Annotated in this window: 113 protein-coding genes and 8 tRNA genes (1 of these 121 running past the window's edge); 88 read left to right on the forward strand and 33 right to left on the reverse strand. The window is 34.0% G+C overall.

What is annotated here, in order from left to right; translation table 11 throughout:
* Positions 1-23 precede the first annotated feature (23 nt).
* The 23 genes from ILYOP_RS00010 (at position 24) to ILYOP_RS00120 (ending at position 26,052) form a co-directional block, all read left to right on the forward strand.
* On the forward strand, positions 24-1,862 hold the full coding sequence (locus tag ILYOP_RS00010; RefSeq protein WP_013386463.1) for a replication initiator protein A: 1,839 nt from the start codon (positions 24-26) through the stop codon (positions 1,860-1,862).
* 171 nt (positions 1,863-2,033) lie between these two features.
* The gene (yaaA, locus tag ILYOP_RS00015) at positions 2,034-2,240 is read left to right on the forward strand and encodes a S4 domain-containing protein YaaA (RefSeq protein WP_013386464.1); all 207 of its coding nucleotides are present in this window, start codon (positions 2,034-2,036) and stop codon (positions 2,238-2,240) included.
* Between the two features lie 14 nt (positions 2,241-2,254).
* Entirely contained in the window at positions 2,255-3,385 is a 1,131-nt protein-coding gene (gene recF, locus ILYOP_RS00020) for a DNA replication/repair protein RecF (RefSeq protein WP_013386465.1), read from the forward strand.
* Positions 3,330-4,187, forward strand: coding sequence for a DciA family protein (locus ILYOP_RS00025; protein WP_041920966.1), 858 nt, complete (start codon positions 3,330-3,332; stop codon positions 4,185-4,187). The genes recF and ILYOP_RS00025 overlap by 56 nt, the downstream gene beginning before the upstream one ends.
* Positions 4,188-4,189: 2 nt before the next feature.
* Positions 4,190-4,477 carry an extracellular matrix regulator RemB gene (remB, locus tag ILYOP_RS00030; protein ID WP_013386467.1) on the forward strand — a complete coding sequence of 96 codons (288 nt, stop codon included), beginning with the start codon at positions 4,190-4,192 and terminating at the stop codon, positions 4,475-4,477.
* Positions 4,477-6,381, forward strand: a complete 1,905-nt coding sequence (gene gyrB, locus ILYOP_RS00035) for a DNA topoisomerase (ATP-hydrolyzing) subunit B (protein WP_013386468.1) — start codon at positions 4,477-4,479, stop codon at positions 6,379-6,381. Before remB ends, gyrB begins: the two co-directional genes overlap by 1 nt.
* Before the next feature lie 127 nt (positions 6,382-6,508).
* Complete coding sequence (gene gyrA, locus ILYOP_RS00040) at positions 6,509-8,968, forward strand: DNA gyrase subunit A (RefSeq protein WP_013386469.1); 2,460 nt, start codon at positions 6,509-6,511, stop codon at positions 8,966-8,968.
* 47 nt (positions 8,969-9,015) lie between these two features.
* Positions 9,016-9,444 carry a hypothetical protein gene (locus ILYOP_RS00045; RefSeq protein ID WP_013386470.1) on the forward strand — a complete coding sequence of 143 codons (429 nt, stop codon included), beginning with the start codon at positions 9,016-9,018 and terminating at the stop codon, positions 9,442-9,444.
* 90 nt (positions 9,445-9,534) lie between these two features.
* Positions 9,535-10,308, forward strand: coding sequence for a hypothetical protein (locus ILYOP_RS00050; protein WP_013386471.1), 774 nt, complete (start codon positions 9,535-9,537; stop codon positions 10,306-10,308).
* A 12-nt stretch (positions 10,309-10,320) separates the two neighbouring features.
* A complete protein-coding gene (locus ILYOP_RS00055; protein ID WP_013386472.1) occupies positions 10,321-10,776 on the forward strand; it encodes a YfcE family phosphodiesterase in 456 nt (151 codons plus the stop codon).
* 100 nt (positions 10,777-10,876) lie between these two features.
* Complete coding sequence (gene pheS, locus ILYOP_RS00060; RefSeq protein WP_013386473.1) at positions 10,877-11,893, forward strand: phenylalanine--tRNA ligase subunit alpha; 1,017 nt, start codon at positions 10,877-10,879, stop codon at positions 11,891-11,893.
* Between the two features lie 31 nt (positions 11,894-11,924).
* Positions 11,925-14,312: a phenylalanine--tRNA ligase subunit beta gene (gene pheT, locus ILYOP_RS00065; RefSeq protein WP_013386474.1), complete on the forward strand. Its 2,388-nt coding sequence runs from the start codon at positions 11,925-11,927 to the stop codon at positions 14,310-14,312.
* 135 nt (positions 14,313-14,447) lie between these two features.
* Entirely contained in the window at positions 14,448-15,662 is a 1,215-nt protein-coding gene (locus ILYOP_RS00070; RefSeq protein WP_013386475.1) for a glycoside hydrolase family 10-like protein, read from the forward strand.
* A 150-nt stretch (positions 15,663-15,812) separates the two neighbouring features.
* On the forward strand, positions 15,813-17,021 hold the full coding sequence (locus ILYOP_RS00075) for an L-serine ammonia-lyase, iron-sulfur-dependent, subunit alpha (protein WP_013386476.1): 1,209 nt from the start codon (positions 15,813-15,815) through the stop codon (positions 17,019-17,021).
* 159 nt (positions 17,022-17,180) lie between these two features.
* Positions 17,181-17,750 carry an aminoacyl-tRNA hydrolase gene (pth, locus tag ILYOP_RS00080; protein ID WP_013386477.1) on the forward strand — a complete coding sequence of 190 codons (570 nt, stop codon included), beginning with the start codon at positions 17,181-17,183 and terminating at the stop codon, positions 17,748-17,750.
* A 465-nt stretch (positions 17,751-18,215) separates the two neighbouring features.
* Positions 18,216-18,935 (forward strand): MIP/aquaporin family protein, encoded by a 720-nt coding sequence (locus ILYOP_RS00085; RefSeq protein WP_013386478.1) that lies wholly within the window; start codon positions 18,216-18,218, stop codon positions 18,933-18,935.
* 176 nt (positions 18,936-19,111) lie between these two features.
* A complete protein-coding gene (gene glpK, locus ILYOP_RS00090) occupies positions 19,112-20,623 on the forward strand; it encodes a glycerol kinase GlpK (RefSeq protein WP_013386479.1) in 1,512 nt (503 codons plus the stop codon).
* Positions 20,624-21,016: 393 nt separating this feature from the next.
* Positions 21,017-22,327 carry an electron transport complex subunit RsxC gene (rsxC, locus tag ILYOP_RS00095; protein WP_013386480.1) on the forward strand — a complete coding sequence of 437 codons (1,311 nt, stop codon included), beginning with the start codon at positions 21,017-21,019 and terminating at the stop codon, positions 22,325-22,327.
* 18 nt (positions 22,328-22,345) lie between these two features.
* Complete coding sequence (locus tag ILYOP_RS00100) at positions 22,346-23,281, forward strand: RnfABCDGE type electron transport complex subunit D (protein ID WP_013386481.1); 936 nt, start codon at positions 22,346-22,348, stop codon at positions 23,279-23,281.
* Complete coding sequence (locus ILYOP_RS00105) at positions 23,278-23,811, forward strand: RnfABCDGE type electron transport complex subunit G (RefSeq protein ID WP_041920967.1); 534 nt, start codon at positions 23,278-23,280, stop codon at positions 23,809-23,811. The genes ILYOP_RS00100 and ILYOP_RS00105 overlap by 4 nt, the downstream gene beginning before the upstream one ends.
* Positions 23,811-24,437 carry an electron transport complex subunit RsxE gene (rsxE, locus tag ILYOP_RS00110; protein ID WP_013386483.1) on the forward strand — a complete coding sequence of 209 codons (627 nt, stop codon included), beginning with the start codon at positions 23,811-23,813 and terminating at the stop codon, positions 24,435-24,437. The genes ILYOP_RS00105 and rsxE overlap by 1 nt, the downstream gene beginning before the upstream one ends.
* A gap of 3 nt (positions 24,438-24,440) precedes the next feature.
* Positions 24,441-25,025: an electron transport complex subunit RsxA gene (gene rsxA, locus ILYOP_RS00115; protein ID WP_013386484.1), complete on the forward strand. Its 585-nt coding sequence runs from the start codon at positions 24,441-24,443 to the stop codon at positions 25,023-25,025.
* A 22-nt stretch (positions 25,026-25,047) separates the two neighbouring features.
* Positions 25,048-26,052 carry an RnfABCDGE type electron transport complex subunit B gene (locus tag ILYOP_RS00120; RefSeq protein ID WP_013386485.1) on the forward strand — a complete coding sequence of 335 codons (1,005 nt, stop codon included), beginning with the start codon at positions 25,048-25,050 and terminating at the stop codon, positions 26,050-26,052.
* Between the two features lie 48 nt (positions 26,053-26,100).
* On the opposite strand, the gene ILYOP_RS00125 is transcribed toward ILYOP_RS00120, so the two are convergent.
* The 5 genes from ILYOP_RS00125 to ILYOP_RS00145 form a co-directional block, all read right to left on the reverse strand.
* A complete protein-coding gene (locus ILYOP_RS00125) occupies positions 26,101-26,643 on the reverse strand; it encodes a 2-oxoacid:ferredoxin oxidoreductase subunit gamma family protein (RefSeq protein ID WP_013386486.1) in 543 nt (180 codons plus the stop codon).
* Between the two features lies 1 nt (position 26,644).
* Positions 26,645-27,394, reverse strand: coding sequence for a thiamine pyrophosphate-dependent enzyme (locus ILYOP_RS00130; protein WP_013386487.1), 750 nt, complete (start codon positions 27,392-27,394; stop codon positions 26,645-26,647).
* Complete coding sequence (locus tag ILYOP_RS00135) at positions 27,394-28,455, reverse strand: 3-methyl-2-oxobutanoate dehydrogenase subunit VorB (protein ID WP_013386488.1); 1,062 nt, start codon at positions 28,453-28,455, stop codon at positions 27,394-27,396. The genes ILYOP_RS00130 and ILYOP_RS00135 overlap by 1 nt, the downstream gene beginning before the upstream one ends.
* Positions 28,456-28,473: 18 nt before the next feature.
* Positions 28,474-28,689 (reverse strand): 4Fe-4S binding protein, encoded by a 216-nt coding sequence (locus tag ILYOP_RS00140; RefSeq protein WP_013386489.1) that lies wholly within the window; start codon positions 28,687-28,689, stop codon positions 28,474-28,476.
* Positions 28,690-29,522: 833 nt separating this feature from the next.
* Positions 29,523-30,863 (reverse strand): Na+/H+ antiporter NhaC family protein, encoded by a 1,341-nt coding sequence (locus tag ILYOP_RS00145; RefSeq protein ID WP_013386490.1) that lies wholly within the window; start codon positions 30,861-30,863, stop codon positions 29,523-29,525.
* Positions 30,864-31,032: 169 nt separating this feature from the next.
* On the opposite strand from ILYOP_RS00145, the gene ILYOP_RS00150 reads away from it, so the two are divergent.
* Positions 31,033-31,416 (forward strand): RidA family protein, encoded by a 384-nt coding sequence (locus ILYOP_RS00150; RefSeq protein WP_013386491.1) that lies wholly within the window; start codon positions 31,033-31,035, stop codon positions 31,414-31,416.
* Between the two features lie 127 nt (positions 31,417-31,543).
* Here the strand turns inward: ILYOP_RS00150 and ILYOP_RS00155 are convergent, their stop codons facing one another.
* Both ILYOP_RS00155 and ILYOP_RS00160 read right to left on the reverse strand, forming a co-directional pair.
* A complete protein-coding gene (locus ILYOP_RS00155) occupies positions 31,544-31,912 on the reverse strand; it encodes a hypothetical protein (protein WP_013386492.1) in 369 nt (122 codons plus the stop codon).
* Between the two features lie 755 nt (positions 31,913-32,667).
* Positions 32,668-33,918 (reverse strand): GntP family permease, encoded by a 1,251-nt coding sequence (locus ILYOP_RS00160; RefSeq protein WP_013386493.1) that lies wholly within the window; start codon positions 33,916-33,918, stop codon positions 32,668-32,670.
* Between the two features lie 294 nt (positions 33,919-34,212).
* Here ILYOP_RS00160 and ILYOP_RS00165 point away from each other — a divergent pair, with 294 nt between their 5' ends.
* The 10 genes from ILYOP_RS00165 to ILYOP_RS00210 all read left to right on the forward strand — a co-directional run bounded on the left by ILYOP_RS00165 (position 34,213) and on the right by ILYOP_RS00210 (position 40,254).
* The gene (locus ILYOP_RS00165) at positions 34,213-35,076 is read left to right on the forward strand and encodes an RluA family pseudouridine synthase (RefSeq protein WP_013386494.1); all 864 of its coding nucleotides are present in this window, start codon (positions 34,213-34,215) and stop codon (positions 35,074-35,076) included.
* 205 nt (positions 35,077-35,281) lie between these two features.
* The gene (gap, locus tag ILYOP_RS00170; RefSeq protein WP_013386495.1) at positions 35,282-36,289 is read left to right on the forward strand and encodes a type I glyceraldehyde-3-phosphate dehydrogenase; all 1,008 of its coding nucleotides are present in this window, start codon (positions 35,282-35,284) and stop codon (positions 36,287-36,289) included.
* A 110-nt stretch (positions 36,290-36,399) separates the two neighbouring features.
* The gene (locus ILYOP_RS00175; RefSeq protein WP_013386496.1) at positions 36,400-37,593 is read left to right on the forward strand and encodes a phosphoglycerate kinase; all 1,194 of its coding nucleotides are present in this window, start codon (positions 36,400-36,402) and stop codon (positions 37,591-37,593) included.
* Between the two features lie 210 nt (positions 37,594-37,803).
* Positions 37,804-39,603, forward strand: a complete 1,800-nt coding sequence (locus tag ILYOP_RS15020; protein WP_013386497.1) for a 5'-nucleotidase C-terminal domain-containing protein — start codon at positions 37,804-37,806, stop codon at positions 39,601-39,603.
* Positions 39,604-39,737: 134 nt separating this feature from the next.
* A tRNA-Pro gene (locus ILYOP_RS00185) sits at positions 39,738-39,814 on the forward strand.
* Positions 39,815-39,819: 5 nt separating this feature from the next.
* A tRNA-Gly gene (locus tag ILYOP_RS00190) sits at positions 39,820-39,895 on the forward strand.
* A 6-nt stretch (positions 39,896-39,901) separates the two neighbouring features.
* A tRNA-Arg gene (locus ILYOP_RS00195) sits at positions 39,902-39,978 on the forward strand.
* Between the two features lie 25 nt (positions 39,979-40,003).
* Positions 40,004-40,079 (forward strand) — tRNA-His (locus ILYOP_RS00200).
* A gap of 8 nt (positions 40,080-40,087) precedes the next feature.
* Positions 40,088-40,163, forward strand: a tRNA-Lys gene (locus ILYOP_RS00205).
* 7 nt (positions 40,164-40,170) lie between these two features.
* Positions 40,171-40,254, forward strand: a tRNA-Leu gene (locus ILYOP_RS00210).
* Between the two features lie 135 nt (positions 40,255-40,389).
* Here ILYOP_RS00210 and waaF read toward each other — a convergent pair.
* From waaF to truA, 14 genes are all read right to left on the reverse strand, one after another.
* Positions 40,390-41,403: a lipopolysaccharide heptosyltransferase II gene (gene waaF / locus ILYOP_RS00215; protein ID WP_013386498.1), complete on the reverse strand. Its 1,014-nt coding sequence runs from the start codon at positions 41,401-41,403 to the stop codon at positions 40,390-40,392.
* Positions 41,400-42,437: a glycosyltransferase family 9 protein gene (locus ILYOP_RS00220; RefSeq protein WP_013386499.1), complete on the reverse strand. Its 1,038-nt coding sequence runs from the start codon at positions 42,435-42,437 to the stop codon at positions 41,400-41,402. Before ILYOP_RS00220 ends, waaF begins: the two co-directional genes overlap by 4 nt.
* An 11-nt stretch (positions 42,438-42,448) precedes the next feature.
* Entirely contained in the window at positions 42,449-43,222 is a 774-nt protein-coding gene (locus ILYOP_RS00225) for a glycosyltransferase family 2 protein (RefSeq protein ID WP_013386500.1), read from the reverse strand.
* A 216-nt stretch (positions 43,223-43,438) separates the two neighbouring features.
* Positions 43,439-43,515 (reverse strand) — tRNA-Met (locus tag ILYOP_RS00230).
* 5 nt (positions 43,516-43,520) lie between these two features.
* A tRNA-Met gene (locus ILYOP_RS00235) sits at positions 43,521-43,597 on the reverse strand.
* Between the two features lie 127 nt (positions 43,598-43,724).
* Positions 43,725-44,486: a lytic transglycosylase domain-containing protein gene (locus tag ILYOP_RS00240; protein ID WP_013386501.1), complete on the reverse strand. Its 762-nt coding sequence runs from the start codon at positions 44,484-44,486 to the stop codon at positions 43,725-43,727.
* 72 nt (positions 44,487-44,558) lie between these two features.
* Complete coding sequence (gene rd / locus ILYOP_RS00245) at positions 44,559-44,717, reverse strand: rubredoxin (RefSeq protein WP_013386502.1); 159 nt, start codon at positions 44,715-44,717, stop codon at positions 44,559-44,561.
* A gap of 39 nt (positions 44,718-44,756) precedes the next feature.
* Positions 44,757-44,915, reverse strand: a complete 159-nt coding sequence (rd, locus tag ILYOP_RS00250; protein ID WP_013386502.1) for a rubredoxin — start codon at positions 44,913-44,915, stop codon at positions 44,757-44,759.
* A gap of 25 nt (positions 44,916-44,940) precedes the next feature.
* Positions 44,941-45,099: a rubredoxin gene (gene rd, locus ILYOP_RS00255; protein WP_013386503.1), complete on the reverse strand. Its 159-nt coding sequence runs from the start codon at positions 45,097-45,099 to the stop codon at positions 44,941-44,943.
* A 17-nt stretch (positions 45,100-45,116) separates the two neighbouring features.
* The gene (gene rbr / locus ILYOP_RS00260) at positions 45,117-45,692 is read right to left on the reverse strand and encodes a rubrerythrin (RefSeq protein WP_013386504.1); all 576 of its coding nucleotides are present in this window, start codon (positions 45,690-45,692) and stop codon (positions 45,117-45,119) included.
* Between the two features lie 18 nt (positions 45,693-45,710).
* A complete protein-coding gene (locus tag ILYOP_RS00265; RefSeq protein WP_013386505.1) occupies positions 45,711-46,220 on the reverse strand; it encodes a ferritin in 510 nt (169 codons plus the stop codon).
* Positions 46,221-46,287: 67 nt separating this feature from the next.
* Positions 46,288-46,707, reverse strand: a complete 420-nt coding sequence (locus ILYOP_RS00270) for a Fur family transcriptional regulator (RefSeq protein WP_013386506.1) — start codon at positions 46,705-46,707, stop codon at positions 46,288-46,290.
* Between the two features lie 165 nt (positions 46,708-46,872).
* Positions 46,873-47,322, reverse strand: coding sequence for a GNAT family N-acetyltransferase (locus ILYOP_RS00275; protein ID WP_013386507.1), 450 nt, complete (start codon positions 47,320-47,322; stop codon positions 46,873-46,875).
* Between the two features lie 18 nt (positions 47,323-47,340).
* Positions 47,341-48,072, reverse strand: a complete 732-nt coding sequence (gene truA, locus ILYOP_RS00280; RefSeq protein WP_013386508.1) for a tRNA pseudouridine(38-40) synthase TruA — start codon at positions 48,070-48,072, stop codon at positions 47,341-47,343.
* Positions 48,073-48,910: 838 nt separating this feature from the next.
* On the opposite strand from truA, the gene ILYOP_RS00285 reads away from it, so the two are divergent.
* The gene (locus ILYOP_RS00285; protein ID WP_013386509.1) at positions 48,911-49,561 is read left to right on the forward strand and encodes an ABC transporter ATP-binding protein; all 651 of its coding nucleotides are present in this window, start codon (positions 48,911-48,913) and stop codon (positions 49,559-49,561) included.
* Positions 49,554-50,342, forward strand: a complete 789-nt coding sequence (locus ILYOP_RS00290) for an ABC transporter permease (RefSeq protein ID WP_013386510.1) — start codon at positions 49,554-49,556, stop codon at positions 50,340-50,342. The genes ILYOP_RS00285 and ILYOP_RS00290 overlap by 8 nt, the downstream gene beginning before the upstream one ends.
* A 52-nt stretch (positions 50,343-50,394) precedes the next feature.
* Here ILYOP_RS00290 and ILYOP_RS00295 read toward each other — a convergent pair whose 3' ends face one another.
* Positions 50,395-51,030, reverse strand: a complete 636-nt coding sequence (locus tag ILYOP_RS00295) for a Crp/Fnr family transcriptional regulator (protein WP_013386511.1) — start codon at positions 51,028-51,030, stop codon at positions 50,395-50,397.
* A 335-nt stretch (positions 51,031-51,365) separates the two neighbouring features.
* Between ILYOP_RS00295 and ILYOP_RS00300 the strand changes: the two genes are divergently transcribed.
* From ILYOP_RS00300 to ILYOP_RS00325, 6 genes are all read left to right on the forward strand, one after another.
* Entirely contained in the window at positions 51,366-51,785 is a 420-nt protein-coding gene (locus ILYOP_RS00300) for a GlcG/HbpS family heme-binding protein (RefSeq protein WP_013386512.1), read from the forward strand.
* Between the two features lie 230 nt (positions 51,786-52,015).
* Positions 52,016-52,963 carry a (2S)-3-sulfopropanediol dehydratase activating enzyme gene (hpfH, locus tag ILYOP_RS00305; RefSeq protein ID WP_013386513.1) on the forward strand — a complete coding sequence of 316 codons (948 nt, stop codon included), beginning with the start codon at positions 52,016-52,018 and terminating at the stop codon, positions 52,961-52,963.
* Positions 52,964-53,004: 41 nt separating this feature from the next.
* The gene (gene hpfG / locus ILYOP_RS00310; protein ID WP_013386514.1) at positions 53,005-55,542 is read left to right on the forward strand and encodes a (2S)-3-sulfopropanediol dehydratase; all 2,538 of its coding nucleotides are present in this window, start codon (positions 53,005-53,007) and stop codon (positions 55,540-55,542) included.
* A 100-nt stretch (positions 55,543-55,642) separates the two neighbouring features.
* Positions 55,643-56,530: a sulfite exporter TauE/SafE family protein gene (locus ILYOP_RS00315; RefSeq protein ID WP_013386515.1), complete on the forward strand. Its 888-nt coding sequence runs from the start codon at positions 55,643-55,645 to the stop codon at positions 56,528-56,530.
* A gap of 71 nt (positions 56,531-56,601) precedes the next feature.
* On the forward strand, positions 56,602-57,750 hold the full coding sequence (locus ILYOP_RS00320; protein ID WP_013386516.1) for an iron-containing alcohol dehydrogenase: 1,149 nt from the start codon (positions 56,602-56,604) through the stop codon (positions 57,748-57,750).
* 291 nt (positions 57,751-58,041) lie between these two features.
* Positions 58,042-59,460 (forward strand): hypothetical protein, encoded by a 1,419-nt coding sequence (locus tag ILYOP_RS00325; RefSeq protein ID WP_013386517.1) that lies wholly within the window; start codon positions 58,042-58,044, stop codon positions 59,458-59,460.
* Between the two features lie 80 nt (positions 59,461-59,540).
* On the opposite strand, the gene ILYOP_RS00330 is transcribed toward ILYOP_RS00325, so the two are convergent.
* Complete coding sequence (locus tag ILYOP_RS00330; protein ID WP_013386518.1) at positions 59,541-60,500, reverse strand: LysR family transcriptional regulator; 960 nt, start codon at positions 60,498-60,500, stop codon at positions 59,541-59,543.
* A gap of 352 nt (positions 60,501-60,852) precedes the next feature.
* On the opposite strand from ILYOP_RS00330, the gene ILYOP_RS00335 reads away from it, so the two are divergent.
* From ILYOP_RS00335 to ILYOP_RS00365, 7 genes are all read left to right on the forward strand, one after another.
* Positions 60,853-61,695, forward strand: coding sequence for an SDR family oxidoreductase (locus tag ILYOP_RS00335; RefSeq protein WP_013386519.1), 843 nt, complete (start codon positions 60,853-60,855; stop codon positions 61,693-61,695).
* A gap of 365 nt (positions 61,696-62,060) precedes the next feature.
* Positions 62,061-63,008, forward strand: a complete 948-nt coding sequence (gene hpfH, locus ILYOP_RS00340; protein WP_148223645.1) for a (2S)-3-sulfopropanediol dehydratase activating enzyme — start codon at positions 62,061-62,063, stop codon at positions 63,006-63,008.
* A gap of 38 nt (positions 63,009-63,046) precedes the next feature.
* Positions 63,047-65,605 carry a (2S)-3-sulfopropanediol dehydratase gene (gene hpfG, locus ILYOP_RS00345; RefSeq protein WP_013386521.1) on the forward strand — a complete coding sequence of 853 codons (2,559 nt, stop codon included), beginning with the start codon at positions 63,047-63,049 and terminating at the stop codon, positions 65,603-65,605.
* Between the two features lie 123 nt (positions 65,606-65,728).
* Complete coding sequence (locus ILYOP_RS00350) at positions 65,729-66,592, forward strand: sulfite exporter TauE/SafE family protein (RefSeq protein ID WP_280985335.1); 864 nt, start codon at positions 65,729-65,731, stop codon at positions 66,590-66,592.
* A gap of 45 nt (positions 66,593-66,637) precedes the next feature.
* Entirely contained in the window at positions 66,638-67,786 is a 1,149-nt protein-coding gene (locus tag ILYOP_RS00355) for an iron-containing alcohol dehydrogenase (RefSeq protein ID WP_013386523.1), read from the forward strand.
* A gap of 143 nt (positions 67,787-67,929) precedes the next feature.
* A complete protein-coding gene (locus ILYOP_RS00360; RefSeq protein ID WP_013386524.1) occupies positions 67,930-69,342 on the forward strand; it encodes an SLC13 family permease in 1,413 nt (470 codons plus the stop codon).
* A 379-nt stretch (positions 69,343-69,721) separates the two neighbouring features.
* Positions 69,722-70,474 carry a sulfite exporter TauE/SafE family protein gene (locus ILYOP_RS00365; RefSeq protein ID WP_013386525.1) on the forward strand — a complete coding sequence of 251 codons (753 nt, stop codon included), beginning with the start codon at positions 69,722-69,724 and terminating at the stop codon, positions 70,472-70,474.
* A 133-nt stretch (positions 70,475-70,607) separates the two neighbouring features.
* Here ILYOP_RS00365 and ILYOP_RS00370 read toward each other — a convergent pair whose 3' ends face one another.
* Together ILYOP_RS00370 and ILYOP_RS00375 are read right to left on the reverse strand one after the other, a co-directional pair.
* Positions 70,608-71,429: an endonuclease I family protein gene (locus ILYOP_RS00370; RefSeq protein ID WP_013386526.1), complete on the reverse strand. Its 822-nt coding sequence runs from the start codon at positions 71,427-71,429 to the stop codon at positions 70,608-70,610.
* Between the two features lie 14 nt (positions 71,430-71,443).
* Complete coding sequence (locus ILYOP_RS00375; RefSeq protein WP_013386527.1) at positions 71,444-72,103, reverse strand: LexA family transcriptional regulator; 660 nt, start codon at positions 72,101-72,103, stop codon at positions 71,444-71,446.
* Between the two features lie 142 nt (positions 72,104-72,245).
* On the opposite strand from ILYOP_RS00375, the gene dinB reads away from it, so the two are divergent.
* Both dinB and ILYOP_RS00385 read left to right on the forward strand, forming a co-directional pair.
* Entirely contained in the window at positions 72,246-73,421 is a 1,176-nt protein-coding gene (gene dinB, locus ILYOP_RS00380; RefSeq protein WP_013386528.1) for a DNA polymerase IV, read from the forward strand.
* Between the two features lie 6 nt (positions 73,422-73,427).
* On the forward strand, positions 73,428-73,844 hold the full coding sequence (locus ILYOP_RS00385) for a hypothetical protein (protein ID WP_041920968.1): 417 nt from the start codon (positions 73,428-73,430) through the stop codon (positions 73,842-73,844).
* Between the two features lie 97 nt (positions 73,845-73,941).
* On the opposite strand, the gene ILYOP_RS00390 is transcribed toward ILYOP_RS00385, so the two are convergent.
* The 4 genes from ILYOP_RS00390 to ILYOP_RS00405 are packed head-to-tail and all read right to left on the reverse strand — an operon-like array spanning position 73,942 to position 76,121.
* Positions 73,942-74,484 carry a LysR substrate-binding domain-containing protein gene (locus tag ILYOP_RS00390; protein WP_041920969.1) on the reverse strand — a complete coding sequence of 181 codons (543 nt, stop codon included), beginning with the start codon at positions 74,482-74,484 and terminating at the stop codon, positions 73,942-73,944.
* 54 nt (positions 74,485-74,538) lie between these two features.
* Entirely contained in the window at positions 74,539-75,444 is a 906-nt protein-coding gene (locus tag ILYOP_RS00395) for an IS3 family transposase (protein ID WP_148223647.1), read from the reverse strand.
* Entirely contained in the window at positions 75,423-75,716 is a 294-nt protein-coding gene (locus ILYOP_RS00400) for a transposase (protein ID WP_083789061.1), read from the reverse strand. The genes ILYOP_RS00395 and ILYOP_RS00400 overlap by 22 nt, the downstream gene beginning before the upstream one ends.
* Before the next feature lie 57 nt (positions 75,717-75,773).
* Positions 75,774-76,121: a LysR family transcriptional regulator gene (locus ILYOP_RS00405; protein WP_049774837.1), complete on the reverse strand. Its 348-nt coding sequence runs from the start codon at positions 76,119-76,121 to the stop codon at positions 75,774-75,776.
* A gap of 210 nt (positions 76,122-76,331) precedes the next feature.
* On the opposite strand from ILYOP_RS00405, the gene ILYOP_RS00410 reads away from it, so the two are divergent.
* The 18 genes from ILYOP_RS00410 (at position 76,332) to ILYOP_RS00495 (ending at position 92,986) form a co-directional block, all read left to right on the forward strand.
* Positions 76,332-77,024, forward strand: a complete 693-nt coding sequence (locus ILYOP_RS00410) for an RraA family protein (protein WP_013386531.1) — start codon at positions 76,332-76,334, stop codon at positions 77,022-77,024.
* 18 nt (positions 77,025-77,042) lie between these two features.
* On the forward strand, positions 77,043-78,227 hold the full coding sequence (gltS, locus tag ILYOP_RS00415; RefSeq protein ID WP_013386532.1) for a sodium/glutamate symporter: 1,185 nt from the start codon (positions 77,043-77,045) through the stop codon (positions 78,225-78,227).
* 178 nt (positions 78,228-78,405) lie between these two features.
* Positions 78,406-78,699, forward strand: coding sequence for a UxaA family hydrolase (locus ILYOP_RS00420; RefSeq protein ID WP_013386533.1), 294 nt, complete (start codon positions 78,406-78,408; stop codon positions 78,697-78,699).
* A gap of 34 nt (positions 78,700-78,733) precedes the next feature.
* The gene (locus tag ILYOP_RS00425; protein WP_013386534.1) at positions 78,734-79,894 is read left to right on the forward strand and encodes a UxaA family hydrolase; all 1,161 of its coding nucleotides are present in this window, start codon (positions 78,734-78,736) and stop codon (positions 79,892-79,894) included.
* A gap of 11 nt (positions 79,895-79,905) precedes the next feature.
* Entirely contained in the window at positions 79,906-80,850 is a 945-nt protein-coding gene (locus tag ILYOP_RS00430; RefSeq protein ID WP_013386535.1) for a 2-keto-3-deoxygluconate permease, read from the forward strand.
* 59 nt (positions 80,851-80,909) lie between these two features.
* Positions 80,910-82,184: a four-carbon acid sugar kinase family protein gene (locus tag ILYOP_RS00435; protein ID WP_013386536.1), complete on the forward strand. Its 1,275-nt coding sequence runs from the start codon at positions 80,910-80,912 to the stop codon at positions 82,182-82,184.
* Between the two features lie 2 nt (positions 82,185-82,186).
* Entirely contained in the window at positions 82,187-83,170 is a 984-nt protein-coding gene (pdxA, locus tag ILYOP_RS00440) for a 4-hydroxythreonine-4-phosphate dehydrogenase PdxA (RefSeq protein ID WP_013386537.1), read from the forward strand.
* A 55-nt stretch (positions 83,171-83,225) separates the two neighbouring features.
* A complete protein-coding gene (locus ILYOP_RS00445; protein ID WP_013386538.1) occupies positions 83,226-83,912 on the forward strand; it encodes a FadR/GntR family transcriptional regulator in 687 nt (228 codons plus the stop codon).
* 1,106 nt (positions 83,913-85,018) lie between these two features.
* Entirely contained in the window at positions 85,019-85,807 is a 789-nt protein-coding gene (locus ILYOP_RS00450; protein ID WP_013386539.1) for a carbon-nitrogen family hydrolase, read from the forward strand.
* A 15-nt stretch (positions 85,808-85,822) separates the two neighbouring features.
* On the forward strand, positions 85,823-86,515 hold the full coding sequence (locus ILYOP_RS00455) for a DUF2848 family protein (RefSeq protein WP_013386540.1): 693 nt from the start codon (positions 85,823-85,825) through the stop codon (positions 86,513-86,515).
* A 1-nt stretch (position 86,516) separates the two neighbouring features.
* Positions 86,517-87,542 carry a TRAP transporter substrate-binding protein gene (locus tag ILYOP_RS00460; RefSeq protein ID WP_013386541.1) on the forward strand — a complete coding sequence of 342 codons (1,026 nt, stop codon included), beginning with the start codon at positions 86,517-86,519 and terminating at the stop codon, positions 87,540-87,542.
* 73 nt (positions 87,543-87,615) lie between these two features.
* Positions 87,616-88,113 (forward strand): TRAP transporter small permease, encoded by a 498-nt coding sequence (locus tag ILYOP_RS00465; protein WP_013386542.1) that lies wholly within the window; start codon positions 87,616-87,618, stop codon positions 88,111-88,113.
* Complete coding sequence (locus ILYOP_RS00470) at positions 88,110-89,375, forward strand: TRAP transporter large permease (protein WP_013386543.1); 1,266 nt, start codon at positions 88,110-88,112, stop codon at positions 89,373-89,375. Before ILYOP_RS00465 ends, ILYOP_RS00470 begins: the two co-directional genes overlap by 4 nt.
* A gap of 140 nt (positions 89,376-89,515) precedes the next feature.
* Positions 89,516-90,166, forward strand: coding sequence for a GntR family transcriptional regulator (locus ILYOP_RS00475; RefSeq protein ID WP_013386544.1), 651 nt, complete (start codon positions 89,516-89,518; stop codon positions 90,164-90,166).
* A 140-nt stretch (positions 90,167-90,306) separates the two neighbouring features.
* On the forward strand, positions 90,307-90,501 hold the full coding sequence (locus tag ILYOP_RS00480; RefSeq protein ID WP_013386545.1) for a 4Fe-4S dicluster domain-containing protein: 195 nt from the start codon (positions 90,307-90,309) through the stop codon (positions 90,499-90,501).
* The gene (locus ILYOP_RS00485; RefSeq protein WP_013386546.1) at positions 90,501-91,634 is read left to right on the forward strand and encodes a 2-oxoacid:acceptor oxidoreductase subunit alpha; all 1,134 of its coding nucleotides are present in this window, start codon (positions 90,501-90,503) and stop codon (positions 91,632-91,634) included. The genes ILYOP_RS00480 and ILYOP_RS00485 overlap by 1 nt, the downstream gene beginning before the upstream one ends.
* Before the next feature lie 2 nt (positions 91,635-91,636).
* The gene (locus tag ILYOP_RS00490) at positions 91,637-92,461 is read left to right on the forward strand and encodes a 2-oxoacid:ferredoxin oxidoreductase subunit beta (protein ID WP_013386547.1); all 825 of its coding nucleotides are present in this window, start codon (positions 91,637-91,639) and stop codon (positions 92,459-92,461) included.
* Positions 92,462-92,464: 3 nt separating this feature from the next.
* Positions 92,465-92,986 (forward strand): 2-oxoacid:acceptor oxidoreductase family protein, encoded by a 522-nt coding sequence (locus ILYOP_RS00495; protein WP_013386548.1) that lies wholly within the window; start codon positions 92,465-92,467, stop codon positions 92,984-92,986.
* Between the two features lie 331 nt (positions 92,987-93,317).
* Here ILYOP_RS00495 and ILYOP_RS00500 read toward each other — a convergent pair whose 3' ends face one another.
* Positions 93,318-93,815, reverse strand: a complete 498-nt coding sequence (locus ILYOP_RS00500) for an RrF2 family transcriptional regulator (RefSeq protein WP_013386549.1) — start codon at positions 93,813-93,815, stop codon at positions 93,318-93,320.
* Positions 93,816-94,013: 198 nt separating this feature from the next.
* Between ILYOP_RS00500 and ILYOP_RS00505 the strand changes: the two genes are divergently transcribed.
* The 3 genes from ILYOP_RS00505 to ILYOP_RS00515 all read left to right on the forward strand — a co-directional run bounded on the left by ILYOP_RS00505 (position 94,014) and on the right by ILYOP_RS00515 (position 95,890).
* Entirely contained in the window at positions 94,014-94,391 is a 378-nt protein-coding gene (locus ILYOP_RS00505) for a pyridoxamine 5'-phosphate oxidase family protein (RefSeq protein WP_013386550.1), read from the forward strand.
* A 39-nt stretch (positions 94,392-94,430) separates the two neighbouring features.
* Positions 94,431-94,565: a hypothetical protein gene (locus ILYOP_RS00510; protein WP_013386551.1), complete on the forward strand. Its 135-nt coding sequence runs from the start codon at positions 94,431-94,433 to the stop codon at positions 94,563-94,565.
* Between the two features lie 428 nt (positions 94,566-94,993).
* Positions 94,994-95,890, forward strand: coding sequence for a DMT family transporter (locus ILYOP_RS00515; RefSeq protein WP_013386552.1), 897 nt, complete (start codon positions 94,994-94,996; stop codon positions 95,888-95,890).
* Positions 95,891-96,101: 211 nt separating this feature from the next.
* On the opposite strand, the gene ILYOP_RS00520 is transcribed toward ILYOP_RS00515, so the two are convergent.
* The gene (locus ILYOP_RS00520) at positions 96,102-96,800 is read right to left on the reverse strand and encodes a flavodoxin family protein (RefSeq protein ID WP_013386553.1); all 699 of its coding nucleotides are present in this window, start codon (positions 96,798-96,800) and stop codon (positions 96,102-96,104) included.
* Positions 96,801-96,833: 33 nt separating this feature from the next.
* A complete protein-coding gene (locus ILYOP_RS00525) occupies positions 96,834-97,229 on the reverse strand; it encodes a pyridoxamine 5'-phosphate oxidase family protein (RefSeq protein WP_013386554.1) in 396 nt (131 codons plus the stop codon).
* A gap of 160 nt (positions 97,230-97,389) precedes the next feature.
* Here ILYOP_RS00525 and ILYOP_RS00530 point away from each other — a divergent pair, with 160 nt between their 5' ends.
* From ILYOP_RS00530 to ILYOP_RS00600, 15 genes are all read left to right on the forward strand, one after another.
* Positions 97,390-97,746, forward strand: a complete 357-nt coding sequence (locus ILYOP_RS00530) for a winged helix-turn-helix transcriptional regulator (RefSeq protein ID WP_041921048.1) — start codon at positions 97,390-97,392, stop codon at positions 97,744-97,746.
* Positions 97,747-98,494: 748 nt separating this feature from the next.
* Positions 98,495-99,676 (forward strand): M20 metallopeptidase family protein, encoded by a 1,182-nt coding sequence (locus ILYOP_RS00535; RefSeq protein WP_013386556.1) that lies wholly within the window; start codon positions 98,495-98,497, stop codon positions 99,674-99,676.
* A gap of 35 nt (positions 99,677-99,711) precedes the next feature.
* Positions 99,712-100,887, forward strand: coding sequence for a M24 family metallopeptidase (locus ILYOP_RS00540; protein ID WP_013386557.1), 1,176 nt, complete (start codon positions 99,712-99,714; stop codon positions 100,885-100,887).
* A gap of 57 nt (positions 100,888-100,944) precedes the next feature.
* Positions 100,945-101,481 carry a TRAP transporter small permease gene (locus tag ILYOP_RS00545; protein WP_013386558.1) on the forward strand — a complete coding sequence of 179 codons (537 nt, stop codon included), beginning with the start codon at positions 100,945-100,947 and terminating at the stop codon, positions 101,479-101,481.
* Between the two features lie 53 nt (positions 101,482-101,534).
* Complete coding sequence (locus ILYOP_RS00550; protein ID WP_013386559.1) at positions 101,535-102,815, forward strand: TRAP transporter large permease; 1,281 nt, start codon at positions 101,535-101,537, stop codon at positions 102,813-102,815.
* A 78-nt stretch (positions 102,816-102,893) separates the two neighbouring features.
* On the forward strand, positions 102,894-103,946 hold the full coding sequence (locus ILYOP_RS00555) for a TRAP transporter substrate-binding protein (RefSeq protein WP_013386560.1): 1,053 nt from the start codon (positions 102,894-102,896) through the stop codon (positions 103,944-103,946).
* A gap of 94 nt (positions 103,947-104,040) precedes the next feature.
* Entirely contained in the window at positions 104,041-104,769 is a 729-nt protein-coding gene (locus ILYOP_RS00560; RefSeq protein ID WP_013386561.1) for a maleate cis-trans isomerase family protein, read from the forward strand.
* Positions 104,770-104,836: 67 nt separating this feature from the next.
* Positions 104,837-105,505, forward strand: a complete 669-nt coding sequence (locus ILYOP_RS00565) for a GntR family transcriptional regulator (RefSeq protein ID WP_013386562.1) — start codon at positions 104,837-104,839, stop codon at positions 105,503-105,505.
* Between the two features lie 52 nt (positions 105,506-105,557).
* Positions 105,558-106,733 carry a trans-sulfuration enzyme family protein gene (locus ILYOP_RS00570; RefSeq protein WP_013386563.1) on the forward strand — a complete coding sequence of 392 codons (1,176 nt, stop codon included), beginning with the start codon at positions 105,558-105,560 and terminating at the stop codon, positions 106,731-106,733.
* 188 nt (positions 106,734-106,921) lie between these two features.
* Positions 106,922-107,506, forward strand: coding sequence for a 2-oxoacid:acceptor oxidoreductase subunit gamma family protein (locus ILYOP_RS00575; RefSeq protein WP_013386564.1), 585 nt, complete (start codon positions 106,922-106,924; stop codon positions 107,504-107,506).
* A complete protein-coding gene (locus tag ILYOP_RS00580) occupies positions 107,496-107,798 on the forward strand; it encodes a 4Fe-4S binding protein (RefSeq protein WP_013386565.1) in 303 nt (100 codons plus the stop codon). Before ILYOP_RS00575 ends, ILYOP_RS00580 begins: the two co-directional genes overlap by 11 nt.
* 14 nt (positions 107,799-107,812) lie before the next feature.
* Positions 107,813-108,991 (forward strand): 2-ketoisovalerate ferredoxin oxidoreductase subunit alpha, encoded by a 1,179-nt coding sequence (gene porA, locus ILYOP_RS00585; protein ID WP_013386566.1) that lies wholly within the window; start codon positions 107,813-107,815, stop codon positions 108,989-108,991.
* A 10-nt stretch (positions 108,992-109,001) separates the two neighbouring features.
* Positions 109,002-109,940 (forward strand): thiamine pyrophosphate-dependent enzyme, encoded by a 939-nt coding sequence (locus tag ILYOP_RS00590; protein WP_013386567.1) that lies wholly within the window; start codon positions 109,002-109,004, stop codon positions 109,938-109,940.
* Between the two features lie 336 nt (positions 109,941-110,276).
* Positions 110,277-111,863: an AAA family ATPase gene (locus tag ILYOP_RS15025; protein WP_013386568.1), complete on the forward strand. Its 1,587-nt coding sequence runs from the start codon at positions 110,277-110,279 to the stop codon at positions 111,861-111,863.
* 4 nt (positions 111,864-111,867) lie between these two features.
* Positions 111,868-113,304, forward strand: a complete 1,437-nt coding sequence (locus ILYOP_RS00600) for a VWA domain-containing protein (RefSeq protein ID WP_013386569.1) — start codon at positions 111,868-111,870, stop codon at positions 113,302-113,304.
* Between the two features lie 115 nt (positions 113,305-113,419).
* On the opposite strand, the gene ILYOP_RS00605 is transcribed toward ILYOP_RS00600, so the two are convergent.
* On the reverse strand, positions 113,420-114,427 hold the full coding sequence (locus ILYOP_RS00605) for a LacI family DNA-binding transcriptional regulator (protein WP_013386570.1): 1,008 nt from the start codon (positions 114,425-114,427) through the stop codon (positions 113,420-113,422).
* Between the two features lie 846 nt (positions 114,428-115,273).
* On the opposite strand from ILYOP_RS00605, the gene ILYOP_RS00610 reads away from it, so the two are divergent.
* Positions 115,274-115,343 carry the 5' end (the start) of an FAD binding domain-containing protein gene (locus ILYOP_RS00610; RefSeq protein WP_013386571.1) on the forward strand. Its footprint extends 812 nt past the window's final position, so 70 of the gene's 882 nt are visible here — the first part of the coding sequence; its start codon is at positions 115,274-115,276; the stop codon falls past the right edge of the window.

Below are 115,343 nucleotides of genomic sequence, written 5' to 3' on the forward strand. Positions count from 1 at the left end.
ATCATGTACACATTGGAGGGGTTATGGCTATTGAAGAAAATAATATGTTAGATAAATTTAGTATTACCTCCAGCGGGTCTTTGATGGATGACATAAAAAAGGTCGATATCAAAATGAATGAAGTTCCTGATATAGAGGTCAGAGAGGTTGTCATCAAAGAAACAGGTAACTTTTTGAACTTAAAGGAAAACATAATAAATATTCCAATCGAGATGATTGTTTTCCCATTTTTTACACCTCAAAAGCAAAATAAAAGGGTAAACTTTCAGTATTCATTTGAAGATCTAGGAGTTACAATGTACTGCACCTTGGTCGCAAAAGATTCTAAGGATGAAATATTTCAACCGTCTATTTTTGAAGAAAAAATATATACTTACCTTATATCAATGTATGAAATGAAAAAAGAGATAAATGATACAGATGAGTATATAGAGTTTGAAATATCAGATTTTATAGTGAATTTTTTGGGAAATAAAATGAACAGGAATTATTATTCTAAAGTTGAACAGGCTTTGAAGAATCTCAAAAATACTGAGTATCAGTTTGTTGTATCAAATCATACAAAGCTTGGAAAATATAAATTTGAAGATGAGGAATTTAAACTTTTAACATATCAAAAGCTGAAAAAAGGTAAAAAGGTATATTATAGAGTAACACTAAATAAAAATATAAGAAAAAAAATCAAGGATAAAAGATACATAAAATACAATTCAAAGGCACTTTTAGAAATTTTAGCAAAAGATCCAATTGCAGGCAGGATATATAAATATATAAGTAAGATAAGATACGAAAAGGCTGAAGATACTATAAATATAAGAACATTAGCCGCTATAGTTCCACTAAAAACAGAGCAAGTTACAGAAAGATTTAATAAAAATGGTGAAGTAAAGACTTATGTGTTAAGTAGAATGAAGCAGGTGTTAAAAAGAATAGAAAAAGCTTTTAAAGCCTTAAAAGACCTTGGATATGTTGAAAAATACAAAACCTCATATAAAAAAGATGAAGATAATTATTATATTCAATATAAATTTAATCCTGAAAAAGACGGTACGTGTCATGTATCTAGCTTCGTAGAATCGGCAAATAAAAAACCAAAAGAACTTCTAGACTGGAGTAAAGAACCTGTTGAAAAGAAGAAGATCAAAATTTCTAAAAATGATATAATTGATGCAGAAATAGTTGAAACTGTAAAATCTAAAACTGTAAATAGACTTAAAAAATCTCTAAAAGAAGATGAAAAATTTACTTCAGACATCTACGGAGACGTTTCAGACGAGCTTATTGAAAAAATATTAAAAGCAAAAAGAAACATTTATGTTTCTAAGGCTTGGAATAAAAGGGCAGATAATAAGATTTTAAAAATAGTGCATGAAGACGGGGAAGAATTAGCTTTAGAAATACTTAATATTCTTTATAAAAGGCTGAATACCGAGATAAAATCCACACTAGTTCAATATATAAATGGAATAATAAAGAATCTTAGAAAAGATCATATGGAAAGTATTAAAAAAGCATCAAGGCAAAACTTGACACTTTTTAATCAAGGAAGCAGAGACAAACCTCTTACAAGTAAAAAGAAGATAAATCAATCAAGAAGAAAACTCAAAAAACCTACGATTACAAGTGTGAAGGATATTATGGACACTCCTGAATCAGTAAACAATGTTATAAGGGAATTTGACAAATATGATGATTATCAAAAATTAAAAATAGAGGAAAAAGCTCTTCAAATATGCTCTAAAGAGGAGAAAATAGATGTTAATTTTCTTCTGACTCTAAAATCTAAATCTAAAACAATATATTTAAATACTATCAGAAAGTATATACAGACAGTTCTTGAAGATGGGGAATGGAGGTCTTGATAATAAGGCCTCTTTTTTTATTTTGAGTATAAACCTTTTGATTTTTAAAGGATAAAAAAAGATATTAGTTTTTTTTATTATTGCTAATGTACATATAATAAAATTGATAAAAGTTTGTATTTATGATATTATTTTAAGGTGAGCCAAGCTTTTTTTTGAAAGGAGAAATAGTTGAAAAAAGTCAAAATAACCAGTGAGTTTATAAAATTAGACCAATTTTTGAAGTGGGCCGATGTGACATCTAGCGGAGTAGAAGCAAAATATATGGTCCAAGATGGGGAAGTAACTGTAAACGGAGAACCAGAAGAAAGAAGAGGAAGAAAACTTTATCCTGGAGATACGGTAGAAGTTATGGGTAAAAAGTTTATAGTTGAATAGTTTGAGGTGAGGATTTGCAAATCTCAGAGATTAATTATGTTAATTTTCGAAATCTAAAAGATAATAATCTTAAATTTTCATCAAAGTTTAATCTTTTTTTAGGGAAGAACGGCCAAGGAAAAACAAGTATTTTAGAGGCAGTTTATTTTTCTGCAACGGGAAAAAGTTTTAGGACTCCAAGACAGAATGAGATAATAAATCACAGCAGGGAAAGAACTGGATCCTTTGTTGTTTTTGAAGACTCTATTTCTAAAAAGACCCTTTCTGTAAAATTGGGAAAAGGTAAGAAGGAATATTCTTATAACAAAAAAAGGGTAAAGTATGATGATTTCCATGGAAAACTTAACATAGTATCTTTTATACCGGAGGATATATCCCTTCTAACTGGGGCTCCAGGTGTCAGGAGGTCTTTTTTTGATTATGAGATTTCCCAGGCAAATAAAGAGTACTATCAGGATCTGAAAAACTATACCAAACTACTTAAATTTAGAAACAAGTATTTAAAAGAAAAAAAGCATAATGACCCTATGTTTGATATTTATCAAAATGAATTTATAAAATTTGGGGCTAGAATAATAAAAAAAAGATTAGATTATGTGAGAAATATTTCTATACTTTTAAATCTTAATTATAGAAAATTATTTGATGACAAAAAAGAGCTTAGATTAAAATATTCCTGTTTTTTAGGGGAATTAAAAAAAGTTGAGACCGCTCAGATAGAAAAATTGATCCAGGAAAAAATAAACCAGGTGTTCTGGCAGGAAAAAAGATATGGATTTTCCCTGGTAGGACCCCAAAAAGATGATTTTATTTTTTTACTAAATGATAAAGAAGCCAAATCTTATGCATCACAGGGAGAAAAAAAATCAATAGTTTTTTCAATAAAACTATCTGAGATAGATATGATAATAAAAGAGAAAAAGGAATCACCTATTTTTATTATAGATGATATTTCATCTTATTTTGATTCTCTCAGAAAAGAGAGTATAATAAAATACTTTAAAAAAAGAGATATTCAGCTTTTTATAAGTTCTACAACAGACTTGAATATGGCTTCTAAAAACTTCTATATTGAAAAAGGGGATATTTATGAAGAATATGACCAGTGTAAAAAAGATAATAGAGGAAGCCGTGATCAAAAGTAAAAAATTAAAAGAGGCAATTATCCGAGCCAAATGGGATGAAATAGTAGAAGGCCTTTTTTTTAAGAGCTCGCCCCTCTATATAAAGGAGGGCGTTTTGTATGTAACAGTCGAGTCCTCTGTTTTGCTTCAGCATATGTACATGAACAAAAATAATTATATTAAAAGAATCAATATAATACTAAAAGGAAACTATATCACTGATATGATTTTTAAGGTGGGGAAAATACCTTTAGAAGAATATTTTAAGGATAACATAGCCAGTGAAAAAGAAAAACCAGACGAAGTAGAGGCGGCATTGTCCCCGGATGAATATAAAGAACTTCAAAAGAGTGTTGAAAACATAGAAAATAAACAAATAAAAGATAGAGTACTTTCCCTGAAAGTAAAGTCCTTAAAAAGGGAAAAATCCTTGAGGAAAATAGGATATAAATATTGTAATGAATGTGGAATTTTACATAAAAATTCCGGAGGTCTATGCACAATATGTGAAAACAAACACCACCTAAAAAGAGAGGAAACTCTTTTGAAACTTTTTAGAGAAAATCCATATACGACTCTGGAAGAAGCTGAAAAAATTATAGATAAGCTCTCTAAAGAGGAGTATGACAAAGGTAAGGAAAAAAAGCTCGACAAGATATATAAAAGAGCCGAATTTGCAATAAAGGATAGAAATATAGAGGATGCTCGTCTTGATCTGATAGAATATTTTAAACTAGAAACTGGAGAAAGAGAGATAAAAAGAATAAAAGAAAAAGCGGATAATCTTATTAAATTAATAATAGAAAAACTTCAGAGGAGGTAGCTTTGTATATTTATCTTGAAGATGAATTTTTTATACCTCTAAAGGAGATTGTAGCAGTAGTTGATTACAATAAATTCATGTCTTCTCCAGAGGGAAAGAAATTTTATGATGAAAATAAAAATAAAATAATAGATCTTTCTGCAAAGGATAGAAGAAGTCTTGTAATAACAGATAAATTTTTTTATATGACCTCATACGTTGTTAGGTCTATTCAAGATAGAGGAAATGAGTTTGAAAGACTCAAAGCAAAGGGCAAGAGAAATATCAAGAAATATAATGGAGGGCTGTAATGAGTAATTATCAAGCGGAAAATATTACGGTATTAGAGGGTTTAGAAGCCGTTAGAAAAAGACCGGGAATGTACATAGGTTCCACATCGGCTAGAGGTCTCCACCACTTAGTCTGGGAAATAGTAGACAACTCTGTGGATGAATCTTTGGCAGGTTACTGTAACAAGATAGAGATAAAAGTCCTAAAGGATAACATTATAGAGGTCAGTGATAATGGAAGAGGAATACCTGTAGGAATTCATCCAAAACATGGAAAATCAGCACTTGAGATAGTTCTTACTGTTCTCCATGCTGGAGGAAAGTTTGAGAACAGCAACTATAAGGTTTCTGGAGGTCTTCACGGAGTAGGGGTATCTGTAGTAAATGCTTTATCTGAATGGACTGAGGTTTTTGTAAAAAGAGATGGGAAAATACATAATCAAAGATATAATAGAGGTGTTCCTGAATTTGATGTAAAAGTTGTGGGAAAAACCAATGAAACTGGTACAACAGTGAGATTTAAGGCTGACAGCGAGATTTTTGAAACTTTAGAATATGATTTTGATGTTTTAAAGTCAAGACTAAAAGAGATGGCTTATCTCAATAAAGGTCTAGAGATAGTACTAATAGACGAGAGAAAAGAAGAAATAAAGGAAGAGATATTAAAGTTTGACGGAGGAATAGTCGACTTTATAAAAGAGGTAGAGGAAGGTCAGGCAACATTAATTCCAGAACCTATATATATGGCTGGTGAAAGTGAAGATATAATAGTAGAGATAGCAATTCTCTATACAGAAAAGCAGAGGGAAACAATATACTCATTTGTAAATAATATAAATACCCATGAAGGGGGAACCCATGTAAGTGGATTTAGAATGGCCCTTACCAGGATAATAAACGAGATGGCCAAATCCCTAGGACTGCTCAAAGAAAGAGATGGAAATTTTCAGGGTCAGGACATAAGAGAAGGAGTTACGGCAATCATATCCATAAAGGTTCCTGAACCACAGTTTGAGGGTCAGACAAAGACTAAACTAGGAAATTCAGAAGTTACGGCAGTGGTGTCATCTATAATGGGACAGTTTCTAAAGATGCATATGGAAGATCATCCTTCTGATGCAAGAAACATAATAGAGAGAATACTAATGTCTAGAAAAGCCAGAGAGGCAGCTAAAAAAGCCAGAGAACTTGTAATGAGAAAATCTGCCCTTGAAGTTGGATCTCTTCCTGGAAAACTTGCTGACTGCTCTTCTAAAAAACCAGAAGAGAGTGAGGTATTTATAGTAGAGGGAGATTCTGCAGGAGGATCTGCAAAACAAGGTAGAGATAGACACACTCAGGCAATACTTCCTCTTAGAGGTAAGATAATAAATGTTGAGAAGTCAGGTCTTCATAAAGCCCTTGAAAACAACGAGGTAAGATCAATGGTAACAGCCTTTGGTGCCAACATAGGTGATGATCTTGAGCTTGAAAAGCTAAGATATCACAAAATAATAATAATGACCGATGCAGACGTAGATGGTGCTCACATAAGAACACTTATCCTTACCTTCTTTTACAGATATATGGTAGATCTGATTCACGGAGGATATATATATATAGCTCAGCCTCCTCTGTTTAAGGTGACAGCCGGAAGAACGATACAGTATGCATATTCAGATAAGCAGCTAAAAGAGATAACAACTGTGATGGATGCTGATAATAAGAGATATACCCTACAGAGATACAAAGGTCTTGGGGAGATGAATCCTGATCAACTCTGGGAGACAACTATGAATCACGATACGAGAACTCTTCTTCAGGTAACAATAGATGACGCAAGAGAAGCGGATATATTATTTGACAAACTGATGGGAGATAAAGTAGAACCTAGAAGAAACTTTATTGAAGAGCATTCTCACTTTGTAAAAAATCTAGACATATAACTCTGGTAATTAACAGGGGAAAAGAAATATTAAAAATTGACTCAAAAAAAGCAGCTAGCTTTATTCCAGTCAGATTTTATGTAGATAATATAAAATCTAGTGAAATAACGGCAACGGGAGGAGAATCATGTCTAATATAAATGTCAGATACATCGAAGAGGAGATGAAGCAGTCTTACTTGGATTATTCCATGAGTGTAATTGTAAGTCGTGCACTTCCAGATGTAAGAGACGGTCTGAAACCGGTACACAGAAGAATACTTTTTGCCATGAGTGAGATGGGGATGACTCATGACAAACCTTTTAAAAAATCAGCAAGAATCGTCGGAGAAGTACTAGGTAAGTACCATCCTCATGGAGATTCTGCAGTATACAATACAATGGTAAGAATGGCTCAGGATTTCAACTTTAGATACCAGCTTATTGACGGACACGGTAACTTTGGTTCTATAGATGGAGATTCAGCGGCAGCTATGAGATATACAGAAGCAAGAATGGCAAAAATCACTTCGGAACTACTTGTGGATATAGATAAAAATACCATAGATTACAGAAAAAACTTTGATGATTCACTAGACGAGCCCCAGGTTCTTCCTGCAAAACTACCAAATCTTCTACTAAACGGAGCAACAGGAATTGCTGTAGGAATGGCAACAAACATACCTCCTCACAATTTAGGGGAGCTTTTAGACGGAGTACTTGCCCTTATTGAAAACAAAGAAATAACTCCTGAAGAACTTATGGAATATGTAACTGGTCCAGATTTTCCGACAGGTGGAATAATTGACGGAACCAAGGGAATTTATGAGGCTTATACAACAGGAAGAGGAAGAGTAAGAGTCCGTGGAAAAGTAGATATTGAAGAGCTTAAAAACGGAAAATCCAACATAATAATAACAGAGATACCTTTTCAGGTAAACAAAGCAAGACTTATAGAGAAAATCGCCGAACTTGTAAAAGAGAAAAAAATTACCGGAATAACAGACTTAAGAGATGAATCTTCTGCAAGAGAAGGTATGAGAATAGTAGTAGAATTAAAAAGAGATGAGGAGCCTGAAATTGTATTGAATAAAATATACAAATACACAGAGCTTCAGAATACTTTCGGGATAATACTTCTTGCTCTTGTAGACAACATGCCTAAGGTATTAAATCTAAAAGAGATCTTAAGCCATTATATAAATCACAGGTTTGATGTAATAACAAGAAGAACAAAATATGATCTTGAAAAATCTGAAAACAGAGCTCATATATTAGAAGGATTCAGAGTGGCTCTTGAAAATATAGACAGAATAATAGAGATAATAAGAGGTTCTAAAGACGGTAATACAGCAAGAGAACACTTAATAGAAAAATACAGTTTCTCAGATATCCAGGCTAGATCTATACTAGATATGAAACTTCAGAGACTTACTGGTCTTGAAAGAGAAAAAGTAGAAAATGAATATACAGCCCTTATGGAACATATAAAGGAACTTAAGGATATTCTCTCAAATGACCAAAGAGTATATGACATCATCAAAGAAGATTGTGAAGAATTGAAAGAGAAATATAGTGATGAAAGAAGAACTCAAATAGAAGAAGAGAGATTAGATATAAACATAGAAGACCTTATTAAAGATGAAAAAGTGATAGTAACCCTTACAAATAAAGGTTATGTAAAAAGAATGAATCTAGATAAGTATAAAGCTCAAAAGAGAGGCGGAAAAGGTGTGTCTACCCAAAATACTGTAGAGGGTGATTTCCTAGAGAATATGTATACGGCCTCAAATTTAGATACATTGATGATCTTTACAGATACAGGTAAAGTATACAACCTTAAGGTATATGAGATACCTGAGTTCTCAAAGCAGTCTAGAGGAAAACTTATAGCTAACCTTATTAATCTCCAAGAGAATGAAAAGGTAAAATCAATAATAAAAACAAGAGAGTTTAGCGACACTCAGGATCTTTTATTTGTAACGAAAGAAGGACTTGTAAAAAAGACTGTCTTGAGTGAATTTAAAAACCTAAACAGATCTGGACTGAGAGCTATAAAACTTAAAGACGGAGATGACCTTATATTTGTAGGGCTAGTAGAATCTCCTAACGATCAGGTATTCATAGCAACAAAGAATGGTTACTCTATAAAGTTCCCACATGAAAATGCAAGAAATATGGGAAGAGCCACTATAGGAGTAAGGGGAATCAATTTGAGAAAAGATGACGATGTGGTCTCTGCTGTGATAATAAAAAGAGACGACACCACAATCCTTACTGTAACAGAAAACGGTTATGGAAAAAGAACTCGAGAAGACGAATATCCTCTTCAGTCAAGGTCAGGAAAAGGTGTAATCAATCTAAGATGCAACGAAAAAACTGGAGTTGTCGTAGAAGTTACATCTGTAACAGAAGAAGAGGAGCTTATGGCTATTACTTCTAATGGAATAGTAATAAGAACTCCTGCAGACACAATCTCTCTCATAGGAAGAGCCACACAAGGGGTTAGAATAATGAGAGTAGAGGAAGATGAGAAATTAGTAAGTATAGTAAAAGTGATGAAAAATATAGAGGAAAAGATTTTAGAGGAAGAAGAAAAGTCTGAATAGAAGAGGGGACTAAATGTCCCTTCTTTTTATACAAAAGAGGTGAAAAGTTGAAGAGTATAATTCTTTTATTATTGTCTATGTACATGTTTGGATGTACTTCTGTCCCTAAGCAAAAGACGGCAGAGAAGAGATCGTATAGTTTTGATAGTCCTGAGGCAGTTATAGAGGTTTATTATACAGCGTTAAAAACCGGGGATGAAGAACTTTTAAACAGCTGTTTCATAGACAAAAAAAATCTTACAATTGTAGGTAAAATGAGAGATATTCAGTATAAAATAAGGAAGAGCAGGCTTATATCTAAGGATGAGGCGGATTTGAGAAACATCGGGAGCACCGCCAGTGTATTAGAAGAGGGAGACGTCGAACTTTTTTTGTATGAAACAATAAAAAACAATAGGGAAGAGATGACCTTTATTCTGAGAAAACAGGGATTTGAGTGGCGGATATACAGTCATTCTTTAGGGTATTATGTGTGATAAAAAAATCTTTATAAAAACAGCCTTGTTGTGTTAAAATAAAGGGAAGTGGTTTAGTTTTTATCGCTTTTTTTTGGGAGTGGTGATTTTATGTTGAGAAAGGTAGTAATTCTTTTTGGGAATGAACTAAACACAGAAAATCTTTTAAAAACAGGAAAAGCACTAAAGGAAAAGTATAATTGCGAAATAAAAGGACTCTATGTAAGAGATCTCAGGAAACATGAAATTATCCCACCATCAGTAGAAGGTTTGGTGGTAGATCCATCATCTAGGTATATCGTAGAGGAGTGGGAAAAGTTTGAAAGTGAACAGATTACAATTCTTAAAGATAAGTTTAAATCTTATTTTGATGAAAATAATCTCATTGTTAAAGACGGGGTAACCCCTGATACAGCTTTAGAGGAACTAAAGGGATTTGATCTTCTTGTTTTGGGAAAAGGTGAGAGAATATCACCAGATTTAAAGTTTATTTTGAAAAATCATTATAAACCTATTATAATAGTCTCCCAGGAACCTATTAAATTTGATAAAGTAATGATAGCAAATGATAAGAGCTTTAAAATAAACAAAAGTTTTTTTAGATTCATGTCAATATTTGAAGACATAAAAGAATTTGATTCTTATTCTGTGGGATTAGAGGATGAAGAAGATAATAGTTTTTCAGAATACCTACAGGGTAGCGACAAGGTAATAAGAACAAAAGAATGTCAAGGCGATGAATTAGAGGTGCTTATAGAGGAAGCTAAAGAACACAACCTGTTAATAATGGGAAATCTAACTCATTCATATCTTGTGGAAAAAATTACAGGGCATATAGGGGTAAAACTAATAGAGAGTTTGAAAATACCTATATTTATAGCTTAGAAAGAGGAAAAAATGAAAATTTTAGTTGTTTCTGATAGCCATCAGCATCTTGAAAAATTAATAGATATATTTGAGAAGGAAAATCCCGATATAGTTATTTCAGCAGGAGATAACAGCAGTGATGTCATAGATCTCTCTAATATAAAAGAAAAAGCAGATTATTATATAGTTAGGGGAAACTGCGACTATTTTGATTTTAAAACAGATGATATTGAAGAATTTAATATAGCAGGGAAAAAGATATTTCTAACTCATGGACATCTTTATGATGTAAAGTCAGGATATGAAAAAATAAAAAATGAGGCCTTAAAAAAACAGGCAGATATCGTTATTTTTGGGCATACACATATACCTTATTTAAATAATGAAACTCCTGTGCTGTTTAATCCTGGTGCAGCTAAAGATGGGAATTACGGAACAATAGATATATCAGGAGATGAAATTAAATTTTATCATAAAAAACTTTAAAAAGTAAAACCATAAAAAAGAAAGGCGGCAGGCAGAGCCTGCTTTCTTTCCTTTTATTTTCATATAAAACTTTGGATAAATTAATGAATTGGGAGGAACAATGAGGAACAGAATAGAATCGCTTAAACTTAGTGCAGAAGAAGCTATCTGCAAAGCAGCATCTTTGAAGGAGCTCGATGAACTAAGAGTGGGAATCCTTGGTAAAAAAGGTGAACTGACAGAGATAATGAAGGGCATGAGAGAACTATCTAAAGAGGAAAGACCTGTCATGGGTCAACTGGCAAACGAAGTGAGAGACTCTATAACAGAGGCTCTAGAGAAAAAAATGATAGAGGTAAAAGAAAAAGAAAAGCAGGAAAGAATATCTTCTGAAAACATAGATATAACTCTTCCTGGAAGAAAATCTTCTTCAGGAAGATACCACCCGATAACAGAAACTATGAACATGCTTAAAGAGATATTCATAGAGATGGGGTTTGATGTGGCAGAGGGTCCTGAGATAGAGAAGACAGAATATAATTTTGATGCATTGAATATCCCAGAAAATCACCCTTCTAGAGATTTACAGGATACATTTTATATGTCGGATGATGTGGTTCTGAGAACTCATACATCTCCTGTACAGGTAAGATATATGAAAGATAAAAAACCTCCCTTTAGAATGGTATGTCCTGGAAAAGTGTACAGAAGCGATTATGACGTTTCCCATACACCGATGTTTCACCAGATGGAAGGTTTAATGGTAGGAGAGAATATATCATTTGCCAATCTCAAGGCTATATTAACTGAATTTGTAAAAAAAGTTTTCGGTGATACAGAGGTTAGATTTAGGCCGCACTTTTTTCCATTTACAGAACCTAGTGCTGAGATGGATGTGCAGTGTGTAATTTGTAAGGGAAAAGGCTGCAGACTATGTAAAGACAGCGGATGGCTGGAAATAATGGGATGCGGAATGGTAGATCCTGAGGTGTTAAAGGCAGTTGGATACAATCACGAAGAGGTCTCAGGTTTTGCATTTGGAATGGGAATAGAAAGAGTAACAATGCTAAGACACGGAATAGATGACCTGAGGGCATTTTTCGAAAATGATATAAGGTTCCTGAAGCAGTTTAAGTAAAAATAAAAGAAAAAAGACGTTGGAGGAAACGATGTTAATTTCACTAGATTGGTTAAAACAGTATGTGGACATAAAAGAAAATACAAAAGAACTTGAAAATACCCTTACTATGATAGGGCAAGAGGTAGAGGCTATAGAGGTTCAAGGAGAAGATCTGGACAATGTAGTTGTGGGGCAGATAGTTGAATACGGAAGACATCCTGAAGCAGAAAAGCTGTCACTACTCAAGGTAGAAGTTGGAGAAGGGGAACCTCTCCAGATAGTGTGTGGTGCACCGAATCACAAAGACGGAGATAAGGTAGTAGTAGCTAAATTAGGAGCTGTACTTCCTGGTGAGTTTAAAATAAAAAAAGCCAAGGTAAGAGGAATAGAGTCTTGCGGAATGCTCTGTTCTGAAGTAGAACTAGGTATAGGAGAAGACGGAGAGGGAATAATAATCCTTCCTGAGGATGCACCTGTAGGAGAGGAATACAGAAAATATATAGGTCTTGATGACACAATATTTGAACTAGAAATAACTCCAAACAGGCCAGACTGTCTTTCTCATATAGGTATAGCAAGAGAGGTAGCGGCTTACTATAAGAGAAAAGTAAAATATCCTAAATATGAGATGGACGAAGTAATAGAACCTGCTTCTAGCCATATACATGTAAATATAGAGGATAAAGAAAGATGTAAAAGATACTGTACAAGAATCCTAAAGGGAGTAAAAATACAGGAATCTCCTGAATGGCTCAAAAAAAGATTAAGATCTATAGGTCTAAGGCCTATAAATAATATAGTCGATATAACAAATTTTGTAATGTTTGAATATAATCACCCTATGCATGCCTTTGACCTAGATAAACTAGATGGCAGTAAGATTATTGTAAGAAAAGCAAAAACAGGGGAAAAGATAGTAACTTTAGACGAAGAAGAGAGAGAGTTGAATAACGGCGAGTTAGTAATCGCAGATGAAAAAAAACCTGTAGCCATAGCTGGAATAATGGGGGGACTTGATACAAAAGTTGATGAAGAAACAACTGATATTCTTTTGGAAGTTGCTTATTTCACACCTGAAAACATAAGGAAAACTTCTAAGTCACTGGGGCTTTCTTCTGATTCTTCATATAGGTTTGAAAGAGGAATAGACAGGGAAAATTCTATAGAAGTAATAGACAGAGCTGCTAAACTAATGAAGGATATAGCCGGTGGGGAGATTCTGAGTGGAATAGTAGAAAAATATGTAGAAAAATATGAAAAAATAGAACTTACTCTTGATATAGACAAACTTAACAAATTTGTAGGTAAGGAAATATCTGTTGAGACAGTTGGAGAGATATTGAGAAATCTTGGTCTCGAGATAAAAGCTTTGGTTGGAAAAATACTTACAGTGTGTCCTCCTAGTTACAGAAGTGACTTAGTGAGAACTGCAGATCTTTATGAAGAGGTCATTAGAATGTATGGCTTTGAAAATATAGAGGATGTAATGCCTGAAGCAAATATAAAAGCCGGAGTAAAAGATCCTGAAACAGAGGCAGTGGATAAAGTTAAACTTGTACTTAAAAAGTTAGGACTTCAAGAGGTTATAAATTACAGTTTTATACCATCCGACGCAGTATCAAAACTAAAAATGAATGTAGAAACAATGGCAATTAAAAACCCTATAAACGAAGATCTAGCAGTTATGAGACCTACACTTATTTACGGATTACTTTCAAATATAAGGGACAACTTCAATAGAAACCAGTTTGATCTTAAATTATTTGAAGTATCTAGAACATTTACATCAAGTGAAGAACTTGCAAATGAAGAAGTAAAAATTGCTGTTGCAGTATCAGGAAGAGCTGAAAAAGATCTATGGAACTCCAAGCCTGAAGCCTATGATTTCTTTGATATAAAGGGATATGTAGAAGGTTTTCTTGAGTATATGGGGATAAACAGATTCCAACTTGCAAGAACAAATAATCCTACTTTCCACCCTGGGAGGTCTGCAGAGATAAGAATGGGTAAGGATGTAATAGGAAGCTTTGGAGAGATACATCCAGATGTGGCTGAGGCTATGGATATAAAAAAGGAAAGAGCTTATATAGCTGAATTGGATCTTATAAAAATTCTAAAATACGGAAAGAGTAAAATCAAGTATGAAAGAATTGTAAAGTTTCCAGCTGTGACAAGAGATCTGGCAATTGTACTAGATGGAGATATTCTTGTAGGAGATATGCTAGGGGATATCAAAAAATCTTCTAAAATAATAGAAAGTGTAGAGCTATTTGACGTTTATCAGGGGGATAAAGTGGAAAGTGGTAAAAAGTCTGTAGCAATAAACATAGTTATGAGAAAGTCTAACGGAACCTTGGAAGAAAAAGAGATAACAGAAGGAGTAGAAAAAATACTTCAAACTATAAGAAAAAAATATAAAGGTGAAATAAGACAGTAAAAATAAAAATAGCGGCTTTTTGCCGCTATTTTTATTGGTTTTATTTAAGTACTATAATTTTAGATTTCCAAAAAAATATTAAAAGTTGAAAATAAAAGTTTTTAAAGTCATTATTATAGTGTAGGAGGTTAAAAAATGAAAAGAATTTTTTTATTATTGTCAGTATACATAATTTTTAGCTTTATTTCTTACGGACAGGAGGCAGAGATAAGCTACAACGGAGTTAATTTTTATAAAAAAAATGGAGAAAAAAATGAATTTAGAGGTGTCTGGGTTGCAACAGTTGCCAATCTGAACTGGCCTAAAAAAAAATCAACTTCTCCTAGAGAACAGAGAAAAGATTTTAAAGAGATACTGAAAGAGATAAAAATAATGAATATGAATGCCATAATAATGCAGGTTAGACCTTCAGGAGATGCCGTATATAAATCTAAAATAGTGCCCTGGTCAAGATATATTACAGGAACTCAGGGGAAATACCCTGGATATGATCCCCTTAAATTTATGGTAGAAAGGAGCCATAAAATGGGAATAGAATTCCACGCCTGGTTTAACCCCTATAGAGTCGCACTTAATGATGAAGAGTTTAAAAGTCTAAGTAGTGATAATTTCGCAGTTAAAAATCCTGAAACTGTAATAAAATATGGAAAAAAATATTATTTTGATCCTGGGATTCCTAAGGTTAGGGAACATCTAATAAAAGTAGTACTAGAAGTAGTTGATAATTATGATATTGACGCTGTGCATATCGATGATTATTTTTATCCGTATACAATTGAAGACCTTGATTTTCCAGACCTAGAGACTTATAGAACTTATGGATATGAATTTTCTGAAATAAAGGAATGGAGAAGAGAAAATGTAAACAAATTTATAGAGGAGCTTCACAAAGAGATAAAAAAAAGAGATAAAAAAGTGAAATTTGGAATCAGTCCCTTTGGAGTATGGAGAAATCATAGGGATGATGCACGAGGTTCTGATACAGCTGCTTTTCAGACAAGCTATGACAATCTCTATGCAGATGTGTTAAAGTGGATAGATATGGGATGGATTGATTATGTTATACCCCAGGTATACTGGAATTTTGGATTTGCTCCTGCACCTTATGAAAAACTTGTGGACTGGTGGTCAAAAGAAACTTCCGGAAAAAAAGTAAAGCTTTTTATAGGACAGGGAGCTTATAAAGTAGGAAAGGAAAACTGGGAGAATCCAGATGAACTTATAAATCAGATTTATTATAATAGGAGTAAGGGTATAGAGGGAAGTGCTTTTTTTGACATAAAGTCTTTAGTGGAAAATCCATATAATCTTAAAGATAGGTTGAAAATAGATGTTTTTAGAGAAAATTAAACTGTATATTTTTAAAATTTCAAAAAACTAAAAAAATAGACAAAAAAAAGTTTTAATGATATTATAAAAACAAAATAAATACAAAAAAATGAAAAAAAATAAATTATATTGAAATAATAGTTTTTATATTTTTCTAAAAAAGGAGAAAATATGGATTCTTTGAGAGAGTTATTCAAAATTGGAAATGGACCTTCAAGTTCACACACTATGGGACCAGAAAGATCTGCCAAAAAATTTAAGGTTGACAACCCAGATGCATGCAGTTACAGGGTAGAGCTTTATGGGTCACTTGCAGCAACGGGAAAAGGTCATCTTACAGACTGGATAATCATAGAGACCCTAAAGCCAAAGAAAACAGAAATTTTATGGAAATCAGAAGTGAGCTATGAATATCATGCAAACGGTATGAAATTTTTTGCTTTAGATTCTGATGGAAATATATTGAAAGAATGGCTGGTTTTTTCTGTAGGTGGTGGAACAATCATGGAAGACGGTCAGGCAAGACAAGGTGGATCTGATGTATATCCTCTGGGAAAAATGACTGAAATCATGGAATGGTGCTCTAAAAATAGAAAAGAACTTTGGGAATACGTAGAAGAAATGGAGGGAAGCTCTATATGGCCTTTCCTTGAAAAAATATGGGAGGCAATGGAAAGCTGTATAAAAACAGGAATTAATAAAACAGGTGTTCTCCCAGGAACATTGAAATATCCAAGGAAGGCTCAGTCTTTTTACAGAAAGGCCAGAAGGGATAATTCAAGAAATGGATTTATAGGAAAAATATTTGCCTATACCCTCGCTGTATCAGAAGAAAATGGCGGTGGAGGAAGAGTTGTAACTGCTCCTACATGCGGTGCTTCAGGAGTAATCCCTGGTCTTTTATATGCACTTAAAGAAGAATACAACCTTTCAGAGGATGAAGTTTTAAAGGGGCTTGCAATTGCAGGTCTAATAGGAAATATAATAAAGGAAAATGCCACTATATCCGGTGCCGAAGGTGGATGTCAGGCAGAGGTAGGAGCAGCCTGCTCTATGGCAGCAGGTATGTCTACTTTTTTGCTAGGAGGCTCTCTAAAGCAGATAGAGTATTCAGCAGAGATAGCCTTAGAACATCATCTAGGATTGACATGTGACCCTGTAGGTGGCTATGTGCAGATACCATGTATAGAAAGAAATGCAGCTGCAGCAGTAAGAGCTCTTGATGCTGCTAACTATTCCCTATATACAGACGGTCAGCACGCAGTATCTTTTGATCAGGTGGTTCTCACCATGAAAGAAACTGGAAGAGATCTAAAGTGTGAATACAAGGAGACCTCTCTCGGAGGACTTGCAAAATTTAATTTTGATGCAGAATGCTAATCTGACCGGTTTTTCCGGTCTTTTTATTTTATTTTTTTCCGTAAAAAACAGATATTTTTAGAATTATTTTGAATTATCTGAAATTGTTAAAATTGAAACTTCATTTTTTTTTGGATATTATGTATAATTTAAAGGATAAATAAAATTTTGGAGGTAGAGATGAAGCTTATTGTTGGACTAGGGAATCCCGGTGAAAAATATAGTAAGACCAGGCATAATATAGGATTTGAAGTGATAGATATGCTGGCAGAAGATCTTAAGGTATCAGGTTTTAGAGAGAAGTTTCAAGGTCTGATAGGAGAAACTGTTATAAAGGATGAAAAGGTATTTCTATTAAAGCCCCAGACTTTTATGAATCTCAGCGGAAATTCAATAAATGAGGTTATAAAATTTTATAAAATAGATCCTGAAGAGGATCTCATAGTAATATATGATGATATGGATCTAGACCTTGGGCAGCTTAAGATAAAGGTGAAGGGAAGTCCTGCAGGACATAACGGTATAAAATCAATAATATCCCATATAGGGGAAAACTTCTTAAGAGTGAAGTGTGGTATAGGGAAAGCAAAATCTAGAGAAGAAACGGTGAACTTTGTACTTGGAAGATTTTCTAAAGAGGAATCAAATGAGGTGGACCCTATGATCGAAAATGCATCTAAAGCTGCACAGTCCCTTATCACTGCAAAAGATATAAGCAGAGTTATGCAGAAATACAATAAAAAGAAGTAAAAAGTTAATTTTATTGAAAAAAACATGTTAAAATCTTCCCATAAAAATAAAAAAGATGCTTTCTTAAAATTAAAATATCAAATACGACATAAGATCGTAAAAATTCTAATGCCTTGAAATATTTGGTTTGATGTTTAAAAACCGAATATTATTGGGCATTTTTTTTATATTAGTTTATTTTGTATTATAAGTGAAAAAAATAATTTTAACATGTTTAATTGACAATGTAAATAAAGTGTAATAAGATAAGAGTGTAGCGAATAACCACAAATTGAACAAAAATAGTTCTAAGGATTTTAAAAAAGTTCTTTAATTTTTTTCAAAGAAAATAAAAATGAAACATATAACAGAATATAGGTAGTATGAGAATGGAGAAACTACATGGTTGAAGTATCGTTGTGATGCTTAACTTTTTGTAGTTTTTTTTATTTGGAAAAATACGGATAAAAAAGAAGGAGTGATGAAATGGGAGTTTATTTGGCAGAGTTTATAGGTACTATGATCCTAATATTACTTGGTAACGGAGTGGTTGCAAATGTGGTTCTAAACAAGAGTAAGGGTAACAACAGTGGTTGGATAGTTATCACAGCAGGATGGGGATTTGCAGTTGCAGTTGCAGTATACGTTACAGGATGGGTAAGTGGAGCTCACATCAACCCTGCGGTGACAATAGCACTTGCAACTATAGGTGCTTTTGACTGGGGAATGGTTCCTGGATACATAGCGGCTCAGGTAGCCGGGGCATTTACAGGAGGAGTACTTGTATATCTGACATATAAACAGCATTATGACGAGACAGAAGATGCAGACGGTAAATTGGCAACATTTTCTACAGGTCCTGCAATAAGCGGAGCTAAATGGAATGCAACAACTGAGATAATCGGTTCTGCTATGCTGGTTATTGGAGTATTAGGAATAACAAACGGAAACAACAATGTAGGACCTATGGCTGCCTTACTTGTAGGTATACTTGTATGGTCACTTGGTCTAAGTCTTGGAGGACCGACAGGATACGCTATAAACCCAGCAAGAGATTTGGGACCTAGAATAGCTCATGCATTACTTCCTATAAAAGGAAAGAGAGATTCTGACTGGGCTTATGCATGGATTCCTGTAGTGGCTCCTATTGTAGGTGGGATTATAGGGGCACAATTATATACTGTATGCCTAAGTGTTTGGAGCTAGTAAAATAAAAATACAACTGGATTATTTGAATTAATCTGAAAAAACTGCTAACCTGTCTAAGGTAATTGAAATTTATTTTTTTTAATAAAATTATCAGGTTGAGTTTTATGTTAAATATTATATGAGAATATAATTTTGATTTATTTTTAGACTAAAAATTATAGGAGGTCAATTAAGTGAGTAAAAAATATGTAATCGCACTGGATCAGGGGACAACTAGTTCAAGGGCAATAGTATTTGATAAAGACGGAAATACAGTAGGGGTATCTCAAAAGGAGTTTACTCAGATATATCCAAAGGCAGGTTGGGTAGAGCACAATCCTATGGAAATATGGGCAAGTCAGAGCTCAGTTGTAACAGAGGTAATAGCTAAGACTGGAATAACAAATGACGAGATAGCGGCTATTGGAATAACTAACCAAAGAGAGACAACAGTTGTATGGGATAAAAACACTGGAGAACCTGTGTATAATGCCATTGTATGGCAGTGTAGAAGAACTGCAAATATCTGTAATGAACTTAAGGAAAAAGGGTTGGAAGATTACGTAAGACGTAATACTGGTCTTGTAGTAGATGCATATTTTTCTGGAACTAAAGTTAAGTGGATTCTCGACAACGTAGAGGGTGCAAGAGAAAAAGCTGAAAAAGGAGATTTACTTTTCGGAACTGTAGATACATGGCTTATCTGGAAACTGACTAACGGAAAAGTTCACGTAACAGATTATACAAATGCCTCAAGAACTATGTTATTTAACATAAGAGATCTTAAGTGGGATGAAAAGATGTTAGAAGAGCTCAACATACCAAAATCTATGCTTCCTGAAGTGAAAAATTCCAGTGAAGTATATGGTCAGGCTAACCTCGGAGGAGTAGGAGGAACAGGCGGAATAAGAGTACCAATCGCAGGAGCTGCAGGAGATCAGCAGTCGGCATTATTTGGACAGGCTTGTTTTGAAAAGGGAGAAGCTAAAAATACATATGGTACTGGATGTTTCCTTCTTATGAATACAGGGGAAAACGCAGTAGAGTCTAAAAACGGACTTCTAACAACAATAGCAATAGGTATAGACAACAAGGTAGAATATGCCTTAGAGGGAAGTGTATTTGTAGGAGGAGCCTCTGTACAATGGCTTAGAGATGAACTCAGACTTATAAATGACGCAGCAGACACAGAGTATTTTTCCAAGAAGGTAAAGGACAGTAACGGTGTATATGTAGTACCTGCCTTTGTAGGTCTAGGATCACCATACTGGGATATGTATGCCAGAGGAACAATAGTTGGTCTTACAAGAGGGGCTAACAGAAATCACATAATCAGAGCAACTCTGGAATCTATAGCTTATCAGTCTAGAGACCTTATAGATGCAATGGAAGATGACTCTAAAATAAAATTAGCGGCTCTAAAGGTAGACGGAGGAGCGGTAAAAAATAACTTCTTAATGCAGTTCCAATCAGACATACTAGGAACAGACGTGCTAAGACCAGTGGTAACTGAGACAACAGCCTTAGGAGCAGCTTATCTAGCTGGACTTGCTGTTGGATTCTGGGAAAGTAAAGAAGAGATAAGAAACAGATGGCAGGTGGAATCTAAGTTTGATCCGGCTATAGGTGAAGATCATAAAGAGCAGTTATATAAAGGGTGGAAAAAAGCCGTTGAAAGATCAACTGCTTGGGAAGAGATGGAATAAAAAAATATAGGCAAGAGAAAAATGAGAGCCAAGTAACCAGGGGATTTTTAGTATCTCCTGTTTACTTGGTATTTTTATTTTTTTGCACTAAATAAAAAAATAACATTCTAATTTTTAATTCTTTTAAATCTTTTTTATCTTTAATCTTCAAAAAGTTTAATTTTGCAGGTTAATTGAGGTATACTTAAATTGGTGATATTTTGAATTGGAGTTATGAAACATAAAGTATCATTAAACAAAGTGTAAAAATTCACGGTGTAAAATATTGTTTATTTGTAAAGTATGTGCTAAAATATTAGGAAAACAGAACGTTTTTTTTGTTTGGATTTAATAATTGATTACTAAAATTTTAACATATACTTAACATTATTTTTTATTTAAAGGGGTGTATTTATGAAACTGTTTACTTTCAGAGGGGGGGTTCATCCACCTGAAAATAAAGCTCAGACAGAAAATAAGGAAATTGAAGTATTTTCTGTATCTAAGACACTGTATGTACCAATGCTTCAGCACATCGGAGCACCACTAGAGCCAAATGTAAAAGTGGGGGATAGGGTTTTGAAGGGTCAGAAGATTGCTGACTCTGAAGCTTTTGTTTCTTCACCAGTACATTCTCCAGTGAGTGGAGTAGTAAAAAAAATAGAAGTTATGCCCTTCCCGCTGAGTGGAAAGGTAAAAACTGTAGTAATCGAAAATGATGAAAAAGAGGAATGGGCTGAGCTTACCAAGATACAAAACTTGGAAAAAGCCACCAAAGAAGAACTTCTGGCAATGGTAAGAGAAAAAGGTATCGTAGGGGTAGGAGGAGCATGTTTCCCGACACACATAAAATTGAATCCTCCGAAAGATGTGGCCATAGATGTGTTACTTCTAAATGGTGCAGAGTGTGAGCCGTATCTAAATTCAGACAACAGACTTATGATTGAGGAACCGCATAAGATAGTAGAAGGAATCAAAATTATAAACAAAATTCTCGGGATAAGCAGAGCAGTCGTCGGTATAGAGGACAATAAAACAGAGGCTATAGAAAAGATGACAAAGGCCTGTGAAGGAACTGGTATAGAGGTTGCAATGCTGAAAACACAATATCCTCAAGGAGGAGAAAAACAGCTGATAAAAGCTGTTTTAGATAGAGACGTACCTTCTGGAGGTCTTCCTTCTGCAGTTGGTGTTGTAGTTCAAAATACCGGAACTGCCGGAGCAATATATGAAGGTCTTGTAGAAGGGAAACCTCTTATTGAGAAAATTGTTACAGTTTCTGGTAAGGCTGTAGAAAGACCTTCAAACTTAAAGGTAAGAATAGGGACAATGTTTTCAGAAATTTTGGACTATGCTGGAACAAACAGAGAATCTATGGATAAGTTAGTCATGGGGGGACCTATGATGGGAATGGCTCAACACACAGAAAATGTTCCTGTAGTAAAAGGTACCTCGGGGCTTTTGGCTCTGACAAAAGAGGAAACTAATCCTTATAAACCTAAGTCATGTATATTATGCGGAAAATGTGTAAAGGCATGTCCTATAAATCTTCTTCCAAATATGTATGCAAAATTGGCAAGGTTTAAACAGTGGGAAGAGATGGGGAAAAATCATCTTATGGATTGCATAGAGTGTGGATCATGTTCATATATCTGTCCTGCAAACAGACCATTAACTGAGGCTATAAAAATTGGAAAAGCCAAACTTAGAACAATGAAAAAGTAGTAATCAGGAGGAGAAAACGTGGAAAAGATTTTGAAAATGGGTCCTTCGCCACACATAAGAACCAAAGAGAGAGTAGAAGATGTAATGTATGATGTTGTGATAGCACTCGTACCGGCTCTTTTGATGGCAGTATATGTTTTTGGAATGAGGGCGTTGACAGTAACGGTAACAGCAGTTCTTTCTTGTATGGTCACAGAATGGATCTGTCAGAAGGCAATGAAACAAGAGATAGCAATATTTGATGGAAGTGCAATTATTACAGGGATTCTATATGCGTTTGTGATTCCTGCATTTATGCCTATCCCTTATATCATAGTAGGATCGGTAGTATCTATAGCATTAGGTAAAATGGTTTTCGGTGGATTAGGGCACAACATATTTAACCCAGCTCTTGTGGGAAGAGCTTTTGTACAAGCATCATGGCCTGTGGCAATAACAACTTTTTATTATGACGGAAGTGCAGGAGCCACAGTTTTAGATGCAATGAAGAGAGGTCTTGATCTAGATACATCTCTTTTACAGGGTGGAAATCCTTATGTACAAGCACTTATAGGAAGAATGGGAGGCTGTCTAGGTGAGACATCTGCAATAGCTATTCTTATAGGGGGGATTTACCTTATTAAGAAAAAGCAAGTTGATTGGAAAGTACCTGCAATAATAATCGGAACAGTATTTCTTCTTACTGCATTAGCAGGAGCCAATCCACTTCTTCACATACTTTCAGGTGGACTTTTCTTAGGGGCTTTTTTCATGGCTACAGATATGGTTACGAGTCCTTATACGGAAAAAGGTAAGATTTATTATGCTGTTGGGATAGGTATACTTATATCTGCAATCAGATTAAAAGGTGGGTATCCTGAAGGAACGGCATTTGCAATACTTATTATGAATGGGGTAGTTCCAATCATAAACAGATATACTGCTCCGAAAAAGTTCGGGGAGGTGGCAAAATAATGAATAGATTTATACACTATGGACTTGTACTTCTTTCTATAGCAGCCATTTCTGCAGGTATACTGGCATCGGTAAATAATATGACAAAAGATGTAATTGCTGCAAATGCAAAGAAAGCCGTAAATGAAGCCAGAATAAAAGTTCTTCCAGGGGCGGTTTCCTTTAATGAAGAAGAAAAGAAAAGTGTTGAAGGGCTAGATTATGTGCCAGGTTATAGTGATGGTGGAGAAGTAGTTGGTTATGTAGTAACTGTAGCTCAGCCTGGTTATGCTGCGAATATAAATTTTGTTTTAGGTTTTGGATCAGAAGGGGATATAAAAGGACTTAATATAATTGGACATCAGGAAACACCGGGATTAGGATCTAAGGTATCAGATCCAGACTGGCAGTCCCACTGGATTGGGAAAAAATTAGGATATGAGTTCAATAAATCCACAGATGCCTTTGCAGGAGCAACCATTTCTCCTCAAGCGGTTTACACTGGAATGATGAGAGCTCTTTCTACTTATGAAACTGAGGTGAAGAACTAATGGGTAAAAAAGAGATGAAAATACTCACTCAGGGACTCATAAAAGAGAATCCTGTATTCGTGTTACTTTTAGGATTATGTCCTACACTTGGAGTCACAAGCTCGGCAATAAACGGTCTGGCAATGGGTCTGGCAACAATGGCTGTACTTGTGTGTTCAAACAGTATAATATCAGCAGTAAAAAAGATTATTCCGGACAAGGTAAGAATCCCGGCATATATAATGGTAATAGCTTCACTGGTTACTATAGTAGAGATGGTAATGAAAGCCTATGTACCTGCACTTTATGCAGTACTTGGACTTTTTATTCCTCTTATAGTTGTTAACTGTATAGTTTTGGGAAGAGCAGAAAGTTTTGCTGCTAAAAATGGAGTTTTTCTATCTTTTCTAGATGGAGTAGGAACAGGTTTAGGATTTGCTTTAGCACTCACACTTCTTGGAGGAATAAGGGAGATACTTGGAAACGGATCATTGTTTAATATTTCATTTATTCCTGAAGGATTTAGTCCTGCACTTATATTCATACTAGCTCCTGGAGCCTTTATAACTATAGGATGTATAATCGCAACACAGAACTATATAAAGATTAGAAAAAGCGAGAAAATCCAGAATAGTGTGGAGGTGTAATCTGTGGATTTAGGAAATTTATTTTCAATAGTTGTTGGTGCAATATTTATAAATAACTTTATCTTTGCCAAATTCCTAGGTATCTGTCCTTTTATGGGAGTATCTAAAAAAGTAGAATCATCCATAGGAATGGGTATGGCAGTTGCCTTTGTTATGACTCTGGCCTCTGCAGTTACTTGGATAGTTTATAAGTTTTTATTGGTTCCTTATGGACTTGAGTATTTACAGACGATAGCATTTATTTTGATAATAGCTTCCCTTGTACAGTTTGTAGAGATGGCTATTCAAAAGACATCTCCTCATCTGTATAAAGCTCTGGGAGTATTTTTGCCACTTATAACTACAAACTGTGCTGTACTAGGGGTTGCAATTCTGAATATTCAAGAAGGATTCAACTTTATTGAAACAGTGGTAAACGGTTTTGCAGGTGCAATAGGATTTACTCTTGCTCTTGTTTTGTTGGCAGGAATAAGAGAAAGACTGGAATATGCTGACGTACCTAGACCTTTTCAAGGAGTACCGATAGCATTTATATCGGCAGGACTTCTTGCAATGGCGTTTATGGGATTCAGTGGAATGCAAATCTAGATTTTTGGGAGGTTAGTCAAAAATGGAAGCAATATTAATACCAGTTTTGATATTGGGAGGGATAGGACTTTTTATGGGACTTTTCCTGGCCTTTGCATCAAAGAAATTTGAGGTAGAAGTCAACCCCAATGTTGAAAAAATAATGGAAGTTCTCCCGGGAATAAACTGTGGAGCATGTGGTTTTCCTGGATGTGCAGGTTATGCTGAAGCAATAGCTCTAGAAGGAGCAGAAATAACTTCATGTGCCCCAGGAGGGACGGCAGTTGTAGAGTCTATTGGTAAAATAATGGGTCTAACTGCAGATACTGGTGGGGAAAAAATGGTAGCTAGAGTACTCTGTCAGGGTGATAACACAAGAACAAACAAATTATATGATTTTGACGTTGAACTTAAAAGTTGTGCAACAGCTATGCTGTATTTTGGAGGAGACAAATCGTGCTGGCACTCATGTTTAGGATATGGAGATTGTGCTGCAGTATGTCCTGTAGATGCAATAACCATAACAGATAAGGGTGTGGCTGTAATAAATGAAGATAAGTGTGTGTCATGTGAGAAGTGTGTCAAAGAGTGCCCGAAAAGGGTGATATCTATGACTCCACAAAGTCAAAAGGTCACAGTATTGTGTTCTTCAAGAGAAAAGGGTGCAGTAGCTAGAAAGAACTGTAGCGTAGCTTGTATAGGGTGCGGTGTATGTGTCAGAGCTTGTCCTGTAGATGCCATAGACTTAAATAACAACCTGGCTAAAATAGATCCTGAAAAATGTATTCAGTGTGGACTATGTGCAATTAAGTGTCCAACTAATGCAATAACAAGCGAAGTAAAAGAGATAAAAAAAGCTGAGATAATCGAAGAAAAATGTATTGGCTGTACAGCCTGTGCAAGAGTGTGTCCTGTCGATGCAATAGAGGGCGAGGTAAAGCAAAAGCACAAGGTAATCGAAGAAAAATGTATTGGGTGTCAGCTTTGCTATGAAAAATGTAAATTTGGGGCAATAAAAATAAACGTTACTGAGAAAAAAGATATTTAAACAAAAAAAGTGAAGGCTGCCTTAGGGCAGCCTAATTTTTTTTGTTGTTTAAATTTTCAAAGATTCAGCTCCCTTTTCAAGAGCTTTTTTATGTAGAGGAATAAGCTTTGCTTTTTCATTGTCAAAAACCTTTGTAAAGGCTTCGATAATCTCTTTTTCTTTTATTAAGTTTGTCAACTCTAGATATGCCCCTAACATAACAAGGTTGGAGTCTTTTTCGATACCGCATTCAGATGCGATTTCATTTGCAGGGATATAATACACCTCTATATCATCTCGGCTAGCCTTGTCAGATATAAGGGAACTGTTTACCAAGAGCCTTCCTCCTGGAACAAGGGAAGACTCAAACTTGTCTAGAGAGGGTTTATTCATAACAATAGCAAAGTCTGCATCTCCAGAAACTATAGGGGAACCAATTGGTTTTTCTGAAAGAATGACGTGACAATTGGCTGTTCCTCCTCTCATCTCGGGACCATAAGATGGCAGCCAGGATACCTGTCTGTCATGGAGCATTCCTGCATATGCTATCAATTTTCCAAGAACCATTACACCTTGACCTCCAAAGCCTGCACAGATTATTTTTTCGGTCATTTTAATCCTCCTCCTTTTCAGGAGATTTTATAACCCCTAAAGGATAGTAAGGGATCATATTATCTTTTAACCAGTCGAGAGCCTCTATAGGGGTCATACCCCAGTTTGTAGGACATGTAGAAAGAACTTCTACAATGGTAAATCCCTCTCCTTTTATCTGAAGTTCAAAGGCTTTTTTTATAGCTTTTTTAGCCTCCCTTACGTGCTTGGGATCGTGGACAGAAACTCTCACTACATAGACAGCCCTGTCTAGAGTAGCTAGAATCTCAGACATCTTGATAGGCATACCGTGTATTGTTTTGTCTCTTCCATAGGGAGAGGTGGTGGATTTTTGATCTATTAGAGTAGTAGGTGCCATCTGTCCTCCGGTCATTCCGTAGACAGCGTTATTTACAAAAATTGTTGTAAAGTTCTCACCTCTTAAGGCGGCATGGATTATCTCTGCACACCCGATAGATGCCAGATCTCCGTCTCCTTGGTAGGTGAATACAGTACAATCTGAATTGACCCTTTTGATTCCAGTTGCCAGAGCAGGTGCTCTTCCGTGGGGACCAGCCTGCATATCGCAATTGAAGTATTTGTATGAGAGTGCAGAGCAGCCTACAGAGGCCACCCCTATACTTTTGTCTAATACTCCAAGTTCCTCTAAAACTTCTCCTACAAGCCGGTGTATAATTCCGTGAGTACATCCAGGACAGTAGTGAGTTACTGCATCTGTTAGCCCTTTTGTCTTTTTGAAAACAATTTCCATCACTGCCCACCTCCAAGAATCTCATAAACCTTGTCTATTATCTCCTGAGGAGTAGGTATCACTCCTCCTGTCCTTCCGAAAAAATGAACAGGAAGACGTCCATTTACACCTAACCTCACATCTTCTACCATCTGCCCGGTACTCATTTCAACTGTTAAGACAGCCTTGACTTTTTCAGGGAGATTTTCTAGCACATGATAAGGGAAGGGGAAAAGTGTTATAGGTCTTAAAATTCCCACATTTATACCTTCATTTTTTAATTTTTCAACGGCACTTTTCAAAATTCTAGAGGTGGTACCATAAGCTACCGCAACAATATCGGCATCTTCTATATTATACTCTTCCCATCTGCACTCTTTTTCACATATAAGATCCATCTTTTTTTTGATTTCCAAAATGTGTTTTTCCAGCCTATGAGAATCGAGGTCTAAAGATGTGATTATATTGGGTTCCCTTTTTCCCCTTGTACCTGTAGTGGCCCATTTTTTTTCAACAGTAGTCTTTTGGGGTAAGTCTTTAAACTCAACAGCCTCCATCATCTGTCCGATCATACCGTCTGCCAATAACATGACAGGGGTTCTGTACCTATCGGCCACTTCAAAGGCTGTAGGGATGAGATCAACAGCTTCTTGGATGCTTGCAGGGGCAAAAACAGGGAGGTGATAATCTCCGTGTCCTCCGCCTTTTACAGCCTGAAAATAGTCGGCCTGAGCAGGCTGTATTCCACCTAAACCAGGTCCAGCCCTCATAACATTTATGATAAGACAGGGGAGTTCTGCACCGGCAATATAGGATATGCCCTCTTGTTTTAGAGATATTCCTGGAGAAGAGGAAGATGTCATAACTCTGGCTCCAGAACCGGCAGCCCCATAGACCATGTTTATAGCTGCAATTTCAGACTCTGCCTGAACAAATGTACCTCCTGCTAAGGGAAGATTTCTTGACATATATTCAGGTATTTCATTTTGCGGTGTGATAGGATATCCGAAAAAGAATTTACACCCTGCCTTTATAGCTGCTGCAGCCATTGCCTCATTACCTTTCATTAAGACTTTTGACATGGAAAAACCTCCTTTTGATTAAATTTTCTTTACTCTTATTACAAGGTCAGGACACATTATTGCACAGTTTCCACATCCGATGCATTTATCAGGGTCAGTTACCCCCGCAGGATTATATCCTTTGGAGTTAATCTTGTTCTTTTGAAGAAATACAATGTTTACCGGGCAATTTACGGTACAGAGTCCGCATCCTTTACAGCGTTCCTCATTAAAAGTAACGATACCTTTTCCCATTTAAAGCCTCCTTTTCAATGAATATAATTTTTAACAAATGTTTTTACTAGAGTTTTACGCAGAGATTTCTCTCTTCCCTTCTTTAAATTAGATTGGTGGATGTCTTTTGTAAATCTTTCTATCGGTGAATGATTTGAGATTTTATTAAATTAATTTAAATTGCTACTTGAAAATTGTAAATAAATTACTGAATTTATCCAAAAGCTGTGTTACTTTCTTTGCTTGCCCAAAGAAAGTAACCAAAGAAAAGGCACCCCTAAAAAATACCTAAAATCCCTTCTGAACTAACTTTCTATTGAAATATAGTCGGTAAACCTCCTTATTTCAATGAAAGTGGATTTCACAAGATGATTTCTTAACGGTATTTTTTAAAGGGGGAATTCAAAATCTTAAATGATTTTCTTTAAATCTTTTGAAATTCTTTTGGCCATTGACAAAATCAGCGTTAAGAATAACTGCAGTAAAATCCTTAGAAAAAATCGACTGTCTGAGCGTAGCGAGTAGCCAAAAAATAACGAGTTATACGAGTATATTTTCTGGTTCTCAGAAACTTGCTTTCTGAGTATCATTACTTTACTTGGATTTCCGAAGGCATTTAGCTTATTTTTCACAGGCTTGAACTTTTGGTTATGCCCTGACAGAAGGGAGGAAATGCCCTTGGGGTGCTTTTCTTTCAAGAGAAAAGTAACGAATCCTTATAAATTCAATAGTTTAATTTGAAATAAAGGTAGCAACTTAGTTTAAATTAAGTAATCTATAGATATCTAAAAGAAAAAAGACCGTTTAAAACGGTCTTTTTTCGAAGGCTTATATAGAAATCATATCAATAAATTTTAAACTATGTTTTCTTTGAGTTTCAATTTATAGTTTTGAAATTTAAATACCAGTAAACTGCTTATTGGCACAAAATAAAGATAAAATGCATAGGGAATATAAGAATAAAAATTAACTTTTAAAGTCTCCGTTGGCACAAAGGCAGCGATATTCCACGGAATCAGGGGAGCTATCATAACTGCTGTATTTTCTATGTCTAAGGCTAATTTTTCCCTGGTGAACCCTAGTTTTTTATAGGCGTCTTTTAAAAATTGTTCTGTGAGTACAATGGATATAGTTTGACTGCATCCGAATATTCCTGTTAGGACGCTTGTTATAGCTGTGCATGAAAACAGCTGAAATCTATTTTTAGATTTAAGGGATATTTTATTGAATTTTTCAAGCATTGCTGTTTTGTGGAATATTCCGGCTAAGGAGCAAGAGATGAAAACGACTATTCCTGCCTTTATCATGGAAATTATTCCTCCACGATTTAAAATATTTCCTATTTTAACACTGTTTTCTAATTTAAATCCGAAAAAAGAAAAATTTATAACCTCTAAAGGGGTATAGCTTTGGACTAAAATGGATATAAAAACAGCTGAAAGGATACTTATACTCATGGATTTTTTAACATTTACTTTTAACAGAGAAGCACCAAAGATTATTGCCGCTGGAATCAGAGGAATCAAACCTATGCTGAAAACCTCCCTCATACTTTCGCCTATGTTTTCATGAGTGAAGGCGATAGGGTTGTCTAAGGACAAAATCAAATAAAAAAACGCTGAAGCGATCAGGGGAAAAATTTCTGTTTTGAGCATATTTTTTATGTTGGTATAGAGGTCTGTTTCTGTGAGATTGGCAACCAAAATAGCACTAGATGACATAGGAGAACATCTGTCTCCAAAATATGCCCCAGACATAATAGCGCCTGTCACTATTGCGAGATTTATATTGCCGGCTTTTGCCATCACAATTATCGCCATCCCTATCGTGCTCACAGTACCAAAGGAGGTCTCTAAAAGTAGTGATACAGAGGAGACAATGAAAAAAGTGTAAATAATAAAAAAGTTGGGATTCATAAACTTTATTCCATAATAAACAATGGTCGGTATGGTCCCTGCAGATATCCATAGAGAAGTCAGAATACCAATAAGAGAAAAAACCTGGAGAACAATAAATGATTTCTTACCACCGTCAAAAATCATTTTTAGGACATCCCTTGCACCATATCCCCTTTTAATAGACAGAAGGGAAAAAACAAAAAGAGCTATAAACAGAGGGTATCCGATGAATATCTTATTTATAACAGAAAATATCAAAAGTATAAAAATAAAAGCCATACCTAGCAAAATATCCATAGATCCTCCTAAAATTATAATTGTTAAACTGATTTTAACTTAAAAAAAATTTTAATCAACTATTATTTGGGGAGCGTATACTGTAAAATAGTTGGCAGGTATCCAGGAATATGTTAGTATTTATATAGCTTAAAATTAAGAAATGAAAATTTATAGGGGGGAAATTAAAATGGGGAAAAAAGTAATAAACACAGAAAAGGCACCTGCGGCTTTAGGACCGTATTCGCAGGCTATAGAGGTTAATGGTATGTTGTTTGTATCAGGTCAGATTCCATTTGTTCCAGAAACTATGACTTGTATTTCTGACGATGTACAAGAGCAGACAAAACAAGCTCTAGAAAACGTAAAGGCTGTTTTAGAAGAAGCTGGATATTCCTTGAAAGATGTTGTAAAAGTAGGAGTTTTTATAAAAAATATGGATGATTTTGCAAAGATAAATGAAGTTTATAATGAGTATTTAGGAGATGTAAAACCTGCGAGGGCATGTGTTGAAGTTGCCAGGCTACCTAAAGATGTAAAAGTTGAAATAGAGGTAATAGCTGTAAAAGGTTAGGGCTGCTTATGCAGCCTTTTTTTTACAAAAAATTAGCTCAGATAGTTTAGTTAGAAACTGATACAAAATACCTTTATAAGACCAAAAATAAAACTTTATTATTGTCTATGTACAAAAGATTCATTTTCTATTTTACTTCTAAAGTTTTTGAAAGTTTAACTCTAAAGTCTCTTCCATTGATCTCTCCCACATAAAGATAAGTTCTGAAATTTTTTGTAGAACGAGGAGAGAGATTGTAAAATGTAGGGGAAGCAACCAATACTTCTCTTCCGTTATTGACTTCAGAATCTTTAAAATAAATGTCCATTGTTACAGTGAGTTTTTTACTGCTTCTGTTTTCTATAAGCCCTGAAAAGCTTCTGCTCTTATTATTTTTTCTGCTCAATTTTGCTTCGGTAATTCGGATTTTTCCAAAGTTAAATGAATATCTTGAGGCCTCTGCTGATGTAAAAGATAAAATAAAAACTAAGGAAAAAAACAATATAAACTTTTTCATATATTCACCTTCCTTTTGAAAAAACTCTTTTAAAAATTCTGATTATCAAAAATTAAATCTCTTCATTCAAGTAAAGTATAAACGCTACTATATTTTTATTTTAAGTTTTAAAAATTCCTTTTTATAAAAAAATCCCGACGATCACAGTAGTCTGCTAAATAGTCAGGATAGTTAAAGATAATTTTTAAATGTTAATTTAATCTAATCTAAGTTCCCGCTCGAAATGATTGCTGATCAATTACTGAATTTACAAGAATGTTAGAGTCAAAGGATTTTGTCACGAATGAAAACCGATAAAAGACAAAAAAAATTAACACGAATAAGGACAAAAGATTTTGGACACAGAGAACACAGAGAAAAAGAGAGAGTTTCACAGAGTTAAGACGAAAACTAGATACGATTTCTTTTGCGAGAGGTTTTCGATCTTTTTTCTTTGGCCATTGACAAAATCAACGTTAAGAATAACCGCAGTGAAATCCTTAGAAAAAATCGACTGTCTGAGCGTAGCGAGTGACCAGAAAATAACGAGTTATACAAGTATATTTTATGGTTCTCAGAAACTTACTTTCTGAGTTTCCTTATTGCTATTGAATTTTCAAGGTTATTTAGCTGATTTTTCACAGGCTTGAACTTTTGGTTATGCCCTGACCAGAGGGAGGAAATGCCCTTGGGGTGCTTTTCTTTCAAGAGAAAAGTAACAGGTTCAAATAAAGTCAGTAGTTTAATTTGAAATAAAAGTAGAAACATGGGTTAATTTAAAGAATTAACCCGTATATAAGTGTTGAAAATAATGTCAAGGTAAAACCTATTGCAGACTCATATGGGATCAGTTTAAACCTTTCCTCTAGGTTGGTACTGGTACAGCTAGCAGTTGTATGAAAAAATGATCCGTGGGGAAGATGATCAAAAACTGTTGCCCCAGCATGGAGCATTGCGGCCCCATAAAGTGATTTTACTCCTGCTGCTACAATAGCTGTTGAAAAAGTCGCAGACGCTACTGTGGCGGCGGCTGTTGTAGAAGCTGTGGCTGCTGACATCAACGCCCCAGAAATTGGTGCAAGCAAAAATTCAGGGAAACCAGATTTATCTAAAAGCTCTATGGTGACGTCTTTTAGGGTTGAATGTTTAATTATGCCTGCAACGGTACCGGTACTCAGTAAAAGAATAGCAATTTCTGTCATTTTAGACAGACCATATTGAATATATTCCTTAAAATATGACTGTTTACCCATAGCTAAACAGCCTATCGCTCCACCTAGTGGAAGGGCAATTAAGGGATCTACATAAATGCCGGTTATAGGACCTAAGGCCAAAAGAATTATTGCTATAACAGGTCCTGTCATTGATGAAAAAAATGATGGAAGCTCTTTTTCCAAATCTTCTTCGCCTGATTCTAAAATCTGCTCACCTTTTTTTATAAGAGTTTGAGCTAAGAAACAAGTTACTACTACTCCAAATATAGCAGGAATAATATTTGCAGCCATTAAAGAAGATAAGTCCACTCCGAAATTTTGTGAAGATACTATTGTGTTGGAGTTAGGTGAAATTATGTTTCCGGATTTTCCGCCCCCGATCATAGCCAAAAGTATAGACATTTTTGATACCTTCAAACGTTTTGCAATAGTTATTGCAATGGGAGATACTGTGATTACTGCTACAGAAATAAAAACTCCTACAGCTGTAAGGAGCATCGTAGCCAAAGCTAGGGCAAGTATGGATCTCTTACTACCTAATTTTTCGATAATTGTTTCAGCTATCTTTACTGCAGCTCCTGACTCTATCAATACTCCTGCCAACACTCCTGCAGTAAGTATTCTAAGAATAGCCGGGGTAATTCCTTTTGCTCCTTCTACCATCAATGACACTGTTTCTGGGAGAGAGGCTCCCCCTGTAACTCCACCAACAAAAGCACCTAAAATCAGGCTATATACAGGGTTATTCTTTTTTACTATCAATGTTATTGACAAAGCCAATCCTATCAGTGTTCCCAATGCTGATACTTGCATACTCCCTCCCTTTTAATTAGAAAAATAAGGTGATGTATTCAATACAACACACCACCTCATATCTTTTTTTGTACAAAATTTAAATTTTTTTGATAAAAAGAATCAGTTAAAGATATAACACTTTTAAATTATACCAATAAACCCTTATAAATTGCAATAATCTCTTCTGTACTAGGTTTATGATAAGTATCAGAAAAACTTCTGTTCTTAAAAGTATATTCTGCTATTTTATTTAGAGGAAAAACACTTAAATTGTGTTAAAATAAATATGGATAATTATTTGAGAGGTGAGTAATGAAAAAATTTATAATAGAACCCCAGTATAGTAACTATAAGATATCTCAGTATCTGAGAGAGGTAAAGGGGTACTCAGGAAGAAGCTTGAGAAACATAGAGTGTTATCTTGATGGAAAAAGAGTAAAGACAACCAAAAAACTACGAAAACTAAACCGTCTTGTAGTAAAGGAAAAGGATAAAGGTACTGACATGAAGCCTATCAAGATGGACTTAAATATAGTATATGAGGACAACAATCTTATCCTTATAGATAAAGAGCCCTATATCATAGTTCATCCCACGCAAAAGAAGGTGGATAAAACTCTAGCCCACGGAATAATTCATTATATACATGAAAAAACTGGAAAAATTTTGGCTCCTAGATTTTATAACAGGCTGGATATGAACACGACCGGAATTATTGTGGTGGCCAAAAATGCTTATACCCAGGCTTTTTTGCAGTATAAGGCAGAGGTCAAGAAATATTATCAAGCTATAGTAAAAGGTATAATTGAAGAAGATGAAATTATGATAGAAAAGCCTCTTGGAAAAGAAGGGGATGAACTCAGAAGAAAAGTGATGCCGGTGGAAAAAGGCGGACAGGATGCCAAAACCTTTGTAAAGGTAATAAAAAGATATCCTGAAAAAGATTTAAGCCTTGTAGAATTAGAACTTTTTACCGGAAGAACACACCAGATAAGAGCACATATGGAATCGTTGGGTCATCCGGTACTTGGAGATGAACTCTACGGTGCCAAAGATGACAGAGCCAGAAGGCAGATGTTGCACTCTTACAAATTAGAATTCACTAATCCTGACAACTTGCATCAGGAAACAGTAGAAATTGAGCTGCCAGAGGATATGAAAGAGGTTTTAGGATAAAAAACGGTTATCTATTGACCACAAAAAAGTTCAATTTTAAACCCTGCGTGATAATTGACAAAGGGTAGAAATTAGTATATAGTTTAGGTGTAGGATGTGATCAAAAAGTGTACACAAAAAATGAGTAATTTACATTCATTGCTTAAAAGCCGACAAAAAAATTTACATAAAACTGAATTTATTATATCAAGGGGGTATTTTTAAAATGGCAGTAAAAGTTGCAATTAACGGGTTTGGAAGAATAGGAAGACTAGCGTTCAGATTGATGTTTGATTCACCAGAATTTGAAATCGTAGCAATCAACGACCTTACAGACGCGGAAACTCTAGCTTACTTACTAAAATATGATACAGCACAAGGAAGATACAAATCTGATTCAATCGAAGCAATCGAAGGTGGAATCAAAGTAGACGGTAAAGAGTTAAAAATTTACGCAGAAAGAGATGCTAAAAACTTACCTTGGGGAGACTTAGGAGTAGACGTAGTATTAGAATGTACTGGATTCTACTGTTCTAAAGAAAAATCTCAGGCTCATATCGATGCAGGAGCTAAAAAAGTAGTTATATCTGCTCCAGCTTCAGGAGATCTTAAAACAGTTGTATTCAACGTAAATGACAGCGTTTTAGATGGTTCTGAAACTGTAATCTCAGGAGCTTCTTGTACTACAAACTGCTTAGCACCAGTTGCTAAAGTACTAAACGACAACTTCGGATTAGTAAAGGGATTCATGACTACTATCCATGCTTATACAAACGATCAAAATATCTTAGATGCACCACATGCTAAGCCTATATCTGCAAGAAGAGGAAGAGCAGGAGCAGCGAACATGGTTCCTACTTCTACAGGAGCAGCTGTAGCTGTTGGTAAAGTACTTCCTGAATTAAACGGAAAATTAGACGGTGGAGCAGTAAGAGTTCCAACTATTACTGGATCATGTGTTGACCTAGTAGTAGAATTAGAAAAAGAAGTAACTGCAGAAGCTATTAATGCAGCTATCAAAGCAGCAGCTAACGAAACTTTAGGTTACACAGAAGACCCAATCGTATCTTCTGATACAATCGGAATGGAGTTCGGATCATTATTTGATGCTGCATGCACAAAGGTAATGACTGTAGACGGAAAGCAACTTGTAAAATTACTAACTTGGTATGACAACGAGATGTCTTACACTGCTCAATTAGTAAGAACTTGTAAGAAATTTGCTTCTTTATAAGAAGAAACAAAATAAATAGAATCTAAATAGAATAGCGGAACTTTCGAGTTCCGCTTTTTTTAAAGACATTATTATTTAAAAAAATTTCAAATATCCAGGGAGGCAGATTAATGGCAAAGAAAATTGTTACAGATTTAGAATTAAAAGGTAAAAAAGTACTTATGAGAGTAGACTTCAACGTACCACTAAAAGATGGAAAAATAACAAATGACAATAGAATCACTGCAGCTCTTCCAACAATACAGTATGTACTAGACCAGGGAGCCAGTGTAATTGCTTTTTCTCATCTAGGAAGAGTAAAAACTGAAGAGGATAAGGCTGGTAAGTCAATGGCACCAGTTGCAGCAAGATTAACTGAACTATTAGGAAAAGAAGTTAAATTCGTTCCTGAAACAAGAGGGGCGGATCTTGAAGCGGCTGTATCTGAGATAAAGCCAGGTGAGATCATGATGTTTGAAAATACAAGATTTGAAGATATAGATGGTAAAAAAGAATCTAAAAATGATCCTGAATTAGGTAAATACTGGGCTTCCCTTGGAGATGTCTTTGTAAATGACGCATTTGGAACAGCTCACAGAGCTCATGCTTCAAATGTGGGAATAGCATCAAACATCGAAGAATCAGCTGCAGGGTTCCTTATGGAAAAGGAGATTAAATTTATAGGTGGAGCAGTAGACGCTCCTGAAAGACCACTTGTTGCAATTTTAGGTGGAGCTAAAGTTTCAGACAAAATCGCAGTTATTGAAAATCTTATCGCTAAGGCTGACAAGATTATCGTAGGTGGAGGAATGATGTTTACATTCCTAAAGGCAAAGGGACTAAGCATAGGAAAATCTCTTTGTGAAGAGGACAAACTTGATCTAGCTAAAGAACTCATGGAAAAAGCTGGAGACAAGCTAATACTTCCAATAGATACCGTAGCAGCTAAAGCATTTGCAGCTGATGCAGAGCACAGAACAGTTGCAGTAGCAGATATGGCAGAAGATGAGATGGGACTAGATATAGGGGCAGCGTCTATAGAGCTTTTCACAAAAGCACTAGAAGGTTCAAAAACTGTTGTTTGGAATGGACCTATGGGAGTATTTGAAATGCCTGCTTTTGCAAAAGGGACTATAGGAGTTTGTGAGGCAATTGCAAACCTTGATGGAGCAACTACAATAATAGGTGGAGGAGACTCTGCTACAGCAGCAATTGATCTAGGATTTGCTGATAAATTTACTCATATCTCAACAGGTGGAGGAGCGTCTCTTGAGTATTTAGAAGGGAAATTACTTCCAGGGGTAGAATCTATTTCTGAGTGTTAATTTATTTATAAATATATTTTATAAAGTGCGGCTTAGGTCGCACTTTTTTTGTTTTTTTATTTATAGGGTATATCCATGGAATGTTAATAAAAATAAGTTTTTTGGATTAAAATATGCTATAAAAAAATATTTTACTTGAAATTTTATTTTTCAAAGGTTATATTTAAGGTGATGCAATAAGTCAAAAAAATCATGAAATGGGAGAGAATTATGAAAAGAAAATTTTATATGCTTTCAGGAACAGCCTTGTTACTTGCTCTCACAGCATGTAGTAATGGAGATATCAAAGAGGATACAGAATTATCAATAAAAAAACCAAAAGATTTTAAACTTGTAGTGGCACATATCAACGACACCCACGGAAGAGTGGAAGAAGGGAAATATGACGGAATGGGTTTTCCTAGAATTTCAACGGTGTTAAAGGACCTCAGAAAGGAAAATGACAATGTTCTTTTTCTTGATGCAGGAGACACTATACACGGAACAACATTTGCAACTTTATCTGAAGGAGAGTCTGTTGTAGAGATATTAAATTATATGAAACTAGATGCAAGTACTCCTGGAAATCATGATTTTAATTATGGGAAAGACAGGCTAAAGGAGATAGAAAAACTTGCAGATTATGAAATCCTAGGAGCCAATGTGGTTACTGAAAATGGTGGGAAATTTATCGAACCTTATATTATAAAAGATATGAACGGAGTAAGTATAGGGGTTTTTGGGATAGCTACTCCAGAAACTGCCTATAAGACCAATCCTAAAAATGTAGATGGGATAAAATTTGGTGATCCAGTAGAGTATTCAAAAAAATCCGTCCAGGAGCTAAAGTCTAAAGGGGCAGACTTTATAATAGCATTGACTCATCTTGGTATGGATGAAAGCACAAAGGACGGACTTAAGAGTACAGACATAGCCAAGTCAGTGGAAGGTATTGATCTAATTATAGACGGACACAGTCATACAACGCTAGAAGATGGAATGGTAGTCAATAAAACAACCATTGTACAGACAGGTGAATATGATAAAAACATGGGGATAGTCCATATAAAGGTAGAAAACGGAGTGACTACCATAAATCCTAGATTGATAAGTAAGGAAGAGGCTCTAGGTAAAACCATTGAGAGAGAGATAGCAATGGAAATAACTGAAAAGCTGAAGGTCAACGAAGATTATCTTATAAAAGATGGAGACACTCTTTCTGAAATATCATATTCTACAAAAGTTCCTGTAGCTGATCTGGCTTCGATAAATGAAATAAGCAATGTAGACTTGATATACAAGGGAAATACAATAATGGTTCCAGTTGAAAAAAATGTAACTAAGACAGTAACTCAAGTGGAAAAAGTAAAAGTTGGGGGAATAGAAAAGGATCCTCAGCTTGTAAAACTGATTGATAGTATAAAAGGTGAACAGAAGAAAATAACTCAAGTAAAAATCGGAGAAACTCCTGTGTCTTTAAATGGAGAGAGAAAGTTTGTGAGGACAGGAGAAACTAATCTTGCTAATATGATAACCGAGGCCATGCTCTGGAAGACAGGTGCCGATATAGCTCTTACAAACGGTGGAGGTATAAGAGCCTCTATACCAGCAGGAGAGATAACTGTTGGAGATATAATTTCAGTCCTTCCTTTTGGAAACTATGTAGTTACCAAGGAGATGACGGGAAGTGAGGTTATAGAGGCGCTAGAACACGGTATATCAGACTACCCAGCTACCAAGGGTGCATTTCCTCAGATAGCGGGAATGAAGGTGCAATTTGACCCTTCTAAGGCTCCAGGTGAAAGGCTAGTTTCTGTGACAATGAATAACGGAGAGGAACTTCTTCCTGACTCAGTTTATCTAGTGGCTACTAACGACTTCATTGCTGCAGGAGGAGATGATTATAAAATGTTTAAAGGTAAAGCTGAAGCTGGTAATTTTGAGGGACTTGACGAGATTCTTATGGATTATATAAAGGCCAAAGGTATAACAGAGAGGGGAAAAGACAACAGAATAAGTGTAAATAAATAATTTAAGCAGGCTCCGAGTTTTATCGGAGCCTAAACACTTATTTTTTTAGAATTTATAATGAAAATTTTAAAAAAATCGTTGACTGAGATGTGAAAATATGCTATTATTAATCTTGTCCTGAGTAAAAAAAATAACGGAGCATAGCGCAGCCCGGTAGCGCACCTGCCTTGGGAGCAGGGGGTCGCAGGTTCAAATCCTGCTGTTCCGACCATTTTTGCGGGAATAGCTCAGTTGGTAGAGCGTCAGCCTTCCAAGCTGAATGTCGCGAGTTCGACCCTCGTTTCCCGCTCCAACAATTGTGCCTGTAGCTCAGCTGGATAGAGCAACGCCCTTCTAAGGCGTGGGTCAGGAGTTCGAATCTCTTCAGGCACGCCATTTAATATTCTGGCAAAAACATATGGTGAGCGTAGTTCAGTTGGTAGAGCGCCAGTTTGTGGTACTGGTTGTCGCGGGTTCGAGTCCCGTCGTTCACCCCATATAATATGCGTCACTAGCTCAGTTGGTAGAGCACACGACTTTTAATCGTGTTGTCACAGGTTCGATCCCTGTGTGACGCACCACTCAAACGCGGGGGTGGCGGAATTGGCAGACGCGCTAGACTTAGGATCTAGTGTCTTTGACGTGGGAGTTCAAGTCTCCCCCTCCGCACCATAGAAATTCACGAACAGCTTTTAGAAGCTGTTTTTTTATTTTTTGAAACAAAACAATATAACAAAATTTAGATAAAGGAATATTTTAAAAATTGGTATTACAAAAAAATCCGGAAAAACAAGTCCGGATTTTTGATTAAATAGTTATTTGATTTAGTTTTTCTTCAATTTTTTCCAATACCATAGCAGGTTTCAGATCAAGCATACATTTAAAATGTCCTTTAGGGCATTTTTTTCCTCCGTGAAGTCCGCAGGGTCTGCAGGGGAGTCCATTATTTTCTATTATCTGGCTGTTTTTAGACCAAGGATAGAATCCGAGTTCTTTAACGGTAGCACCAAAAATAGCAATAATATGAGTATTTTTCCAGGCAGAGGCGATATGTATAGGGGAGGAGTCGTTGGTCAAAACCACATGAGATCTCCTTGTAACTTCTGCAACTTCTAAAAGGGAGGTCTTTCCTATTAAGTTTATGGTTTTATCAGTTTCTTTTATATTAAGGAGAAGTTCTTCCCGTCCCCCTATAAGAATGATGGCCGTATCCTTTCTTTTGGAAAGGTCATCAATCAGATTGTTAAAATATTCTAAGGGCCACTGTTTGGTAAACCATTTACTTCCAGGAGCAATAGCAACAATTTTTTTGTTTTCTAGATGATTTTCAGACCAGATTTCGTCTACTCTGATTTTTTCAGCTTTTCCAGGAAAAAGTTCTATTCCGTAATATTTATCATTTTTGTCCTCAACAAAGGATAGGAGTTTTTCGACTTCATGCTTGCTCTTGTCATAATGCACTTTTTTATTAAAAAATAATTTACCTGAAGAATTATCATATCCGACTCTAACAGGTGCACCTGTTAGCCAAGTTAGAAGTGAACTTCTAAGATATCTATGGGGAGTTATAATCATATCAAAATTTTTATATTTGAGTCTTTTACCTAAAAGAAAAAGTCCCTTGAGCCCTTTGTGCTCTCCCCTTTTATCATACTCTATTATTTCAGATAAATTGGGATTGTTTCTGAGGATGGATGATCCCACAGGAGTTGTGACATAGGTTATGCTGCTGTCTGGATATTTTTCTTTAAGTTTTTTTATGAGAGGTGTAGATAAGACAATGTCCCCTATAAAGGCTGTATGTATAATCAAAATTTTCATCTATCCACCTCATTTTTCTTTAATTTATCAACAATAATATCCGCAATGGAATTTTTAATTTCGTTATTGTAGCTGTCGAAATATTTGTGAGAGTAGTCTTCCTTTGGGTTATCTTTGTCTGGTATGATATACTGAGCATTATTCCACCCAAAGACTCCCCATCTGACAGGATGCTGTGTTTTTTTATTTGGATATATGGCTACAATATTTCTTTTCATAGACGCAGCTATATGTGTAGGGCCAGTTGATCCTCCAAAATACAAATCAGCTTTTGACATTACCGCTGCAAGATTCAAGAGGTCACCGCCATTTGCAAATAGAAATATCTTGTCTTCTTTAATTTTTTCAATTATCTTTTCGCCTCTCTCTTCTTCAGATATATGGCATGTAAGAACAACATTTAGAGCTGGTATTTTTTTCTTTACTGTTTTTATAAGGTCAGCATAGTCCTCATCAGAAATATTTTTGGCAGAACCTCCCATAAATGGGTTTATCACAAGAATTTTACCCTCTATACTGTTTTCTTTTATAAATACCTCTGCTGCTCTTTTATGTCTCTCCTCTAAAAATATAGAGTTATTTATTTCATAATTTTCATCGAATAGTTTTCCATCGAGTTTTTTTATAAGATCAAGGTTATATTCAGCCTCATTTTTTATAGACAGAGACCTTCTTTGGCGTATTCCTTTGTTGTATGCGAAAATAGAACTTAATTTTGATATGGGCCCAATTCTCCATTTAGCCTTACTGGCCTTGGCAAGTTTAGACACAAAACTGTCATTATATAGAGCTATAAATACATCTGCTTTAAAATGCTTGATTTTTTCTATCAGTTCCTTTTGCCTGAAATCATCTATTTTTATTACACGATTTATGTAAGGTAGATTTTTTACTATCTCATAATTATATTTTCTCACGAGAACTGTTATTTCAGCTTGGGGATACATTTTTCTGAGCATATAAAAACTAGGAATGGAAAGAACTAAATCCCCTATTTTATCCGTTCTAGATACTATTATTCGTTTTATTTCCACAAAAATCACCCTTAGCTATTTTTATTTTCCACATAGGCTCCGTTCCGGTATATCTCTCTAAGTTTAAAATATTTCACCATGGAATACATTGAACTGGTACAGGCTATGACAAATCCCTCTATACCGTCTAAAAATCCCAGCCTTAAAAAATACATTCTGAAAAATTTATACATGGGGTTTAAAATTATTTTTAAAATTCCAGATTTTTTCCCTCTTTTGTAATATTCCTCTGCCCCTAAGGTTGTATATCTATTAAATCTGTCAAAGTAATCTTTCATTGTTATATAGGAGTAGTGGTTTATTTTTTCTTTTATTTTTCCTATTTCACAATCTGTTATATAATCCTCATGAACTAGGTTGTCACTTACTTTTACGCTGCCTTTTTTCCAGAGTCTCGTGGCATATTGATTGCTCCATCCGCCATATTTTAGCTCTTTTCCAAAACATATAGAACATCTGTTTATCTGGTAGACTTGATAATCATAGATACCATTTTTTATTTTATTTATTTTCTTTATCAGATCCTCAGAGAGTTCTTCGTCAGCATCGATAAGCAGTATCCACTCTCCGTTGCATTTTTCAATGACAGAATTTTTTTGAGGACCAAATCCCTTCCACTCTTCGTCGTAGACTTTGGCTCCGAGATTACGGGCTATTTCCACAGTTCCATCAGAGCTGTTGCTGTCTACAATCACTATCTCATCAGCTACCTTACTGGCAGCTTTTAGAGTTAACGGGAGTATTTTTGCTTCGTTAAATGTTATTATTCCAACGGATAGTTTCATCATCACTCACCCTATCTTTATTTATCAGCTAATTATAACAACTAAAGTACCTTTTGGCAACTTTACAAAAAACAGAAAAGACCGAGCAGGGTAACTCGGTCTTTTCAATAGGTCATTCATGGTTTCTCAAAAGAAACACCTGAGTGGGTAGCCCAGGATTTAATTCATATAGACTTAAAAAAAGGGGGGGCTTAAGTTCTACATGGAATATATCAATGGTGCCTAGAAGTGGATTCGAACCACCGACCGCACGGGTATGAACCGTGTGCTCTAGCCAACTGAGCTATCTAGGCATATTTGGTGGCGGGGGCAGGATTTGAACCTACGACCTTCGGGTTATGAGCCCGACGAGCTGCCAGACTGCTCTACCCCGCGTCACTTTTCTTTATAAAAAACATGATTTTTTTCTTTTGGAACAAGATTAATTATATTATACAGATAAAAATAAGTCAATATTTTTTTGTAATTTTTTATAAAATTTTATAATTTTTTTATTGTTTTTTCATTTTTTTATTCCTTTATAGTATTTTTTAACCCTTTTAAGATATTTTGATTCTAGTTTTCCACTATGCTCACTTTTTAGTTTGGTTACACGACTGGCTCCTAAATTATACGCCATTATCCCATCAGATACATTTGAAAAATAGATAATCTGTTTTAAAAGGTAATAGGCTCCATAATAGATATTCCTCTCAATATCTAACAGGTCATTTCTGATTATATTTTTTTTATTCATTTTTTTACCGACATCTTTACCGACATCATATGTAAGCTGCATAAGTCCATAAGAAGGGTCTGAGGAAATAATGTCAGGTCTGTAACTACTTTCTACCATGATCATAGCGGCCAATATTTCCCATCCTACTCCAGTTTCGTTGTGAACATCATAAAGAGCTTTGGCTACGGCCAAAGCTTCTTTTTCATTTATATTTCCCTTGCTTATCTCTTTTACCTTCTCAAGAATGAGCTTAAATTCTTTAAGTTCTTCAATTTCATTTTTTTGTTTTTCGATGACAGTTTCAGTGTTTTTTAGCTTTTCCATATACTGCATCTCTTTTTCTATGTACTTTTTCTCTTTTTCCTTTTCATTCAGCTGAATTTGAAGGATCTCATTTTTTAGGCTCTTTATTGCCAACTCTTTTTTGTGAAGGTTAAAGAGGAGAAGCACTGTGAGCACAAGAAACAATAAAACTGAAATTAATTTCATATTATCCTTATTTGAATTTTTCATATGAGGATATGGATATAGTTTAGTCTTCTCCATGCTGTGCCTCCTCCCTAAAACATCATAGGGTTTCAGAATTTATTTAGTATAAAATCCGGCATGGGCCGGATTTTATGCTTTCTCAAACTGATCTTTTCCAACTCCGCAAAGTGGACAAACCCACTCTTCAGGGATATCTTCAAACTTTGTACCAGGTTCTACACCAGAATCAGGATCTCCTACCTCAGGATCGTATACATATCCACATACAACACATACCCATTTTTCCATTTATTATTCCTCCTAGATTTTAGTATTTACATTTTTTGATTATGCTTTCTCAAACTGATCTTTTCCAACTCCGCAAAGTGGACAAACCCACTCTTCAGGGATATCTTCAAACTTTGTACCAGGTTCTACACCAGAATCAGGATCTCCTACCTCAGGATCATATACATATCCACATACAACACATACCCATTTTTCCATTTGCTGTTCCTCCTTATTTTAGTAGTTATATTTTTTCAAACTGATCTTTACCCACTCCACAAAGTGGACAAATCCAGTCTTCTGGAATTTCTTCAAATGCTGTTCCTACCTCTATACCTGCATCAGGATCTCCTATTACAGAGTCATACACGTAGCCACATACAACACATGCCCATTTATCCATTTATTGACCTCCATTTTTTAGTAATCAGATTCTTTTAGTTCAAAAAAGGCCTTTGGTGCATTACATACGGGACAAATCTCAAGAGAAAGTTTCCCCTCATGTACATATCCGCATTTTCTGCATTTCCAACGAACTTTATCTTCTCTTTCAAATACCATATTTTTTTCAATATTACTGGCTAATTTTAAATATCTGTTTTCATGTTCTACTTCTACCTTTGAGATAAGTCTAAAAACAGCAGCAACTTCAGGAAATCCTTCTTCTTGAGCTATTTTTCCAAAAGTAGGATAAAGTTCAGAGTGCTCTTCATGTTCTCCAGCAGCAGCCATTTTTAGATTTTTCAGTGTGTTACCCACATAACCGGCAGGATATGCAGCATCTATTTCCAAGTTATCCCCTCTGTCTAAAAAAGAGAAAAATCTCCTAGCGTGCTCTTTTTCATTTTCCGCTGTTTCCAAAAAAAGTTCAGCGATTTGTTCATACCCTTCTTCTTTGGCTCTTTCTGCAAAAAAAGTATACCTCATTCTTGCCTGAGATTCCCCTGCAAAAGCTTTTAAGAGATTTTTTTCAGTTTTTGTTCCTTTGATTGACATTAATGACCTCCTTTTGAATTATGCTTCTTGAGTAGCATCTACAAATGTTCTCGCCATAAGTTCCCTGTCGATCATAAAAAGACCGGCACCTTTACCATCTATCATTTTTAATTGTTCTAGCAACCCTTGGACAGTTGATTCTTCTTCAACCTGCTCTTCAATAAACCACTGAAGCATGTTTACTGTAGCGTGATCTCTTTCTTCATAGCTTATATCTACAATGCTATTTATTGAATCAGTTATAAATTTTTCATGGTCACAAGTTTCTTCAAAGACCTCAATAACGTCATTCCACTCTAATTTGACTTCATCGATAGGTTTAAGCTTAGCTCTTCCACCTCTTTCCATGATATAGTCGAATATTTTCATTCCGTGACTTACCTCTTCTTGATATTGAACTCTCATAAAGTTTGCAAAACCGTTTAGATTTTTTTCTGAAAAATAAGAACTCATTGAAAGGTAAAGGTAGGCAGAATAAAATTCTTTGTTGACCTGTTCGTTAAGTGCATCTTCTACTCTTTTGTTCATTAATATTTACCTCCGTAGTTTTATTTGTTTTTTATACAATCTATAGAAATTATAAATTAAATAATCTTTAAGAACTTTTAAGGCAATTTTCGCATATTCCTTTGAAATAAAGATGGTGCTCATTTATCTGAAACTGATCTAGGCTGCTGATATCTATTTTTTTAGTGTCTATGTCGACGTCATAGACCTTATTGCATTTTTCACATTTGAAATGCCCGTGGATATCCACATCTGCATCATATCTTGTTTCATTTTCCTCGATAACTATAACTACTGCTATATTTTTTTCTACAAAAAGGTTCAGTGTATTGTAGACAGTTGTTTTAGAGAGAGTAGGTATTTCCTGGGATAAGGACCTATAGATAGTATCCACAGTGGGATGGTTTCTATGGGTAATCAGATAGTCGAATATCTTCATTCTTTGATATGAGGGTTTTATCTCATGGCTTTTGAGATATGCCCCTATATCTTCAATATGTAATTTCATAAAAAACCTCCCTCTTTAAATAAACTAAACCAATCTAGGTATACAAATTTGTAACGATTTCACTATTGATAATATACTAGTTGAAGAAAGATGTCAAGTAAATATGATCTTCAATAAAACAAACTAGTAAATTATACTATGCTTACATATAATTTCCTTTGTGTATCAGATAATTTTTTTGACCATATATAATCGGTCGACTCCCTCTCCGTATTCACTATTTTGGATATTTTCAATTATATACCCCATCTTTTTATAAAGTCCAACAGCACTTTTGTTTTCAGGAGCTACAGTCAGGCTTATTTTTTCCATGCCTTTTTCTTTGAAATACTGGGTACTTCTTTCCATAAGTTTTTTTGCACAGCCTCTTCCACGGAATTCTTCTCTTGTGGAGACTCCGAAAAGATATATTTCTTTTGAATCAAATTTATGGATAAACTCTATTGCACTAACTACAACATCATTTTCTAATAGAGCAAAAACCTTACCGTATCTCACAAAAGGCTTCAGAGTCCATATATCGATTGCACCATTGTCACCAAAGGCGTTGTTTTCAAGATCCAATATCCCTTTTATTATTTCTCTATCCTCTCCGTTAACCTCTATAAATTCCATTCTTCATCCCCTCTCTTTTTAATATTCAATATCGCAAAGATAAAGTCCAGAACCATCAGCTACGATTTTTTCGTCCTTGCTGTCTGGATTTTTTAGTTTATTTATCAGATAGTTTTTAGGTCTTTTTTCAAAATATACGGCAAGGGCTGTTCCCATTATTATTCTTATCTGGGATTTTAGAAAAGCATTTCCCTTTATATATACAGCCAGTTTATTTTCACCCTTAGGGTAACATCTTATCTCAGAAATATCCCTTACAGGGTTCTTTCCAGAGCAGTCAGTCAACCGAAATCCTTCAAAATTATGTCTGCCAACAATGGGCTCAAGAATTTTATATAGTTTTTCCGGGTCTACTTTTCCCTTGATACCTGACACATATTTTGTCTCAAATGCAGTCCGATCCCATCCCATTATATATTCATACGCCCTTGACTTGGCAGAAAAACGAGCATGAAACTCTTCAGAAACATTCTTCATACTGTGTATTTTTATGTCTTCTGGAATTAAATTTTTTACTGCAAATTCAAGTCTGTCTAGTGGAATCTTTGAAGAGGTAAAGAAATTTGATACCTGCATATAGGCATGAACTCCTCGGTCTGTTCTTCCAGAAGAGGCAAGATTTATTTCCTCTTTTAAAACGACTTTTAAGGCAGACTCTATCTCTCCCTGGACAGTTCTTGCAGATGGTTGTCTCTGAAATCCGAAAAAACCGCTTCCGTCATATTCATATTCTATTTTTATATTTTTCATTATTTTCCTCCGGAATTTCAAGAAATATTCAAAGTTCTGTTAAGAGTTTTTCTATATATTTGAAAATATAAGCCAACACTTCAATGATTTAGAGCCGGTTTTTATATAGCTTAAGTTACTAGTTAAAAGAAATTCAGATTAATTATTGAATTTACAAGAATATTAAAGTCAAAAGATTTTGTCACGAATGAAAACCGATAAAAGGCAAAAAAAATTAACACGAATAAGGACAAAGGATTTTGGCCACAGAGCATCATAAAAGTATATGTTGCACAGAGAAAAAGAAAGAGTTTCACAGAATTAAAACCGAAACTATAAACAACTCTCTTTTGCGAAAGGGTTTTTTTATCCTTTTTCCCTTGCCATTGACAAAATAAGCGTTAAGAATAACCGCAGTGAAATCCTTAGAAAAACTCGACTGTCTGAGCGCAGCGAGTGACCAGAAAATAACGAGTTATACGAGTATATTTTATGGTTCTCAGAAACTTGCTTTCTGAGTTTCCTTATTGCTATTGGATTTTCAAGGTTATTTAGCTGATTTTTCACAGGCTTGAACTTTTGGTTACTTTTCTTTCAAGAGAAAAGTAACGAATCCCGATAAATTCAATACTTTAACCTGAAATAAAACCAGCGACTTAAGTTATATATTTAGATTTTTCAAAAAAAATTATTAGTGTCAATATGAATTCATTATAACATATTTTCCAAATCATTTAATTTCCCTTTAAATATAAAGTGAAATATAAAATAAATTTATTGTAAAAGTTATATTATTATTAAACTCAGACAAAATTTAGGTGTATAATGTAAAAAAGACTATTATAGAAGGAGATATTTTATGTACAGGCTAGAAAATGTGAAATATAAAGATATTATATATATAGAAAGCCTAGAGATTTTGCCTCAAAAGATAACCTGCATTTTAGGTGAAAGCGGTGGAGGGAAGACAACTCTTATAAAGCTATTGAACAAGATGATAAGTCCAACTTCCGGAGATATTTTTTATAAAGAAAAATCTCTCAGAAAAATTGATTCGGTTGAACTGAGGAGGGAAGTTGTGATGCTTTCCCAGTCTCCCGGCATCTTTCCAGGAAGTGTGAGAGACAATCTTTTGATAGGACTTAAGTTTTCGGAAAAAGATCCTGCAGATGACAGTGAACTAGTAGAGATAATGAAAAAAGTCCATCTTTATAAATCCTTAGACGATGTGGCGGAAAATCTATCTGGAGGTGAAAAGCAGAGGGTGGCCTTAGGAAGAGTTATGCTTATGGACCCGAAGATACTTCTTCTAGATGAACCTTCTTCGGCCCTAGATGAAAAAACAGAGAAAAATATAATAAAAGAAGTGACTGATTATGTGAAAACTAAAAATAAGACTCTTATTATGGTTACTCATTCAAAAGAGATAGCGAGAGATCATGCAGATGAGATAATAGAGATGGCCCAAGGCAGAGTCATCGATAAAAAGGTGGGAGATCGTAATGGATAAAATTATAGATTTAGAGATATGGCAGGTTGGATCGGCTTTCGTCTTTATAATAATACTGATGTTTATAGTCAAGGTAAAGGGAATATCCAGAGAAAAAGAGATACTGGTTTCTTCTGTGAGGATGACTCTTCAGCTAATGTTCACAGGTTATCTTCTTACCTATCTTTTCAAGAGCAAAAATCCATTTTATACACTTTTGGTTCTCGTGATAATGGAGACCTTTGCAGTGAAAAATATTTTTAAAAGGGTGAAGACCCCACTGTCTTCAAGGTTGAGGAAAATAATAGCTTTTTCAATGGTCTGCGGGACTACAGCCAGCCTGGCATATTTTATACTGGTGGTTGTAAATCTCTCTCCGTGGTACGAACCAAGGTATGTTATTCCAATAGGAGGAATGATCATCGGAAATTCAATGACGGGAATCTCTCTGGGAGTGACGAAGCTTGTGGATGGATTTTTTTCAAAAAAACATCTTGTGGAAACCTCCCTTATGCTTGGAGCTACTCCGAAATCAGCTTCTAAGGAGATAGTAGACGGAGCCTTTGATTCTGCCATACTTCCTACGATAAACTCCATGGTTGGCATGGGGATAGTCTTTCTCCCTGGAATGATGACTGGGCAGATACTTTCTGGTACCTCGCCACTGACAGCTATTCAATATCAGATAGCTATAATGCTAGGGATAGCAGGAAGTGTCTCTCTTACTGTTATTTTATTTGTTCAGGAAGGTTACAAGACTTTTTTTAATGATGAACAACAGCTGGTTTTAGAAGAGAGTTAAAAGTTCTCAGCTGAATAAATTATAATTTTACTGACGAGTTTTTACTGAGCGATTAATACTTATAGGTGTCAAAATATTTTACTAAAGCCTCTCTATTGATTATTTTTATACTATTTTTATATTTTTCTATAATGCCTTCATCGATGAATTGATTGGTAATTTTATAAAGAGTGGATTTATTGACATATACTGCTTTAGTTAGCTCTGTATAACTGTCAAAGTGAAAAATATTACTCTCTTTGCAAAAGCAACTTAACACATATGCATAGTAGGCAGCGGCACCCCCCTGAGAATCTATATAAAATCCTCTGAGCCCTTGAAAGAGAAGTTTTACACATTTTGGCAAATATTCCTCCGTAAATAAAGGTGTGCTCAAGATATATTCTTTGAATATAGATTTAGGTATTTCAAATCCAGTAACTTCCTTGCTGTACGCGATAACTTCCCAGTCGCTGCCTCCTGTAAAATATGCATTAACACCTATAAACTCATCGTCAGAAAATATATAAGGGAACACCTTTTCTCCGTCCTCATCACATCTAATTTTCATTCCTCTACCTTTTTTTATATAAAAAACTTTTTCGTCTCCGTCTTCATATATAAACTCTCCTTTTTTATATCTTTTAAATTTAATTTTGTCCCTTACAGACTTAGGTAGTAGTGTAATTGGAAATTCTGAACTATGCAAATTAATACCTCCTTATCTTTTAAAAACTGAAAAATTTCTATTTTTATATCAGTATATTATATAACATAAAATAAATATATCACAAAATTAAGGTTGATTTAGTAGAGTTTAAAAATTTTCTAATATTTTAAAATGCTTATTTCTATACCATGTTTTTAAGCAAAACGAATGGAAAGTATGACAAGGAGAAGAAAAAATTAAAAAAAACTAGAAAAAAAAGTAAAATTTTAGTTTAAAGTGTCCTGAAGAGACTCTTTTTTTTTTCATTTAGTGTACAATATCTTTAAATAAACAAGTTAGTGAAGTTAATAACTTGAATAAGAGAGGGAAATGTTATGTATAAAGAAACAAAGAGAATCACCTTAGCAGCAGCAAAACTAATGGGAGAGAAAGCTCTTGAAAAATCTGTGGAGATAGGGAAGCCCTTTGTATTTTCAGTGGTGGATGCAGGCGGACACATACTTTACACCCAGAGAATGGAGGATGCATTTATAACCAGTATTAGCATAGCTATTGATAAAGCATTTACAGCAGCTACAATGAAAAGAGCTACTCATCTGCTAACTGAAAGAGTGAAGCCTGAGTCAGAGTTATTTGGATTAAACCATACAAATAACGGTAGGATAGTTCCATTTGGAGGAGGATTACCTGTAACTGTAGATGGAGAGGTAATAGGTGGAGTTGGAGCCAGTGGTGGAACGGTAGAAGAAGATATCCAAGTAGTCACAGCAGCATTAAATGCACTAGGTTTGTAATTTTTTTACAGTAAATAGATAAAAAAATAACAAGGTATCTATCGATAATCTTGTTGTAAGATTATCGGAAATTAAAAAAACTAGAATTAATAAACTTTAAATCATTTAAATATTTATTGGTTAAAAAGAATTTATTTTTATATTCTGAAAAGGTCCAAAGAAAAATATTTTGATTAATTTTTTAGTTTCGGCACTTATTATGAAAATGAATATTCGGAGGAGGAAATCAGTTGTCTCAGAAAGGAATTATTTTCAATATTCAGCATTTTACAATTCATGACGGACCAGGAATCCGTACAGAGTTGTTTTTGAAAGGCTGCCCATTGAGATGTGACTGGTGTGGTAATCCTGAAAGCTTAAAAGCTCATATAGAACCAGGTGTATATAGCAGTAAGTGTATTTCAAGAGAAAAATGTGGTGCATGTGAAGAAGTGTGCTCAGATAAGAGTATGCTAAATTTTAAAGACGGAAAATTAGTTTCTATAGATGGTGGGAAATCAACAGATTGGATTGCCTGTTATAATGAGTGTCCTTCAGATGCAATCAAACAATGGGGAAAATCCATGTCTGTAGAAGAGTGTATGAAAGAGATACTGAAGGATAAGGGCTACTACGAACGTTCTGGCGGAGGTGTTACTGTTTCAGGGGGAGATCCAATTCTTCAAAGTGACTTTGTCAGGGAACTTTTTAAAGCTTGTAAAGATGAAGATATTCATACTTGTTTTGAATCGACTTTTTATGGAGATTGGAAGGAAGTTGAAAAAGTTTTATCTTATACAGATCTTTTTATCTCAGATCTAAAACATATGGATACAAATATTCATAAAAAGCATACTGGAGTAAATAATGACAAAATTTTAGAAAATCTAAAAAAGTTAACAAATGAAAAAAAGGAACTTATTTTAAGAATTCCAGTTATTCCAAATGTAAATGATGATATGAAAAATATAAAAGCTACTGCTGATTTTATATTAAATGAACTCGGAGGTCGTGTGAGAACTCTGCAGCTTTTAAGCTTTATGCGTCTAGGTGAGGAGAAGTATCAATCATTGGGCATGCCTTATAAGATGAAGGATGTCAATATCGACAGAGAGTCATTTCAAAAGCATGTTAGTAATTTTGCAGATTATTTTAATAGCCGAGGCATTCACTGTCTGGTAGGTACGAAAGAGAAATAATAAAAGAATTTAAACTTTATATTTATAAGGGAGGGATTTTAATGAATATTAACGTTACAAGTGCATCAAACACACAAAATCAAGAAAATATTTTATTCAAAGTTTTGATGGGTACAAATGCATGTGGAACAGAGCCTTTTGACAAGACTTATAGTTTGGGGTATCAGGCTAATCATGAGGATTGGTCTCCATACCCACGTGTAAATTATTTAAGACAAAAATTTTTAGATAGACCATATGACATTGATGTAGAAAGATTAAGATTGGTTACTGAAGCTTATAAGAAACATGAATTGGCACCGCGTAAACTTCAGTGTGCATATGCTTTTGAGAATGTTTTGTTAAATTCTACGTTGTACATCTATGACCAGGATCTAATTTTAGGTGAGATTGCGGCACCGGCCAAGGCATCCCCTATCTATCCAGAGTTTTCTGTGGACTGGATCATTGATGAAATATTAAACTCTCCATTTGAAGAACGTTCAAATGATCAATTTTATATTAGAAATGATGAAGAGAGACAAGAAATTTTGGAACTTTGCAAATATTGGAAAGGTAAATCTGCTAATGAATTGATAACTGCAAGACTTGATGAGGATCAAAAGAAAGGTTCTCATATGGGGGAAAAGGTATTCCAAACAAATAACTATCACTTTGCAGGAATAGGTCACTTTGCTATGGATTATAAAAAGCTAATGACCCTTGGATATAATGGAGTAATTCAAGAAGTAAAAGCCGCTTTTGCTAATTTGAGTAAACAAGACCCAGAGTATGGAGAAAAAAGAGATTACTATAAAGCAACAGTTATTATGCTAGAAGCTTCTAAGAAATATATCACTCGTTATGCAAAATTAGCTGAAGATATGGCAGCAGTGGAAACTGATAAAAAGAGAAAGCAGGAGTTCGACTCTATGGCAACTAACTGCCATGCAATAGCTGGAGATCCGCCAAAAACTTTTTGGCAAGCACTACAGCTTTTCAACTTTGCAACAACTCTTATTCAAATAGAAGGTAATGGTCACTCTATTTCATACGGACGTATGGATCAATGGTTATATCCATTTTATGAAGCAGATATGAAAAATAGTAACATCAGCAAAGAGTTTATTCTTGAGCTAATCGAAGTACAATATGTAAAGATGAACAATCCGACAAAATTAAAAGATAAGGGAACTGTAAAGGTTCGTAACGGACGTGGTTTTGGAGGAGAGAGCCTTACGATCGGTGGAGTAGATACACAGGGTAATGATGCAACTAATGATCTGACAATGTTGATGCTAGAAGGATCTGCACATACACGTATGATGAACCCATGGGTTTGTGTACGTATGCATGAAAATACTCCTTACGAATTAAAAATAAAAACGACTGAATGTATCAGAGCAGGTTATGGACATCCAAAAATCTTCAATGATGGTCCAGCAATTAAGGCCATGTTGAGTAAGGGGGTGACCCTCGAAGAGGCAAGAGATTATTGTGTCGTAGGTTGTGTAGAGCCGTCTCTTCCAGGTAAAGAGTTTGGTTGGCAGGACGCAGGTTATGTGAATACAGCTAAGATGATGGAAATGGTAATCAATGGAGGACGTACATTGATAGAAGGGAAACAACTTGGTCCAGATACTGGTAGTTTAGAGACTTACAAGAGTTTTGACGATGTTCTTGAAAGCATTGATAAGCAGTTTGCTTACTGGTGTGATCAATTATGTAGCTGTCTAAATATTACAGACGCTGTACATAGAATGGTTAAACCGACTCCATATGTTTCAGCTTTCTTTGAAGGCTGTATTGAGTCAGGTAAGGATATGACAGAGGGAGGAGCTAAATATAACGGTACTGCACCACAGGCGGCAGGTATTGCAACTTGTGCAGATTCTTTATCCACTATTAAGAAGCTGATGTTTGATGATAAGACTCAGACAGGATCAGAATTACTCCAAGCGGTTAAGGATAACTGGGAGGGACATGAGAAACTTTACGCTCTCGTAAACAGTTCTAAAATACCTCACTACGGAAATGATGATGACTATGCAGATGAATTATTTAAGTTTATGTTTGAGTGTTATTGCAGACATATAAAGGGAAGAAAAACTCCTAGAGGTGGAGAATTTAGTCCCGGAGTATATACTGTAAATGCTAACGTAGGTATGGGATTATACACTAACGCATCCCTTGACGGTCGTAAAAATAATGAGCCTATCTCTGACAATATGGGACCAGTTCACACTGCTGGTGGCTCACATGATATTTCTGGGCCAACTGCTGTTGTAAACTCTGTAGCGAAGGTTGACCATAGTCTTGCAAGTAACGGTACACTTCTAAATTTAAGATTTCCAGAGGAAGCTGTGGCAGGTATAGAGGGTAGAGACATTCTAGTAAGTTTTATAGAAGAATATATCTATAAGCAAGGAATGCATGTTCAATTTAATGTTATGAGTTCAGAAACAATGAGGGCAGCTCAAAAGAATCCAGAAAAATATAAGGATATGCTCGTACGTGTGGCAGGATATAGTGCTTACTTTGTAGAGCTTGGTAAACCGCTACAAGAAGACTTAATTCAACGTACAGAGCTACATTTCTAGTTAAGTTTATTCGGTAATTTTAATTAAGTAATAACCTAGATGGATATAGTCATATCCATCTGGGTTAACTATAAAAAATGTATTTAAAGGAGATGAAATTATGGTTTTTGAATTTGGTTTTTTACTTGTTGGTTTAATGCAAATTTTTGCATTCTTTGTTCAGGGTACAACAGGGTTTGGCGCCACTGTTATCTCTGCTCCAGTTACAAACGGAATATTAGGTATACCTGTGGGAGTACCATACGGTACGATTATCTGTATTCCATTCCTATATTACCTTGCAATCAAGGGAAGAAAAGATATCTCTTGGAAAGACTTAGCTAGCATTGTAATCGGTTGTGCACCAGGACTTGTTATTGGACAGAAATTATTTTATAAACTTAGTCCACAGACTGCAAAGATCTCTATCGGTTCTATGATTATCTTAATAGCAGTTATGAATATTTATAAGTATATTATTAAGCCTTTGATGTTAAATGGAGCAGAGGAAGCACCAGTTGAAGATACACTGGGTAGAAAAATCTTCCGTTATAGTTGTCTTATATTGGGTGGGATCGTTCACGGTGCATTTAACATCGGTGGTCCGCTAATCACTGTATATACTCTAGAGGCTGTAAAAGACAAGAAGAAGTTTAGAAATACTATGACAAGCTTATGGTGTATCCTAAATGTTTGGAACGCATTTAACCAATATAGAAACGGATTATTTGTTCCAAGACTAGGAATGTCTTTACTTGTGGGAATGCCATTTGCTACAGCCGGATTCTTCCTTGGAATGAGATTCTTAGAGAAGATCAATAAGGCACAATTCTTAAGAATCGTATACTTAATTCTATTTTTCATCGGAGTTAACATGACTGTCAGAAATGTACCAGGAATTCCTAAAAACTTCCAAGGTGCTATAATAGTAATTCCAGTCATCTTAGTAGCAGCACTTCTTACAATTCTTGAGAAAAGAACAAGAGCAGCAAAGCTAGTAAAAAATTAATTATTATTTAGATAAATTTTTAGAAACTCGTATTAAGAGTGTTTCCAATGTTTTTTTAAAAGGAGTGAATAATGCAAGATTTCAATTTTAAAATACCACAAAATATAAAGTTTGGAATGGGTAGTTTGAAAAAACTTCCAGAAATATTAAAAGAGAATAATTCAGAACATGTTTTTCTGATATCTGACCGTGGTCTGGAAAGTATAGGGGTTGTAAAGAAAGTCCAGGAGATTATTGAAGCTGGAGGAATCAAATGTACAGCTTACCTAGATGTAAAACCTAATCCGACAATAGATATCGTAAATGAAGCTACAGTATCTTATAAAGAGTGCGGTGCAACAAGTATTGTAGCCCTCGGAGGGGGAAGTCCGTTAGATGTATCAAAAACTGTAGGAGTTCTTACTACTCATGGCGGAGATATCAGAGATTACGAAGGAACGGATAAAGTTCCTGGTCCAATTGTACCTATTATTGCAATTCCTACAACTGCAGGTACAGGAAGTGAAGTAACAGCTTCGTCTGTAATTACAGATGAATCTAGAAACTACAAGTTTTCAATAGTTAGTTATGAAACTCTTCCTAAATATGCAGTTTTAGATCCAGAGCTTATTATGACAGCACCGGCATCAATTGCTTCCTCTTGTGGAGTTGATGCTCTGATCCATGCAATAGAAGCATATCTTTCAAAAAATGCATCACCTTTTACAGATGCAATGGCAGAAAAAGCAATGGAATTAATCGGAAAAAATTTAAGAAAATTTGTGGCAAATAGAAAAGATGAGGAAGCAGCATGTGGAATGATGTCAGGAAGTAATTTTGCGGGAATCTCATTTGCATGGGCAAGACTTGGAAATGTACATGCCATGAGCCATCCAGTAAGTGCATTTTGCCACGTTCCACACGGTGTAGCAAACTCTGTTCTTCTTCCGACAGTGATGGAATTTAATGCTCTTGTTGATAACGGTCGTTATGAAAAGATTTATAACTATATCCGTGAAGGTAATGAAGAAGTAAGAGACTTTAAACCAGAGATGCTTGTAGAAGCACTTAAAAAGCTAAACGAAGATCTTGGTATTCCAAAATCACTCTCAGAAGTAGGAGTCAAAGAACATATGATTGAGGATATGGCAAAGGATGCAATGAAAAGTGGTAATGTTCTTGCAAACCCAAGGGAGACAAGTTTGAACGACATGATTGAACTTTATAAAAAGGCAATATAAAAAACAATATAAACAGTTTTTTATAAACAATATCTCAAATGCTTATGGAATTTTCAAAGCATTTGGGAGTCTCTTTATTGTAAATAGTTTAACTTGTACAGAAATTAAAAAAGTAATTTCCAAGGTATTATGATAGTCATACCATAATACTTTAGAAGCTACTTAACTTGTGAAGATATTATCTAAAATTTTGAATTTCAGAAACTTTTTTTAATTAAAACTTACACAAGTAGAGCCAATATTGTTAAACTTTTATGATATAATACTATAATATTTAAGGAGGAGAGGATTATGAGAATAAAAAGAGAGTATGGAAAAGAAGAGCCTTACATCCCAGCCGGCCCATTTAAAATTAGACTCCCCTTTGTACATTTAGGGTTTGAAAAACTTGATTTTTATCAGGGCTTGTTATTGTGTGCTGTATGCCTAGGCGCTATTCCTATGCTTCAAGAATATTTAGGAATGCCTTTTGATGTTGCAATGACCGTTGTTGTTTTAAATGGATTTCTATATTTCCTTCATATATTTTTAGGTGACCCGATTATCCCAGGGTGGATAACACCAGCGATTCCTATAGTCATGCTTTATGTTAGTCAATACCCAGCTGGAAGTGAAAGGGTTTATGCATTAATAGCATTTCAGTTTTCTCTGGGACTACTAGCTGTTTTTCTAGGGATTACAGGGCTTGGAAAAAAAGTTACATCCATTGTTCCGAACGCTATGAAGTCGGGTGTTATTATAGGTGCAGGAATTGCTGCCGTTAATTCTGTTATGCAAAAGGGTGGACGATTTGAAAAATATCCCATTTCTATTATAATTTGTATGGGGATAGGTTTTTATTTTTTATTTTCAAGCCATTTTAAAAGCAAAAAGAATCTCAATAAATTCACTAGGCTTCTCGCCGACATGGGATCTCTTCCAATAATTATACTCGCTATAATTTTAGGACCATTAGTAGGCGAAGTGACAATATCACATATTGAATGGGGAATTACTACTCTTGCAGTTAAAGAATTAATTACTGAATGGACTATTTTTGGACTGGGTTTACCTCCTCTAAAGATGTTTATCAACGGACTCCCCGTTGTAATATCATGTTATATTATACTTTTTGGAGATATGATTCAGGCTCAATCTCTACTGGAAGATGCTAGTAAAGAAAGACCTGATGAAATAATAGACTATAACGCCAATCGTTCCCACCTGATTTTTGGATTAAGAAATATACTGATGTCTATTTTTGGACCTAATATTGCTTTGTGTGGTCCTCTTGCAGCTGCAATGCAGGTAGTTCTTTGTGAAAGATATAAAAATGGTAGAGAGACAATGGACTCTATTCATGGAGGAGCAGTTTCTTATAGATATGGAACTACTCTTGGATATTTTCTTCTTCCTATTGTTACGTTGGTCAAACCAATACTGGGAATTGCCCTTGCGGCCACTATGCTTATTCAAGGGTATGTATCTGTCCGAGTGGGAGTTATGAAATCAAAAACCTCTAATGACTTAGGGATTGCTGGTATCATGGCTGCTGTTATAGCGACTAGGGGAGCTGCCTGGGGACTTGCAGCTGGCATTCTTCTTTGTGGCTTTATCAATATCGGAAAAAATGAAGAATTTGAATCTCCATTACTTGAGGATTCTAATTCTGCTGATTTAGTAGTTGGTGAAGAGATAGAGTTGAAAGAAGTGAAGTTAAAAGAAGCATAAAGTTTTATAAAGTTAGTTTATAAAAAATTTAAAATCATATTCACTAAAAAAAGGCCTCCTGATGGAGGTCTTTTTGCATATTATATATTTTGATTAAGGTTAGAGTAGTCAAATGGTAAGTGTGCATACTGATCACCGTATATATTTTTGATATGGTCAATAAAACCTTTTAATTCAGGAGAAACAAGTTGATCTCGGTGAAAAACACAGGCAAGAATTCGATAGGCTCGCTGCTTACTTTGAATATGATAATAATTTATTTTTTCATGTCCTTTTTCAGCAAACCAATATGGAACAATGGAAAGTCCCAGACCATCTTCTACCAAAGAATGGCTACTATACCAGTTAGTACAATTAAATATGATATTTGGATTATAACCAGCCTCATGAAAAAGAGGATCGATGAATTTTTTATAAGCGTTTGCAGATAATGAGATAAAGGGCATATCTTTTAGATCGGATAAATTTGCATAATCAGTTGGACGATCTTTGTTGATTATTGTATTCGCTACATGATTTTTAGGGACAGCGAGATAGAATTCTTCCCGACGGATAGTTGTATAAACCAAGTCAGGATGAAAATATAAAGCAGGTATGATTAAAACATTTAATTTCTTTTGTAGGAGTAATTGAATTAAAGTTTCTACTAAATTTTCAGTAACTTTAACATTTATTGACTCTAGATTGGATATACTCGACATAATACTATTAAGATATTGTACAGTATAACCCGTTGGCCAGCCTAATTGAATATTTACAACTTTTGAATCAACGGTATTGTTCATTTTTTTTAGCATAGAGTCATACTGTTCTAGAAGTAACTGACCTTCTTTTAATAATATTTTAGCGGCTTTCGTTGGAACACATTTTCCATTTTCTCTATTGTATAAAGGAAAAGAAAGCACAGACTCTATTCGTTTAATGTACTGAGTTAATGCAGGCTGACTAATATATAAAACTTCAGCAGCCTTTGAAAAACTTCCTTCTTGTTCAATAGCAAGCATAATTTTTATTGTTTTTAGTTCAACATCTATCGCCATTATAAATCACCTTCTCTAAACTATATAATATTTTGTTATATGTACATATTGTATATTGATATTATTCAAAAATCAATGACTATGTTAAAATTATATCAATCAAATTCAAAGCGATCGCTTTTAAATCAAAAGTTCTTATGGGTTGAAATTTTGTTTATATATAAGACGTTTATTGTTCTTTGTGGATGGGTAACAATTGCGATCCTTTACGAAATTTGAAATGTTTAATTAATGGGTTTTGTGAAATTAATTTTTATTAGAATTTACTTATTGATTATAGATACAAATTATAGAAAGTACATTAGTTATCTATAAAAATATAAATATCAATATAAAATCAGGAGGAGATGCTATGAATAACTATGATTTTAATTTAAAAGATAAGGTAGCCGTCATTACAGGCGGAGGAGGAGTTCTTACAGGTGTTTTTGCTGAGGCTCTATGTACACGAGGTGCAAAAGTTGCACTATTTGATATTAACAAAGAGGCCGCTGATATGGCAGCAGAAAAATTAATGTCAGCTGGAGGAATTGCTAAAGGTTATAAAGCAGATGTTCTTTCAAAAGAAAGTTTAACCGCCGCTTATGAAGAAGTAAAAAAAGACTTTGGGACCTGTGATATTCTTTTAAATGGTGCAGGGGTTCATCATCCTTTGGCTACAACTGGACACGAGCAACTTACAAAAGAAAATATGGGTGACGGAAGAACTTTCTTTGATTTAGATATAGAGAAAGTAGAGTGGGTATACGACATCGATTTTATGGGGACCTTCCTTCCAACACAAGTTATTTCTAAAGATATGGTAGGAAAAACCGGATGTTCAGTTATTAATATTTCATCTATGAATGCAATTAGTCCTACGACTACTGTTCCTATTTATTCTGCAGCAAAAGCAGGGGTAAATAATTTCACTGCTTGGCTCTCTTCTTACTTTGCTTTAGTAGGTATTCGTGTAAACGCTCTTGCTCCTGGATTCTTTGTTACAAATCTAAATAAAAATATTATGTACAAAGAAGATGGTAACTTAAGTGGTCGTTCTGAAAGGATTATTGCTGGAACACCGATGTCAAGATTTGGTAATCCAGATGAATGTGCAGGAACATTACTTTATTTATTAGATCCAAAACTTTCAGGATTTGTAACAGGAGCAGTTATACCAATTGATGGTGGTTTTAGTAATTATTGCGGTGTATAAAAAATAGTTTATCACAAAATTAAAACTAAGATCGGTACCCAAAGAGGATATGGACTTGTTGCCATTGATTTTTTGTGACTGGAAAAAGTATTTTGGGTAACTTAAAACTAAAAAAAGTCCAGTGATCAGAATTTTTAAATTATTAGATTAAAGAGACTTCTACAAGAGAAAGAAGGCGGAGTTTCCATGGAGATTTTAGCCTTCTTTCTTTTAAAAAGTAGAATAGAAAATAAGAATTAAACTCTTAAAATAACTTAAATTCCAATATACAAATAGTTCTGAAAAAATCATATCAGAGGGTATGATTATTCGCTAATAGTGAATTTATTATTTTTTAGAAAAAAGTATTTGGAGGAGGTAATCGATTGTTGAACGGAGGAATTATTTTCAATATTCAGCATTTTACAATTCATGACGGACCAGGAATCCGTACAGAGTTGTTTTTGAAGGGATGTCCACTAAGATGTGATTGGTGTGGTAATCCTGAGAGCTTAAAAGCTTATATAGAACCAGGTGTATATAGCAGTAAGTGCATAACGCAAGAAAAATGTGGTGCATGTGAAGAAGTGTGTTCAGATAAAAATATGCTCAATTTTAAAGATGGAAAATTAGTTTCTATAGATGGTGGAAAATCAACAGATTGGATTGCCTGTTATAATGAGTGTCCTTCAGATGCAATCAAACAATGGGGAAAATCCATGTCTGTAGAAGAGTGTATGAAAGAGATACTAAAAGATAAGGGCTACTACGAACGTTCTGGCGGAGGTGTTACTGTTTCAGGGGGAGATCCAATCCTTCAAATTGATTTTGTCAGAGAACTTTTTAAAGCTTGTAAAGGTGAAGATATTCATACTTGTTTTGAATCAACTTTTTATGGAGAGTGGAAGGAAGTTGAGAAAGTTTTATCTTATACAGATCTTTTTATCTCAGATTTAAAACATATGGATACAAATATTCATAAAAAACATACTGGAGTGCATAATGAAAAGATATTAGAAAATCTTAAGAGACTTACAAATGAAGATCGGGAGCTTATTTTAAGAATTCCAGTTATTCCAAATGTAAATGATGATATGGAAAATATAAAAGCGACTGCTGATTTTATATTAAACGATCTCGGTGGTCGTGTGAGAACGCTACAGCTTTTGAGCTTTATGCGTCTAGGTGAGGAGAAATATAAATCATTGGGTATAGCTTATAAAATTAAGGATGTCAATATTGACAGAGAATCATTTCAAAAGCATGTTAATAAACTTGCAGACTATTTTAATAGCCGAGGCATACACTGTCTGGTAGGTACCAAAGAAAAATAATAAAAAATAAACTTTATATTTATAAGGGAGGAATTTTAATGAATGTTAACGCTACGAGTGTATCACAGGTGGAAGAGTCAAATGATATTTTAATCAATTCTTTACAAAATACAAAAGGTGATGGGGTTGCATGTGGAACTGAGCCTTTTGATCATACTTACGGCGTAGGTTACCAGGTTGGCCATGAAGACTGGTCTCCTTTTCCTAGAGTAAACAAGTTAAGACAAACATTTTTAGACAGAACTTATGAAATTGACGTACAAAGATTAAGGTTGGTCACAGAAGCGTATAAAAATAATGAAAATGTCCCAAGAATATTACAATGTGCATATGCATTTGATAATGTATTGCGTAATGTTGAGTTAAATGTGTATGATGAAGAGCTTATTTTAGGAGAGTTAGCAGCTCCGGCAAAAGCTACACCTATCTATCCTGAGTTTTCTGTTGAATGGATCATCGATGAAATTTTGAACTTCCCATTTGAGGAGCGAGCATATGATCAATTCTACATAAGAAATGATAAAGAGAGACAAGAGATCTTAGATCTTTGTGAGTACTGGAGAGGTAAAACAGTTGCTAGTTTAGCAGATGCGAGACTAGATCAGGATCAGAGAAAGGGTTCTCAGTTCGGAGAGGATATCTATAAAACCAACTATTACCACTATGCAGGTGTTGGACACATTTCTATTGATTATGAAAGATTGATGAAGCTTGGATATGATGGTATTATTGAAAGTGCTGAAAAAGCAAAGGCTAACTTGAATAAAAGAGATTTTGAATATGCAGATAAAAGAGATTTCTATCAGGCAACATTAATTATGCTAAAGGCTGCAAAGGCTCATATTGCTCGTTATGTACCTCTTGTAAGAGAACATGCAGAAAAAGAAGCAGATCCAAAGAGAAAAGAAGAGTTACTAGCTATGGCAGCTAACTGTGAACAAATATCCGGTGGAGCACCTAAAACTTTCTGGCAAGCTATGCAGTTATTCAGCTTTACCACAGCATTAATCCAGGTAGAAAGTAATGGACACTCAATTTCCTACGGTCGTATGGATCAGTGGTTAAACCCGTTCTATGAAGCAGATATGGAAAATGGGACTCTTACTAAAGAATTTGCACTTGAATTAATTGAAGTACAGTATGTTAAATTAAACAACCCTGTAAAACTAAAAGAAAAAGGAACAGTGATAGTTCGTAACGGAAGATGTGCAGGTGGAGAAAGTTTAACTATCGGTGGAATGGATAAAGATGGAAATGATGCAACAAATGACATAACAATGATGATGTTAGAAGCATCTGCTCACACACGTATGATGAATCCATGGTTGTGTGTACGTATGCATGAAAATACTCCATATGAATTAAAGATAAAAACAGTTGAGGTAATAAGAGCAGGTTTTGGACATCCAAAAATCTTTAATGATGAACCAGCAATAAAAGCTCTACTCAGAAAAGGAACATCACTTGAAGAAGCAAGAGATTATGCAGTTGTTGGTTGTGTTGAGCCAAATATTCCAGGAAAAGAATATGGATGGCATGATGCTGCATACGTAAATACACCTAAGATGATGGAGATGGTTGTTAATGGTGGAAGAATATTAGATGGAGCAGATAAGGATAAGCAGCTTGGCCCAGACACAGGAAGCCTAGATACTTATGAAAGTTTTGATGAGGTTCTTGAAAGTGTCGATGCTCAGTTTGCTTACTGGTTAGATCAAATGTGCAGTAGCTTAAATATCATAGACGATGCTCATAAAACACGTAAACCAGTTCCATTCCTTTCAGCATTTTATGAAGACTGTATAGAATCGGGTAAGGATATATCTGCAGGCGGAGCAAAATATAACGGTATCGGACCACAGGCAGCTGGTATTGCTACTTGTGCTGATTCTCTGACTGCTATCAAGCAGCTTGTATTTGATGAGAAACGTTGTACTGGATCTGAATTATTACAAGCTATTAAAGATAACTGGGAAGGGCATGAAAAACTTTATGCTCTTGTAAATAGCAAAAAGGTACATCATTATGGTAATGACGATGACTATGCAGATGAGTTATTCAAATTTATGTTTGAGTGCTATTGTAGGAATGTTGCAGGAAGAGAAATTTCAAGAGGTGGACAATTCAACCCAGGAGTATACACAGTAAATGCCAATGTAGGAATGGGTATGAATACCAATGCATCAGTAGATGGACGTAAAAAAGGAGAGCCGATTTCTGATAACATGGGACCAGTTCACACTGCGGGGGGGGCTCATGATTTCGCAGGTCCAACAGCTATAGCAAACTCTGTAAGTAAAGTGGATCACAGCCTTGCGACAAACGGAACACTTCTAAACCTTAAATTTCCTCAGGAAGCAGTTTCAGGGATAGAAGGTAGAGATAACCTAGTGAGTTACATTGGAGAATATATCGCAAAACAGGGAATGCATGTTCAGTTCAACGTTATGAGTTCAGAAACGTTGAAGGCAGCTCAAAAAAATCCTGAGAAGTACAAGGACATGCTTGTGCGTGTGGCTGGATACAGCGCCTACTTTGTAGAGCTTGGTAAGCCGTTACAGGAGGATTTGATTCAACGTACAGAGCTTAAATTTTAACGACGTTTCCAACTTGATTTCAGAGGACACGAGCCAAGTTGATATGCTAACATGTCCACTACACAACTAGATATATAGGGGGATATTATGATTTTTGAAATTAGTTTTTTAATTGTTGGTTTAATGCAGGTGATAGCCTTCTTTATTTTGGGTACTACAGGGTTTGGTGCTACGGTTATTTCTGCTCCAGTAACAAATGGTTTATTTGGAACAGCCATGGGGGTACCATATGGTACGATTGTTTGTATCCCTTTTCTATACTACCTGGCAATAAAAGACAGGAAGAACATTTCGTGGAAGGATCTAGCTAAAATTGTAGCTCTTTGTGCACCAGGTATTTTTATAGGACAGAAGTTATTTTACAGTATTAGTCCTCAGACTGCAAAAATCTCTATTGGGACAATGATTTGCCTCATTGCAATAATGAATATTCATAAATATATCATAAAACCGTTGGTTCTAAATGAAGTAGAAGACACAGAAGCTCCAGACACAATAACTCCAGACACAATAACTAGAAAGATTTTCCGTTACGGATGCCTTATATTAGGTGGTATTGTTCACGGTGCATTTACCATAGGTGGTCCACTGATCACTGTTTATACATTGGAAGCAGTAAAGGATAAAAAGAAGTTCCGTAATACCATGACAAGTCTATGGTGTGTTCTCAATGTTTGGAACGCTTTTACTCAATATCAGAATGGAGCATTCACTCTTAGATTAGGAAGCGCACTACTTGTTGCTATGCCTCTAGCAGCTATCGGTTATTTCCTTGGGATGAGATTCTTAGAAAAGATTAATCGTGATCAATTTCTGCGTATTGTATATATGCTTCTATTATTCATAGGAGTTAACATGTTTCTACGTAATGTTCCTTCTGATATGTTGAAGGCAGTACTTATAACTACCTCCATAGTTTTTGTTGGATATATATTTATTATTTTAAAAAAGAAAAATACTAATAAAGAGCAAATAAAAAATGCTTAAAGATAAGCAGAAAGTTCCCTATTACTATCTGAAGGAGAAAACCAAATGAAAGATTTTAACTTTAAAATACCACAAAATATAAATTTTGGAATGGGTAGTTTGAAAAAGCTTCCAGAAATATTAAAAGAGAATAATTCAGAGCATGTGTTCCTTATATCTGACCGAGGTCTGGAAAGTATAGGGGTTGTGAAGAAAGTCCAGGATATTATTGAATCTGGAGGAATAAAATGTACAGCTTATCTAGATGTAAAACCTAATCCAACAATAGATATCGTAAATGAAGCGACTGCACTTTATAAAGATTGTGGAGCTACAAGTATTGTTGCTCTCGGCGGAGGAAGTCCACTAGATGTATCAAAAACTGTAGGAGTACTTGCTAAGTATGGTGGGAGGATAACAGACTATGAAGGAATGGATAAAGTTCCTGGACCAATTGTACCTATGATTGCAATTCCTACAACTGCAGGCACAGGAAGCGAAGTAACAGCCTCATCTGTAATTACAGATGAATCTAGAAACTACAAGTTTTCAATAGTTAGTTATGAAACTCTTCCTAAATATGCAGTTTTAGATCCTGAGCTTATTATGACAGCTCCAGCCTCAATAGCTTCTTCTTGTGGAGTTGATGCACTGATTCATGCAATAGAGGCATATCTTTCAAGAAATGCTTCACCTTTTTCAGACGCAATGGCTGAAAAAGCAATGGAATTAATCGGAAAAAATTTAAGAAGATTTGTAGAAAACAGAAAAGATGAAGAAGCTGCATGCGGAATGATGTCAGGTTCTAATTTTGCTGGAATCTCATTTGCATGGGCAAGACTTGGGAATGTACATGCCATGAGCCATCCAGTAAGTGCATTTTGCCACGTTCCACACGGTGTAGCAAACTCTGTTCTTCTTCCGACAGTTATGGAGTTTAACGCTCTTGTTGATAACGGACGTTATGAGAAGATTTATAACTATATCCGTGAAGGTAACGAAGCAATAAAAGACTTTAAACCGGAGATGCTTATAGAAGAACTTAAAAATCTAAATGAAGATCTTGGTATTCCAAAATCACTTTCAGAAGTGGGAGTCAAAGAACATATGATTGAAGATATGGCAAAGGATGCAATGAAGAGTGGTAATGTTCTTGCAAATCCAAGAGAGACAAGTTTGGATGATATGATTGAACTTTATAAGAAGGCAATATAAAATAAATTTGTTATAAAAGACGCCCCAAATGCTTGGGAAATGTTCTAGGCATTTGGGAGGTTTTTTTATAGACTTTGTTAATAGAATCACAAAATTAACCAATGAACTATTAATATTAACTCTTAAATTATGGAGGGGATTATGTGGAAAATTTGATTAAAAAAACAATGCCAAGTAGAAGTGAATTTCTAAGTAAAAGCGCTATGCAGTGGCATTTAACGATTATTATTCCTTTGGTGTTGGGCTTTATTCTTATGAGGAATCATGTGGATATGACAATGGTTATGTTTCTTTCAGTCACTGTCACGGGTATATTAATGTTTTTGTTTGAGCGTGTTCATATGGTTATCACCTCTTTATTACTAATGACTGCCTATGTGCTATTTGGTATTGCGCCAATGGAGACTGTATTTTCTGGTTGGATGGCCGAAAGTATTTGGATTACTTTTGGGTGTCTCGTGTTGGTAATGGTCTTAGGAAATACAACGCTTGTAGAGCGTGTCACATTCCATTTAATTATACTTAGTGGTGGGACATATAAGGGTATTTTGTTTGCACTTATCGGTTTGGGAATTATTACTAACCTCTTGGTTCCAGGTGTCATGGTAGGCGTTATGATTGCGGCACTGGCTTATAGTTTGTGTCAAACTTTAGGTTTAGGTAAGTCTAAAGCATCTGCAGGTATTATGATCGGAGCTTTGGGTGTTGGATTTTATGATGTGGAAACTTTTATTCTTTCACCAGGGAACTATACATTGATAACTAATTCTGCTTCAGATGTTATTGATTTAACGGTAAATTATTGGATTTTCTTTAAAGATAATTTTATATTTTTTCCAATAGTAATAATAGAAGCACTAATATTAAATAAACTGTTTGCACCGAAAGAAATGGGTAATATAAAAGATAAGTTTCAAGATAAGTTACACAGATTAGGCAGTATCAATTATAAAGAAAAAAAATTAATTGGTGTATTAATTTTACTTTTCTTATATTTGGTAACCCAACCATTGCATAACTTCTCAATGTGGTATGGGTTTGTATTTGCACCAACAGTTTTGTTTTTTCCATTTTTTGATTTGGGAAAGTCAGAGGATATACCAAAAATTAATTTTAGCATCATCATATTTATGGTTGCATGCCTAGGCATTGGAAAGACTGCGGTATATATAGGAATAGGTGAAAAACTAGCTCTTTGGGCAGTCAATAATTTGATGGTAGAAAATCCTCCAATGATCGTAGGATCCATTTTTATGTTGGCAGTAGCTGTTAATTTTCTGATGACACCATTTGCCGCCATGAGCTCTTTGGGCGGGACACTAGCGCAAATAGCATCGAGTTTGGATGTTAGTTTTTATCCGATATCTTATGCTTTTTTCTTTGGATGTCAGACAATCTTCTTTCCTTATGAAACAGCCTTATACGCTATCCTTTATGGGTTTGGAAATATTCGTTTAATGGATTTTCTAAAGTTTATGACGATTAGGGCAATTTTGTGGTTGGTATATTTGATGGTTATAGGTACTGGATACTGGAACTTGATAGGTTATTTTTAGAACGACAATTATTTAGAAGGAAATACTATTAAAGTAAAAAACCTAATAATTTAAGTAGTTACGGAATCATAACTATTATATTTAAGACCTCCCCATGGAGGTCTTACTTGTTTTTTAAATTGCTATTTATCGATATATTTTCAGTATAATTCATTTATACGCTTACACTTGTACATTGGTTGAAATATTGTGTTTTATAAATGATTTTAAAATTTACAAGGATTGAGTTAAATAAAATTTAAAAATAGAGTATACTTGAAATAAAATTATCATAAAATTTTTTTGATAAGATAAAAAGATTAATTAAAATTTACGAGATTTAGGTAGTAGATTTAATGGAGTAAAAAATTATTTTAGAGATAGATGTGAGGTATATATTATGATGGAAGTACTGAGTAATTATGATTTTACAATGATACAATGGGCAGTTGTAATTATGACAAGTTTTGTTGTGGGTATAGATAAATCTGGACTACCCACACTGCTAATAATTATACCTATAGTGGCTCAAATATTAGGAGGTAAACTTTCTGCAGGTTTTTTATTGCCCCTTTTGGTGATAGGAGATATTTTTGCGGTGATTTACTACAAGCGTCACATGGAAATAAAAATTCTTTTAAAACTTTTGCCTTGGGCCATATTTGGAGTAATGATTGGTCTTTTTGTTGGAGGTCTGGTTTCAGATGCCCAGTTTAAAATGATAATAGGTATAATAGTGTTGATTTGTGTTTTTCTGCTTATAGCAAAAAAAGATTCTCTGAGTAATTATTTGAGTGAAAAATGGTATTTTCACATTGTTATGGGAATTTTAGGGGGCTTTTCTAGTATGATAGGGAATGCAGCAGGTCCTATCATGGTGGTATATTTTTTATCAATGAACCTAAGTAAAAACCGCTTTATAGGAACGATGTCTTGGTTTTTCTTTGTATTAAATTTGATAAAATTACCTCTATACGCCTTTGTTTGGCATAACATAACCTTAGAGAGTTTTCAGTTAAATTTAATGATATTCCCCCTAATACTAGTTGGAGCCTTTATAGGAGTTAGGGTTGTTAAGTTTGTTCCTGAAAAATCCTATAGGCTGATGATGATAGGAGTTACCATAATTGGTGCAGCTAGACTCCTCAGTTAAAGCTATATTTTAAGCTGAAAAAAGGTGATCCTGACTTTAAGGATCACCTTTTTTCATTTTTTTTAAACCATGCGTCCGAAAATTTTAGTTAAATTGATTAATGAATAACAACAGATATAAGTAGGGATCTGGATTAATTTTCAGGCCAAATATATCCAACCCATTCAGGATTATCTATAAATGGATTTCTATTTTTTTGAATTTCATAAACTCTTTCGTGTCTCAACCTTTCACGATCATCCACAGGATCTAGGGCATGCCATTCTAATAATGTGCTTAGTTTTCCGTATCTTCCGTCAAAATCCTCTTTTGAGCTCTCAGTGCCAGTGTAATCAACTAATTCTAAATCATAATCATCATATTTATCTCCTAGACCCTCATATCTAACGGCCATATAAAACATCATTCTGGCCACGTCTCCCTTTATCTCGTCTCTTGGTTCCCAGGAGTCATAGTCTGATTTAGTTCCTTTGGCTTCCTTGACGTTTTTTCCTCCGTCGTCTAAATCCTTATTTCCCTTTGAACTATTAACAGTAGTGTCTGTAGGTCTTAAGTGATGCAGGTCTGTATAGGCATAGTTGCTACTTTGGGATTTGAATCCCTTGGATTTTGGCCAAACATGTTCTCTGTTCCAGCCGTTTTTATAATCAAACTGTGATCTTAGTTTTTTTGCCTGACTTCTTCCTGTATAGAATAAAATTATATTTTCGGGGTTATTGGGATCTTCATCTGTAAATTCCAAAGCATTATATGCCTTTTTATATGTTAATTTTTTATGATTTTCTGTAATTATCTTGTTTAGAGTTTTCTTGAGTTCTTCCCCTGTTTTCCCGTTAACTTTGGTATAATACTTATCATTGGTAGATGCAATTTTATTAATAACTTTTTCTTGTGATTTTTTTTCACAGCTCAGTAAAAATAATGAGAGTAATAATATACTTAGTATTTTTTTCATAATTTTCCCCCTAATTATTTTAATAATTCTCTGTATCTCACTTCAACAACTCTTCCTACGATATTAAAGTCATCGGTGCTTTTAATTGCAATATTGGGATACTTGTCATTTATACTTTGGAGAACCAATTTATTCTTATTAAGTTTCAGAACTTTGACATATGCCTCGTCATTTAAGTTGAATACCACTATTTTATTTAAATTTTCTTCCAAAGTATTTTTGTTGGTATCAACGATTATTTCAGAACCATCTTTGATTCTAGGTTCCATGCTGTCTCCCTCTACCTTCATTATAAAGCATTTGGAGTAGCTCATGCCTTCATATGTGATAACAGGGGAGTGTTTTTCAGGGTTTTCAAAGTTTAGTTTTCCTGGACTTGCACTGGCAGTTCCTACAATAGGTAGCTTTATTATCTCACCTATTACATTTTTAACATTACTTCTAGAGTAATTCTTGTCTTTAGACTCTTTCCACAGTTCTAGCAACTCATTTCTTTCATCTTCAAGGAGTTTTAGGTTATCTAAAATTAAATTGAATATATGAAATGTGGGAGTTCTCCTTCCGCTTCTTATGTCGCTCAGATACTGGGGACTTATCTGGCATTTTACTGCGAGCTCCTTTCCTTTGACAGAACTTCTTTTCATATATATTTTTATTCTTTCTTGGAAATTCATAACTACCTCCGTCTAAATCTTTTCACTATTAGTATACCACTATTTTTTCAAATTTATATATTTTAAAGAGTATAAAAAAATTAAACTAGAAAAAATTAAACAAAAAGCGTATAATTTGAATAACAGAGTTGGGAGGTGCCATATGGATAGAATCATACTGCATATAGATTTTGATATGTTTTTTGCAGCTGTGGAGCTGCTAGATAATCCTATGTTAAAAAATAAGGCAATTGCAGTTGCGCCACCTAAGGCCAAAAGAGGAATAATAACAACAGCTAGTTATGAAGCACGAAAGTTCGGAATAGGCAGCGGTATGGCTATAGATATAGCCAAGAGAAAATGTCCTGACCTGACTCTGGTATCTCCTCGTATGTGGAAATATGAAAAAATAAACAGAATCTTTCGGGAAATTGTTTCTCAATATACAGATAGATACGAGTTTGTGGCTTTAGATGAAGCCTATCTCGATATAACCTACACCTATGAATTTTATGATACTCCTGATCAGTTGGCGGTGAATATCCAGAAAGATATGTATAGAAAAACAGGATGTACCTGTTCTGTTGGCCTGGGATACAACAAAATCTCTGCCAAACTTGCATCAGAAAAAAACAAGCCCAATGGTTTTGGAAAATTAAAAACCAAAAAGGAGTTCATAAAATATACGGCGGATAAAAAGTTAACTAAAATAAATGGAATTGGAAATAAAATGGCTGAGAATCTATATCATCTTTTTTATAAAGAGACACTGGGGCAACTGAGAGAAGTATCACTAGATGAGCTAAGGTTTTATCTAGGCAAACCAGGGGTCACTATATACCACATGATAAGGGGGATAGACAGCAGAATAATAGGCGACTGCTATAAGAGAGACGGTTATGCCAGCAGGCAGACCTTTCAAAAAGATATCTTCGGTAGAGAAGAGGTTTTGAAAAAAATAGTTAAACGTATAGAGGAAGCCAGCTGGCAGATGAAGAAAGATAATAAATCAGCTTACACAGTTTCTTTGATAATAAGGTATTCAGAGGGGTTTCATAGGATTACAAAAAATAAAACTCTTAAAAATCCAGTGAAAGAACCTCTTGAAATATATAAAGTCATAGAAAAAATATCTGAGGAAGTGGAGTTGGACAAGTTTATCAGACAGATAGGAGTCAGACTTAGTAAGACCGGGAAAACTAGTAAACTATATCAGCTTTCATTTGGAGAGGGAAAATCCTTTACAAGAAAAAAAGAGGTATTCAAGTTGACTTATGAGCTTAAAAAGAATTTTGGAAGAAGGGTAATACTAGATCCTTTAGAGGCGAGATCAAGATAGAATATTATGAAAGAAGTGAATGATATGGGAATAATAAATATATTAGCCTTAAATGAAAGAGAGATAGAAACAATAAAACTTCTCCTTGAATACGCTGAAAAAAAGGCAAAAAATGAGGAGATGAAACTTATATGCAGTCAACTTCTAGAAAAGATTAGCCTGAAGTATTACTTTTCTCCCGAAGAGGATGGCAAACTAAAAGGGTTATCACCCAAGGCAAGAAGCCTATACTATGAGTTTTATGAAAAGTATGATTTTGATCTTATAGACTTTGTAGGAAGGATATCCCAGGAGTACAGAGCACCTAATGATATCTACAAGGCTCTTTTACGTCAATTTCCAATATCAACCTCACTTTTTAAGGGCCATCCTCAGGAGATAATCGATATAATTATCCTTGTTCTTGATGATAACATTGGTTAAGGACTCTTTAAGCACCTCTAGAGATATCTATATTTATTTTAGTCTATTTAATTAATCTAAATTCTTAAACAGCTATAATAAATGACATTACAATTTATTAAAAATTTCTTTCAAGCCAGTTGCAAGTATTCAAATATTTATCAAGTGATGAAGTAAATAATTTTATTGCATCTAATTGACTTCCTTTTGGATATTTATGCATCAGTTCGTAACAGCTATGTTTTGGTGGATTTGGCAATGTTTCATAGTAAGTAAATTCTCCGTTATTCTGCAGAGATTTTATTACAGAGTAAGGTGCTATGGCCCATGAATTTTTATTATTTTCTAAATAATTTGAAAGCATAGAACCTGTATTTATTTTTATATATAAATCTTCATTGAAATCCCAAAGTTGATCATGCCATTGATTATAGTCAGGGCCCCACGACAAAAATATTTCATTGATTCTTTTTAATTCTGATAACTTAATTTTGTCATAGTAGGGACTATCATTATGACAGATAAGGTACATTTTTTCAGAATAAAGATGTTTGGTTAGGATATTTTTATTTTGAACCTTGCTAAAGACATATCCAATATCTATATTGTAATTTTCTAATAAACTATATATTTCATTTGAATGATATGTTCTAATATCCAAATTTATTTTTTTAAGATCTATTAAGTCTAAGTTGGTCTTCTGTCAATATAGTAGTCAACCTAACACCAATTTTTTCTGTATTTTTTCAAACTCAACAGGGGAGACATTTCCTAAGAAACTGTGTCTCCTCTCTTTATTATAAAATTCTATGTAATCAAATACCATTGCCTTCATATACCTTTTAGTTACTAAACCTTCTACATAAATCATCTCTTTCTTCAAAGAAGCATGAAAGGATTCTATTACTGCATTATCATAACAGTTCCCACGTCTACTCATAGATTGGATTAATCCTAGCTTCTTTACAAGGTTAGAGTACTCCCTACTCGAATATTGCGATCCTTGATCACTATGAATTATCAGTTCTTCCTCTGGTTCCTCCAGTAAAAATGACCTTGTTAAAGTATCTATTACTAACTCACTAGTCATGCGCTTACCTATATCGTAGGCGATAATCCTTCTAGAAAAAAGATCCATAATTGTGCTTAAATATAGCCAACCTTCGCTTGTCCAAATATATGTGATATCTGTAACCCAGACCTCATTTTTTCTACCTACTTTGAATTTTCTTTTTACAATATTTCCTGTGATATTTTCTCTTTTACTCTTTTCATTTCCTGTTTTAAACTTCTTGGTAGAATTAACTGATATATCATTTTCTTTCATTATTCTATTTATTCGTCTTTCGCTTGTTATTATGCCATATTCATCTTTGAGCTCAACCTTTAGTCTAGGGGCTCCATAGCTCCTCTTATGTCTGTTCTTTCTGACCTCTAGAATACTATCTAGAATCCCTTGATCCTTTTTCTTTCTCTCAGTAGTTTTGTTATTCTGAAACTTATTAAAACCACTTCGAGAGACTTCTAGGGCTCTACATATCTGAGATATAGAATGAACATTTCTGTGTATTTCAACGAAGATAAAGAGTTCCCTCTTAGTTATCTTTTTTTCCTTGAGAATATGGCTGTAGCCTTTTTTAAGATCTCTATATCCTCTTCTTTTTCCTTAAGTAGATTTTTCAACCTGATAATTTCTTTGTCTTGAGCGCTTAACTCCATGTCCTTCTTAGGACCTCCAAAGTATTTCTTTTCCCAGGCAGCAACAGTATTAGTGGTAATACCGTATTCATTTGATAGCTCTACCTTTGTTTTTATTTTAAGGAAAGAAAGCTCAGCGATTTGCTTCTGTTTCTCCTCTGAAAATCTTGCATATCTTCTTTTTTCTTCCATCATAGCCACTCCTAAATATGTTTATTTTTTATTATATATTTTTGAGTGCTAAACTGTCTACTAAACCATCATAACACCAAAGTAGTGTGATACAAAGGAGTGGTTATTTATACTGTCTACACTTCCTATTGTGATATTGTAAATATCTTGTTTATTTTTTATATTTTTAGTATCTTTCCATAAAGACATCCATTGATTTGCAATAGCTAAAAAATCTTTTCCCTTATTTGTTAATTCTATATTTTTATGCCCCTTACTTCTAACTAATAATTTAAATCCTAGTTCTTCTTCTAATAGTTTAATTCTATAACTTACTGTTGATTGCGTGGCAAACATCTTTCTTGCTGAGGCAGAAATACTTCCTGTTTTTACGGTCATTAAAAATGTTTCAATTTCTATAATTTTCATATAATACTCCAAATATCGAATTTTTTAATATTATATAATAAATATATTCGTTTTTCAAATATATAATTTTATTATACACTTAGATCATACAAAAGGTTCTTTAATTAATCAAAAACAACCTTTTTAATGAGTACTCATAGCTTTAAAATTATTTAAAAAAGATATGCGCATATCTTTTTTATTACATTTTATTTAAGAAAGGGGAGAAATATGTCTGCAAATAACAGAAAAATCATTAAAGATTTTCCTAGACCTGAAAAGAGTTTAATTAATGAATTTGAAAATATCCAAACTGCTAATATTGGTGATTGCCTAGACAGAGATGCTGCATTATACTCAAATATTAAAACTATTAATAATAAAAATTTAGTAGGTCCAGCTTTTACAATTGATATTTCCGATGGAGATAATCTTTTGGTATATATTGCATTAGACCTTGCTAAAGAGGGAGATGTTTTAGTAATAAGTGGAGGAAATTATAAAGAAAGAGCCATATTAGGTGAGATAATTGCAAAATATGCGGAGAAAAAAAATCTAGGAGGCATAGTCCTTGATGGGTGCCTAAGAGACTACGAGGTACTTTCGAATATGGATTTTCCTATTTTTGCAACGAGTATTTCACCAAATGGACCTTATAAAAATGGACCGGGTAAAATTAATACCCCTATATCTATTGGAGGAAAAATGGTAACACCTGGGGATTTAATTATTGGAGATTCAGATGGAGTCGTAGTTGTTTCACCAAAAGACATGAACGACATTTTAAAAAAAGTTAATGAAATTAGTATATACGAAGAAAAGTTGTTAAAGAACATAGAAGAAAATAATGTTCTTGATATTAGGTGGGCGTATGATAAATTGGAAAAGGAAAATTATTATTTTATTGACTATCAAAATTATTAATAAAAAAGGAGCAAAAACATGAATATATCACTTGATGTAATCCAAACACTTGGTCTTGCGGTTATTGTATTTATCTTTGGTAGTTTTGTTAAAAGTAGGGTTAAAGTTTTTCAAACATATTTTATACCTGCCCCAGTTATTGGAGGACTATCTTTCAGTTTTTTGATGTTTGCTTTATATAATCTGAATGGAACTACAATTATATTTGATAAAGTTTTACAGAATTTCTTTATGAACATATTTTTTACTTGTGTCGGATTCACCGTAAGTGTGAAATTAATGAAGAAGAGTGGAAGACAAGGAGTTCTCCTTGCATTAATTGCAGTTTTATTTTTAGTTATCCAAAACCTTGTAGGTGTTTCCCTTGCCTCTGTATTTGGGATAAATAAACTGCTTGGAATAGCAATGGGGTCTATATCTATGTCAGGTGGGGTCGGTTCAGGTGCAGCTTTTGGGCCCACTTTAGAAAAGTTTGGTGCTGAAGGAGCTACGACAATTGGAGTTGCTGCCGCAACATTCGGTCTATTAATGGGAAGTATGATAGGAGGACCTGTTGCTAAAAAACTGATAGACAGACATAATTTAAAAAGTGATTTCCTTAAAAGTGGTGTCAATGAAGAAAAAAAATTATTAGGAGATGTTTTGATTGAAAAAAATCTTTTAAACAGTGTATTAATTGTACTTCTAGGAGCAGCCACAGGTACTATTATCTCTATGTTATTAAAATTTACAGGATTTACTTTCCCATATTATGTAGGGTGTTTATTTGGAGGAGCAATTGCAAGAAATTTAGCTGATATAGGTGCTTTTGAACTCCGTATGAAAGAAGTTGATATTCTTGGAAATATCTCACTCGCATTATTTTTATCTATGGCACTTATGTCATTAAATATAAATAAATTGGTTGATCTTGCTATCCCAATGCTTATGATTCTTGTAATACAAGCAACTACAATGATTATTTATGCATATTTTATTACGTTTAGATCAATGGGAAAAAGTTACGATGCTGCTGTTATGGCGGCCGGTCATTGTGGTGTTGGGTTAGGTCAGACACCTAATGCACTTGCAAACATGTCTTCTGTTATTGAAAAAAATGGTCCTGCTCCAAATGCCTGGTTTGTGCTTCCAGTAATAACAGTTGTATTTATTAATATTTTTAACCCCATAATAATTACTTTCTTTATAAATTTTTTTAAATAGAATATTATTACTACAAGATCAGGCACTCTTCGGAGTGCCTTTTTGTGTTTAAAACGTAGATATTATTACGTTTAGACTTTGGTAAAAAGATTATTTTTAATTATTTTTTTGACTTTCAGAAAAAATGGTAGTATAGTCTTAGTGGTTGAACCAATAGACCTAATAAAGGAGGAAATGTATGAAAGTAAAAGCAATTGTAGCAAAAGGTATCGACAATGTAGCATCAGTAATTAGCTTTATTGAGAAAAACGAGGTGGTAGGGGTAAATTTAGACGGAGAAATCAAAGAAGTTTTCGTAAATCATAGTGTTCCTTATGGTCATAAAATAGCATTAAGGGATATTAAGAATGGTGAAGATGTCTATAAATATGGTGAAGTAATAGGAAGAGCGACTGATGATATCAAATATGGTGATTATGTACATGTTCATAATGTAGAAAGCAAAAGAGGAAGAGGAGACTGGAAAAAATAAGTTTAACCAAATAACTCAAGGGGGAAAATAAAAAATGAAAATTCAGGGATACAGAAGAGAAAATGGAAAAGTAGGAATAAGAAATCATGTAGCAATATTACCATCTTCGGTCTGTGCTTCAGAAACTGCAGTGAGGATAAGTAATTTAGTTCCAGGAACTGTTGCATTACCTCATCAACATGGGTGTTGTCAAGTTGGAGCTGATTCGGAACAGACGATAAATACCCTAATTGGTTTGGGATCCAATCCAAATGTAGCAAAAGTTTTAGTAGTTGGTTTAGGATGCGAAGGAGCGGAGCCTTTAAGAATCTCGGAAGAAATAAAAAAAACTGGAAAAGAAGTTCAAATGATTACAATTCAAAATTGTGGAGGGACACTAAAAACAATTGAAGAAGGTGCAAGAATAGCAAGAAAAATGATCACGAAAGTTGCGATGTTAAAAAAGGAAGAGATTGATATTTCCGAATTAACTTTAGCGATAGAATGTGGGGGGACAGATACAACTTCTGGTCTTTGTGCAAATCCAGCTGTAGGAACGGCGTCAGATATTTTATTGAGTCATGGTGGTACTGCAATGCTATCAGAAACAACAGAATTGATTGGTGCAGAACATGTTCTTGCAAATAGGGCTGTGTCAAGTGAAGTTAAGGATAAACTGTTAGAGATTGTTAAACGAACAGAAGATAGAGCTATGTCTTTAGGTGTTGATATTAGAGGTGGACAGCCTACTCCAGGAAATATAGAAGGTGGAGTTATAACAATTGAAGAAAAATCATTGGGTTGTATTTATAAAGCTGGAAGTTCTGATATTCAAGGAGTTCTAGAATATGGCGAAATACCTTCAAGCGGGAAAGGATTTTATGTCATGGATACTCCAGGGCAAGATATTGAGTCAATTACAGGAATGGTAGCAGGAGGAGCTCAACTGGTTATTTTTACAACAGGAAGAGGAACACCTACAGGATTTCCAATAGCTCCAGTAATAAAAATAACTGGTAACGAGACAACTTATAATAATATGATTGATAATATAGATATAAATGCTGGAAGAGTTATAACAGAGGGGGCATCAATCAAATCGATAGGAGAAGAAATCTTTTCAGAAATGATGGAAGTATCTAATGGAAAGCCGACAAAATCAGAGTCATTGGGACATAAAGAATTTGGAATTTATAAAATTGCACCAACTTTTTAGGAGGGATCCAAATGGAGATAAAAAGAAGCATCGAAAAAATACCTGGAGGAATGATGGTTATTCCACTTGTATTAGGAGCTCTAATGAATACATTTACACCTGGAATATTAAAAATAGGAGGATTCACCACAGCGATTGCTTCTGGAGCTTCAGCATTAATAGGGGTTTTCTTGGTATGTATGGGAGCAGGTATAAATTTAAAAGCAGCTCCTATGGCAGCAAAAAAAGGTTTTAGTATAACACTGAGTAAATTTTTAATAGGTACTGTAGTAGGTTTATTGGTTGCAAAATTTCTAGGACCTAATGGGTTATTCGGTTTATCTTCTCTGGCTATAATTAGTGCAATGACAAACACAAATGGCGGTTTATACGCAGCACTAGCTGGTGAATTTGGAGATGAGACAGACATTGGAGCGATAGCTATAATTTCCGTAAATGATGGTCCATTTTTAACGATGATTGCCTTAGGAACAGCAGGGGTTGCTACAATTCCTATTAAAGCACTGATAGGAGTATTACTTCCAATTGTAGTAGGAATGATTCTTGGAAATTTAGATCCCAAAATGAAAGAATTTTTAACAAAGGGAGGACCAATGTTGATACCTTTCTTTGCTTTCGGCTTAGGAGCAGGTATTAATTTCGCAATGTTATTGAAGGCCGGTCTTCCTGGGATACTATTAGGAGTATTAACAGCAGTAGTTGGAGGAACATTCAATGTTATGGCAGATAAAGCCAGTGGAGGAACTGGAATAGCTGGGGCAGCAGCATCAAGTACAGCCGGAAACGCAGTGGCAACTCCAGCCGCAGTGGCATTAGCAGATCCAAGTCTTGCTGGAATAGCTGCTATTGCTACTCCCCAAGTTGCAGCTTCAACTATAACAACAGCTCTCTTGGTTCCTATAATAACTAGTTACTTGGTAAAAAGAAATAAAAAACAAGAATCTATAAAAGTTTAGGAATTAAAAAAGGGGGGATGGCCCCCTTTTTTTTATAAAATCTTTATAAGGAGGAAGAGATGAGTAAATATGTAATTATTGCAGATGATTTTACAGGGGCAAATGACACTGGTGTAAAATTTAGTAAAAAATCCATAAAAACTATAGTGACAACAAAGTTAGAAGACTTTAAAGTTGAGTTGATGAATTGTAATACTTTAGTAGTAGATTTAGAGAGTAGATTTGATGACAAAGATACTGCATTCGAAAAAGCTTATCAAGTATCTAAAAACCTTAAATCAATGGGGATAAAAAAGATTTATAAAAAAATAGATTCTACATTTAGGGGAAACATTGGCAGTGAAATAGATGGAGCAATGGAAGGCGGAAAATTTAACGCAACGTTTCTAATACCAGCTCTACCCAATGCAATGAGAACCACAGAAAATGGAAACGTATTTTTAAATGACGTACTTTTAGAAAAAACAGAAATATCGATAGATCCTAGAACTCCTGTTAAAGAATCATTTATTCCTAAAATACTATCAATTCAATCCAAAAGAAAAGTAGGATTAGTTAATTATGAAGAAATTGAAACAGGAAAAATAAAAAAAAGAATTGATGAATTATTTTTAAATGGTTGCGAGATAATTATCTTTGACTCGATAACAGATAATCACTTAAATTTAATATCAATCTGCATAGAGAAGAACTTTAAAAATGAAAATATAATGATGGCTGGATCAGCAGGTTTTGCCGAAAAAATTCCCCATATATATAATTTGATTCCAAAAGCTCCACCAGCTCTGCTAATAGCAGGAAGTATAAGTGAAGTGACTAGGAAACAGGTAGATTTTTTAAGAGAAAAATCCAAAATAAGAGCAATAAAAGTTGTTGTAGAAAATTTATTTAACGGAAATAAAAGTTTGGAAAAGCTTGAGATAATGAAAGAAGTTGAGAATAGATATATCAAAAATGAAGATATTTTGATATATACAACTGATAAAAGAGAGGAAGTTAATGGGCTCTTTTCTAAAATTGAAACAAATGGATTAAGCTTAGAAAAAATTTCCGAAGAAATAGCTAATTTTTTGGGAGAGATAGCCAAAGAGATATTAGAAAAATTTGAGATAAGCGGTTTATTTTTAACAGGAGGTGATACTGCAATAAAAGTAAGTGTAGCCTTAAAAGCAGAGGGGGTTATTATTAAAAATGAGATTATAGAAGGCGTACCATATGGTTATTTTTTAGATGAAAAATACAAAGATATTATTATAGTTAGTAAAGCTGGTGCCTTTGGAACAGAAGATGCTATCTTGAAATCGCTTGAATTTATAAAAAAGGAGAGTAAATAAAAATGAATAAAATAATAGGAATAACTATGGGAGATCCTTCAGGAATAGGTCCTGAAATCATCTTGAAAAGTTTTTTTAATAAAAAAATAAAATCTGGAAAATATCTAGTTATTGGTGATTATGAAATTATAGAGTTTTTTAATAAAAAATTAGGTTTAAATGTTAAATTAGAAAAGCTGATTAATATTGATAATATTAATTTTTCTAAAGATGTTCTTAGTATTTTAGATTTAGGATTAATTAAAATAGAAAATTTAAAAATTGGTGAGGTTAGTTTAAATTCAGGAAATGCTGCTTTTCAGTATTTGAAAAAAGCGATAGAATTAGCGATGAATGGAAAAATTTCTGGGATTGCAACAGCGCCATTAAACAAAGAAGCTATGAATAAAGCAGGGCATTTTTATTCAGGACATACGGAGATATTGGGTTACTACACTTCAACAAAAGATTACGCAATGCTACTTTATGATGAAAAATTAAGTACTATACATGTTTCGACACATGTTTCTCTAAAGGAAGCAATAAAAAGAACAAAAAAAGAAAGAGTTGAAGAAGTTATAAGATTGGCAGATAAGACATTTAGAAAATTAGGATTAAAAAATCCAAAGATAGCTGTTGCAGGTCTAAATCCTCACTCAGGGGAGAATGGACTCTTTGGAATGGAAGAAATTGAGGAAATAATTCCGGCAATAAACTCCTCCATATCAAAAGGTATAAACGTAGAAGGTCCAATACCGCCCGATACAGTTTTTTTAAAAGCAGTGGAAGGTAATTATGATGTCGTTGTTGCAATGTATCATGACCAGGGTCATATTCCTCTAAAATTGTTGGGATTTAATAGTGGAGTTAATATAACAGTGGGATTACCAATAATAAGGACTTCAGTCGATCACGGAACCGCTTTTGAAATAGCCGGGAAAAATATTGCCAACGAAGAAAGTATGATAAATGCGATAAATTTAGTTCATAAACTTAGTGATGCTTAAATACTATAATTGTGATATAATTATGTTATATTTAAGAACATAAAAGGAGTTTAGGATGTTTTTTCCAATAGAAGTAAGTGACATATCTGAATTGATATCTAATTCAATTAAAAACCTGATTATAGAGGGGAAACTTAAACCTGGAGACAAATTGCCGTCAGAAAGAGTATTAGCTGAAAAATTTAATGTTAGCAGAAATACTTTAAGAGAAGCTTTGGGGAACCTAAGGTTACTTGGGATTATAGAAACTAAGAGAAACGATGGGAATTTTGTAAGTCTTAATTTAGAAAAGGTTTTTATTGAAATGTTAAAATTTATGTTTCTTCTCAAAGGGACTAGAAAAGATGTATTTATTTTTAGAAAGTCAATAGAAGTTGAGGCAACAATTGATTCAGTGAAAAACTTTACAGATGAGGATCTCCTAGAATTGTCTGAAAAATTAGAAAAATTTAAGAACACACCTGAAAAAGATTACGAGGAAATAGCAAAATTAGATATGGATTTCCATTTCAAATTAATTAGCAAATGTGAAAATTACTTGATGTTCACACTTTATAAAGCTATTTATGCTTTAATCACTGAATTTTTAAATGACTCAGTAAAAATAATGGATAAAAAATTATTGGATCAACATCATGAAGAAATGTTTAATTATGCTAAAGTAAAAGATATAAAACAGCTAAAGAAATCATTGGAAAATCACTTGGAAGTTGTTCAGGAATTTAATTTTGAAAGAAATTAGTTAATTTTGTCAGTCTCTTCAAACTAAACTAGGCTATGAAATAATCTCTGTAAATAGATAATTTTTTACTGTGGAAAGTTTAAAAATAACAAAACCAAATATAGTAGCCATAAGATTAGGCACTCTTCGGAGTGTTTTTTTTTGTTTAAAATCTAGATATTATTACAATTAGACCTTGGTTGAAATATTGGGATAACAATACTTTTTTAGAAAAATTTTTAAGGTTTGCGTGGTCCATAAGTAGGTTGGATAATTTCTGAAGGTCATATGAAATTCCGGACATTCAATAAGTACAAGATACTTTGAGTAGTATAAATTTATTCCACTTAAATTTTTTCAGAATATTGCATACGAGATATTAGAAATAACCATACAAGAGGTCAAGGTTATAATTAATTTGACAATATATTAAAAAAATATTGACAAATATATAATAAAAAGATATATTATGTCAATGTGAACCAGAAAGAAAATAAATTAAGTAAATGATATTCTTCGTCAGTTGGAATAGAGCAACCCTCATTCTGCCCTGAGAAGACCTGTGGTCGGCTTACTTTCATTAGGAAAATTAATGGAGGAGTGCGGACTTTTTTTGATTGATGTTGCCAATAAATACAATAGTTTTACAAGGAGTTATTTCAGGTTCATAGTTATAATAATAGTAGTTTTTAACTGTTTGAATATTGAGAAAAAATTAGAGCTTTAAGAGAATAAGTTAAACTCTAACGTAGGCAACACTCGTAAGAAACTATACAAACATTAGTTTGGTTAAATTTACTACTTTAGGTACAATAGAATGCTTTTTTATATAAAAATAATTATTTTAAAGGAAACAAAAAAAAATAAAGTAAGTATATTAACAATAAGAATTGATCGCTTAATAAACCTTACGTTAAAGAATTGAATTATTCCATTAAAATAAAATAGATAAAATAAATGAAGTTCCAACTAAAATCTAAACAGAGAGGAGTACAGAATAAGATGTAAAATTTTTTTCAAAATAAATTTGGTATACCAAATACCAAATACCAGTTTAAATTTAAATAATTTGTTTTTTTGATAATTTAAAAATATTTTTTAATTAAAAACAATGGGGGGATGTTGAAATGCGAGTAAGTGCGGTTCAAATGGATATGAAGTTTGAAGATCCAGAAAAAAATTATGAAAAAGCTGAACAACTGATTAGAATGGCTGCAAAACAAAAACCTGATACGATTGTATTGCCAGAAACATGGAATACAGGGTTTTTTCCTGAAAAGAACGTAAGTTCTTTTTCTGACAAGGGAGGGCAACGTACCATAGAGTTGTTCTCAGCTTTATCTAAAGAATTAGATGTTAATATAATAGCTGGGTCTGTTGTTAATGAAAAACAAGAAGGTATGTACAACACAACTTACATATTTGATAGAAAAGGTAAATGTATAGCTGAGTATGACAAGACCCATCTTTTCTCATATATGAATGAGGATGAGCATTTTAAAAAAGGCGAAAAACTAACTACTTTTGAATTAGATGGAGTAAAATGTGGGGTAATTATATGCTATGATATACGATTTTTAGAGCTTATACGAACTTTAACACTACAAGGAATAAAAATACTTTTTGTCGTAGCACAGTGGCCTGTTCCTAGAATTAAACATTGGGAAATATTAAACCAGGCAAGAGCTATTGAAAATCAGATTTTTGTAGCTTGTGTAAATTCATGCGGTACTGCAGGTGAAACTATATACGGAGGTCACTCAGCACTGATTGATCCTTGGGGTGAAAATATTGTTCAGGCAGGAAATACGGAAGAAATAATTACCGGTGATTTTGATATAGAGATTGTTGACAAAATCAGGGATACAATAAATGTTTATAACGATAGAAGAACAGAATTATATAAAATAATTTAAAAAGGGGAATATGCAATGAAAAATGTAGATTTTATGTTAAATAAACTATCAGGACAAGAAAAATTTTCAGTTCCTTATGAAAAGGTGTTGGTAATAGGATATTCAGGAAGAAATATGGAAAAAACCATGGAGCACATTAAAGAGTTGGAGGAACAGTTAAATGTTCCAGCGCCAAAGAAGATTCCAACTATATTTGAATGTTCTCTAGAAACATTGACACAAGAAAAAAATATAAAGTTTGTTGGAGATCAAACATCAGGTGAGATAGAATACATTATCATATATATGAACGGGAAAACATATATTGGTATTGGAAGCGATCATACAGACAGAAAATTAGAAAGTGTTAGTGTACCAAAATCGAAGCAAGTTTGTGCAAAGCCTATTGGAAATGAATTATGGGATTATGATGATATAAAGGAGCATTGGGATCAAATAAAAATGGTGTCTTGTCAAATAATTGATGGTAAAGAAGTTAAATATCAAGATGGTAAACTTGCTGATATTTTAAAAGTTGAAAAAATATTAGAAGAACTAAAGGAGAGAGTGGGAAATATTGACAATAGCATTATTTATTCAGGTACAGTGCCTTTGCTGGACGGATTTAAGTATGGAGACACTTTTAAATGCATGATGATAGATGAGGTTTTGAAAAGAACTTTAAAATTGGAGTATGGCATTGATACAATTTCAGAGGAGGAGAGATAATATGAAAAAAAATGTGAGCATTGCTTTAATGTTAGTTGTAATATTAGGTATGTTAGTTGGATGTGGAGAAAAAAGCACCAGTGATGCAGAAAAGGGGAATAAATCTGGGAAAGCTCCTGTAGAAATTAAGATAGCGACTGTTGGAAACGAAGAACATCAATCTACTATAATGGCAAAATTATTTGAAGAAGAACTTGAAAAAGTTTATGATGGTGATGTAAAGGTATCAATTTATTCCAATGGTTCACTAGGCGGTGAAAGAGAAGCGGCTGAAGGTGTAAAATTGGGTACAATTCAGATGACGGTAGTAACTTCAGATGGAGCTCTTCCTGCTTGGGTTCCAGATATCCAGGTTTTATCTATTCCATATTTATTTGAAAATAAAGAGCAAGCATTTAAGATTCTAGATGGAGTTATGTCAGAACAATTGAATCCTAAATTTGAAAAGCAAGGTTTCAAGCATTTAGGATTTGGTGAACTTGGTTTTAGACATTTTACAAACAATAAGAAAGAAATAAGATCTGTAAAAGATATGGAAGGATTATCAATAAGAGTTCAGGAGGCTCCAATTTGGTTTGCTTTGATGAAAAGTCTGAAAGCCTCAGCTGTACCAGTTTCTTTTAATGAGTTATATACAGCACTCCAACAAGGCATGGTTGATGGTCAGGAAAATCCTATTGCATCAATAGCTACTTCTAAATTTAATGAAGTTCAAAAATATTTAACTCTTGACGGACATACTTATGCTGCAGTGAGCATGGTTATGAATAAATCTTTCTATGACGGACTCTCTGAAGAGTTAAAATCAGCAATAGATCAAGCGGCTAAAAATTCGATCCCGAGACAGCGTAAGGCGATAGATGATAAAGAACAAGCTTATCTAAAACAACTAGAAGATAGTGGGATGGTCATAACAGACCCCGATAAAAAAAGTTTTGTAGAAGCAACTAAAGATCTGTACACAAAAGAAGAAGTTAAAAAGCTAGTAGACCCGGATTTAGTTGAGTTAGTAATGCAAAATAAATAAGTTTTACGGTTGTATTTCAAAAAGTGAGGTGATGCTCTTAGTAGCTTTTTCACTAAAAAATGGGGGGATTTAAATGAAAACAATAGACTCTTTTATTGGTGGATTTTTAAAATTTGTTATGGCGTTTAGTTCATTAATACTTTCTGTAGTTACTTTTATACAGGTAATCACTAGATTTATATATAAAGATCCTATAGCTTGGGGACAGGATGTAATAAGGTTAAGTTTTATATATTTGGTATTTTGGGGAGGTGCCTACTGCATCAAGGAGAAGGAACACCTAAATATCGATATTTTATTAACATCAGTGGGCATCAAAACTAGAAAAATTATGGAGATTGTTATAAATCTCATATTGGCGATATTCTTTATTTTTATAGTTTACTATGGCTTTATCTTTATGCAATCAGGTGCTTCTCAAAAGGCACCTTATTTACCAATTCCAATGTCGCTATATTACTTAGCATTACCATCAAGTGTTTTATTGATGCTTTATTATCAAATACAAATTATTTTTCAACAGATAAAAAATTTTAACAAAATCAGCAACGAAGTAGAGGTACAAATATGATTATTTTAGCTTTATTTACGGTATTCTTATTAGGTTTTCCTATAGCGTTTTCTTTAGGGATGGTTTCATTAGGACAGATATTGATAAATGACTTTCCAGTATTAGTAGTTATCCAAAGAATGTTTACAGGAGCTGACAGTATAGCACTTACTGCTATTCCACTCTTCATATTATCAGGTGGGTTGATGTATAAGGGTGGTATGTCAAAAAGAATAGTTAATTTTGCAGATCTATTGCTAGGCCATTTTCCAAGTGGCCTTGCAATGGTAAGTATTTTAGCGTGTATGTTCTTTGCGGCTATAACGGGTTCTGCCATAGCTGCAACGGCTGCTATAGGTGGAATTATGATTCCGTTGATGGTTGAGAAGGGCTATGACAAAAAGTTTTGTACTCCTTTAGTAGCTTGCGGTGGTTCCATAGGACCAATAATTCCTCCAAGTATACCACTTCTTATTTTTGGTGTTATGGCCAATGTGAGTGTAGCAAAATTGTTTTTAGGTGGATTTTTACCAGGGCTACTAATGGGAGCGGGGCTGATGGGATATAGCTACGTTGTAGGTAAAAATAGAGGATACATAGGTAGAGAAACCAAGGCTCCCTCTAATGAAGTTTTTAAAGCAGCAAAAGATGCACTTCTAGCGTTGTTGATGCCAATTATCATAATTGGGGGTATCATGAGTGGTTTGTTCACGCCGACTGAATCTGGAACGATAGCTGTTTTTTATGCCCTTGGTGTGGGGATGTTTGTATATAGGGAGTTAACCTTGTCAGATTTATGGGAAGCATTAAGAGATTGTGCAAAGTCAACTGGACAGGTGCTAGTAGTTGTGGCTTTTGCCTCGTTATTTACTTGGGTGATTACGGTAAATAATATTCCACAAGAGGTAGGGGCATATTTAAGTGCTGCCATTGGTAATAAATATGTTCTTCTATTGGTTATTAATGTTATCTTACTTATTGCTGGAACATTTATAGATACAACTAGTGCTGTTGTAATATTTACACCATTATTTTTGCCTTTAGCTAAAAGCTTTGGTATAGACTTAATACACTTCGGTTTGATTATGGCAGTTAACCTAACAATTGGAATGTGCACTCCTCCCTTAGGTGTATGCTTATTCGTATCAGGATCTGTTGCAAAAGTATCCCTCAAAGAACAATTCAAAGATTTAATGCCTATGTTAGTTGTGCTTCTCACTGTTTTAATGATAGTGACATATATACCAGAAATTGTACTGATGTTGCCAAACTTCTTGGGATAGGTTGTGAAACAGTAGATATTTAATAAGTAAATTCTCTTGGTTATATTACCTCTTTTCTTCAAAAGTGATATAATGTATTGAAGAAAAGAGGTTAGGTCAGCTGAATCAATATAAAAATTTTAGAATTGAGGTATATTAAAATGATAGAAAAGCAATTGGCTTATAAATACAAACTTTATGAAAAAATTAAGGAAGATATAATAACTGGGGTATATTCTCAGGGAGAAGTTTTAAACGAAAGAAAGTTATCAAAAACAATGGGAATTAGCAGAACTCCTGTTAGAGAGGCTTTACAGTTATTAAGTCACGATGGCTGGGTAGTCAATGAAATATATAAAGGAACAGTCGTTAGGACATTTGAAGAAGGTTATGTTCTTAATACTTTGAAAGTAAGAACAGCTTTAGAATTATTAGCAATTGAAGATGCTATTTTATATATGAATAATCAAGGTATTGAAGAGATAGATGAGATAATATATAGACAAGAAAAATCTTTAATAGATTACAATCCAACCGAATTTATGAAATTAGATAGAGAATTTCATGATAAAATATATAGTTTTAGTAAAAATAATGTTTTAATCGATTTGTTGAAAAATTTTAATGATATTATACGTTATTTTGGGATTCAAGCTCTAACGATACCTGAAAGAAATTTACATACACTAAAAGAACATAAAAATATAGTATCTGAAATGAAAAATAAAAATATAGAGGAAGCAAAAAAAACAATGGAAACTCACATGCTAATGACAGGAAGCGCAATTTTTGAATATAGTGGAAAAAAATAGATTGAAGGAATAATTTTAAATAAGAAAGACTCCTATTTTACGGGGGATTTTTCTAAAGATACACGTAAATTAAATGTTAAATCCATAGGGGGACCATTTGGAACCCCCTTTTAAATTGGTGTTTATATAAGGAGGCCAGCGTGGAAGAAAAAGTACTTGTTGTAAAAAAAGGGTTGTGTAAGGGCTGTGAAATCTGTGTTGAATTCTGTCCAAAGGATATTTTGGACATGAAAGATGGAAAAGTCAATGTTAAAAATATCAGTGCATGCATACAGTGTAATATGTGTGGTAAACTATGTCCTGATTATGCTATCGGTATTAGGAGGAATGGATAATGAGCAAAATTAAGTTTATGCAAGGAAACGAAGCGTGTGTTGAAGGTGCAATCGCTGCTGGAATGAAATTTTTTGCAGGGTATCCTATCACACCGTCAACTGAAGTTATGGAAAAATCTGCTGAAATGCTTCCTAAAGTTGAAGGAAAATTTATTCAGATGGAAGATGAGATTGCCGGTATAGCTGCTGCAATCGGTGGATCAATTGCAGGATCAAAGTCTATGACTGCAACAAGCGGACCTGGATTCTCACTTAAAATGGAAAACCTAGGATATGCAGTAATCGCCGAGATTCCTTTAGTTGTAGTAAACGTTCAGAGAAACGGGCCAAGTACAGGTCTTCCTACATCACCATCTCAAGGAGATATGATGCAGGCTAAATGGGGAACTCACGGTGACCATCCTGTAATTGCTCTTTCACCATCTACAGTGCAAGAGTGCTATTCTCTTACAGCTAGAGCCTTCAACCTTGCTGAAAAATATAGAATGCCTGTTCTTTTCATGCTAGATGAGGTTGTTGGACATATGAGAGAAAAAGTGGTTTTAGACACGACTCTTATTGAGGAAATAGTAGACAGAGCGAAGCCTGCAAAAGACGATGCTTCTTATCTTCCTTACGGAGTTTCAGGAGACGAACTTGTTCCTAAAATGTCTTCATTTGGAGAGGGACACAGATACCATATCACAGGTCTTGTGCATGACGAGACAGGTTTCCCTACAAACAGTACAAAAGTAGCAGATAAGTTAATGACAAGATTAATGGATAAAGTTGAAAAAAATAAAGATGACATTATTCAGTATGAAGAGTACATGATGGAAGATGCTGAATATGTTATATTCTCTTATGGAAGTACAGCCAGATCTTCAAAGCAGGCGGTTATGGACCTTAGAGAAAAAGGTATAAAAGCAGGACTATTCAGAGCCATTACAATCTGGCCTTTCCCTGAGGATAGAATCAGAGAATTAGCTCAAAAATCAAAAGGAATTCTTGTGGCTGAGATGAACCTTGGACAGATGGTACTTGAGGTTGAGCGTATTGCCAACGGAAGCTGTCCTGTAAAATTAATGGGTAAAGGTAACGGAGAGTTCATAAGCCCTGCTGAAATAGTTGAAAAATTTGGGGAGGTAATGTAATAATGGATACTTGTAAAAATAAAAGCTATTATAGAGAAGATAAATTACCTCACATCTGGTGTCCTGGATGTGCTCACGGTATAGTAATGCACGCACTGGTTAACGCCATAGAAAATATAGGTCTAAATAAAGACGACGTATGTGTAGTATCTGGAATAGGATGTTCATCTAGAGCTCCTGGATATTTAGATTTCAACACTTTACATACTACTCACGGAAGATCTCTTGCATTTGCTACAGGGATAAAGATGGCAAAACCTGGTATGAAAGTAATCGCACTAGGAGGAGACGGTGACTTCACTGCAATCGGAGGTAACCACTTAATCCATGCTGCAAGAAGAAACATCGACATCGCAGCAATTATTTTTAACAACAACATCTACGGAATGACAGGAGGTCAATTCTCTCCTACTACTCCTGTTGGTGATTATGCTACTACGACTCCAACTGGAAATATCGATCCGAACTTTGATATAGTAAAGCTTGTAGACGGTGCCGGAGCTAGTTATGTTGCAAGAGGTACTGCATATCACTTTGATGCTCTTGTAAAATTATTTGAAAATGCCATCAACCACAAAGGATTCTCTCTTGTAGAGGCTGTAAGTACTTGTCCTACAAGTTACGGAAGAAAAAACAAAGGATTCAAGGGAAATCCTGCAGCTATGCTTAAGTATATGAGAGACAACACTGTTCCTGTGGCTGCTGTTGCAAAACTTCCAAAGGAAAAAGTAGAAGGAAAGCTTGTTATCGGAGAATTCAAAAATGAGCAGAGACCTGAATACACAGAAGAATATCAAAAAATCATAGATAAAGTAAGAGGGGTGTAAGAAATGGCAAAGGAAATCAGATTAAGCGGTTCAGGTGGACAGGGTCTTATTTTGGCAGGTATCATCCTTGCAGAAGCTGCCTTACATCAGGGTAAAGTAGCTGTTCAGTCACAATCTTACGGTCCTGAGGCAAGAGGAGGAGCCAGTAAGTCAGAGGTAATCATAAGCGATACTGAGATTCTTTACCCGAAGGTAAATCATTCTGATATATTTCTTTCACTGACTCAGAAATCTTTTGATACATATTCAAGTGGAAACAAAGAAAATTGTATCATAGTAATCGATTCAAGTGTTAAGACTCCAGAAGGTTTAAATGTAGTAAAACTTCCTATTCTTGAAACAGCTAAGGAAAAAGTAGGAAACTCAATAGTTGCAAACATTGTATCTCTAGGTGCCATACAGGCAGCTACAAATATTGTAGACAGAGATGTTCTAGAAGAGGCTATCCTTGGAAGAGTTCCGGCCCATGTAAAAGAGCTAAATAAAAAGGCATTCCAGGCTGGTATTGATTTAGTTAATCTATAAGGATTTTAGATTTTAAAGAATCCGAAGATCAACCACTACTAAAGAAGTCTGTTTGAGGGCTTCAAAAATTATATGTAGTTTCTTTTTTTTATTAATGGGACTTCAGCTCGAGCTTATTTTTGTAATTCAAGAAATAATAAAAATAAATATAATACCCAAAGATTAGGCACTTTTCGGAGTGCTTTTTTTTATGTTTAAAATCTAGATATTATTACAATTAGACCTTGGCTGAAATATATTATGTTATTAAAACAAAAAAGGGCGCCCAAAATGGACGTCCTAGTTAATAGTTAGGAATATAATTTAAATTGGGAAATCTTAAATGAATCTATTAATTTGGAGTGAACCATTTTTTTGTAGCCTCTATTCTTGTTTCAGAAACTTCTTCTTTAACTTTTTCATTTAGCCAGTATAAAGATTTCTCTCTTAGATATATTCTCATTTGTTCTTCTGCATCTAACATAACATTTTTTATTATACACGGGCAATCTCCTGAATATTTTTCAACTTCTTCTTCAGTGTTTATAACTGTGCTTTTTAGGATTCCAGCACATTGAAAAAGATTAGAATTGCCTTCTATTGCTTCAATCACATCCCAAAAACTAATATCCTTAGAATCTCGTGCAAGTTCATATCCACCTTTAACTCCAGGGGTAGATCTTACAATTCCAGATTTTTTAAGTTTAGTGAATACTTTAGAAAGATATGTTTCTGAAATTCCTTGAAAAGTAGATAATTCCTTAACGGAAATAGCCTTTCCTTCTGGGTGATCAACTAGATATAATAAACAGTGCAATCCATATTCTACTCCAATACTAAACTGCAACATTATCCTCCTTATATAAAATGATTTTTTAAAGCCTAGTTCATTTAATATTTGTTTTTGACCCATATTATAACATATAGATACGTTATATAAAATATTAAAAATAATTGACAAGGAATAAAAAGAGTGTTATATTCTAATTATAGATATTGTAGATATATGTTATCTATAATATTGTACTGAATTACAAGGAGGAAAAAAATGTTGAATGAAAAATTATTAGAAATCTTATCCCATGAGGTAGATAGTGCTGTAACAATTGTTTCTGAAGGGGAAAATGGACCACATTTAGTCAATACATGGAATAGTTATATACAAGTAGTTGAAGAAAATAAATTATTGATTCCAGCAGCTGGTTTCATTAAAACTGAGAAGAATTTATTGAAAAATAATAAATTGAGACTTTCAATTTGTAATCGTAACGTGGATGGATACAGAGGTCAAGGAACAGGTGTAATAGTAGAAGGGACTGGTGAAATTATAAAATCAGGAGAATACTTTGATTTTATGAAAGAAAAATTTGACTGGGCAAGGGCTATTTTAGTTGTAAATATTGATGTTGCTAAACAAACTTTTTAATTTTACAAGACGGCTATTAAAGAATATGTAGGATTGAAAATGAATATAAAAGAAAAGATTATAAAATTATTGAAAGACTCTGATCCACTAAGATCTGGTGAAATAGCTAAAAAGATAGGAGAAGAAAAAAATGAAGTAGATAAAGCTATAAAAGAATTAAAAAAGAACAAATAATAATTTCTCCAAAAAGATGCTGTTGTTCAGTAAAAAATTAACAAGACATTCAGTAGTTAAATGGTTATATATTAAAAAGGGTATTTTAAAACCTCAAAAACATACTTGAATACTAAAAAAATTACACTCAAATTTTGGTTATAATTTAATATGAAAAATAACAATACGAAATATAGTTCCCGGAATGGTAAAAGCACTCTTGATAGTGCTTTTTTACATTTTAACCAAGGTTTAAATGTTATGATTTCAATATGACTTTAAGAAAACTGTCCAACTTATTGTAGCCTATCCAGATCATATTAAAAAAATAGGACTCTAAAGAGTGTAATGCTCTAAGTTGATTGAAAATATGGTATAATACAGTTAGAAATAATTTTAATAATGATAATGTATAATTAAATTTTATAGAATATTATAGGGGGATTAGGATGGAAAAAAAAGGATATGGTCTTGCATTTCTAGCAGGAGTTGCATGGGGTACATTGGGAATTATTTCGAATTATTTAGGGCAAACGGGAGTGGGATCTTTTGAAGTGGCTTTTTTAAGGTTGTTTTTTGCATTTTTATCTATGTTTATTTTTTATTTGATAGCGGATGTAAATAAAATAAAGATAAGAAGGGAAGGTGTAAAACACACTCTTTTAATTGGAATTATAACTCAGGTAACAATGAGTTTAGCAGTGTTTAAGTGTATATCAATGACGTCAACAACAGTTGCAATAATGATGGTATGTCTAGGGCCGCTTTTTACAGCAATATTATCGATGATATTTTTTAATGAAAAAATAACTTTATTTAAGGGCTTAGCTTTATTTTTAGCATTTTATGGAGCATTTCTTATGATAACATCGGGAGATTTTTCTGTATTAAAAGCCAACGGAGCTGGAATTTTTGTTGGACTTATATCAGCATTAGCATATGGTTTTTTTCCAATATTAAGTAAGAATATTCCTAAAGAATGTAATTTAACAGGTATAATTATGTATAGTTTTTTGGTAGGATCTATTTGTATCTTTCCAATTATAGATACAAAAATGATTTTACAGGCCTTGAGTTTTAATATGATATGTTTTTCAATTATATTAGGGATAGTTCCGACAATTCTTTCTTTCAATTTTTATTCTAAAGCAATTAAATACACAACACCTACAAAAGCTGGGATAGTTACTCTTGTGGAACTTCCAACAGCTGCTATTATAGGTCATTTTTTCTTGGAAGAATACCTTTTTACTATAAATGTAGTAGGTATTATTATATTATTAGTCGGTATAATGATCTCTAAAATTGACTTAACTAATAAAAAAATAATACTAGACAAAGTATAATAAATTTTGATTTACTGAAACTAATTTTTTTATATTTTCACCTTAATTTAAGTTCAAGTTGTCCTTTTGTAAAAAATATGATTTTCATAAAAAATAAAATACTATAGTTTTTAGAATTCTTTAGAAATAACCAAGGTCTAAGTGTAATGTCTGCACTTAGACCTTGGTTGAAACAGAAAAATTAAATAACTAGAGAAAATTATATTTAGATTTATTTACGACCAATATCTTGCATTCGGGCGATTACCTCTTTGGTAAGTTCACTTGGAACATATTCATCCTCTCTATTAATTAACTTACCTAATTTTACACCGACTTCTTTACCTTTTTTCCAAACATCTTGATTTTCAACATTAATACAGTTGTGTGATCCAGCAGTGGCTTCTTCTCCATGAAGAGCTTTTACAGCACTTGTTTCACAAATATCCCCTCTTCCGCAAGTATTACAAGGTAATGAACCTGTGATATCAAGAGCTTCTACATGTTTCATATTTTCAATGATAGATTCTACAACTAATGCTCTATGAGCTGTCTTTTGAGCATCTATATCAATAGAAGAAACTATTGAAACTAAAAATTTTCCAGATAAATGACCACCATTATGATGAAGAGAGAAAAATCTTTCTAAAAGCGCCTTTGTAAAACCATCGATGATTCCATAAGGAGTATAGCTTGCAATTACTATCGAATCAGAGTTTCTAACTTTTTCAGCAATTTCTAAAAAGTCATCTTTCACAACGCAAGTATTATCTTCTACACAGCCCTTACATGCGATACATGGTTTTATATTGTAGTGACTTAATTTAATAAACTCATATTCTTGACCACTATTTTCTAACACTTGTTTTAATAATCTATCGGTGTTACTATTTTTTACTGGACTTCCAGAAAAACCAATTATTTTCCCCATTTTAATACTCCCCCTTTTTTATATTAAATTCATTTAAGAAATTTTTGTTCCTGCATTAGGTCCAGCACTTTGGTCGTAAATAGCTGTCGGATTGAAAGTCCACACTGCCTGAGTAGGCAAGCCTAATTTTTTCAGCTCCTCTGCTACTGTATCAAATAAATTACCGCTTATTTGTCTTTCGATAACAGTTGCATTTACCAGGTAAGATTCAGTTCCCTTTACTGCTAAAACAGCAATATTTTTATTTGTTTCAAGGTTTTTAGCAGTTTTTTTCATTAAAACTTCAGCAGCACATAACAGATCTCCTGCTGGAGCCATAATACTTCCTACTACAATTGAGTGTGGGATTCCCTGCGAATCAACAGTTGTTAAAACTTTTGAAGCTTCCCTGTCATTTAATAAATTCATAACATTTTCCGGCATTTTCATTGATAGCTCTCCTTTTAAACTTTATTTTTTTATTCGTTGACTTTTGAATAATTTCATTATAAGCTTAAGATATCCAAAAAACAAGTACAAACATTTTTAATACTTAGTATGTAAAACATACTTAAAGCTAAGGAAGGAGCGAAACCAATTGGAACAATTAATGCAAGAATGTAAGGAATGTAAGGTCATTGAAGAGTTAAGAAGTAAGTTGTGTTCTGTTTGTTTAACCCAGAGATTAATAAGGGGCAAATGGAAAATTTTAATTATTTTCCTATTAAAAGATGGTGCCTTAAGATTTTCACACATAAAAAAATCTATACCTAAAGTAACTCAAGCTTATTTAAGTAGTCAGCTAAAAGAGTTGGAAGCTACGGGAATAATTGTTAGACATTCTTATAATCAAGTGCCTCCAAAAGTTGAATATTATTTAACAGATGAGGGAAAATCTTTTATTGAAGTAATTGATAACATGCACTTTTGGGGAGTGGACTATATAAATAAAAATTTGAAAAAATAAAATATCTTTAGAATATTTTTAAAGGTCTGGATTAAAATTAATAATTACGGGATTTAAAAAATTGGATATAATATCAAGCACTCTTATGAGTGCCCTTTTGTAATTAGATCTTGGTTAAAATATCATAAATTCTTCTATTTTATAGAGAGATTTTTTTGATTACTCAATTTTTTAAGATACGCATATAGTCAAAAGAAAATAAGCCCCACCCAGACTAATATATTTAGTGAATGGTTTAGCTTTATTATATATATTTGCTAAACGTTGTTAATAAGTGTTAAAGTTATTTAAATTGAATTGAAATTATTTTATAAATTTAAGATATAAGAGAATAAATTAATTATACAGTTCAATCTTTATAATATCTTATTAGAAAAAAGAGACTTCTCTTTCATGCCCTAAAAAGATATATGAATTATTATAAAATAATATAAAAATAGAATAATATTCATCTAAGTAAAGGGCATCTTTGTAAGAAAAGATAAGGTCAGCCTTATTTTACCCTTCAAAGATATAAAGTCATATTACTTTCATTTGATTTTTAAATGGGAGTAGTCTGACTTTTTTATTTTGAATTATTTTACAGAAAATCATTCGATAACCAATTATTATTCTATTTAGGAGACCATTTTATATAAAATGGTTATTTAATTCAAAATAAATATTGTCGACAATAGACAATAGACAATTTTTGTTAAACTTAAATAATAAAACTTGGTTAAGTTTTCAGTAGCAGGAGGGGTTGTGCGTGGACATAATAAGAGAGATAGAAGATTTAAGAGAAGAATTGATAAACTTAAGAAGAGATTTCCATAAACATCCTGAATTGGGATTCCAGGAATTTAGAACTTCAGAAATAATAACAAACTATCTTAAGGAGTTAGGCATTGAAGTAAAATCAGGAATTGCAAAAACAGGCGTAGTAGGATTGTTAAAAGGTAAAAGTCCAGGGCGTACTGTCTTACTTCGTGCAGATATGGACGCTTTAGCTATACAAGAAGAAGTAGATACCACTTATAAATCTGTCCATGATGGAAAGATGCACGCCTGTGGTCATGACGGTCATATAGCAATGCTTTTAATTGCAGCTAAAATCTTAGTGAAGTATAAAGATGAGATAAACGGAAATATAAAATTTCTTTTTCAACCAAATGAAGAAGAAGCAGGAGCAAGAGCCATGATAGACGAAGGTGTACTTGAAAATCCACATGTAGATGCTGCTTTTGCAATTCATCTATGGACTCCAATAGAATATAAAAATATAGGAGTTACACCTGGACCTGTAATGGCTGCCCATGATAATTTCAAGGTTACCATCAAAGGGAAGGGGGGACATACTTCATCACCACATATTTCAATTGACCCAATGATTGCGGCAGCAAATGTTATTCAATCCGTTCAAAGCATTCAAACAAGAGAAATAGATGTACTTTCTCCTACATCTATAATATTTGGAAAAATTAATGGAGGAACAGCATCTAATATTATTCCTGAAACAGTTGAATTAGAAGGTACTATTAGATATTTATATGAAGGTAAGGACAATAGTGAAGAAAAACCAAGAATTAGATTTGAAAGGATTGTGAGAAATGTTTGTAATTTGTACAGAACAGAGTATGAATTACAGATAATGCCAAGCAGTTATGCAGTAATAAATAATGATAAATTGACTAATATTGCCATGGATGAATCCAGTATGATAGTAAATAGAAATGGTGGAAAAATCGTTTCGTATATTTGTATGGCAGGAGAAGATTTTTCGGAATTCTCTAGTGAAGTACCAAGTACTTTGATTTTTGTAGGAGCTGGTAATAAAGCAAAGGAAGCTCATTATCCTCATCATCATCCAAGGTTTGATATAGACGAAGATGCATTGGCTGTAGGGGTAGAACTACATGTTAGAAATGTAATTGCGTTTTTAAAAAGATAAAAAAATTATTATAAAATATAAGGGGGGGTATTACAATGATGCCATTTGAGAAAAAAGAATATTTGGAAAGAATGAAAAAAGTAAAAGAAAGTATGAATCATAAAGGAATAGAAGTCCTTTTAATTACGGATCCAGCAAATATTTGTTATCTTTCTGGTCATAATGCTTGGTCATTTTATGTACACCAAATTCTATTAGTTACATTAGATGATGAAATGCCAATTTTTATCGGAAGATACATGGATGCTTTCTGTGGGGTGGTAAAAACTACTTGGTTAGATGAAAATCATGTTAGAGCTTACCCAGATTATTATGTTCAAAGTTTAATAAAGCATCCAATGGATTACGTTTGTGATGTAGTTAAAGAATTGAATCTTGATAAAAAATCTATTGGAGTTGAAATGGATAATTATTATTTTACAGCTTCAGCGTATAAACATCTAGTACAAGGACTACCTGATGCTCGTTTTGTGGATGGTGATTTAGTTGTAAATTGGGTAAGAGTAATAAAATCGGATAAGGAAATTGAATTGCAAAGAAGAGCTGCTAAGATTGTTGAAAAAGCAATGCAAACGGCTATTGATTCATTAGAACCTGGAGCTAGAAAATGCGATGTAGCTGCAGACATACTTCATGCTCAAGTTAGTGGTACTCAAGAATTTGGCGGAGATTATACAAGTATTGTACCCCTTATGCCTTGTGGAGAAACCGCCGGAGCTCCTCATTTAACATGGGATGAAAGTAGATATACTGATAATACAGTAGTTGCAGTGGAATTGGCAGGCTGTCACCAAAGATATCATTCCCCAATGGCGAGAACTGTTTCTTTAGGAAAACCAAGTCCCAAAGTAGAAGAAATTGCTAAAATTACAATTGAAGGATTAAATGCAGCATTGGACGTTATTAAACCAGGCGTAACCTGCGAAGAGGTAGAATTAGCTTGGAGAAAGACTATAGGTAAGTATGGTATAGAAAAAGAATCTCGTATAGGATATTCTATGGGACTTAACTATCCACCTGATTGGGGTGAGCATACAATAAGTTTAAGACCAGGAGATAAAACTATTTTAAAACCTAATATGACGCTACACTGTATACCAGGTATGTACTTTGATGATTTTGGAGTATCAATTAGTGAAGCGCTAGTTGTTACAGAAAATGGATGTGAAACTTTAGCTAATTTTCCTCGTAAGTTATTTGTTAAAGAATAAACAAGTAATGCTAGGAATAGTTAGTATAAAATTTAGCCATTAGAAAGGAGCTATAATATGAATTTGATTAAAAAGGTAGATGATTTTACCCGTAAAATTGAAGAAGTAATATTAAGTTATGGAATTATTTTTATGGCTATAACCTTAATTGGAAATGTTATTAGTAGAACTTTGTTTAATAAAAGTTGGACATGGGCTGAGGAAGTGGGACAAATACTTGTAATATCAATTACCTTTGTAGGAACTAGTCATGCGGCAAGAGTGGGAAGACATATCAGAATGTCAGCTTTCTTTGACATGTTGTCTCAAAAAAATCAGAAGATATTAATATTGATTATGTCTTTAGTCACTTCTATTACAATGTTTTACTTAAGTTATTTATCTTTATTGTACACAATGAAAATATACTCTATAGGAAGAGTGACTCCTTCAATGAGACTTCCAATGTATAAAATAACTTCTGTAGTTGTATTTGGGTTTTTCTTGACAGGAATTCAATACTTAATAAATTTCATATTAAATATAAAAGAAAAAGACGTTTATATAGGAACGGAGAAAAAAATAGGTGATGAAGAGCTTATAAGTGGTTATTAAGTATACAATTTAAGCAAATTTATTCGCTAATCCTAATAAAGGAGGAGAGTAAGATGATAGTAACACTGATTGGAATTATGATAGTTTTATTATTATTGGGTTTCCCAATGTTAATGTCTATGATTGTGTCACCCTTAGCAGTTACACTAATATATTTTCCAAATATTAATGCGACACTGTTAATACAACAACTAGTAGCCGGAGTTCAACCTTTCGTTCTTTTAGCAGTACCGATGTTTATATTTGCAGCAGATATTATGTGTGCTGGTAAAACAGCAAATAGATTACTAGATTTTGTCGAAAAATTTGTTGGCCATATACATGGGGGCATGGCAATTACCACTGCAACTGCTTGCACATTGTTTGGGGCAATTTCAGGTTCAACTCAAGCAACAGTAGTAGCAATTGGAAAACCTATGCGCCAGAAATTATTGAAAATGGGTTACGATGATAGTGATGCTATGGCCTTAATAATTAATGCCAGTGATATTGCATTACTGATTCCACCAAGTATAGGAATGATCATGTACGCTGTGGTTACAGGAGCTTCAGTAGGGGAATTGTTTATAGCAGGGATTGGACCTGGACTAGTTCTTTTAGTTTGTTTTTCGATCTATAGTTATATTTTTGCCAGAAAGAATAATATTCCAAGAACCCCCAAAGCAAGTATTAAAGAAAAGATGAGAGCAACTAAAAAAGCATTATTACCTTTGGGATTTCCAGTAATAATTATTGGGGGAATTTATTCAGGTATTTTCAGCCCAACTGAAGCTGCAGCAGCCTCTGTGTTATACGCAGTAATTTTGGAAGTTGTGGTATACAAAGCTATAAAGATAAAAGAATTATATAATATTGCTTTATCCACTGGTTTAGTTACTGCAGCTGTTTTTATTCTAGTAGGTGGAGGACAAGCATTCTCATGGTTAATTTCTTATGCGAAGATTCCTCAAATGATGACTTCTGTGCTCTTGGGAGGAAGTCCATCACCATTAAGAATTTTATTAACAGTAACTATATTTTATTTCGTTGGTTGTATGTTTGTAGATCCGATTGTAGTAATTATCATCTTAACACCGATCTTTTATCCGCTAGCTATGGCTGCAGGTATTGATCCTATACATTTAGGTATACTTATCACATTGCAGTCAGCAATAGGTTCAGCAACACCACCATTTGGGTGCGATATTTTTACAGCCTGTGCGGTGTTTGAGAAACCATACCTGGAAGTAATAAGAAAAACACCGCCATATATATTTATATTAGTGGTAATTTCTATTATAATGATATTTTTTCCAGGAATTGCTCTGTTTTTCAGAGATTTAGTTTTTTCCTAGTTAAATCATTAGCAATATAAAATAAATAAATCCGTTTGGCAGGGGTGCTATACGAGATAATACAAGGGGGAGTAAATAATGATAAAAAAAATATCTTTGCTTATGTTAATTGTGATATTAACTCTTTCACTTTTTGGGTGCAGTGATGGTGGTTCTGCAAATAATGAAGCTTCTTCAGGTAAGCCAGTTACTTGGAGAATAACACATGAAGAAGTAGTTGGTAGCGTACAAGATGTTTATGCGAATAAATTTAAAGAGCTTATTGAAGAAAAATCAGCCGGAAAAATTAAAGTAGAGGTCTATCCAGTGGGTCAATTAGGAGACGGTGTTACCCAAGTTGAGCTCCTTCAAGATGGAGGTGTAGACTTTGCTATCAATAATCCTGGTGCAGTGGCAACAATAATTCCAGAAAATCAAGTGTTTTCACTACAGTTTCTTTTGTCCGATGATATGGATGTAAATCAAAAGGTAATGACAGAGGGTGCAGCTAAAGATGAACTTAATAATATTTATTTAAAGAAAGGCATTAAAGTGTTAGATTGGTTTACAGAAGGATTTCAAATGTGGACAGGAAACAAATCATTAACAAGTATTGATGATTTTAAAGGGTTTAAGATGAGAACAATGGCTTCTCCTATGATATCGGCAGGATATGAAGCATACGGTGCTAATCCCACACCAATACCTTATATGGAGGTTTACAGTAGTTTACAATTAAATATGATTGATGGACAAGTTAATCCTATCTTTGCTATAGAGGAAATGAAATTTTATGAAGTGCAAAAATATTTAATGATGTCTAAACAAAACACTTTTGTTGGTACCTTTTGCGTGAATCCTGATTTTTGGGATAAATTAGGGGATTCTGATAAAGGAATGGTTGAGAGTATAGTACCAGAACTAAACAAATATATTTTTGAAGTTCAGGAAAATTTAAATACAGAAAGACTGGAAAAAATTAAAGAGGTAAGTGATATACAAATTGTTGAACTTACAGATGGAGAAAGGGATTCTTTTAAGGAAGCAAGCATACCAGTTAGAGATGTTTATGTAAATGAGGTAGGAGAAAAAGGTAAAAAAATATTAGATTTATTGATTAAGGATGTAGAGAAATTTGAAAATGAGAAATAAACATTTAATTTAGAATCGGTAATACTGACAGATAAATATAAAATTAAGATATTATAATAACTTATTTTACTGTAATTTTACGGAGGAAGATTATATGAAAGATTTTTTATACGGAGAGAAATTAAAGATAGGACTTATTTATCCCTGTGGTGGGTGGGTTATGGAGCCAGAGTTTTATGATATGTCTCCAGTGGGAGTATCTACATATACAACCCGAGTTTTATTAGATAATGTTAATGAAAATGAGTTAACTAAAGTTGGTGACAGGGCTATCCGTGCTACTAAATTGCTATGCAAAGCTCCCGTAGATATAGTTGCATTAGGATGTACCAGTGGTAGCTTTATAGGTGGGGCCAAGTATGATGAGGAATTGATAAAAAAAATGGAGAAAGCTTCAGAGGGAGTACCTTGTCTAACTACATCTTCAGCCGTTGTTGCGGCATTAAAAAATCTAAATATAAAAAAAGTAGCATTAGCGACTCCGTACACTAATGATGTAAATATGCGATGTAAAATATTTTTAGAAGAATATGGATTTGAGATTACAAATATTTGTGGGTTAGGATTAACAAATGATTCTGAGATTGATAGACAAAAATTGGAAGTTATTTACAAATTAGCTAAAGATGCAGATACTACCGATGCAGAGGCAGTGGCTATATTATGTACTGGTGTTAGAAGCATACCTATTTTACAGGATTTAGAAACAGATTTAGGTAAACCAGTTATATCTGCTGTTCAGGCTACATTTTGGCATTGTCTTTGCATGGCGGGAGTTAAGGAAAAGATATCTGGTTATGGAAGTTTATTAGAAAGTATTTAAAGGATAATTAAAAAAATAATCTATTTTGAAATAGAAATTTTACATTATTATAATTAGGAGCGGAAACATGATAATTAAAAGTAAATTTTTTCATGAAAATCTCAGTGATAAAGTTGTAGAGTTTATTAAACAAAAAATTTTTACAGGTGAGTATAAGAAAGGACACCATATTTTAGAACAGGAAATAGCTAATGAATTAAATATAAGTAGAGCACCAGTAAGGGAAGGAATAAAATTATTGCAAAATCAAGAATTAATTAAATTTATACCAAGAAAAGGTAATTATGTAAATGAATTTACGATGGAAGATATAAAAGAAATTTATGACATAAGGTTATTAATAGAGACTAGCGTTTTTGAAATATTAATTAATGAAAAAAAATTAACAGAAGAGGATTTTCAAAACCTAATAAAAATTATTGATGAAATGGTTGAATTAGCTAAAAAAGAAGGTGAATTATCAACAAAAATCATGAATTTAAATAAAAAAGACATGGAATTTCATAGATATATTTGGAATAAATCTGGAAGCAACAGGAGAATAAGGATTTTATCAACTTTATATACTCAGTTACAACTAGCTATGATTATAGATACAAAATTAGCAGGAAATCTAGAAAATACTGCAAAAGAGCATTATGCAATAATAGAATATTTAAGACAAGGGGATTTAGATAGCTGTATAAAAGCCTTTGAAGATCATATATTAATATACAGAAATAAAAATAATCAATAGGTAGCATAATTTATACATATAAATAATTTTAAATTAAAAGGAGTGTTTAAATATGAAAATTAATACAGATTTACTTCATGCACAACAAAAACATGACCCGGTAACAGGTTCTCATGTGAGTCCATTATATCAAACTTCTACATTTGTACTTCCAAATTTTGACGAAGCTGTAAGATTAAATCAGAATATTGATCAAGGATTTGTATATAGTAGATTTGGAAATCCAACAGTTGATGAATTTGAAAGAAAGGTGGCTCATTTAGAACAAGCAGAAGCCGCCGTAGCATCTGCTTCAGGTTTAGGAGCCATAACACTAGCCGTAATGTCATTAGTAAAGACCGGAGATCATGTTATTTTTGGTGATGTTATTTATGGATGTACATTTGCCTTATTTACAAAAATATTACCATCTCTTGGTGTCGCATATACTATTGTAGATACAACAAACCCTGAGGCTATAGAAGCAGCAATTAAGCCTAATACCGTACTGGTATATGTAGAAACACCAGCAAATCCAACTCTTAAAATAAGTGATATAGAAGCTGTTTCAAAAGTAACGAAAAAACATGAAAAAGTAAAGCTTGTTGTGGATAGTACATTTGCATCACCATATCTACAAAATCCAATTGTTTTAGGTGCTGATATGGTTGTACACAGTGCAACCAAATATCTTTGTGGACATGGGACGGTAACTGCAGGAGTTCTTGCAGGAAGTAAAGAATTAATTGATAGAGCTAAAATGCCGTATCTTCAGTGTTTTGGATCTGTTTTGGATCCATTTGCAGCATGGACAATTATGCAGGGGATGAAAACGTTGGGTGTTAGAATGGAAAAACATTGCTCTAATGCAATGAAGGTTGCGGAATTCCTTGATAATCATCCAATGGTAGATAAGGTATATTATCCAGGTTTACCGTCCCATGAAAGTCATGAGACTGCCAAAAAACAAATGAAAGATTTTGGAGCAATGATGAGTGTTGATATAAAAGGTGGAATTGATTCATGTAGAACTGTAATGAATTCAGTAAAAGTATTTAGTCTTGCAACAAGTCTTGGAAATGTAGATTCGTTGATTCAACATTCTCCAACTATGAGTCACTTTGACATGACTCTAGAAGAAAGATGTAAAGTTAATATCTTTGATGGTCAAGTACGAATTTCAGTAGGAATTGAAGATGTTGAAGATTTAATAGAAGATTTAGATCAAGCACTTAAATCTATTAAATAATTAACTAATCTAATACCTTTTATTCTCGAAAGAACTACTTTAGAATTAATCTAAACCTCTTTACACAAAGTATAAGACCAATTGTGGTAATATATTGCTGTAAGGGGGTGTTTTTTATGAAAAGAAAATAATGTTCAAAAAATTACAATGAACAGAAAATATATTTAAAAGAATCAAAGGGGGGAATAATGTCTAATTTGGTAGAAATAAGATGGCATGGGAGAGGGGGCCAAGGCGCCAAGACAGCATCGCTGCTTTTGGCAGATGCAGCCTTTACAATTGGGAAATTTGTACAGGGATTTCCAGAATACGGTCCTGAGAGGATGGGGGCACCGATAACTGCATATAACAGGATAAGTGGCGAAAAAATAAGAGTTCACTCAAATATTTATGAGCCTGATTATGTAGTTGTAGTAGATGACACTCTTTTAAGCGCAGTTGACGTTACAAAAGGGCTTAAAAAAGAAGGGGCAATTATAATAAATACGTCAATACCTCAGAAAGAGATTTTAAGTAAACTAAAAAAATATGATGGAAATGTATTTTTGTGTGATGCAAGAAAAATCTCAGAGGAATCTCTCGGAAAGAATTTCCCTAACACTCCTATGCTTGGAGCTGTTGTAAAGGTAAGTGGTATTATGAGTGAAGAGGAGTTTTTGGGATCTATGGAGGAATCTTTTAAGCATAAGTTTGCCTCAAAACCTGAAGTTATAAAAGGAAATATGAAAGCGTTGAAAGTTTCCATGGGAGAGGTGAAGATCTGTGAAAAATAAAAAAGGTATGGTAATTGACGAAAATATTAAATGGCAGGACATAACTCCAGGGGGAATAGTCTATGGTGGTGGAACTTCTGAAGCTGTAAATACAGGGGATTGGAGAACGAAAAAACCAGTTTTTATAGAGGGTAAATGCAAACAGTGCCTGCTTTGTACACCTGTATGCCCAGACATGTCTATCCCAATAAAGGATGGCAAAAGAGCTGACTTTAATTATTATTTTTGTAAGGGTTGCGGAATATGTTACGAGGTATGTCCTTTTGATGCAATAAAAATGGAAAATGAATAGGGAGGTAAAATCAGATGGCAATAAAAGAAAGAATGTCAGGAAACGAATCAATAGCTATAGCAATGAGGCAGATAAATCCTGATGTATTACCTGCCTTTCCAATAACTCCGTCTACAGAAATTCCACAGTATTTTTCAAAGTATGTGGCAGATGGATTGGTGCAAACAGAATTTATACCGGTAGAATCAGAACACAGTGCTATGTCAGCAGCGATAGGAGCTCAGGCAGCAGGAGCAAGAACTACATCAGCAACTTCATCAGCCGGTCTTGCCCTTATGTGGGAGATGCTCCATGTGGCTGCTTCCTGTAAATTACCAATAACACTTGCATGCGTAAACAGAGCTCTTACCGGGCCAATTAATATAAATGCAGATCACAGTGACTCTATGGGAGCTAGAGACACAGGGTGGATTCAAATATATAGCGAAACAAATCAAGAAGCTTATGATAACTATATTCAAGCAGTAAGAATTGCAGAGCACAAAGATGTTATGTTGCCTGCAATGGTGTGCCAGGACGGATTTATAACAAGTCATGCTGTTGAAAACATAGAACTTCTAGAAGATAAAGAAGTAAGGGATTTTGTAGGAGAATACGCTCCAGAAGATAGTCTCTTAAATCCAGGGTATCCTATTTCTCATGGTCCTTATGATACGGCAACTTTTTATATGGAACATAAAAGACTTCAGGCAGAGTCTATGAAAAAAGCTAAGAAAGTTATTCTTTCAGTGGCTGAAGAATTTAAAAAAGTTTCAGGAAGAGAGTACGGACTTTTTGAAGAATACAGAATGGAAGATGCAGAATATGCAATGGTTATAATCAACTCATCTGCTGGAACTGCAAAGGTAGCAGTGGATGAGCTTAGAAAAGAGGGTAAAAAAGTAGGACTTATCAAGATAAGGGTATTCAGACCATTCCCGATGGAGGAACTGGCAGAGGCTCTGAAGCATCTTAAGGCTATTGCCGTTATGGATAAAAGTGAAGGGTTTTCTTCAGCGGGGGGACCTATTTTTGCTGAAGTAAGATCGGCAATGTATGATCTATCTGAAAAGCCAAGTGTTGTAAACTACATCTATGGTCTAGGTGGAAGAGATTTCACTGTTGATTCGGCGAAACAGGTGTATGATGAAATCGAAGACATAAAAGGAACATCTATAGATGACATATACAGATACCTTGGTGTAAGAGGATAGGAGGAGAGAAATGGCATATAATTTAAAAGAACAGATGAATAAACCTGAAAGACTTTCAGGGGGGCACAGAATGTGTGCCGGGTGCGGAGCGCCTATAGCAGTAAGAACTATGCTTAGAGCGTTAAAACCAGAAGATAAGGCGACTATTGTTAGTGCAACAAGTTGTTTAGAAGTTTCAACGTTTCTTTATCCGTATACAGCATGGAAGGATTCCTTTATTCATACAGCCTTTGAAAATGCAGGAGCAACAATGAGTGGAGTGGAAGGAGCCTATAATGCCCTTAGAAGGAAGGGGAAATTAGATGAAACCTATAAATTTATTGCGTTTGGTGGAGATGGTGGAACTTATGATATAGGATTCCAGTCACTTTCTGGAGCAATGGAAAGAAATCATGACATGGTGTATGTGTGTTATGACAACGGTGCCTATATGAATACAGGGATACAGAGGTCGTCTGCTACACCTAAGTATGCAGATACCACAACAACTCCAGTAGGAACGGAAAGTTCCGGTAAAATTCAGCCAAGAAAAGATATGGCTGCAATAATGGCTGCTCACAATATTCCTTATGCTGCTCAGACTACTTTTATGGGGAATATGAAAGATATGCATGAAAAGGCAGAAAAAGCAATCTATACAAAGGGAGCGGCCTATCTGAATGTAATGGCACCATGTCCTAGAGGATGGAGGTATGATGAGTCAAAATTAATGGAAATCTGCAAAGCAGCCGTAGATACATGCTATTGGCCTTGTTTTGAGGTTATCAACGGAGAATGGAAACTTTCATACAGACCTAAGGAAAAGCTTCCCATTGAAGAATTTTTAAAATCTCAAGGAAGGTTTAAACATCTTTTTAAACCTGAAAATAAGCACCTTATAGAAGAGATGCAAAAAGAGGTGGACAGAAGATGGAATGAACTTTTAAAAAAATGTGGAGAAGAAGTATAGTCTATTTTAATTTTGAAATGATATATTTAGTTCTTTTAAAATTTTTTTAAAAAACTTTCATTTGATTTAAAAATCTATTTATAGGGCTTAAAAATTATATTCAAGAATTATTAAAAATAAGAAAATTAAATATAATTTTCATGGAGGATTAGGCACTCTTCGGAGTGCCTTTTTCTTATGAGAAGCGACAAAAATCAAAATAATATAAATTATATTGAGGTTGACTCTTTTAATTTTATTGTTGGGTATGATCTAAATTCTTTCCAACTCATTTATTTACTTTTTAAGTCAACTATTATATAATAACCATATAAAACATTATAAAGCAGGTGATATATGAGAAAAAGGTTGGAAAAGATAATAGATGAATTAAATATATCTCTAGTAGAGAGGGGAAGTCATACAAGACTAGCCCTTCTTACTGCCCTTGCAGGAGAAAATATGATCCTTGTAGGTCCTCCGGGGACAGCAAAGAGTGAGATATCTAGAAGAGTAGCTGAGGTGTTTGATACCAAGTACTTTGAGTATCTACTCACAAAGTTTACAACACCTGAGGAGTTATTCGGACCTGTATCTATAAGGGAACTAGAGCAAGATAACTTTCGTAGAAAGACTGATGGCTATCTTTCTGATGCCAATATAGTTTTTTTGGATGAGATATTCAAATCAAATTCTTCAATATTAAACTCACTGCTAACTATATTAAATGAGAAAATATATCACAACGGAAACCTCAAGGAAAAGACGGATATATACTCTATTATATCGGCATCAAATGAGCTTCCAACTGATTCAGGGGAACTTATGGCACTTTATGACAGATTTCTTTTGAGAGTAGTCGTGGATTATGTAAAGGAACCGTCAAAATTACTGACACTTGAAGACAGGTATAGGGGAATTTCTCAGGACCTGAAACTTAATAAAGAAACTCTTGAGGAGATCGGAAAAGAGAGCAAAAAAGTAGAGGTTCCTCATCATATAGCAATGATAATACTAAACCTAAAGGAAAAGCTAGACGAACACTTTAAGGATGAAATTAAAGGTAAGATCCAGGAAAAGGTCTCTGACAGAAAACTTGTAAAAAGTATAAAGCTTCTTAAAACCAGTGCCTATACTAATGGTAGAGACTGTTTAAATATAAGTGATACACTACTTTTACTTCACTGCTACTGGAACAAGATAGAAAATAGGGATGTGATTAAGAAATACCTTTTCGAGGAGATAATTAAGCTCACAAAAGAGGATCTTGAAAACTATAGAAATATATCCCGGGTATGGTCGGAGGAGTTTAATGGATTATTTAAGAAACAAAGGGTAGATGAGAATGGAACCCCCCTATACTACGATGTGGATAATAAGCTAGTTGATTTTTCCTACGGAGATATCCACGTAATGGATAAATACGGGGATTATGTTCACTATAAGGGGCATACTGAATATGTAAAAGTCCTGGCCGAACTTGGAAATTTTGATTATGGGTATATAGACAGCGGAATAGCCACCGATAATGGTAAAATAGTCTGGAAATATGAATGTTCACCGGTGGAAGTGGTAACGTCGGCTGAAAGAGAATTGGAAGGATACGAAAGACTTGTAGTAAAGGGAAATCTGAAACCTGCCAATATAGAATCCTACGAGGAGTATATAAAGGCTTATACCGTAATATCTGCAAATCTCATTCCAAAGATGGAGGGGATTAGAAGAAATATAGAGGAGGAGATAATAGAGATAAGAAGTGTCTCAGATTATCTAAACAAAGTGAGACAATCCTTGAAAGCAGAAAACTTATGGGTTGTTGGTGATGATATAAAAGAACTGCAGACCCTTGTGGAAAAAACTTACGAAGGAATGAATGCTTCACTTCTGAAGTTAGAGGAAGTAACTGATAAGATCGATAGGGCTAAAGTATCGTCAGAGAGGTAGAGCCATGGATATATTTGATAAAAGGGTAAAAAATAACTTTGATATAATGAAGAATATATGGATAAACTATCCTGAGACCAGGCTAAAAAGGGAGAGTATTGCTAAAAAGTGGTGGATGGCCTTATATGAGGGAAAAGCAGACCAAGAGTCCAATGGCTTTTTAGAGGCTAGTATAGAGGTACTTTCTATATTTAAGGAGATGACTATAGGAAATGAGATTCTTTGCAACAAGCTTATAGGGGATTATTTTGCTAAGGTAAAGGAAAAGTATGACAATGATATCTATAGTGAGGTGATAGGAGAGGAAAAAAAGATAATAGATATTCTCAACCAGTCGGAGATAAAAAGACTTCTTCAGTCAAAGGAAGAGAATACGGAACCTAGCTTTTTCAAGGAAGACAAATATAATGGCTATAGGGAAAAAAAAGATAAGTACAGTGAAATGTGGAAAGATATACAAGGGGAGGTAACTGAGTATTTTCAGCTAGAGTATGAAAAAATGAAGAAAATGAGGGATATATTGGGAGATTCTATGATGGATAAGATGGGATGGGATCTTTCCAAGGTGGATAAAAAAACTCTCTTTGACCTGGAGGAGCTTAATCGAATAGCTTTAGAGGACGAAAAACTCAATTATCTTTTAAAGATGCTCGGTAGGAAAAAGAGAAAGAAAAATCTGGATTTGGATATAAGTGAAATCCAAAAATCGCCCAATAAGAAAGACCTTTTGGGAGTACATCTGAGTAACGACTTGGTACGACTTCTTCCATCGGAACTATCACTAATGCATAACAAGCACCTGAGAAGATACTTCCATGCCAAGTATATCGAAAACAGACTCTCCACCTATCTTCTTTCAGATATGGATGAGGACCCGAACCCCGGAGAAAGGGACAATCAGGATTCTGAGGGGCCAATAATTTTATGCATAGATACCTCAAGTAGTATGAAGGGTCTTCCAGAGAAACTGGCTAAGGCATCCACTCTATTTCTTCTTAAAGAAGCTCAAAAAAAAGAGAGAAAGGTATATATAATAGCTTTTTCCGGAGATGAATCTTTAAAAGAGCTTGAACTGGTTCAGAGTTCAGATGGCATAAGGAGGGCACTGGAATTTTTTAATTGGGAGTTTTATGGTGGAACAGACTATCTCACTCCCTTGAGACGGAGCATCGAAATTATAGAGAAGAGTGGTTACAGAAAAGCTGATTTACTTATGATAAGTGACGGTATAGCTGAGGTGCCCGATGAATTTATAGAGTATATAGATAGGGTAAAGCAGAGTCTTAAATTCAAGATTTATTCACTGATAATAGGTTCAAAAGATGTAAAAAATACATTTAGTGATAAGGTTCTCTACTATGAATATAGAAAGAAGAAAGAGGCTTATATAGGTTCCGAATATCAGTCTCTTAACAGAAGCTTCCTTTCAAACCATGGATAGGTTATCTGGCAGTCAAAGAATAAAAATAAAAAAAACCTCCCTAATCAATAGACTATATTTCTAATGATTAGGGGGGCTGTTAAATTTAAACAAAATTTAGGTTTCGACATTTAAGTCAAATTTTTGCAACACTTTTTCGTACACTTAATTTATAATTGATAAGAATTTCATTTTCTTCAACTGTTTTATTTTCAATTATATTTAACATTAATTCTGCAGCTTTTTCACCTGCATAATAATTATCAAAACAGGCAGTTGTAATACTAGGGGAATAGTATTTTGATTCTTCACATTCATCAACACCCACAACAGAGAAATCCTCTGGAATTTTGTATCCTTGCTCTGTAAGGGCGTGTATTGTAGCCATTGCCTTTCTATAGCTAACTGTAAAAAAAGCAGTTGGTTTATTCTTTGAATTTTTCATTATTTCGTTTACGTTTTCAACGGTGGAAGTCATTTCCCAATCGCCATCACAGATAATCTCTTCATCAATTTCAATATTACTTTCCCTAAGAGCAGATATATAGCCCTCTTTTCTTAGCTTTGCAAATTCATAATTGGTATATTTTACAGAAAGACATGCGATTCTTTTGTGTCCATTTTCTATCAAATATTTTACTACCGATCTTGCAGCATTAAAGTGGTCATATTTTACACAAGGCAGGTTCAATTTTTTATTTGATTGACCTAAAAAAACAACAGGATATTTTACTTTTTTCAAAACATCAATATGTTGATCAGTTAATTCTGTAGCAAAGTATATTACTCCAGCAACACGTTTTTTCTCAAGAAAATCGAAATAACTTAATTCATCCTCTAGTTCCAAATTTGATTGAGTATTAATTAATATTATGCTAAAACCTTTATCTTTAAAAAAGTTACTAATTCCCTCTACAGCTAAAGAAAATGTAGCCAAATCAATTCTAGGCAGCATTACACCTATTGTATTACTCTTACTTTTAACAAATTCTCTGGCTAATAAATTTGGTTTATAACCATTTTCTTTTATTATTTTATCAATTTTTTCTTTAGTTTTTGGGCTAACGTATGCAGTTCCATTTATTGCTCTAGAAACAGTTGCAATTGAAACGTTTGCTAATTTTGCAATATCTTTAATATTCATATTCTAGTCCTCTTTCTTTTTATTTTTAAAAATGGAAACGTTTTCTTGATGAAATAATTTATCATATATAAAATTTTATGTCAATTTAAACCCAAATAAAATGACCTTAAATCATTCTAGAAACAATTGAAAAACTAATATAAAATAAAAAAAAGGTTGACAACTGCACCTTATGAATATATAATATCAATCAAACACAACAGCATCATATTTTTAATAAATATAGCTTCTGGTTTGAAAACATAAATTAAGATTATAAATTTTTATTAGTAAAAAATTACTGACTTTATTTTACTTTAAAAGATATAATCATAAAACTAATTAAGTATCTGATCCCAACTAATCTAAATTCTAAATTCCTATTTTAGCTAATCAAGAACCTCCACAGATACGTTTACCTCTATGAAACGATTGTTAGATATGTTTCTGCGGGTGATTAGGGCAATTTTACGCTACAATGTAAACGTTTTCTTAAGTGTGATAAATACTTTAAAAACTTTTAAATAATTACAGGTATCTTTTTAGCAAAAATAAATTATAGGTTTATTTTACCCTTAAAAGATAAAAACTTTAAACATCCATGTAAACGTTTTCTTGAGTTTGGTATGCATTTATAAAATATTAAATCAATATCTTTCAACTAATCAAGGTTATCTTTTTAATAAAAATAAATTTAAATAATCTCAATCAAGTAAAAGGCATCTTTTTAGCAAAAATAAATTCTAGATTTATTTTACCCTATAAAAGATATAAAGTCGTGTTACTTTCATTTATCTTAAGAATGGAAGTAGTGCGGCTTTTTTTTATAAAAAATTATAATTGTTCTAAATAAAAGGAGGGGGAATTGTGATAAGAGAGATAGAATATTATGCTCCGACACACAAAAAAGAACTATTTGAGATAATTCATAATGACA

This window comes from Ilyobacter polytropus DSM 2926 (assembly GCF_000165505.1).
Lineage (GTDB): Bacteria > Fusobacteriota > Fusobacteriia > Fusobacteriales > Fusobacteriaceae > Ilyobacter > Ilyobacter polytropus.

Bases quoted from the DNA above. Each gene is read 5' to 3' on its own strand.
- ILYOP_RS00010 (WP_013386463.1), top strand. From the start codon at position 24: ATGGCTATTGAAGAAAATAATATGTTAGATAAATTTAGTATTACCTCC.
- ILYOP_RS00025 (WP_041920966.1), top strand. From the start codon at position 3,330: ATGAAGAATATGACCAGTGTAAAAAAGATAATAGAGGAAGCCGTGATC.
- gyrB (WP_013386468.1), top strand. From the start codon at position 4,477: ATGAGTAATTATCAAGCGGAAAATATTACGGTATTAGAGGGTTTAGAA.
- gyrA (WP_013386469.1), top strand. From the start codon at position 6,509: ATGTCTAATATAAATGTCAGATACATCGAAGAGGAGATGAAGCAGTCT.
- ILYOP_RS00050 (WP_013386471.1), top strand. From the start codon at position 9,535: ATGTTGAGAAAGGTAGTAATTCTTTTTGGGAATGAACTAAACACAGAA.
- ILYOP_RS00055 (WP_013386472.1), top strand. From the start codon at position 10,321: ATGAAAATTTTAGTTGTTTCTGATAGCCATCAGCATCTTGAAAAATTA.
- pheS (WP_013386473.1), top strand. From the start codon at position 10,877: ATGAGGAACAGAATAGAATCGCTTAAACTTAGTGCAGAAGAAGCTATC.
- pheT (WP_013386474.1), top strand. From the start codon at position 11,925: ATGTTAATTTCACTAGATTGGTTAAAACAGTATGTGGACATAAAAGAA.
- ILYOP_RS00070 (WP_013386475.1), top strand. From the start codon at position 14,448: ATGAAAAGAATTTTTTTATTATTGTCAGTATACATAATTTTTAGCTTT.
- ILYOP_RS00075 (WP_013386476.1), top strand. From the start codon at position 15,813: ATGGATTCTTTGAGAGAGTTATTCAAAATTGGAAATGGACCTTCAAGT.
- pth (WP_013386477.1), top strand. From the start codon at position 17,181: ATGAAGCTTATTGTTGGACTAGGGAATCCCGGTGAAAAATATAGTAAG.
- ILYOP_RS00085 (WP_013386478.1), top strand. From the start codon at position 18,216: ATGGGAGTTTATTTGGCAGAGTTTATAGGTACTATGATCCTAATATTA.
- rsxC (WP_013386480.1), top strand. From the start codon at position 21,017: ATGAAACTGTTTACTTTCAGAGGGGGGGTTCATCCACCTGAAAATAAA.
- rsxE (WP_013386483.1), top strand. From the start codon at position 23,811: ATGGGTAAAAAAGAGATGAAAATACTCACTCAGGGACTCATAAAAGAG.
- ILYOP_RS00120 (WP_013386485.1), top strand. From the start codon at position 25,048: ATGGAAGCAATATTAATACCAGTTTTGATATTGGGAGGGATAGGACTT.
- ILYOP_RS00125 (WP_013386486.1), bottom strand. From the start codon at position 26,643: ATGACCGAAAAAATAATCTGTGCAGGCTTTGGAGGTCAAGGTGTAATG.
- ILYOP_RS00130 (WP_013386487.1), bottom strand. From the start codon at position 27,394: ATGGAAATTGTTTTCAAAAAGACAAAAGGGCTAACAGATGCAGTAACT.
- ILYOP_RS00135 (WP_013386488.1), bottom strand. From the start codon at position 28,455: ATGTCAAAAGTCTTAATGAAAGGTAATGAGGCAATGGCTGCAGCAGCT.
- ILYOP_RS00140 (WP_013386489.1), bottom strand. From the start codon at position 28,689: ATGGGAAAAGGTATCGTTACTTTTAATGAGGAACGCTGTAAAGGATGC.
- ILYOP_RS00145 (WP_013386490.1), bottom strand. From the start codon at position 30,863: ATGGATATTTTGCTAGGTATGGCTTTTATTTTTATACTTTTGATATTT.
- ILYOP_RS00150 (WP_013386491.1), top strand. From the start codon at position 31,033: ATGGGGAAAAAAGTAATAAACACAGAAAAGGCACCTGCGGCTTTAGGA.
- ILYOP_RS00155 (WP_013386492.1), bottom strand. From the start codon at position 31,912: ATGAAAAAGTTTATATTGTTTTTTTCCTTAGTTTTTATTTTATCTTTT.
- ILYOP_RS00160 (WP_013386493.1), bottom strand. From the start codon at position 33,918: ATGCAAGTATCAGCATTGGGAACACTGATAGGATTGGCTTTGTCAATA.
- ILYOP_RS00165 (WP_013386494.1), top strand. From the start codon at position 34,213: ATGAAAAAATTTATAATAGAACCCCAGTATAGTAACTATAAGATATCT.
- gap (WP_013386495.1), top strand. From the start codon at position 35,282: ATGGCAGTAAAAGTTGCAATTAACGGGTTTGGAAGAATAGGAAGACTA.
- ILYOP_RS00175 (WP_013386496.1), top strand. From the start codon at position 36,400: ATGGCAAAGAAAATTGTTACAGATTTAGAATTAAAAGGTAAAAAAGTA.
- ILYOP_RS15020 (WP_013386497.1), top strand. From the start codon at position 37,804: ATGAAAAGAAAATTTTATATGCTTTCAGGAACAGCCTTGTTACTTGCT.
- waaF (WP_013386498.1), bottom strand. From the start codon at position 41,403: ATGAAAATTTTGATTATACATACAGCCTTTATAGGGGACATTGTCTTA.
- ILYOP_RS00225 (WP_013386500.1), bottom strand. From the start codon at position 43,222: ATGAAACTATCCGTTGGAATAATAACATTTAACGAAGCAAAAATACTC.
- ILYOP_RS00240 (WP_013386501.1), bottom strand. From the start codon at position 44,486: ATGGAGAAGACTAAACTATATCCATATCCTCATATGAAAAATTCAAAT.
- rd (WP_013386502.1), bottom strand. From the start codon at position 44,717: ATGGAAAAATGGGTATGTGTTGTATGTGGATATGTATACGATCCTGAG.
- rd (WP_013386502.1), bottom strand. From the start codon at position 44,915: ATGGAAAAATGGGTATGTGTTGTATGTGGATATGTATATGATCCTGAG.
- rd (WP_013386503.1), bottom strand. From the start codon at position 45,099: ATGGATAAATGGGCATGTGTTGTATGTGGCTACGTGTATGACTCTGTA.
- rbr (WP_013386504.1), bottom strand. From the start codon at position 45,692: ATGTCAATCAAAGGAACAAAAACTGAAAAAAATCTCTTAAAAGCTTTT.
- ILYOP_RS00265 (WP_013386505.1), bottom strand. From the start codon at position 46,220: ATGAACAAAAGAGTAGAAGATGCACTTAACGAACAGGTCAACAAAGAA.
- ILYOP_RS00270 (WP_013386506.1), bottom strand. From the start codon at position 46,707: ATGAAATTACATATTGAAGATATAGGGGCATATCTCAAAAGCCATGAG.
- ILYOP_RS00275 (WP_013386507.1), bottom strand. From the start codon at position 47,322: ATGGAATTTATAGAGGTTAACGGAGAGGATAGAGAAATAATAAAAGGG.
- truA (WP_013386508.1), bottom strand. From the start codon at position 48,072: ATGAAAAATATAAAAATAGAATATGAATATGACGGAAGCGGTTTTTTC.
- ILYOP_RS00285 (WP_013386509.1), top strand. From the start codon at position 48,911: ATGTACAGGCTAGAAAATGTGAAATATAAAGATATTATATATATAGAA.
- ILYOP_RS00290 (WP_013386510.1), top strand. From the start codon at position 49,554: ATGGATAAAATTATAGATTTAGAGATATGGCAGGTTGGATCGGCTTTC.
- ILYOP_RS00300 (WP_013386512.1), top strand. From the start codon at position 51,366: ATGTATAAAGAAACAAAGAGAATCACCTTAGCAGCAGCAAAACTAATG.
- hpfG (WP_013386514.1), top strand. From the start codon at position 53,005: ATGAATATTAACGTTACAAGTGCATCAAACACACAAAATCAAGAAAAT.
- ILYOP_RS00315 (WP_013386515.1), top strand. From the start codon at position 55,643: ATGGTTTTTGAATTTGGTTTTTTACTTGTTGGTTTAATGCAAATTTTT.
- ILYOP_RS00320 (WP_013386516.1), top strand. From the start codon at position 56,602: ATGCAAGATTTCAATTTTAAAATACCACAAAATATAAAGTTTGGAATG.
- ILYOP_RS00325 (WP_013386517.1), top strand. From the start codon at position 58,042: ATGAGAATAAAAAGAGAGTATGGAAAAGAAGAGCCTTACATCCCAGCC.
- ILYOP_RS00330 (WP_013386518.1), bottom strand. From the start codon at position 60,500: ATGGCGATAGATGTTGAACTAAAAACAATAAAAATTATGCTTGCTATT.
- ILYOP_RS00335 (WP_013386519.1), top strand. From the start codon at position 60,853: ATGAATAACTATGATTTTAATTTAAAAGATAAGGTAGCCGTCATTACA.
- hpfG (WP_013386521.1), top strand. From the start codon at position 63,047: ATGAATGTTAACGCTACGAGTGTATCACAGGTGGAAGAGTCAAATGAT.
- ILYOP_RS00350 (WP_280985335.1), top strand. From the start codon at position 65,729: ATGCAGGTGATAGCCTTCTTTATTTTGGGTACTACAGGGTTTGGTGCT.
- ILYOP_RS00355 (WP_013386523.1), top strand. From the start codon at position 66,638: ATGAAAGATTTTAACTTTAAAATACCACAAAATATAAATTTTGGAATG.
- ILYOP_RS00365 (WP_013386525.1), top strand. From the start codon at position 69,722: ATGATGGAAGTACTGAGTAATTATGATTTTACAATGATACAATGGGCA.
- ILYOP_RS00370 (WP_013386526.1), bottom strand. From the start codon at position 71,429: ATGAAAAAAATACTAAGTATATTATTACTCTCATTATTTTTACTGAGC.
- ILYOP_RS00375 (WP_013386527.1), bottom strand. From the start codon at position 72,103: ATGAATTTCCAAGAAAGAATAAAAATATATATGAAAAGAAGTTCTGTC.
- dinB (WP_013386528.1), top strand. From the start codon at position 72,246: ATGGATAGAATCATACTGCATATAGATTTTGATATGTTTTTTGCAGCT.
- ILYOP_RS00385 (WP_041920968.1), top strand. From the start codon at position 73,428: ATGAAAGAAGTGAATGATATGGGAATAATAAATATATTAGCCTTAAAT.
- ILYOP_RS00400 (WP_083789061.1), bottom strand. From the start codon at position 75,716: ATGATGGAAGAAAAAAGAAGATATGCAAGATTTTCAGAGGAGAAACAG.
- ILYOP_RS00405 (WP_049774837.1), bottom strand. From the start codon at position 76,121: ATGAAAATTATAGAAATTGAAACATTTTTAATGACCGTAAAAACAGGA.
- ILYOP_RS00410 (WP_013386531.1), top strand. From the start codon at position 76,332: ATGTCTGCAAATAACAGAAAAATCATTAAAGATTTTCCTAGACCTGAA.
- gltS (WP_013386532.1), top strand. From the start codon at position 77,043: ATGAATATATCACTTGATGTAATCCAAACACTTGGTCTTGCGGTTATT.
- ILYOP_RS00420 (WP_013386533.1), top strand. From the start codon at position 78,406: ATGAAAGTAAAAGCAATTGTAGCAAAAGGTATCGACAATGTAGCATCA.
- ILYOP_RS00425 (WP_013386534.1), top strand. From the start codon at position 78,734: ATGAAAATTCAGGGATACAGAAGAGAAAATGGAAAAGTAGGAATAAGA.
- ILYOP_RS00430 (WP_013386535.1), top strand. From the start codon at position 79,906: ATGGAGATAAAAAGAAGCATCGAAAAAATACCTGGAGGAATGATGGTT.
- ILYOP_RS00435 (WP_013386536.1), top strand. From the start codon at position 80,910: ATGAGTAAATATGTAATTATTGCAGATGATTTTACAGGGGCAAATGAC.
- pdxA (WP_013386537.1), top strand. From the start codon at position 82,187: ATGAATAAAATAATAGGAATAACTATGGGAGATCCTTCAGGAATAGGT.
- ILYOP_RS00445 (WP_013386538.1), top strand. From the start codon at position 83,226: ATGTTTTTTCCAATAGAAGTAAGTGACATATCTGAATTGATATCTAAT.
- ILYOP_RS00450 (WP_013386539.1), top strand. From the start codon at position 85,019: ATGCGAGTAAGTGCGGTTCAAATGGATATGAAGTTTGAAGATCCAGAA.
- ILYOP_RS00455 (WP_013386540.1), top strand. From the start codon at position 85,823: ATGAAAAATGTAGATTTTATGTTAAATAAACTATCAGGACAAGAAAAA.
- ILYOP_RS00460 (WP_013386541.1), top strand. From the start codon at position 86,517: ATGAAAAAAAATGTGAGCATTGCTTTAATGTTAGTTGTAATATTAGGT.
- ILYOP_RS00465 (WP_013386542.1), top strand. From the start codon at position 87,616: ATGAAAACAATAGACTCTTTTATTGGTGGATTTTTAAAATTTGTTATG.
- ILYOP_RS00470 (WP_013386543.1), top strand. From the start codon at position 88,110: ATGATTATTTTAGCTTTATTTACGGTATTCTTATTAGGTTTTCCTATA.
- ILYOP_RS00475 (WP_013386544.1), top strand. From the start codon at position 89,516: ATGATAGAAAAGCAATTGGCTTATAAATACAAACTTTATGAAAAAATT.
- ILYOP_RS00485 (WP_013386546.1), top strand. From the start codon at position 90,501: ATGAGCAAAATTAAGTTTATGCAAGGAAACGAAGCGTGTGTTGAAGGT.
- ILYOP_RS00490 (WP_013386547.1), top strand. From the start codon at position 91,637: ATGGATACTTGTAAAAATAAAAGCTATTATAGAGAAGATAAATTACCT.
- ILYOP_RS00495 (WP_013386548.1), top strand. From the start codon at position 92,465: ATGGCAAAGGAAATCAGATTAAGCGGTTCAGGTGGACAGGGTCTTATT.
- ILYOP_RS00500 (WP_013386549.1), bottom strand. From the start codon at position 93,815: ATGTTGCAGTTTAGTATTGGAGTAGAATATGGATTGCACTGTTTATTA.
- ILYOP_RS00505 (WP_013386550.1), top strand. From the start codon at position 94,014: ATGTTGAATGAAAAATTATTAGAAATCTTATCCCATGAGGTAGATAGT.
- ILYOP_RS00510 (WP_013386551.1), top strand. From the start codon at position 94,431: ATGAATATAAAAGAAAAGATTATAAAATTATTGAAAGACTCTGATCCA.
- ILYOP_RS00515 (WP_013386552.1), top strand. From the start codon at position 94,994: ATGGAAAAAAAAGGATATGGTCTTGCATTTCTAGCAGGAGTTGCATGG.
- ILYOP_RS00520 (WP_013386553.1), bottom strand. From the start codon at position 96,800: ATGGGGAAAATAATTGGTTTTTCTGGAAGTCCAGTAAAAAATAGTAAC.
- ILYOP_RS00525 (WP_013386554.1), bottom strand. From the start codon at position 97,229: ATGAAAATGCCGGAAAATGTTATGAATTTATTAAATGACAGGGAAGCT.
- ILYOP_RS00530 (WP_041921048.1), top strand. From the start codon at position 97,390: ATGCAAGAATGTAAGGAATGTAAGGTCATTGAAGAGTTAAGAAGTAAG.
- ILYOP_RS00540 (WP_013386557.1), top strand. From the start codon at position 99,712: ATGATGCCATTTGAGAAAAAAGAATATTTGGAAAGAATGAAAAAAGTA.
- ILYOP_RS00545 (WP_013386558.1), top strand. From the start codon at position 100,945: ATGAATTTGATTAAAAAGGTAGATGATTTTACCCGTAAAATTGAAGAA.
- ILYOP_RS00550 (WP_013386559.1), top strand. From the start codon at position 101,535: ATGATAGTAACACTGATTGGAATTATGATAGTTTTATTATTATTGGGT.
- ILYOP_RS00555 (WP_013386560.1), top strand. From the start codon at position 102,894: ATGATAAAAAAAATATCTTTGCTTATGTTAATTGTGATATTAACTCTT.
- ILYOP_RS00560 (WP_013386561.1), top strand. From the start codon at position 104,041: ATGAAAGATTTTTTATACGGAGAGAAATTAAAGATAGGACTTATTTAT.
- ILYOP_RS00565 (WP_013386562.1), top strand. From the start codon at position 104,837: ATGATAATTAAAAGTAAATTTTTTCATGAAAATCTCAGTGATAAAGTT.
- ILYOP_RS00570 (WP_013386563.1), top strand. From the start codon at position 105,558: ATGAAAATTAATACAGATTTACTTCATGCACAACAAAAACATGACCCG.
- ILYOP_RS00575 (WP_013386564.1), top strand. From the start codon at position 106,922: ATGTCTAATTTGGTAGAAATAAGATGGCATGGGAGAGGGGGCCAAGGC.
- porA (WP_013386566.1), top strand. From the start codon at position 107,813: ATGGCAATAAAAGAAAGAATGTCAGGAAACGAATCAATAGCTATAGCA.
- ILYOP_RS00590 (WP_013386567.1), top strand. From the start codon at position 109,002: ATGGCATATAATTTAAAAGAACAGATGAATAAACCTGAAAGACTTTCA.
- ILYOP_RS15025 (WP_013386568.1), top strand. From the start codon at position 110,277: ATGAGAAAAAGGTTGGAAAAGATAATAGATGAATTAAATATATCTCTA.
- ILYOP_RS00600 (WP_013386569.1), top strand. From the start codon at position 111,868: ATGGATATATTTGATAAAAGGGTAAAAAATAACTTTGATATAATGAAG.
- ILYOP_RS00605 (WP_013386570.1), bottom strand. From the start codon at position 114,427: ATGAATATTAAAGATATTGCAAAATTAGCAAACGTTTCAATTGCAACT.